At 59.8% G+C, this 114,510-nt stretch carries 97 protein-coding genes, 2 tRNA genes and 2 pseudogenes; 49 read left to right on the top strand and 52 right to left on the bottom strand.

Features of this window, described 5'->3' with window-relative positions:
• Window positions 1-88 precede the first annotated feature (88 nt).
• Genes AC2FNS_RS11805 through AC2FNS_RS11790 form a run of 4 tightly spaced genes read left to right on the top strand, consistent with a single transcriptional unit; the run spans window position 89 to window position 2,725 of the window.
• Window positions 89-589 (top strand): type III secretion system chaperone family protein, encoded by a 501-nt coding sequence (locus tag AC2FNS_RS11805; protein ID WP_496678579.1) that lies wholly within the window; start codon window positions 89-91, stop codon window positions 587-589.
• Window positions 590-628: 39 nt separating this feature from the next.
• A complete protein-coding gene (gene proC, locus AC2FNS_RS11800; RefSeq protein WP_496711252.1) occupies window positions 629-1,444 on the top strand; it encodes a pyrroline-5-carboxylate reductase in 816 nt (271 codons plus the stop codon).
• Window positions 1,437-1,775, top strand: coding sequence for a tRNA-binding protein (locus AC2FNS_RS11795; protein ID WP_496678576.1), 339 nt, complete (start codon window positions 1,437-1,439; stop codon window positions 1,773-1,775). The genes proC and AC2FNS_RS11795 overlap by 8 nt, the downstream gene beginning before the upstream one ends.
• Window positions 1,775-2,725: a 2-hydroxyacid dehydrogenase gene (locus tag AC2FNS_RS11790; RefSeq protein ID WP_496711251.1), complete on the top strand. Its 951-nt coding sequence runs from the start codon at window positions 1,775-1,777 to the stop codon at window positions 2,723-2,725. The genes AC2FNS_RS11795 and AC2FNS_RS11790 overlap by 1 nt, the downstream gene beginning before the upstream one ends.
• Here the strand turns inward: AC2FNS_RS11790 and AC2FNS_RS11785 are convergent.
• On the bottom strand, window positions 2,722-3,300 hold the full coding sequence (locus AC2FNS_RS11785; protein WP_496678572.1) for a thymidine kinase: 579 nt from the start codon (window positions 3,298-3,300) through the stop codon (window positions 2,722-2,724). The genes AC2FNS_RS11790 and AC2FNS_RS11785 overlap by 4 nt on opposite strands.
• Window positions 3,301-3,668: 368 nt before the next feature.
• Here AC2FNS_RS11785 and AC2FNS_RS11780 point away from each other — a divergent pair, with 368 nt between their 5' ends.
• Complete coding sequence (locus AC2FNS_RS11780; RefSeq protein ID WP_005981593.1) at window positions 3,669-4,130, top strand: hypothetical protein; 462 nt, start codon at window positions 3,669-3,671, stop codon at window positions 4,128-4,130.
• Window positions 4,131-4,219: 89 nt separating this feature from the next.
• On the opposite strand, the gene AC2FNS_RS11775 is transcribed toward AC2FNS_RS11780, so the two are convergent.
• Window positions 4,220-5,344 (bottom strand): beta-ketoacyl-ACP synthase III, encoded by a 1,125-nt coding sequence (locus tag AC2FNS_RS11775; protein WP_496711250.1) that lies wholly within the window; start codon window positions 5,342-5,344, stop codon window positions 4,220-4,222.
• Between the two features lie 165 nt (window positions 5,345-5,509).
• On the opposite strand from AC2FNS_RS11775, the gene AC2FNS_RS11770 reads away from it, so the two are divergent.
• The 3 genes from AC2FNS_RS11770 to AC2FNS_RS11760 are packed head-to-tail and all read left to right on the top strand — an operon-like array spanning window position 5,510 to window position 10,070.
• Window positions 5,510-5,977: a MarR family winged helix-turn-helix transcriptional regulator gene (locus tag AC2FNS_RS11770; protein WP_496711249.1), complete on the top strand. Its 468-nt coding sequence runs from the start codon at window positions 5,510-5,512 to the stop codon at window positions 5,975-5,977.
• Entirely contained in the window at window positions 5,974-7,011 is a 1,038-nt protein-coding gene (locus tag AC2FNS_RS11765) for an efflux RND transporter periplasmic adaptor subunit (RefSeq protein WP_496803861.1), read from the top strand. Before AC2FNS_RS11770 ends, AC2FNS_RS11765 begins: the two co-directional genes overlap by 4 nt.
• A gap of 11 nt (window positions 7,012-7,022) precedes the next feature.
• On the top strand, window positions 7,023-10,070 hold the full coding sequence (locus tag AC2FNS_RS11760) for an efflux RND transporter permease subunit (protein WP_496711247.1): 3,048 nt from the start codon (window positions 7,023-7,025) through the stop codon (window positions 10,068-10,070).
• A 621-nt stretch (window positions 10,071-10,691) separates the two neighbouring features.
• Here the strand turns inward: AC2FNS_RS11760 and AC2FNS_RS11755 are convergent.
• The 3 genes from AC2FNS_RS11755 to AC2FNS_RS11745 are packed head-to-tail and all read right to left on the bottom strand — an operon-like array spanning window position 10,692 to window position 15,287.
• Complete coding sequence (locus AC2FNS_RS11755) at window positions 10,692-12,719, bottom strand: caspase family protein (protein WP_496797489.1); 2,028 nt, start codon at window positions 12,717-12,719, stop codon at window positions 10,692-10,694.
• A 15-nt stretch (window positions 12,720-12,734) separates the two neighbouring features.
• Entirely contained in the window at window positions 12,735-13,382 is a 648-nt protein-coding gene (locus tag AC2FNS_RS11750; protein WP_496797490.1) for a hypothetical protein, read from the bottom strand.
• 18 nt (window positions 13,383-13,400) lie between these two features.
• On the bottom strand, window positions 13,401-15,287 hold the full coding sequence (locus AC2FNS_RS11745) for a CHASE2 domain-containing protein (RefSeq protein ID WP_496797491.1): 1,887 nt from the start codon (window positions 15,285-15,287) through the stop codon (window positions 13,401-13,403).
• A gap of 219 nt (window positions 15,288-15,506) precedes the next feature.
• Between AC2FNS_RS11745 and AC2FNS_RS11740 the strand changes: the two genes are divergently transcribed.
• From AC2FNS_RS11740 to AC2FNS_RS11725, 4 genes are all read left to right on the top strand, one after another.
• Window positions 15,507-16,406: a DNA-methyltransferase gene (locus tag AC2FNS_RS11740; protein WP_496711290.1), complete on the top strand. Its 900-nt coding sequence runs from the start codon at window positions 15,507-15,509 to the stop codon at window positions 16,404-16,406.
• Window positions 16,289-16,624: a DUF5681 domain-containing protein gene (locus AC2FNS_RS11735; protein WP_496711289.1), complete on the top strand. Its 336-nt coding sequence runs from the start codon at window positions 16,289-16,291 to the stop codon at window positions 16,622-16,624. Before AC2FNS_RS11740 ends, AC2FNS_RS11735 begins: the two co-directional genes overlap by 118 nt.
• Before the next feature lie 54 nt (window positions 16,625-16,678).
• The gene (locus AC2FNS_RS11730; protein ID WP_496711244.1) at window positions 16,679-16,963 is read left to right on the top strand and encodes a hypothetical protein; all 285 of its coding nucleotides are present in this window, start codon (window positions 16,679-16,681) and stop codon (window positions 16,961-16,963) included.
• Window positions 16,964-17,045: 82 nt separating this feature from the next.
• The gene (locus tag AC2FNS_RS11725; protein ID WP_496711243.1) at window positions 17,046-17,933 is read left to right on the top strand and encodes an SAM-dependent methyltransferase; all 888 of its coding nucleotides are present in this window, start codon (window positions 17,046-17,048) and stop codon (window positions 17,931-17,933) included.
• Between the two features lie 676 nt (window positions 17,934-18,609).
• Here the strand turns inward: AC2FNS_RS11725 and AC2FNS_RS11720 are convergent.
• The 3 genes from AC2FNS_RS11720 to AC2FNS_RS11710 form a co-directional block, all read right to left on the bottom strand.
• On the bottom strand, window positions 18,610-20,457 hold the full coding sequence (locus AC2FNS_RS11720; protein ID WP_496797492.1) for an amidohydrolase: 1,848 nt from the start codon (window positions 20,455-20,457) through the stop codon (window positions 18,610-18,612).
• Between the two features lie 239 nt (window positions 20,458-20,696).
• A complete protein-coding gene (locus AC2FNS_RS11715; protein ID WP_496711241.1) occupies window positions 20,697-21,845 on the bottom strand; it encodes a hypothetical protein in 1,149 nt (382 codons plus the stop codon).
• 75 nt (window positions 21,846-21,920) lie between these two features.
• Window positions 21,921-23,117, bottom strand: coding sequence for an adenylate/guanylate cyclase domain-containing protein (locus AC2FNS_RS11710; RefSeq protein ID WP_496678550.1), 1,197 nt, complete (start codon window positions 23,115-23,117; stop codon window positions 21,921-21,923).
• A gap of 442 nt (window positions 23,118-23,559) precedes the next feature.
• On the opposite strand from AC2FNS_RS11710, the gene AC2FNS_RS11705 reads away from it, so the two are divergent.
• Entirely contained in the window at window positions 23,560-24,702 is a 1,143-nt protein-coding gene (locus AC2FNS_RS11705; RefSeq protein WP_496803860.1) for an NADH:flavin oxidoreductase/NADH oxidase, read from the top strand.
• A 212-nt stretch (window positions 24,703-24,914) separates the two neighbouring features.
• Here AC2FNS_RS11705 and AC2FNS_RS11700 read toward each other — a convergent pair whose 3' ends face one another.
• The 4 genes from AC2FNS_RS11700 to AC2FNS_RS11685 form a co-directional block, all read right to left on the bottom strand.
• Window positions 24,915-25,454 carry a cysteine hydrolase family protein gene (locus AC2FNS_RS11700; protein ID WP_496711240.1) on the bottom strand — a complete coding sequence of 180 codons (540 nt, stop codon included), beginning with the start codon at window positions 25,452-25,454 and terminating at the stop codon, window positions 24,915-24,917.
• A 318-nt stretch (window positions 25,455-25,772) separates the two neighbouring features.
• A complete protein-coding gene (locus AC2FNS_RS11695; RefSeq protein WP_496678544.1) occupies window positions 25,773-26,117 on the bottom strand; it encodes a copper-binding protein in 345 nt (114 codons plus the stop codon).
• Window positions 26,118-26,150: 33 nt separating this feature from the next.
• Window positions 26,151-29,330, bottom strand: a complete 3,180-nt coding sequence (locus AC2FNS_RS11690; RefSeq protein ID WP_496727592.1) for an efflux RND transporter permease subunit — start codon at window positions 29,328-29,330, stop codon at window positions 26,151-26,153.
• Entirely contained in the window at window positions 29,327-31,759 is a 2,433-nt protein-coding gene (locus AC2FNS_RS11685; RefSeq protein ID WP_496803859.1) for an efflux RND transporter periplasmic adaptor subunit, read from the bottom strand. Before AC2FNS_RS11685 ends, AC2FNS_RS11690 begins: the two co-directional genes overlap by 4 nt.
• Window positions 31,760-32,799: 1,040 nt before the next feature.
• On the opposite strand from AC2FNS_RS11685, the gene AC2FNS_RS11680 reads away from it, so the two are divergent.
• Complete coding sequence (locus tag AC2FNS_RS11680; protein ID WP_496803858.1) at window positions 32,800-33,105, top strand: ATP-binding cassette domain-containing protein; 306 nt, start codon at window positions 32,800-32,802, stop codon at window positions 33,103-33,105.
• Between the two features lie 44 nt (window positions 33,106-33,149).
• Here the strand turns inward: AC2FNS_RS11680 and AC2FNS_RS11675 are convergent, their stop codons facing one another.
• Genes AC2FNS_RS11675 through AC2FNS_RS11655 form a run of 5 tightly spaced genes read right to left on the bottom strand, consistent with a single transcriptional unit; the run spans window position 33,150 to window position 38,918 of the window.
• The gene (locus AC2FNS_RS11675; RefSeq protein ID WP_496803857.1) at window positions 33,150-34,160 is read right to left on the bottom strand and encodes an Ldh family oxidoreductase; all 1,011 of its coding nucleotides are present in this window, start codon (window positions 34,158-34,160) and stop codon (window positions 33,150-33,152) included.
• Between the two features lie 15 nt (window positions 34,161-34,175).
• A complete protein-coding gene (locus tag AC2FNS_RS11670; RefSeq protein WP_496712715.1) occupies window positions 34,176-34,808 on the bottom strand; it encodes a DUF3726 domain-containing protein in 633 nt (210 codons plus the stop codon).
• Window positions 34,805-36,442: a hypothetical protein gene (locus tag AC2FNS_RS11665; protein WP_496712717.1), complete on the bottom strand. Its 1,638-nt coding sequence runs from the start codon at window positions 36,440-36,442 to the stop codon at window positions 34,805-34,807. Before AC2FNS_RS11665 ends, AC2FNS_RS11670 begins: the two co-directional genes overlap by 4 nt.
• 44 nt (window positions 36,443-36,486) lie before the next feature.
• The gene (locus AC2FNS_RS11660) at window positions 36,487-37,467 is read right to left on the bottom strand and encodes a membrane dipeptidase (RefSeq protein ID WP_496687286.1); all 981 of its coding nucleotides are present in this window, start codon (window positions 37,465-37,467) and stop codon (window positions 36,487-36,489) included.
• Window positions 37,467-38,918: an aldehyde dehydrogenase family protein gene (locus AC2FNS_RS11655; RefSeq protein ID WP_496712713.1), complete on the bottom strand. Its 1,452-nt coding sequence runs from the start codon at window positions 38,916-38,918 to the stop codon at window positions 37,467-37,469. Before AC2FNS_RS11655 ends, AC2FNS_RS11660 begins: the two co-directional genes overlap by 1 nt.
• A gap of 19 nt (window positions 38,919-38,937) precedes the next feature.
• Between AC2FNS_RS11655 and AC2FNS_RS11650 the strand changes: the two are divergent.
• A pseudogene (locus tag AC2FNS_RS11650) lies at window positions 38,938-39,123 on the top strand (LysR family transcriptional regulator); the annotation flags it as partial.
• A gap of 267 nt (window positions 39,124-39,390) precedes the next feature.
• On the opposite strand, the gene AC2FNS_RS11645 reads toward AC2FNS_RS11650, so the two are convergent.
• Entirely contained in the window at window positions 39,391-39,591 is a 201-nt protein-coding gene (locus tag AC2FNS_RS11645) for a hypothetical protein (RefSeq protein WP_496678527.1), read from the bottom strand.
• A 65-nt stretch (window positions 39,592-39,656) separates the two neighbouring features.
• On the opposite strand from AC2FNS_RS11645, the gene AC2FNS_RS11640 reads away from it, so the two are divergent.
• Both AC2FNS_RS11640 and AC2FNS_RS11635 read left to right on the top strand, forming a co-directional pair.
• Window positions 39,657-39,881: a hypothetical protein gene (locus AC2FNS_RS11640; RefSeq protein WP_496687290.1), complete on the top strand. Its 225-nt coding sequence runs from the start codon at window positions 39,657-39,659 to the stop codon at window positions 39,879-39,881.
• Window positions 39,882-40,185: 304 nt separating this feature from the next.
• Window positions 40,186-40,368 (top strand): annotated as a pseudogene (locus tag AC2FNS_RS11635) (DUF6538 domain-containing protein); the annotation flags it as partial.
• A gap of 475 nt (window positions 40,369-40,843) precedes the next feature.
• On the opposite strand, the gene AC2FNS_RS11630 reads toward AC2FNS_RS11635, so the two are convergent.
• Window positions 40,844-42,559 carry a type I restriction-modification system subunit M gene (locus tag AC2FNS_RS11630; RefSeq protein ID WP_496712711.1) on the bottom strand — a complete coding sequence of 572 codons (1,716 nt, stop codon included), beginning with the start codon at window positions 42,557-42,559 and terminating at the stop codon, window positions 40,844-40,846.
• Window positions 42,560-42,790: 231 nt separating this feature from the next.
• A tRNA-Gln gene (locus tag AC2FNS_RS11625) sits at window positions 42,791-42,865 on the bottom strand.
• A gap of 200 nt (window positions 42,866-43,065) precedes the next feature.
• On the opposite strand from AC2FNS_RS11625, the gene AC2FNS_RS11620 reads away from it, so the two are divergent.
• Entirely contained in the window at window positions 43,066-43,695 is a 630-nt protein-coding gene (locus AC2FNS_RS11620; RefSeq protein ID WP_496797656.1) for an alpha/beta fold hydrolase, read from the top strand.
• Window positions 43,696-44,136: 441 nt separating this feature from the next.
• Here AC2FNS_RS11620 and AC2FNS_RS11615 read toward each other — a convergent pair whose 3' ends face one another.
• Complete coding sequence (locus AC2FNS_RS11615; protein ID WP_496687414.1) at window positions 44,137-44,625, bottom strand: SH3 domain-containing protein; 489 nt, start codon at window positions 44,623-44,625, stop codon at window positions 44,137-44,139.
• A gap of 165 nt (window positions 44,626-44,790) precedes the next feature.
• Here AC2FNS_RS11615 and AC2FNS_RS11610 point away from each other — a divergent pair, with 165 nt between their 5' ends.
• From AC2FNS_RS11610 to AC2FNS_RS11595, 4 genes are all read left to right on the top strand, one after another.
• The gene (locus tag AC2FNS_RS11610) at window positions 44,791-45,777 is read left to right on the top strand and encodes a 2-hydroxyacid dehydrogenase (RefSeq protein WP_496678522.1); all 987 of its coding nucleotides are present in this window, start codon (window positions 44,791-44,793) and stop codon (window positions 45,775-45,777) included.
• A gap of 93 nt (window positions 45,778-45,870) precedes the next feature.
• Window positions 45,871-47,661 (top strand): gamma-glutamyltransferase, encoded by a 1,791-nt coding sequence (gene ggt / locus AC2FNS_RS11605; RefSeq protein WP_496712708.1) that lies wholly within the window; start codon window positions 45,871-45,873, stop codon window positions 47,659-47,661.
• 92 nt (window positions 47,662-47,753) lie between these two features.
• Window positions 47,754-49,151, top strand: coding sequence for an FAD-binding oxidoreductase (locus AC2FNS_RS11600; protein WP_496712707.1), 1,398 nt, complete (start codon window positions 47,754-47,756; stop codon window positions 49,149-49,151).
• Window positions 49,152-49,376: 225 nt separating this feature from the next.
• A complete protein-coding gene (locus tag AC2FNS_RS11595) occupies window positions 49,377-51,884 on the top strand; it encodes a GcvT family protein (protein ID WP_496712706.1) in 2,508 nt (835 codons plus the stop codon).
• 278 nt (window positions 51,885-52,162) lie between these two features.
• On the opposite strand, the gene AC2FNS_RS11590 is transcribed toward AC2FNS_RS11595, so the two are convergent.
• From AC2FNS_RS11590 to AC2FNS_RS11575, 4 genes are all read right to left on the bottom strand, one after another.
• Entirely contained in the window at window positions 52,163-52,501 is a 339-nt protein-coding gene (locus AC2FNS_RS11590) for a carboxymuconolactone decarboxylase family protein (RefSeq protein WP_496712705.1), read from the bottom strand.
• Window positions 52,502-52,575: 74 nt separating this feature from the next.
• Window positions 52,576-53,229 carry a DUF938 domain-containing protein gene (locus AC2FNS_RS11585; RefSeq protein WP_496712704.1) on the bottom strand — a complete coding sequence of 218 codons (654 nt, stop codon included), beginning with the start codon at window positions 53,227-53,229 and terminating at the stop codon, window positions 52,576-52,578.
• Window positions 53,226-54,293 (bottom strand): NAD(P)/FAD-dependent oxidoreductase, encoded by a 1,068-nt coding sequence (locus tag AC2FNS_RS11580; protein WP_496712703.1) that lies wholly within the window; start codon window positions 54,291-54,293, stop codon window positions 53,226-53,228. Before AC2FNS_RS11580 ends, AC2FNS_RS11585 begins: the two co-directional genes overlap by 4 nt.
• The gene (locus tag AC2FNS_RS11575; RefSeq protein WP_496712702.1) at window positions 54,290-55,228 is read right to left on the bottom strand and encodes an aldo/keto reductase; all 939 of its coding nucleotides are present in this window, start codon (window positions 55,226-55,228) and stop codon (window positions 54,290-54,292) included. Before AC2FNS_RS11575 ends, AC2FNS_RS11580 begins: the two co-directional genes overlap by 4 nt.
• A 149-nt stretch (window positions 55,229-55,377) precedes the next feature.
• Between AC2FNS_RS11575 and AC2FNS_RS11570 the strand changes: the two genes are divergently transcribed.
• The 3 genes from AC2FNS_RS11570 to AC2FNS_RS11560 all read left to right on the top strand — a co-directional run bounded on the left by AC2FNS_RS11570 (window position 55,378) and on the right by AC2FNS_RS11560 (window position 57,693).
• Window positions 55,378-55,785, top strand: coding sequence for a hypothetical protein (locus AC2FNS_RS11570; RefSeq protein WP_496797655.1), 408 nt, complete (start codon window positions 55,378-55,380; stop codon window positions 55,783-55,785).
• Window positions 55,778-57,007 (top strand): HlyD family secretion protein, encoded by a 1,230-nt coding sequence (locus tag AC2FNS_RS11565; RefSeq protein WP_496712700.1) that lies wholly within the window; start codon window positions 55,778-55,780, stop codon window positions 57,005-57,007. Before AC2FNS_RS11570 ends, AC2FNS_RS11565 begins: the two co-directional genes overlap by 8 nt.
• A gap of 71 nt (window positions 57,008-57,078) precedes the next feature.
• A complete protein-coding gene (locus AC2FNS_RS11560; RefSeq protein WP_496712699.1) occupies window positions 57,079-57,693 on the top strand; it encodes a CDP-alcohol phosphatidyltransferase family protein in 615 nt (204 codons plus the stop codon).
• A 52-nt stretch (window positions 57,694-57,745) separates the two neighbouring features.
• Here the strand turns inward: AC2FNS_RS11560 and AC2FNS_RS11555 are convergent, their stop codons facing one another.
• The 7 genes from AC2FNS_RS11555 to xdhA form a co-directional block, all read right to left on the bottom strand.
• Complete coding sequence (locus AC2FNS_RS11555; RefSeq protein WP_496678504.1) at window positions 57,746-58,819, bottom strand: BMP family ABC transporter substrate-binding protein; 1,074 nt, start codon at window positions 58,817-58,819, stop codon at window positions 57,746-57,748.
• A gap of 32 nt (window positions 58,820-58,851) precedes the next feature.
• On the bottom strand, window positions 58,852-59,772 hold the full coding sequence (locus tag AC2FNS_RS11550) for an ABC transporter permease (protein WP_496687307.1): 921 nt from the start codon (window positions 59,770-59,772) through the stop codon (window positions 58,852-58,854).
• 3 nt (window positions 59,773-59,775) lie between these two features.
• Window positions 59,776-60,858 (bottom strand): ABC transporter permease, encoded by a 1,083-nt coding sequence (locus tag AC2FNS_RS11545; RefSeq protein WP_496687308.1) that lies wholly within the window; start codon window positions 60,856-60,858, stop codon window positions 59,776-59,778.
• A gap of 63 nt (window positions 60,859-60,921) precedes the next feature.
• Window positions 60,922-62,439, bottom strand: coding sequence for an ABC transporter ATP-binding protein (locus tag AC2FNS_RS11540; protein WP_496687309.1), 1,518 nt, complete (start codon window positions 62,437-62,439; stop codon window positions 60,922-60,924).
• Window positions 62,436-63,371, bottom strand: a complete 936-nt coding sequence (gene xdhC / locus AC2FNS_RS11535) for a xanthine dehydrogenase accessory protein XdhC (protein WP_496687311.1) — start codon at window positions 63,369-63,371, stop codon at window positions 62,436-62,438. Before xdhC ends, AC2FNS_RS11540 begins: the two co-directional genes overlap by 4 nt.
• Window positions 63,371-65,713 carry a xanthine dehydrogenase molybdopterin binding subunit gene (xdhB, locus tag AC2FNS_RS11530; protein ID WP_496712698.1) on the bottom strand — a complete coding sequence of 781 codons (2,343 nt, stop codon included), beginning with the start codon at window positions 65,711-65,713 and terminating at the stop codon, window positions 63,371-63,373. The genes xdhC and xdhB overlap by 1 nt, the downstream gene beginning before the upstream one ends.
• Window positions 65,710-67,071 (bottom strand): xanthine dehydrogenase small subunit, encoded by a 1,362-nt coding sequence (gene xdhA, locus AC2FNS_RS11525; RefSeq protein ID WP_496803856.1) that lies wholly within the window; start codon window positions 67,069-67,071, stop codon window positions 65,710-65,712. Before xdhA ends, xdhB begins: the two co-directional genes overlap by 4 nt.
• A 343-nt stretch (window positions 67,072-67,414) precedes the next feature.
• On the opposite strand from xdhA, the gene dnaE reads away from it, so the two are divergent.
• Window positions 67,415-70,915: a DNA polymerase III subunit alpha gene (gene dnaE / locus AC2FNS_RS11520; protein WP_496712696.1), complete on the top strand. Its 3,501-nt coding sequence runs from the start codon at window positions 67,415-67,417 to the stop codon at window positions 70,913-70,915.
• 7 nt (window positions 70,916-70,922) lie between these two features.
• On the opposite strand, the gene AC2FNS_RS11515 is transcribed toward dnaE, so the two are convergent.
• The gene (locus tag AC2FNS_RS11515) at window positions 70,923-71,117 is read right to left on the bottom strand and encodes a SlyX family protein (RefSeq protein WP_093964614.1); all 195 of its coding nucleotides are present in this window, start codon (window positions 71,115-71,117) and stop codon (window positions 70,923-70,925) included.
• A 128-nt stretch (window positions 71,118-71,245) separates the two neighbouring features.
• Between AC2FNS_RS11515 and hisS the strand changes: the two genes are divergently transcribed.
• The 3 genes from hisS to hisG are packed head-to-tail and all read left to right on the top strand — an operon-like array spanning window position 71,246 to window position 74,511.
• Window positions 71,246-72,733, top strand: a complete 1,488-nt coding sequence (hisS, locus tag AC2FNS_RS11510; protein ID WP_496712695.1) for a histidine--tRNA ligase — start codon at window positions 71,246-71,248, stop codon at window positions 72,731-72,733.
• A gap of 3 nt (window positions 72,734-72,736) precedes the next feature.
• On the top strand, window positions 72,737-73,825 hold the full coding sequence (locus tag AC2FNS_RS11505) for an ATP phosphoribosyltransferase regulatory subunit (protein ID WP_496727603.1): 1,089 nt from the start codon (window positions 72,737-72,739) through the stop codon (window positions 73,823-73,825).
• On the top strand, window positions 73,822-74,511 hold the full coding sequence (gene hisG / locus AC2FNS_RS11500; RefSeq protein WP_496727602.1) for an ATP phosphoribosyltransferase: 690 nt from the start codon (window positions 73,822-73,824) through the stop codon (window positions 74,509-74,511). The genes AC2FNS_RS11505 and hisG overlap by 4 nt, the downstream gene beginning before the upstream one ends.
• A 2-nt stretch (window positions 74,512-74,513) precedes the next feature.
• Here the strand turns inward: hisG and AC2FNS_RS11495 are convergent, their stop codons facing one another.
• Window positions 74,514-74,945: a DUF1489 family protein gene (locus AC2FNS_RS11495; protein WP_496713314.1), complete on the bottom strand. Its 432-nt coding sequence runs from the start codon at window positions 74,943-74,945 to the stop codon at window positions 74,514-74,516.
• Between the two features lie 129 nt (window positions 74,946-75,074).
• On the opposite strand from AC2FNS_RS11495, the gene AC2FNS_RS11490 reads away from it, so the two are divergent.
• Window positions 75,075-77,357 carry an adenosylcobalamin-dependent ribonucleoside-diphosphate reductase gene (locus tag AC2FNS_RS11490; RefSeq protein ID WP_496713316.1) on the top strand — a complete coding sequence of 761 codons (2,283 nt, stop codon included), beginning with the start codon at window positions 75,075-75,077 and terminating at the stop codon, window positions 77,355-77,357.
• A 557-nt stretch (window positions 77,358-77,914) separates the two neighbouring features.
• Here AC2FNS_RS11490 and AC2FNS_RS11485 read toward each other — a convergent pair.
• Entirely contained in the window at window positions 77,915-78,250 is a 336-nt protein-coding gene (locus AC2FNS_RS11485; RefSeq protein WP_496713318.1) for an ArsR/SmtB family transcription factor, read from the bottom strand.
• A 326-nt stretch (window positions 78,251-78,576) separates the two neighbouring features.
• On the opposite strand from AC2FNS_RS11485, the gene AC2FNS_RS11480 reads away from it, so the two are divergent.
• The 6 genes from AC2FNS_RS11480 (at window position 78,577) to AC2FNS_RS11455 (ending at window position 82,321) form a co-directional block, all read left to right on the top strand.
• Complete coding sequence (locus AC2FNS_RS11480) at window positions 78,577-79,209, top strand: ATP-dependent Clp protease proteolytic subunit (RefSeq protein ID WP_149777001.1); 633 nt, start codon at window positions 78,577-78,579, stop codon at window positions 79,207-79,209.
• A gap of 134 nt (window positions 79,210-79,343) precedes the next feature.
• The gene (clpX, locus tag AC2FNS_RS11475) at window positions 79,344-80,612 is read left to right on the top strand and encodes an ATP-dependent Clp protease ATP-binding subunit ClpX (RefSeq protein WP_496687323.1); all 1,269 of its coding nucleotides are present in this window, start codon (window positions 79,344-79,346) and stop codon (window positions 80,610-80,612) included.
• A gap of 63 nt (window positions 80,613-80,675) precedes the next feature.
• On the top strand, window positions 80,676-81,038 hold the full coding sequence (locus AC2FNS_RS11470) for a RidA family protein (protein ID WP_496678481.1): 363 nt from the start codon (window positions 80,676-80,678) through the stop codon (window positions 81,036-81,038).
• Between the two features lie 79 nt (window positions 81,039-81,117).
• Complete coding sequence (locus tag AC2FNS_RS11465) at window positions 81,118-81,501, top strand: NADH:ubiquinone oxidoreductase subunit NDUFA12 (protein WP_496678479.1); 384 nt, start codon at window positions 81,118-81,120, stop codon at window positions 81,499-81,501.
• 11 nt (window positions 81,502-81,512) lie between these two features.
• Window positions 81,513-81,965: an outer membrane lipid asymmetry maintenance protein MlaD gene (mlaD, locus tag AC2FNS_RS11460; protein ID WP_496713320.1), complete on the top strand. Its 453-nt coding sequence runs from the start codon at window positions 81,513-81,515 to the stop codon at window positions 81,963-81,965.
• Complete coding sequence (locus AC2FNS_RS11455; RefSeq protein WP_149777006.1) at window positions 81,962-82,321, top strand: DUF2155 domain-containing protein; 360 nt, start codon at window positions 81,962-81,964, stop codon at window positions 82,319-82,321. Before mlaD ends, AC2FNS_RS11455 begins: the two co-directional genes overlap by 4 nt.
• On the opposite strand, the gene aat is transcribed toward AC2FNS_RS11455, so the two are convergent.
• The 4 genes from aat to AC2FNS_RS11435 form a co-directional block, all read right to left on the bottom strand.
• The gene (gene aat, locus AC2FNS_RS11450; RefSeq protein WP_496687327.1) at window positions 82,285-82,917 is read right to left on the bottom strand and encodes a leucyl/phenylalanyl-tRNA--protein transferase; all 633 of its coding nucleotides are present in this window, start codon (window positions 82,915-82,917) and stop codon (window positions 82,285-82,287) included. The two genes, AC2FNS_RS11455 and aat, sit on opposite strands and share 37 nt — an antisense overlap.
• A 51-nt stretch (window positions 82,918-82,968) precedes the next feature.
• Window positions 82,969-84,318, bottom strand: a complete 1,350-nt coding sequence (accC, locus tag AC2FNS_RS11445) for an acetyl-CoA carboxylase biotin carboxylase subunit (protein WP_496713322.1) — start codon at window positions 84,316-84,318, stop codon at window positions 82,969-82,971.
• A gap of 9 nt (window positions 84,319-84,327) precedes the next feature.
• Window positions 84,328-84,831: an acetyl-CoA carboxylase biotin carboxyl carrier protein gene (gene accB / locus AC2FNS_RS11440; protein WP_496713324.1), complete on the bottom strand. Its 504-nt coding sequence runs from the start codon at window positions 84,829-84,831 to the stop codon at window positions 84,328-84,330.
• A gap of 139 nt (window positions 84,832-84,970) precedes the next feature.
• Entirely contained in the window at window positions 84,971-85,507 is a 537-nt protein-coding gene (locus tag AC2FNS_RS11435; RefSeq protein WP_149777010.1) for a LuxR C-terminal-related transcriptional regulator, read from the bottom strand.
• Between the two features lie 196 nt (window positions 85,508-85,703).
• Between AC2FNS_RS11435 and AC2FNS_RS11430 the strand changes: the two genes are divergently transcribed.
• From AC2FNS_RS11430 to AC2FNS_RS11410, 5 genes are all read left to right on the top strand, one after another.
• Window positions 85,704-87,002 (top strand): short-chain fatty acyl-CoA regulator family protein, encoded by a 1,299-nt coding sequence (locus AC2FNS_RS11430; RefSeq protein WP_496713332.1) that lies wholly within the window; start codon window positions 85,704-85,706, stop codon window positions 87,000-87,002.
• A gap of 79 nt (window positions 87,003-87,081) precedes the next feature.
• Entirely contained in the window at window positions 87,082-87,462 is a 381-nt protein-coding gene (locus tag AC2FNS_RS11425) for a response regulator transcription factor (protein WP_496678470.1), read from the top strand.
• The gene (locus AC2FNS_RS11420) at window positions 87,459-87,779 is read left to right on the top strand and encodes a hypothetical protein (RefSeq protein ID WP_496687331.1); all 321 of its coding nucleotides are present in this window, start codon (window positions 87,459-87,461) and stop codon (window positions 87,777-87,779) included. The genes AC2FNS_RS11425 and AC2FNS_RS11420 overlap by 4 nt, the downstream gene beginning before the upstream one ends.
• Entirely contained in the window at window positions 87,767-90,445 is a 2,679-nt protein-coding gene (locus tag AC2FNS_RS11415) for an ATP-binding protein (protein ID WP_496794698.1), read from the top strand. The genes AC2FNS_RS11420 and AC2FNS_RS11415 overlap by 13 nt, the downstream gene beginning before the upstream one ends.
• A 77-nt stretch (window positions 90,446-90,522) precedes the next feature.
• Window positions 90,523-91,626 carry a flagellar motor switch protein FliM gene (locus AC2FNS_RS11410; protein WP_496713328.1) on the top strand — a complete coding sequence of 368 codons (1,104 nt, stop codon included), beginning with the start codon at window positions 90,523-90,525 and terminating at the stop codon, window positions 91,624-91,626.
• 16 nt (window positions 91,627-91,642) lie between these two features.
• Here the strand turns inward: AC2FNS_RS11410 and AC2FNS_RS11405 are convergent, their stop codons facing one another.
• Window positions 91,643-92,071: a protein tyrosine phosphatase family protein gene (locus AC2FNS_RS11405; RefSeq protein WP_496678463.1), complete on the bottom strand. Its 429-nt coding sequence runs from the start codon at window positions 92,069-92,071 to the stop codon at window positions 91,643-91,645.
• 236 nt (window positions 92,072-92,307) lie between these two features.
• On the opposite strand from AC2FNS_RS11405, the gene AC2FNS_RS11400 reads away from it, so the two are divergent.
• Window positions 92,308-92,523 carry a hypothetical protein gene (locus tag AC2FNS_RS11400; RefSeq protein WP_496678461.1) on the top strand — a complete coding sequence of 72 codons (216 nt, stop codon included), beginning with the start codon at window positions 92,308-92,310 and terminating at the stop codon, window positions 92,521-92,523.
• Between the two features lie 8 nt (window positions 92,524-92,531).
• On the opposite strand, the gene AC2FNS_RS11395 is transcribed toward AC2FNS_RS11400, so the two are convergent.
• A complete protein-coding gene (locus AC2FNS_RS11395) occupies window positions 92,532-92,750 on the bottom strand; it encodes a hypothetical protein (RefSeq protein ID WP_490362563.1) in 219 nt (72 codons plus the stop codon).
• Window positions 92,751-92,911: 161 nt separating this feature from the next.
• Between AC2FNS_RS11395 and AC2FNS_RS11390 the strand changes: the two genes are divergently transcribed.
• Window positions 92,912-93,178, top strand: a complete 267-nt coding sequence (locus tag AC2FNS_RS11390) for a DUF2312 domain-containing protein (protein ID WP_149777019.1) — start codon at window positions 92,912-92,914, stop codon at window positions 93,176-93,178.
• Between the two features lie 31 nt (window positions 93,179-93,209).
• Here the strand turns inward: AC2FNS_RS11390 and AC2FNS_RS11385 are convergent, their stop codons facing one another.
• Entirely contained in the window at window positions 93,210-94,085 is an 876-nt protein-coding gene (locus tag AC2FNS_RS11385) for a hypothetical protein (RefSeq protein WP_496713634.1), read from the bottom strand.
• Window positions 94,086-94,262: 177 nt separating this feature from the next.
• Between AC2FNS_RS11385 and AC2FNS_RS11380 the strand changes: the two genes are divergently transcribed.
• Both AC2FNS_RS11380 and AC2FNS_RS11375 read left to right on the top strand, forming a co-directional pair.
• A tRNA-Thr gene (locus AC2FNS_RS11380) sits at window positions 94,263-94,338 on the top strand.
• 80 nt (window positions 94,339-94,418) lie between these two features.
• The gene (locus AC2FNS_RS11375; RefSeq protein ID WP_496803855.1) at window positions 94,419-95,822 is read left to right on the top strand and encodes a DUF6538 domain-containing protein; all 1,404 of its coding nucleotides are present in this window, start codon (window positions 94,419-94,421) and stop codon (window positions 95,820-95,822) included.
• 118 nt (window positions 95,823-95,940) lie between these two features.
• On the opposite strand, the gene AC2FNS_RS11370 is transcribed toward AC2FNS_RS11375, so the two are convergent.
• The 4 genes from AC2FNS_RS11370 to AC2FNS_RS11355 all read right to left on the bottom strand — a co-directional run bounded on the left by AC2FNS_RS11370 (window position 95,941) and on the right by AC2FNS_RS11355 (window position 103,520).
• Window positions 95,941-96,558, bottom strand: coding sequence for a hypothetical protein (locus AC2FNS_RS11370; RefSeq protein ID WP_496803854.1), 618 nt, complete (start codon window positions 96,556-96,558; stop codon window positions 95,941-95,943).
• A gap of 1,432 nt (window positions 96,559-97,990) precedes the next feature.
• A complete protein-coding gene (gene dsr1, locus AC2FNS_RS11365) occupies window positions 97,991-101,728 on the bottom strand; it encodes an anti-phage defense-associated sirtuin Dsr1 (protein ID WP_496803853.1) in 3,738 nt (1,245 codons plus the stop codon).
• Between the two features lie 155 nt (window positions 101,729-101,883).
• Window positions 101,884-102,474: a restriction endonuclease gene (locus AC2FNS_RS11360; RefSeq protein ID WP_496803852.1), complete on the bottom strand. Its 591-nt coding sequence runs from the start codon at window positions 102,472-102,474 to the stop codon at window positions 101,884-101,886.
• A 131-nt stretch (window positions 102,475-102,605) separates the two neighbouring features.
• Window positions 102,606-103,520: a hypothetical protein gene (locus AC2FNS_RS11355; RefSeq protein WP_496803851.1), complete on the bottom strand. Its 915-nt coding sequence runs from the start codon at window positions 103,518-103,520 to the stop codon at window positions 102,606-102,608.
• A 559-nt stretch (window positions 103,521-104,079) separates the two neighbouring features.
• Between AC2FNS_RS11355 and AC2FNS_RS11350 the strand changes: the two genes are divergently transcribed.
• On the top strand, window positions 104,080-104,640 hold the full coding sequence (locus tag AC2FNS_RS11350; RefSeq protein ID WP_496803850.1) for a recombinase family protein: 561 nt from the start codon (window positions 104,080-104,082) through the stop codon (window positions 104,638-104,640).
• 181 nt (window positions 104,641-104,821) lie between these two features.
• Here AC2FNS_RS11350 and AC2FNS_RS11345 read toward each other — a convergent pair whose 3' ends face one another.
• From AC2FNS_RS11345 to AC2FNS_RS11335, 3 genes are all read right to left on the bottom strand, one after another.
• Window positions 104,822-106,051 carry an EVE domain-containing protein gene (locus AC2FNS_RS11345; protein WP_496803849.1) on the bottom strand — a complete coding sequence of 410 codons (1,230 nt, stop codon included), beginning with the start codon at window positions 106,049-106,051 and terminating at the stop codon, window positions 104,822-104,824.
• Window positions 106,052-106,102: 51 nt separating this feature from the next.
• Window positions 106,103-106,600, bottom strand: a complete 498-nt coding sequence (locus tag AC2FNS_RS11340; RefSeq protein ID WP_170582927.1) for a thermonuclease family protein — start codon at window positions 106,598-106,600, stop codon at window positions 106,103-106,105.
• Between the two features lie 476 nt (window positions 106,601-107,076).
• Complete coding sequence (locus tag AC2FNS_RS11335) at window positions 107,077-107,595, bottom strand: hypothetical protein (protein ID WP_170582928.1); 519 nt, start codon at window positions 107,593-107,595, stop codon at window positions 107,077-107,079.
• A gap of 431 nt (window positions 107,596-108,026) precedes the next feature.
• Here AC2FNS_RS11335 and AC2FNS_RS11330 point away from each other — a divergent pair, with 431 nt between their 5' ends.
• Both AC2FNS_RS11330 and AC2FNS_RS11325 read left to right on the top strand, forming a co-directional pair.
• A complete protein-coding gene (locus AC2FNS_RS11330) occupies window positions 108,027-108,833 on the top strand; it encodes a hypothetical protein (RefSeq protein WP_496794701.1) in 807 nt (268 codons plus the stop codon).
• Complete coding sequence (locus AC2FNS_RS11325; RefSeq protein ID WP_496748950.1) at window positions 108,808-110,661, top strand: 7-cyano-7-deazaguanine synthase; 1,854 nt, start codon at window positions 108,808-108,810, stop codon at window positions 110,659-110,661. Before AC2FNS_RS11330 ends, AC2FNS_RS11325 begins: the two co-directional genes overlap by 26 nt.
• Here AC2FNS_RS11325 and AC2FNS_RS11320 read toward each other — a convergent pair whose 3' ends face one another.
• From AC2FNS_RS11320 to AC2FNS_RS11310, 3 genes are read right to left on the bottom strand one after another with little or no spacing between them, the layout of a single operon-like run.
• On the bottom strand, window positions 110,662-111,723 hold the full coding sequence (locus AC2FNS_RS11320; protein ID WP_496797650.1) for a tyrosine-type recombinase/integrase: 1,062 nt from the start codon (window positions 111,721-111,723) through the stop codon (window positions 110,662-110,664).
• The gene (locus AC2FNS_RS11315) at window positions 111,701-112,207 is read right to left on the bottom strand and encodes a helix-turn-helix domain-containing protein (protein ID WP_058272706.1); all 507 of its coding nucleotides are present in this window, start codon (window positions 112,205-112,207) and stop codon (window positions 111,701-111,703) included. The genes AC2FNS_RS11320 and AC2FNS_RS11315 overlap by 23 nt, the downstream gene beginning before the upstream one ends.
• Entirely contained in the window at window positions 112,207-112,410 is a 204-nt protein-coding gene (locus AC2FNS_RS11310; RefSeq protein ID WP_496717090.1) for a helix-turn-helix domain-containing protein, read from the bottom strand. The genes AC2FNS_RS11315 and AC2FNS_RS11310 overlap by 1 nt, the downstream gene beginning before the upstream one ends.
• A gap of 396 nt (window positions 112,411-112,806) precedes the next feature.
• Here AC2FNS_RS11310 and AC2FNS_RS11305 point away from each other — a divergent pair, with 396 nt between their 5' ends.
• Complete coding sequence (locus AC2FNS_RS11305; RefSeq protein WP_496797649.1) at window positions 112,807-114,111, top strand: FAD-dependent oxidoreductase; 1,305 nt, start codon at window positions 112,807-112,809, stop codon at window positions 114,109-114,111.
• The last annotated feature ends 399 nt before the right edge of the window (window positions 114,112-114,510 follow it).

Raw genomic sequence — 114,510 nt, 5'->3', positions numbered from 1 at the left:
CAAAGGGGGAAGCCCGGCTTGTAGAGCAGGCAACTAGCGCTGGGGCGCTGCCAGCCCCGAAATGCTAGATTTTCAGTGAGGTGGCATCATGGCCCTGTCCGAGCATTTTCTGGAAGAAGACCTTCATCCGATCGACATTGTCGAACATCTGGCCGAGCATCACGACTGGGATTTCGACCGGATCGGCGACGACCAGATCGCCATGGCGGTCGAAGGCCAGTGGCGCACCTACTCGATCACCCTGGCTTGGTCCAATTACGACGAAACGTTGCGCATGGTCTGTTCGTTCGAGATGGAGCCGCCGTCCGACCGGATTGGTGATCTGTACGAACTGCTGAATCACATGAACGATCAATGCTGGGCCGGGGCCTTCACCTATTGGGCCAACCAGAAGCTGATGGTCTATCGGTACGGCTTGGTTCTGGCGGGCGGCCAGTCGGCCAGCCCCGAGCAGATCGACACGATGATCACCGCCGCCGTCCTGAGCGCCGAGCGCTACTATCCGGCGATCCAGCTGGTGACCTGGGGCAACCGCAGTGCCGAAGAGGCGATGCAAGTCGCCATTGCAGAGGCTTACGGCCGCGCGTAAAGCTTTGCCCTGAACCGCAAAAGCAGGGGAGGGGCGATCATGGACATGTCACGCGTCGCAGATCAGGGGCTGGTGCTTCTGGGATGTGGCAAGATGGGGTCGGCCATGCTGGCCGGCTGGCTGGACCACGGATTGCCCGCCGCCTCGGTCTGGGTGGTCGACCCGAACCCCTCGGATTGGCTCAGGGCGCAGGGGGTCAACCTGAACACTGCGCTGCCCGAATCCCCAGCGGTGGTTCTGGTGGCGGTCAAGCCGCAGATGATGGGTGATGCGCTGCCGGCGATCCAGGCGCTGGGCGGGGGCGGCAGCCTGTTCATCTCGGTCGCCGCGGGGACCCAGATCGCCAGTTTTGAAAAAGCGCTGGGCGCGAATACGCCGATCGTGCGCGCCATGCCCAACACGCCGGCGGCGATCCGGCAGGGCATCACCGCGCTGATCGGCAACAATCATGCCTCGGAGGACGACATGATCTTGGCCGAGGGCCTGCTGTCGGCCGTAGGCCAGACGGTGCGCCTTCAGGACGAAGGCCAGATGGATGCGGTGACCGGTCTCAGCGGTTCGGGTCCGGCCTATGTGTTTCACCTGATCGAAACCATGGCCGCCGCCGGTCAGGCCAACGGTCTGCCCGCCGATCTGGCGCTGCACCTGGCCAAGGCCACGGTGGCCGGGGCCGGGGCGCTGGCCATGGCGGCCGAGGAAGACCCCGCGCAGCTGCGCATCAACGTCACCTCGCCCAACGGCACCACGCAGGCCGCACTCGAGGTGTTGATGGACCCGGAAACCGGCTTTCCGGCGCTGCTGAAGCGCGCCGTCACCGCTGCCACTGAACGCTCGAAGGAGCTGTCGCATGAGTGAGATTTCCTTCGACGATTTCCTCAAGGTCGATATCCGCGTGGGCGAGGTGATCCGCGCCGAACCTTACCCCGAGGCGCGCAAACCCGCGATCAAGATGTGGATCGATTTCGGTGAAGAGATCGGCGAACGCAAGACTTCGGCCCAGGTCACCGCGCATTACAAGCCGGAAACGCTGGTGGGCAAACAGGTGCTGGCGGTCGTGAACTTTCCGCCGCGCCAGATCGGCCGGTTCATGTCCGAGGTTCTGGTGCTGGGCCTGCCTGACGAAAACGGCGAGATCGTTCTGATCGGGCCCGACGGCAAGGTGCCGTTGGGCGGGCGGATGCACTGATGAAATTGTGGATCACCCGCCCCATGCCGCCTGCGGTCACCGACCGCGCCCGCACCGAATACGGCGCCGTAATCCGCGACAGCACCGCGCCGTTGGACCCCGACGAGTTGCTCTATGCCCTGCGCGCGTTCGACGTTGTGATCCCGACGTTGGGCGACCTGTTTTCCGCCCGCGTGTTCGAGCATGTGCCCCAGCCGCGCTGCCGGCTGCTGGCCAATTTCGGCGTGGGCTTCAACCATATTGACGTGGCCGCCGCGCGCGCGGCCGGGGTGCAGGTCACCAACACGCCCGGCGCGGTGACCGACGCCACCGCTGACATCGCAATGACCCTGCTGTTGGCCACGGCGCGCCGCGCGGGCGAGGGCGAACGGTTGGTCCGGTCGGGTGCGTGGCAGGGCTGGCACCCGACCCAGATGCTGGGCCATCATGTGACGGGCAAGCGGGTCGGCATCGTCGGCATGGGCCGGATCGGGCAGGCCATTGCGCGGCGCTGCCATTTCGGGTTCGGCATGCAGGTCGCCTATCATTCGCGCAGCCCGAAGACGCTGGACTTTCCCGCGGACTGTGCTTCTGATCTTTCTGGGCTTGCCTCGGCAGTCGATTTCCTGGTGATCGCGGTCCCCGGTGGGGTCGAGACATTCCACCTGATCGACGGCGCGGTGCTAGCGGCGATGCGCCCCTCTGCCATCCTGATCAACATCGCTCGCGGCGAAGTAGTGGACGAGACCGCGCTGATCCATGCGCTTCAGGCGCGTCAGATCGCCGGGGCGGGGTTGGATGTCTATGAGTTCGAGCCCGCCGTGCCGGAGGCCCTGCGCGACATGGAAAACGTGACCTTGCTGCCGCATCTGGGGACCGCGACCGAAGAGGTGCGCACCGACATGGGGCACATGGCACTGGACAACGTGGCGGCCTTTGTTGCGGGGCGTCCGCTGCCGAACCCGGTCTAGGCGCCCACAGCCTCACGCCAGTGTCTGCGGCACAGCGAGACATAGGTCTCGTTTCCGCCGATCTGCACCTGCGCGCCTTCGGTAATGGCGCGGCCATTTTCGTCCTGGCGGATCACCATCGTGGCCTTGCGCCCGCATTTGCAGATGGTGCGCACCTCGCGCATTTCATCCGCCAGCGCCAGCAGGGCGGCAGAGCCGGGAAACAGCTTGCCCTGGAAATCCACCCGCAACCCATAGGCCAGCACCGGCACGTTCAGGTCATCGACCGCGCGCGCCAGTTGCCAGACCTGGGTTTCGGACAGAAACTGCGCCTCGTCCACGAAGACACAGGCCACCGGCCCTTGGTCCAGCCGGTCGCGAACCATTGCGAACACGTCATCCTCGGGGCGGAACGTGTCGGCCTGGGCCGAAATCCCGATCCGCGAAGCGATGCGCCCCATCCCTGCACGTCCGTCGATGGCGGCGGTCATCAGATAGGTGTCCATGCCACGCTCGCGATAGTTGTGCGAGGCCTGCAGCAACACTGTCGATTTGCCCGCGTTCATGGTTGAGTAGTTGAAGTACAGCTTGGCCATGGCCCGGGTCTAATCGGACGCGTCGGCGCGGGCAAGCGGTCAGTTCCGGCCGCGATGCCGGGGGAAGGTCGACGCCGCCGTTGCGATTGCAGAGGCAGAGCTTGGCTCTTGGGGATGGATTACCTCGTGCACGCAACAGCGACACCGCCGGTCGCAATTCGACCGAACCTTTCGCAAAGCCAATCAGATTGGCTTTGCTTGTACTCATTACCGGCTGAATATTGCCGCCACTCACTCAGATATCCCTTGGTTCTGCGAGGGATGGCAAACTTATGGCATTTCAAAGATTATTCCTGTATGGGAATTATTCCTACCCTTTCCCCGGAGTGGACAGCCGGGAGGGCAATGTCGAAGACTCGGGGAAGAACATGGCGGATATCGGGCCTTATCTGAAGAAACACACCGAAGCCCTGGTCAAGGATGTCGGCATCGAGGCGGCATGCGAGATCACCGGAAAGTCGAAGGCAACTCTGGGCCGGTATTATTCGGACAATCCCGAGCACGCCGACAGGTTCATGCCCGTCGATGCGGTGGCCCGGCTCGAGGCGGTCGCGACCTATCCGCATGTGACCTCGGCGCTGGCCGATCTGAAGAACATCACCCTGTCCTATGACGAGCGAAATTCACAGCGCAGCCGCACGGGCGGTGTCAACTCGGACGTGATCGCGCTCAGCCAGCGTTTCGCTATGCTGATGACTGAATACCAGTCGGCGATCGAGGATGGGATCATTACCGTGAACGAGGCCAAGCGCCTGCTGAAGGAAACCTCGATGCTGCAGCAGGTGCTGATCGAAATGAAGCTGCATCTGGAAGAAGAAAGCGTCAGCTAACGTCCGTCTGGGCAGGTTGCGCCCTGCGGCCTTCGTCCCTGACGTGACGAAGCGGCCCGCTTGGGCCGACCTCGCCGAGTCAGGCCCCTTTAAGCGTGGCGTTTGACCAGGACGGACCCCACCGAATACCCCGCCCCAAATGAACAGATCAGGCCGATGTCACCGTCCTGCAGGTCGTCGGAGTATTTGGAGAACGCAATAATCGATCCGGCCGACGAGGTGTTGGCATAGTCCTGCAGAATGTTGGGCTGTTCGCCCGGCTCAGGTTCGCGGCCCAGGACCTTCTTGCCGATGAAGTCGTTCATCGTCTTGTTGGCCTGATGCAGCCACAGGCGCCTCAGATCGCTGCTTTGGATGCCTTCGGCGGCCATGTGGTCGCTGATGTGCTTGCTGACCATCGGCAGCACTTCCTTGAACACCTTGCGTCCGTTCTGCATGAACTGCATGTCGCGGCGATCCTTCAGCCCGTCGGGCCGGGTGCGCCGCAGAAAACCGTTGTTGTTGCGGATGTTGTTGGAAAACTCGGTCGCGCAGCGGGTCGACAGGATCTCGAAATGCGGGCCTTTGGCATCCTCGATCCGTTCGATCAGAGTCGCCGTGGCCACGTCGCCGAAGATGAAGTGGCAATCCCGGTCGCGCCATTCCAGGTGCCCCGAGCAGATCTCGGGGTTGACCACCAGCGCCGCCCGCACGGACCCAGACCGGATCATGTCGGCTGCCGCCTGGATGCCGAACGTGGCCGAGGAACAGGCCACGTTCATGTCGAACCCGAACCCGGTGATGCCCAGCTCTTTTTGGATTTCGATGGCGATGGCGGGATAGGCCCGTTCATGGTTCGACGCGGCACAGATCACCAGATCGACATCCGCCGCCGTCCGCCCCGCTTGGGCTAGCGCCTTGTTGCAGGCGTCCAGTGCCATCTCGGTCATGATGCCCGGCTCGTCATCGCTGCGCTGGCGCAGCAGGGGGTGCATCACCTCGGGGTCCAGCACGCCGGTCTTGTCCATGACGTACCGGTTTTCGATGCCGGATGCCTTGACGATGAACTCTTCCGAGGAATGCTGCATCGGCTCCATCTCGCCGGCGGCGATGGCCTCGGCATTGGCGGCGTTCATCTTGTCCGCATAGGCGTTGAAGGCTTTGACCAGCTCGGCGTTGGTGATGACGTTTTCGGGCGTGAAAACCCCGGTACCGGTGATTGCGGGCGTATACATGTCGGGTCCTGAACGTTTCGGATTCGCCCAAAATGCAGTCACAACGCCCCCAGATCAAGAGAGGTTGACCCAAGGGAATCAAGCGTGGAAACCAAACTTTAACTTCAAGTCTTGAATAGTTCATTAGTTGAAGTATATGACCGCCTGATCCGTGCGGAGAAGAACATGACGACAGAAATCGGCCAGCGGCTGTCCAGCCTGACGCCCGAGATCCAGGCGATGATGGGCGTCTATGCGTTGTACTGGAAGCTGGAAGAAAGCTTTGCCAGCATCGAAACCGACCTCAGTCAGCAGGAATGCCACATGCTGGTCAAGCTGGACGAGCCCAAGCGCATGGGCGTGCTGGCGGCTGACATGCTGACCGTGCCGTCGACGATCACCGCCACGGCGGACGCGTTGGAGCGCGCAGGCTATCTGACCCGTCAGCCCGACCCCAGCGATCGCCGGGCCTGGCTGCTGGTGCTGACCGACAAGGGCACCGAGACCCGTAACATGCTGGTCGCCACCGCCGGAGAGCTTTTTCGCAGCGCCTCTGGCCTGAACGACGCCGAAACCGCCGAATTTGCCCGACTTGCCTGCAAGATCCGGGCCAACATCTTGAAAACGGGAATACCCGAGGGACTGACGAAATGAAGCTGCTGACTTCTCTGGGTCTTGCCCTGGCCTTTGTGGCCACGCCGATCGCCGCGCAGGAAGCGGTGAAACCCGTGAAACTGATGGTGGTGCAGGAAACCGCCCCTGGTTTCTCGCGGCAATTCTTCGGCCGTGTGGCTGCGCGCCAGACCGTGGACCTGGCGTTTCAGGTGGGCGGCCAGATCTTGGAACTGCCCGTCAACGAAGGCTTCGAGGTTCCCAAGGGCGGCCTGATCGCCCGGCTGGATCAGGAGCCGTTCGAGCTGGCGCTGGATCGCGCCAAGCTTCAGAAGGAACAGGCCGACCGCACGCTTGCGCGCCTGTCGCGCCTGCGCGGCACCACCGCCAGCGAGGTCGCCGTCGATGATGCCGAAACCGCCGCGCAACTGGCGGCCATCGCCGTGCGCGACGCCGAATACAACCTGGAACATGCCACCCTGACTGCGCCATTCGATGCACTGGTTTCGCGGCGCGAGGTCGAGAATTTCACCACCGTTTCGGCCGGCACCCCGATCGTGCGCATCCATGACATGTCGGAACTGCGCATCGAGGTGGACGTGCCCGAAATCCTGTTCCAGCGCACCAGCCAGGAGGATGGATTCACCATCACCGCGAAATTCCCGGCCAGCGATCAAGTGTTCCCGTTGGAAATCCGCGAATTCGACGCCGAAACATCCAGCGTCGGTCAGACCTTCCGCATCCAGTTCGGCCTGACGCCGCCCGAAGGGTTGCGGATACTGCCCGGCTCATCGGTCACGGTGAACGTCAAAGTCGATGACAAACGCACCGGCACCATCGTGCCCCCCACCGCCATCGTTCCCGACGCCGAGGGCAATCTTGGCGTGATGGTGTTTTCGCCCGCGGGCGCCGACGAAGGAACCGTCAAATGGGTTCCGGTCACGGTCGAGCCCACCCAATCGGGCGACGTGCGGGTGCTGACCGGCCTTTCGGATGGGGATGAGATCGTCGTCGCGGGCGGCGCGGTTCTGACCGACGGGCAGACCGTCCGGCGTTTTGCCGGCTTTGCCAACTGAAGGGGGCGACGATGAATATCGCACGCGCCTCGATCGACAGGCCGATCCAGACTTGGCTGATCATCCTGGTCACCTTGCTGGGCGGCATCTGGGGCTTTTCCGCGCTGGGCCGGCTGGAAGACCCGGCCTTTACCATCAAGAACGCCGTCATCATCACCAGCTATCCCGGCGCAACCGCCGAGCAGGTCGCAGAAGAGGTCTCGGAGCCGCTGGAATCCGCCATCCAGCAGATGGGCGAGGTCGATGTCATCACCTCGGTCAACCGCCCCGGCCAGTCGCTGATCGAGGTCGAGATCAAATCCACCTATGACGGGTCCGAACTGCCCGACATCTGGACCCGCCTGCGGGCCAAGGTGCGCGATGCGTCGCGCGGTCTGCCCTCGGGGGTCAGCGCGCCGTTCGTCAATGACGGGTTCGGCGACGTGTTCGGCCTGTTCTATGCCGTCACCGCCGAAGGGTTCACCGACGCGGAAAAACACGAACTGTCCACCTTTCTGCGCCGCGAATTGCTGACGGTCGAAGGCGTGGCCGATGTCGAGGTGCAGGGCCTGCCGGACGAGGCGATCTTCATCGAGCCTGACCTTGCCATTTCGGTCAACCAGAATGTTCCGCTGACCGCGATCAACGAGGCTATCGCCAACGCCAACTCGGTTCAGGAATCGGGTACCCTGCGGGCCGAGGATCACCGAACCACGATACTGACGGCGGACGGGTCCGACAGCGTGTCGGAAATCGCCGGGCTGTCGGTCGGCTCGCAAGGGCAGGTGATCAACCTGTTCGACATGGCCAATGTCTATCGCGCCCGCCAGACCGATCCCGACATCCTGATCCGCTTCAATGGGGTCGAGGCATTCACCCTAGGCATCGCCGGCCTGTCGACCGAGAACATCGTCGAGGTCGGCAAACGCGTCGACGCCAAGCTGGCCGAACTGGACGTGGAAATCCCCGCCGGGGTGGAAATTCTGCCCATCTACCAGCAGCATGTGGTGGTCGAGCAGGCCTCGAACGATTTCCTGGTCAACCTGGCCATGTCGGTGGCCATCGTGGTGGTGGTGCTGGGCATCTTCATGGGCTGGCGCGCGGCCGTCGTCGTGGGATCGACCTTGCTTTTGACGGTGGTGGGCACACTGCTGTTCATGGCGGTGTTTTCCATCGAGATGGAGCGCATCTCGCTGGGCGCGCTGATCATCGCGATGGGGATGCTGGTCGACAACGCCATCGTGGTGGCCGAAGGGATGCAGATCGCGATGCTGCAGGGCAAGAACTCGCGCGATGCCGCAGACGAGGCCGCCTCCAAGACCCAGATCCCTTTGCTAGGGGCCACGGTCATCGGCATCATGGCCTTTGCGGGAATCGGGCTCAGCCCGGATGCGACGGGCGAATTCCTGTTCTCGCTGTTTGCGGTGATCGGCATTTCGCTGCTGCTCAGTTGGGTTCTGGCGATCACGGTCACGCCGTTGTTGGGGCACTATTTCTTCAATCAGGGTAAAGAGGGAGAGATCGACGCATACAGTGGCCTTCTGTTCCGCCTTTATGGCGCGACGCTGGCCTGGGCGCTGCGGTTCCGCTGGCTGGTGGTGGCCGGGCTGGTGGGCATCACAGTGGCCTGTTATGCGGGTTTCGGGCTGATGAAGCAGCAGTTTTTCCCCAACTCGAACACGCCGCTGTTCTTCGTGCATTACAAGCTGCCGCAGGGCACCCCGATCGACCGAACGGCCGCCGACATGGCCGTGTTCGAGGACTGGCTGGCCCAGCGTGACGACGTGGTCTCTGTTGCGACATTCGTGGGGCAGGGCGCGACGCGCTTCATGCTGACCTATTCGGCCGAAAAGCCGAACCCCAGCTATGGGCACATGATCATCCGCACCGAAACGCTCGAGGACATCCCCGCGCTTCAGGCCGAGCTTAAGGCCTTCGGTTCGGCCCGGTTCCCCGAGGGCGAATTCCGCACCAAGCGCCTGGTCTTCGGCCCCGGCGGCGGCACCCCGATCGAGGCGCGGTTCTCGGGCAGCGATCCGGTCGTGCTGCGGCGACTGGCCGACGAGGCGGTGCGGCGTATGTCTGCGGCGTCGCCCAACGCGCTGGACGTGCATCACGACTGGCGCGAGCAGGAATTGGTGCTGCAGCCGATCTATGCGACCGAACGTGCCCAGACCGCCGGCGTCACCCGCGAGGACATTGCCGCGACGCTGCAATTCTCGACCGATGGCATCACCGGCGGCGTGTTCCGGGAGCGCGACCGTCTTATCCCCATCATCCTGCGCCGCCCGGCGGACGGAGACTATTCGATCGTCGATCAGGTGGTGTATTCGGACCAGTCCCAGAAATTCGTACCCATCGAGCAGATGGTGGACGGGTTCCAGTACAAGGCGCTCAACACTCTGGTGCACCGGCGCGACCGGGTGCTGACCATCACAGTGGGCGCCGATATCCCCGCCGATCTGACTGCCGCGGAAGTGCATGCCGAGGTGCGCGACGCCATCGAATCGATGGACCTGCCGCTGGGCTACAAGATGGAATGGGGCGGCGAGTTCGAGGATTCGGGCAAGGCACAGGCGAGCCTGGGCAGGCAACTGCCGCTGAGCCTGCTGATCATGGTGCTGATCTCGGTGCTGCTGTTCAACGCGATCCGGCAGCCGATCATCATCTGGCTACTGGTGCCGATGTCCGTGAACGGTGTGGTGATCGGGCTGTTGGGTACGGGGCTGCCCTTTACCTTCACCGCGCTTCTGGGTCTGCTCAGCCTGTCGGGTATGCTGATCAAGAACGGCATCGTGTTGGTCGAGGAAATCGACCTGGTCCGTGCCACCGGCAAGCCTCTGCGCGAGGCGATCATCGAGGCCTCGGTTTCGCGACTGCGTCCGGTAATGCTGGCGGCGATCACCACGATTCTGGGCATGGCGCCGCTGCTGACCGACGCCTTCTTCGTGTCGATGGCGGTCACGATCATGGGCGGCCTGGCCTTTGCGACGGTCCTGACCATGGTCGCTGCGCCGGTATTCTACCTGTTGTTCTTTTCACGCGAAGAACAACGCAGGCTGGCGGCGCAGGCGGCATAGATCGTAATCGAAAAGACCTCGGGTGCATTGCAAGCGCCTATCGAGGGGAGGTCGGACGGATCAGCCGGCCTTCGGGCTGGCTGATTTCAGCGCGACATCAAGCTTTGCGTATTGGGTGCAAACGCCCAGCGACGTCTGGCAATAATTTCGGGATCGCGCGAGGCCCCGTCGACAGGAATAACGCCGCAATCGGGGGCGAAAGGTTGGACCAGAGCAGACCAGCCAAGACCGCCTCATTCACGAAAAAAACCGCAGGTGGCCAGACAGGTATTTCATCGATCAACCTCCTGCAGTTGCTTCTTTATTTAGATGCAGGAGTGTTCTCGGTTCTCGGGGACATACGTCAGGTTATGCTCCCCGCGCGCTCTCTGCTTTGAGGTCACTGCGCTTTGCGCCTTCCCATGAAGGGTTCCACACGGGCCATCTGCTCGTCGCTCAGCCGGAATCGATCTGACATGTTCACCGGTTTCTTTGGGTGCGATGAATCATGTGGCACGGCGGAAATCAATGGGTCCCGAGCCTAAGGGGAGGGGGTATCTGAAATTAGCCAAGGACTGGCAAGTTGCCCACCAAACCGAAGGTCAACACTTTCGCAGTCAGCCAATGCTCGGATGCTCAGTTTCACTTTATCTCGATGATGAGTTGGCGGGAGATAAAACGGCTTGGCATCCATCCTACTCGGCCAACTCGGTGTGCGTTTCTTGATAATCTATCGACGGGAACCAGCATCCCATACATCGCTTCGGCGTCCTTGAGCGAAGGTTGCCCAGGCGCCCAGTTTTCCAATGTCAAATCCGAACCTGAGCGCCAGCGCCATCCCAACGAAGTCTTGGTCAACCCGATCGCAGGCCCGTAATTGTTTTTTATGCTCGACGCTTGAGCAGTCCAAAGTTTTTGATCGAAACGAACCATATCAACTATGAACTCTTCTTCCTCCTTCGTTTCGATTTCGACGAGTTTGCCACCGACTTCTCTGAGATATGCGTCCAGGTCAGGTTCTCCGATCGTGGTACCGAGATCTACGGCCACGTACAGACTCCCTTGGAAAAAACCGAAGATTAGGGGCTTTCGCTTGAAAGTGCGGACGACTCTGGCAAGCCTAGCATCGTTTTCCAGAATCCCTATTGCTTCGGGATCAACAGGTCGAGCTATCGCCCCCGAAGTGGAAAAAAGGCCGGATGCGGGGGTGTCGCGGTCAATTTGGCCAAGGGCGGCCAAGGTCGCCCGTGTTGGCAATCCTGTCTTCGGCAAGCCCAGCGCAAGTTGAACCTTCTCGATCGCCCCGATGGTCCGTGGACCGATCTGACCGTCAATTTGCCCGATATCGTTCCCCCTCGATTTCAGTGCCCACTGCATCTCGGACACCAGCTTCTTGGGCAGACCGAGCATTTCCAAGCCGAGCCTTCGCATTTCCGCATTCATGACTTCACCGTCCCGGATCGTGCGATACCGTCCGAAGGCTCGGGCTTGAAGATCGTCAAAGAGGGCCTGCTCTTCGCGCACAATCGCGCTTTTGGATAGCCTTCCGGTCGGGAAGCGCTCAAAATAGAGTGCCCAGCCGCGTGGGGAGGCAATTTTTTCGGCAGCAGCATAGGCGGTCAGTTCATTCTGAATGTTAGAGGCCGATTTTTCAACGTCACTCTTGGGTGGTGCGGCGGCAGTACGGGTGAGTTCTTCGTGCTTGCGCACAGCCAAACGAACCAGGGGGTGTGCCTCATGAACACCAAACCGTTCCAGAAAAGTTTGCCAGGCACCTATAGAGCCATCTTGATCCGCATCAGCGAAACCCGCTGCGATTTCTTGTCCAATGGAGGGCGCTTCCGGAACTGGAGTCATTGCTGCGACCTGAACCTCTGGCACCAGAAAAATGTCCTCGCCCGGAAGCGAACCGTAGGTAAACGGCTCTTGATACCCGTCGGTTGTCCGATAAACGGAATCGCGGATCTTGCGAAACATCTTTCCAATCTCAAGCCCTGGCTCCTCGATATGGGCAAGAAGCGCCTCGGCATAAGGGCTGTTTCGCCCCTCACCATCCAGCGCCAAGGTTCCACCCCGTGCCGAGTAGCCCACCAATACGCCACCGGGATCAATTCGCCCAAGGCCCTGCCCGACCGAGCGGGTCGCCGAGGTTCGGAGCATGTCGGTCAGGAACGGGTTGTTTCTGCATGCATCCACCAGGACGACCTTGAGAGCCGACGTATCGGCCACCGCATTGATGACCGCATCCAGCCTGATCGCCTCGAACTCTACGTCCCGGTCGCTTCGGAGTTCGGCGTTTACAGGGATCAAGTAGTTGGTCTTGTCGATTTCCACGCCATGACCAGCGAAGTAGACAAACACCATATCCGCGTCTTGAGCTGTTTCGGCAAAATCCCGAATCGCAAGACGCATCTCGCGATAATCCAGATTGAGGCCGGATGTTACTGAAAATCCGATTCTTTCTAGTGCCTTCGCGATGTCCTCGGCGTCATTGGCCGGGTTTCCGAGGTTGCTGACGAACTCATAGTCGGAATTGCCGATCACAAGTGCGACGCGTTTTTCCGCCGCAGCCACCGATGGAAGGATGGAAGCGAGTAGCAAAAACCATGCGGCCAGACGAATAAATTGTCTCTTCCTGGCTGAAGCCTTCGACAGAAACTCGAGTCTCATCTTTGCTTTCCCGTTTCAAAGTCCTGCCGATTGCAGAAGCTGCGTGAAACCGCTGACATCCTGCACGCGGACACGACCCGAAAAGTCGATATCGGTCAGGTATCCAAGCGCATCGAACCAGATGCCTGCTGATGCCGCCTCTGCTGCGTTCCCAAGGCGCGGTCCGCTACGCTCGATCAGGCTGGTTGCTCGCTCTACGACTTCGCGTGTTTTGCCATCGGCCAGATAGATCGTGATCGCATGGATTCGCCCCGGCTCCAGATCTCTGTCGCCCCTTGCCATGTCGAGCCCGTAGAGTCCGGGGCGGAAACGTGCGTTTTGGGCTGTCCCGGCAACCCGCACCCCTTCCTCCAGCAAGGTGACCTCGGCTTGCATGATACCATCAAATGGTTCCGTCAACTCCCAGACGACAAGAGGGCGGCTTTCAGAAGATAATCCACCTCCGTCGGGAGCAATCACACGAACCCGCTTGCCCGAAACCTCGAGATCTCGGGTGCCCGCGCCAACGCGGTCCGCTGGCACGCCCGAGGCGGGAGGCACGAAAACAACCGTAGTTTGCTCTTTGGACTCGTCAGCCTTCTTTGATTCCGCTGTGACCGAGGCTGCGCCGACAAAAAACGTCGCAACAGCCAAAGCAGGAATAACCAAGAAGTCGAGTTTCATCGAAACACCCGATGTCGGTTACCGAATTAGTCCCGCGATCGTATAAATCCGATGGGTTGTCGTTTTGTCGTCATGCAGAAGAGTGCCTGCGGGCGAGCACTCAGCAGATCCATCCAAAAGGAGCATAAATTCTTCGCTGCAGCATATCGTAACAGGCTGAATTTGTCGACCTTCCAGCGTCTTGGCATAGGCTTCGATACGAGCCGCAACATTAACCGCATCCCCGACCAGATTGTAGCGCATCGAGCCCTTTCGCCCGATCGTCCCGCCAAAAACCAACCCGCTGTGAAGCCCAATCCTCATTGCATATGGCCAGCGAACACCGTCTGCCGAGTTGAGTCGTGCAACCGTCTCGCGCATTTTGAGGGCGCAGGCGCAGGCTGCGCGGGCATCATCGGTCAGTTCTTTCCCGCTCTCGCGGGCCAGGGGCGCACCGAAGGCAACCAAGATGCCATCACCGGTGAACTTCTCGACAAATCCACCGTGGCAAGCGGCATCTTCGCTGAGAGCGTCAAGCAGCGTACCAATCCAAGCAAGGTAGGCATCAGGTTCAGCTTTGCCGCCCACCGTCGTAGCGCCGACCACATCGGCGAACAGCAAACTCACCTGCAATCGCCGCGGGATCGTTTCGCCCTTGGAGAGTATGGATGCCCGCTGGTTCCAGATTTCCTGCGCCAGTTCCGGCGACAACTGGCTTTCAAAGAGCTGAGACATGACGCGACGTTGTTGCCGCGCACGTGAAGCCACAAAGATGAACGTCAGCACAAAGGCTGTGATCCACGCGGCGGTAACCGGCACAGCGGGCAACCAGAGGTGCCAGTTCAGCGAGAATGTCATTCCTCCCAACAGTCCAATGGCCCCGGCTCCGCCAAGCAGGATTGCCAAGACCGGGTTCCGGAACAGGACAACGATCCCCGAAGCCAATACACTGGCAGCAACAACCATGAAGCCCTGGATCCAATGTGGTAGGTCCGTTATCGGGCGCAGTCCGTTTTGCACGTGGTCAACCAATTGCTGGACCAATGCCGCGTGAACCTGAAGCCCGTAGACATATTGAGTTCCAGAATTCCGGTTCAGCGGTGTAACGAAATGATCCTTGATCGAATCGCTGATTAGTCCGATCAGAACCACTTTCCCTCTCAAATCGGTTTCGCCTTCCAGCAATTCCCTAGCAGACAGCATCGGTGCCACGGGCAGGCGCTGGGCAAAATGAGCCATGATTTGATAGCCACTTGCGTCCAGCCTGGCATAGCTGCCGAAATCCGAGCTCAAAGGCGGCACGGGTATGTTGCCCAGCTTCAAAACCTGGGGGTCGTCGGGCCACGGGGTCAGTTCGGCGATGCCCAAAGCGGAGAATGCGAGTTGGAGTGAAAAAGAGTATTTCAACGTTTGGCCATCGTTCACCAGAAGCAGCGAGCGACGCGCCACGCCGTCACGGTCGACTGGCACATCGGCGAACCCGAATGATCCCCTTCTCAAAGAGACTTCTGGCGGCGCGATAACGAAGTCGCCTGCATTTCCCAGCTTGCCGATCGTCGTGACGCGCGGATTTTTCAGTACCGCCTCCAGCGTAGCGGCACCAGGTTCGACCGGGCGCTCGCGAAGGATGTCCACACCTACCACTTTCGCCCCCGCCCCCAAAGCGGCATGTATTAGCCGGGCCAGTTGCTCATCACTGATCGGCCATCCCCATTCAGCGAGTTCATTGTCGCGGACGGCAACTATTGCGACGTCGGGCGTGAGATCGGACGATGCAGCTTGTGAAGTGGCAAAATCATAATGGGCGAGTTCAACAGGCTCGAGAATGCCTGTGCCGCGCGCCAGCAACGTCAAGCCCGAAACAATTGCAGACACGCAAGTAACAAGAGACAGCCCTGCTATTTTCGAGAACAACGTCAACTGCATAATCTAATTCGGCCATTTAGCATCAAGCCAAGACTACAACAGTTTTGCAATGCTGCTAATCGACTTGAGCTACTGGCTAATCCTTGGGCGGTGTCCGGCGTGTTTTTGGCTTCTCTCTCTGCTCCTGACGATCGGGTTGAGTTTCGTCTTGTCTCAGGCAATGGATCATCGCTGGAGGTTTTACGCCAAGGGCGGAATGGGCGCGTGCGGTAGAAAAACCTGACCCACTTTAAGACACCGGCCCGGCCTCTGACCCGGTTCAACAGGCGTGCAGGTAGATGCATCGCTCCGCAAAATGCCCCCGAAACCACGGCAGCAGATGAGATGTCGGCATCAGAGTTCACGCGCTTTTTGCGGCGCGCGTTCCGCAACCTTGTTGATCACAGTGTCGACGGCTCGATCCACTTCATCTGCATGGACTGGCGTCATATGGGCGAGATACTTGCAGCGGGGCAGAGGGTCTGCGACGATCTCAAGAACCTGATTGTCTGGGTCAAGGACAATGGGGGTATGGGCACCTTCTACCGCTCACGGCACGAATTGATCTTTGCCTTCAAGAAGGGGGACGCGCCACATATCAACACTTTTGAATTGGGGCAGCACGGGCGCTACCGGACCAATGTCTGGCAGTATCGCGACGTCAACACCATGCGGGCAGGGCGCATGGAAGAACTGGCGCTACATCCGAACGTAAGGCCCGTGCAGATGATTGCCGATGCCGTCTGCGATGTGTCCGGACGCGGTGACATTGTGCTCGATGTCTTTGGCGGACCCGGCTCGACGTTGATCGCGGCTGAGAAAACCGGCCGGCGCGCCTATCTCTGCGAGTTTGACGAGATCTATTGTGATCGCATCATTGCCCGCTGGGGGGCCTGTGCCAGGGACGAGGCGGCGCAGGTTCTCTGCGGCTGGACGCCAGCGGTGACAAACAAGGCGATGGAGGCGGCGGAATGGGCAGCGACAAGGACAAGCGCGGGCTCGTGGCCCGACCCGGCTATGACGTGGGATATGGTAAAACGCCGAAAGACGCCCGCTTCAAAACAGGCAAGTCTGGTAATCCGAAGGGGCGGCCTCGGGGATCAAAGAGCAAACGTCCGGGCATGCATGAGGAACGTATGAAAGATATCATTCTCGATGAGGCATACCGCGACATCACGATCCGGGAAGGGCACCGCAGCGTGACAATCCCCATGGTGCAGGCGGTCATGCGGTCTCTGGCTGTGAACGCCGTCAAGGGCCAGCACCGCGCGCAGCGGCTCTTCTCACAGTTGCTGGCTGAGGTGGAAAGCTCCCGCAACATGCTTCACGCTGAATATTTGGACAAGGCGCTGACCTAAAAGATCGAATGGGAGAAGGAACTGCGCAGGGGCGCAGAAGCCGGGATAAAAACCATGGATAAGCCCATTCCGCATCCGGATCACATCAAGATCGACTTCCGAACTGGTAAGGTGCGCATTGTCGGACCAATGACCAAAGGAGAGAAAAAGGAATTGGACGACTGGCATAGAAAGCTTCCTGACCTCCGTGCCAACATCGACGATCTGCGTGAGGCGATGGTCCACGAGACCGACCCAGATGAGATCGCAGAGCTCGAACGCCACACCCGGATAGGTAAAGAGCTGTACGAGCGGACCAGCACCGCTTTGGCAGTGGTCGAGCAACCCACTTCGGAGTGAACACGAGGCCAAAGTGCCCAAGTGCTTTACGCCGACTTGCTTCGAGTGAAGAGTATACCGATGAGGAGAAGGGAGCGAGACTATGGCCTTTCCTGAAGCAATGGCAGCAATCCAAAAACACATCAGGGCGGCAGACGCACTCGCTGCGCTGGGCGCAAGAATTGGGGCGGCCTCAGGCCACCTCCGACCAAATGATACTCTTACCTCGAAACTTGACGCTGTCGTCGACGCGTTCGAGCCCGACTTGCTGGACGGCTTGACGGACGAAGAACTGGACGCGCTGTATGGGTTTGTCAGGGCAGCCATGCGCCAAATGCTGCATCTACTAGAACTACCCGACGACGGCAGCTTTGGTTGGTCGTTCGACGACCCCGGCATTCTCGAAACTCAGGGACGTTCATCCCGGCTCGTGACTAAATTGCTGACCGAGTACGCGGCAAAAGAGCCGGAATTCGAGGCCACCCTGTCAAACGCTCCACGGTTTCTTGATGTTGGGAGCGGCGTCGGATGGATTTCTCTTTCCATGGCCCAGCAATGGCCATCGCTTAACGCAATCGGCATAGACATCCTCGGGCCTGCTCTGGACCTTGCCGCCAATAACCTGGAACAAACAGGGCTAACCGATCGCGTCACCTTCAGAAACGAGAACGTCGCCGACCTGAAGGAAAATGCTGCATTTGACGTTATCTTCGTACCGGTCATTTTCCTTCCCGAGGCCATCATTGACCAGACCTTCAAGAACCTTCAACAGGCACTCAAGCCGGGGGGATGGCTGTTTGCGGCCGCATATCGCGTGCCAGAGGATCGCAAGTTGGCTGCTCTCAATGACCTGCGGACGACAATTTCAGGAGGTCGAGCCTGGAGCGACAAAGAACTGGCGACTATGGCGGAGAACGCCGGGCTTGTTTCGGTTGGAGATATCGCCGCTGGATCGCCACTTCATCTTTGGGCGTCCCGCCGTGAAACCTAGAGTGAGCCAGTGAGCGCTTTGTCCGCAAAGCGGTCATTGCCGTGTTTTCCGCCCACGTCTGCCCTAGTCAAAGCAGCCGTTGACGCTGGAACCTCTTCAAACGCCCAGAGCCCTCGCATTTCAGACGAAGCTAACTGGCTTCAGATAAGGGCTGATGCATAGTTTGCTGCAGAAGCACTATAAAGGGCGTAGGCAATCAAAACTAAAAGAACGAAAACTGGTCCAGCTATTTCAAAGAAAGCTCGTACAGGTGTTTGAGAGCTTTTCCCAACTGAGACATATTGGGAGAGATTACTTTCTGTTTGGAATAGCTTCCATTTACTCAGGTTTACCATATTCAACTCGCACAAAAACAACGGTTAAAAATTAGCACTCGTAGCCCTGATCGCATAAGGATATCGTGTTTTTCAGAGATTGTACGGCCCAGATGGCAAGATGAGTGCACATTCACGATCCAACAACACGCATTGTTAACCTTTGCGGGAATGTTTGGTGTTTTTAGACCATTTGGGACACCACTCCTCAAACTTCCAAACTTAGGAAAGACTTGTCGCGATCTGGACAATTGGAGCGTACTTTCACTCAAACCGTCTGCTTTGTCCGCACAGCAGACGTTCGCCCAAACTCTACGAGCGACCGCTTCGAGCCCAAAGCAGAACTAAAACAGCAGCGTAGTTTAGGCCTTGTAGACTTGCCGCCCGTCCATCCAGGTCTCGACCACCTTGATATTTTTAAGGCTGTCCGGTTCGACAGCACGTGGGTCCTGGTCAAGGATTACGAGGTCGGCGAACTTGCCGGGCTCCAGACTTCCGATCTCATGGTCAGAGAACAATTGCCACGCTGCCTCTGATGTGACGGCTCGGATCGCCGATTCTACGGAGATGCGTTCTTGTGGGGCCAGAACGTAATCTGGTTCCTTCCATGTTTTCCGCGTGACCGCCATCTCAATCATGTGCAGCGGCACGGGGTCGGTCACCATGAAGTCCGAATGCAATGTAAAGCCAACACCAGCGTCCTCGACACTCTTGCAGCGGTCGAGCAACTGCGCCTTCTCCTCACCAAAGACCTCGTCGCGCATCGCAACGCCCCAGTAGTGAACGTGACCGATCAGAAAGCTGGCCGAAACCCCAAGGTCTTTCATACGTGCGATCTGTTCATCGTGCAGGATCGAGCAATGCTCAATCCGAGCTCGAACTCGAGACATATCGACACCTGCGTCGCGTACCGCCTCACAGGCGTCGAGCACGTTGTCGATTGCGGCATCGCCGTTGCCATGGATCGCTAGATGCCAGCCCTTGGTCGCTCTGTCCACCGCAAGATCGATCAGTTCATCGCGGCCTGTGTAGGCCAGCCCGCGACTGTCGGAATTCAGATAGGGCTCTCGCTGCAGGCCGGTAAAACCCTGATTCGAGCCATCAGCCACCAGCTTGTAGCCCGCGACACGCGCGATGGCGTTTCCGGTGTTGGGGACCACACCAGCCTCGTCCCAGGCTTCGGCGCCGATGGTATAGAACGGATAAGCCCGGATGCGCGCTGGTAGCCGTCCGGAGGCGGCGGCTCCAAGCATAACCTGCGTATCCACGGGCGACTGTGAGAGCCCGCCAAGACTCAATTCGCTGACCGTTGTCAGACCATGCTGGCTCCATTTTGACAGGAGGCCGACGACAGCGTCAACAGGCTCAGTCGTGGCAAGAGCCGGGTAAGCTCCAAGGACCTGCAGGAAAGAAACATTATTCTTCATAACGCCGGTCAGGTTGCCATCGACATCACGCACGAACTCGGCGCCCGGTGGGTTCTCGACGTTGGCAGGTACTCCCGCGACCTCGAAAGCTGTTGAGTTGGCATAAGCCAGATGCCCGGACGCATTGAAAACAAAGATCGGGTGATCCGTCGAGATCGGGTCGAGGTCAGCGAAGGTTAGTTCATCTAGACCTTCCTGCACGGCGGGATCGAAATTCCGAAAGACGAGCCATTCCCCAGCAGGCGTTTCGGCGACCCGCTGACCGACATGGTCTAGAACCTCAGCCACCGTGCCGAACCGGGCCATCCCAACGTATTCCATCACTGCGTCGACGACGGACCCGGCAATCACATGGGTGTGCGGATCGACAAAGCCGGGCAACACAGTCTTGCCGGACAGATCGATGACAAGCGCATCTGCGCCGGCAACGGAGCGGACTTCGCCATCGGTTCCCACCGACAGAATGCGGTTGCCGCGGATGGCGATCGCTTCGGCCTCAGAAAAGTCATCGTCGACGGTCAGAACGGTGCCACCCGTGAAAACGACTGTTGTGCCAGATTGCGCGTTCGCCTGTGTGGGCAGCATGGCCGCAATGCTTGCCGTTGCCGCGCCGCCTTTGAGAAAGTCGCGCCGCCCAAGGCTGCTCAGGTCAAAGCCCCAATTACAAGACCAGCCATCGCCTGATATCGCCTGTTCCCTGAGGTCGTTGACGGCATCATTTGAGCGAAACAGCTTTCCGAAGTCCGCGCTGCAACAAGCGCACCCATAAACATGTTTGGTCATTTAGATTAGCTTTCACTAGTGTCTCAATTTGTTGCCGGGCCCAGATACCGTAGCGCAAGGGCCATCGCAGCTTGGCAGACTATTGGCACCCATCAAACACAGCATCCGCAGGAAAAGTCAAAGGCGGCTTCGTCCGCGCAGCAGACGCTCACGTGAATACTGCGAGCGTCCGCACCGAGCCCAAAGCAGAACGTTAGAATTTCTCAGTTTGCCACGCAGCAACAGATAAGCTGCCGAACTCAGCGAAAACTGGAGTAGTAACAATCAGCGTTGAAACCTGTTATTTTGCTGATTGTTTCGAGACGGCCCTTTGATCTGTAAGCTGACGCTGTTGTTACATCGTAGCCATATTCCCGCTTTAAGATGATCGGTAAGCCAACAGCGAATTGATGCATGTGGGGGATTTCTGCGTTTGGGTCCTTGATTGCATTTTTCGGAGATTTTTGCAGGGCGCGCTCCCGAAAATCAGAGTAACTCCGCCCACCATTCACCGTTTGATTAGCAAGGTTCTGAAACCTTGGGCCAAGTTTGGCGTCCTTGAAAAAGTCGGTGCCGAAACTTCTGGCAACTAGCGCGTAACCAAAGGCGCTTTCTGCTCCCAGAGTGTGATACCAATAGCCGCGGTAGCCGCGAAATGAGTTTTCTTTCAGCATGCCTTGGGCATCTATCTTTTTGATGAAAGAGGAGCGGCGCTTGCGTATTTCGCTTTTGGCCAGCCGTGCATCACGTTTCCACCTAGCGTAGGCAAGCACGCCCAAACCATAGTCTCCAAATTCATACAATCCGTCACTTTGCGCGCCGTTTGACGCCAGTGGGGAAATGAATTTCTTGTAGATCTTGTCAAAGTACGTATCCAGAATTCGTTTCTGGTCTGGTGTTGCGTACTCCTCAAGCACAATGGCCGAATACAACATTGCAACGCCAGTATACCCGGTGTGTTGCACAACATGCAGTGGACATGGTCGGTCGCTTCGGCCACCTTTCCAGCACTCCACTTTTTTTGCGCTATTATATGATGGGGCATTAAGCAGGGCGTTCGCTTGCGCAAGATTGACCAGAGTGCCCAAGATTTTTTTGCCGGCCGTGGCGTCACCTTTTGCCGCCGCGCCATATGAAACTTCTAAGAGCTTTGTCCACCTTTTGGAGAAGGCATCGTGGTTGACGTTCAGAGAATTGGTGCTCGTCATGCTCGCCGAACTTAGTGCTGAAATCATCTTAAGGTCACTGTTCAGGCGAGATGAAGAAAAAAACTTCGAGCATGCAGAGCCTTGCAGGCGTTCAGCGAAGAAGTCCGTTGGGAACGTCACGTTTTGCGCGCTTGCCGACGTCGAAATGATCGACGACGCGACAAAAACGGATAAGATCCAATGTCTAAAGAAAAATTGCATTATGCTTCTTCAGGTTCCCCGTACTCAAAGAATTGGAATGTATTGATACTTACAACGTCAAAGGCCCGCTTTTTTTCATTTAGTACTATCCACGCGCTCAACTTCCAAAATATACCCTCGTGCTGATCCGGCGCCATTTGCATCGTCCCAATACGGTGAAGGCTGGTGAACGTAATTGTGGAACCGAACGACGTCCGAGTTCCCACCATGATTGTTTGGCTGGCCTTCTGACCAGTTCGAAAACGTAACCGGTTCGCCGCTGACCAGCGCCCACCCACCGTCTGGCTCAATGGCCCCTTCTTCCTGATATGTGCCGATCCAAGGTCCGAAAGCTTGCCCATCCTGATGCATATCCCACAAGCGCTCATCGTTCTTAATGAGTTCGAAAACAAAACTGTTCTCCGCTTCGGATGTAATGGAGGCTAAATAGCCACCCCTCTTTTTGGCATCTGCAACAGCTGACTGCCAGGAACTGCCCCATGTCAAAATTGCATAATAGGAATGTTCATTCCATTCGCCTGATGCAACAACGTCAGACATCTGGGGCAGTGGAGGTGCATCCAGGTTGCTTTCAGACGTCCACGGCGGCGACCCACCAGAAAGCGTTGTAGTGCTGTCACGAGCAGTTAGAACATACACAAGACCCAAGCAGGCAGCAGCGAAAAAGGCACCTCCCGCGGCCAGAATGCGCAGCTTGTTTTCTTTGCGCGCACTGACATCTTGGATGCCCTCAACGTTGTAAGCGCGCACCGGACGATCAATGTTTCTTAGTCGCTTGGTTCCCATAGCACGGAACCCAAGGGACAGCTTGCCTTGTATCTGGTCGTGTACCTCGCCAGACAAGCAGATCCCACCGGGTTCAGCGAGGCTTTCTAGTCGAGCGGCCACATTTACGCTGTCACCTAAAAGGTCACCATCTTGAAGGATCACGTCTCCGACATTTATCCCGATGCGAAACTGAACTTGTGAAGACGACGGAACCGAGAGGTTGCGTGTCCGAATTGCTTCCTGAATTTCAACGGCACATCGCACCGCTTCGACAGAGCTCGCAAATTCAGCAATAATGCTATCGCCAGCGGTGTTGGCAATCCGACCACCAAAGTTCTCAATAAGCGCATCAGTCACTGATCTATGCTCTAAGAGCATTTTAGCAGTGCCTTCTTCATCGACGCTGGTAAGACGACTATATCCGGCCACGTCGGCAGCCAGTATGGCTGCAAGGCGTCTTGCAATCTTGTTAGTACTCGCTTGCGTTTCGTTATCTTGCGGCAAAATTCATTTTCTTATGATGCAATGGTAAGTGTGTTAAGTTCGCGACTGACGCTTACAAAAAATACCGAGACCAAATCGAAAATCTAGCGCTTTCTTATTTCCAGCTCCCGCAGTTTTCCAATGATAAGGCGTTCGTCTAACTTTTTGCTTCAAGGTGAATGCCAGCTAAGTCCGCTGAGCTGACCTATGTCGCGTTGATCAGCCCCACCTGAGTGGTCCAGTTTGACTGTTAGTGCATAGTCGGCCTCTGGTCCATCGGGACGCCGGTTTCCGGGGCCGGTGGGCGGTAACCCAGGGCGCTGATCGTGCGCCCCGATGTTCCCTGTTCCGGCGACTAGCGCTGGCGGGGGAAAGCGCCGGTCGACCGTTCCACGCGCTGCCGTCTGATTGAACTGCGTGAACATGCATGCAAGATGGAATGATCTTGCAAGGAAGCATGCCGATGACCGAGACCCCAAGACTGTTCCAGCCCCTCAGGATTCGGGGCGTCGAAACCCGCAACCGTGTCGTCATCTCGCCGATGTGCCAGTACTCGGCGCATGAAGGGCACATGGATGACTGGCATCTTGTGCAACTCGGCCGCTTCGCGATTGGCGGCGCCGGCATCGTCTTTACCGAGGCGACCGCCGTGCAAAAGGCCGGGCGCATCACGCACGGGTGCCCCGGGCTTTGGGCCGACAGCCAGATTCCGGGTCACGCAAGGATTGCACAATTCGCGCTGCGGAACGGTGCCATTCCGGCGCTCCAGCTTGGGCATGCGGGGCGCAAGGCAGGGATGCAGCGGCCGTGGTTCGGCAATGGCCCTCTGAACGACGCCGATATCGCCCGCGGCGACATGCCCTGGACGCCGGTCGGGCCAAGCGCGCTACCTGTTGCCGATGGCTGGCCCGTTCCGCATGAGCTGCCGGTGTCCGAGATCAAGGCCCTGATCGACGATTACGTGTCCGCGACGCACCGCGCGCGAGAGGCCGGCTACAGGATAGTCGAAATTCACAGCGCCCACGGTTACTTGCTGCACAGCTTTCTGTCGCCGCTCTCGAACAGGCGCAAGGACGCCTATGGCGGGGATTTGACCGGGCGCATGCGGCTTGCCCTCGAAATCGCCGAAGCGGTGCGCGGCGCCTGGCCGGAAGACCTGCCCTTGTTCTTTCGCACCTCGGCGGTCGACGGGTCGCCCGATGGGTGGAGCCTCGAGGACACTGTTGTGCTGGCGCGTGCGCTCAAGGACATTGGCGTCGACGTGATGGATTGTTCCTCAAGCGGCATCGCCGGGGCCGCAACGGCAAGCGGCTCGCAAAAGCGGCAACCGGGTTTCCAGGTTCCCTATGCTGATCGCGTCCGTAACGAAGTCGGCATGGCAACGATGGCCGTGGGCCTGATCACGCACCCTTTGCAGGCCGAAAACATCCTTGCAGACGGGGCCGCGGATCTTATCGCCATCGCGCGCGAGGCGCTGGTCGATCCGCAATGGGCGCTGCATGCCGCCAGAGATCTGGGCCACGACACGGACTTTACGGAATGGCCCGTACAATCGGGCTGGTGGCTCGCCAGCCGTCAAAGGACATCGGATTTCTATAAGCCCTGAAGTCGTGAACTTCTCGTTGGTGAGCGCCTTCTGGTTCACAAAAAGGAGCTTTCGGAGGGGCTGCATATCTTACCTTGCCGATGAACCGTTTTGGTTATGCAAAAGCACGGAGCAAGATACTGAAGTCGCTAGCCGTGTTGCCCGGGGTGATAACGCATGGTGCTAGGTCAGCGCTTCGCTATGTGGGATGTCGCATGCCACCCGTTCGGGGCTCAGGCAAGGTAGGAATCTGTATTGGTTACAGTCGCGTAGCTGCCGTTCAGCGCCCCCATAATAGTGGCGTGAACAAATTCGGCCGGCACTGTAACGTTCCCAAAAGAGGTTTCCTTCGCGCCGCAAGCATCTTCTATGACGGTCACATCGAACCCGAGGTCGCGTGCTGCGCGTGCCGTCGCGTCGATACACATCTGTGACATCGCTCCGCAAATCGTGACGCTGGTTACCCCCGCATCGCGAAGCAGAGCTTCCAACCCGGTATCGTGAAAGCTGTTGGGTCTGTGTTTCAGAACTGTCGTTTCATCACCTTGCGGTGAGACTGTATCATTGATCCTTGCGCCATCCGTACCTGCGACGAAGAACGGCCCACCTTGCGGCATTTCATGGTGCACATGGACAATCATATCCTTTTTCTTCCGGGCTGCCTTCAGGAGCCGTGCTGCATTGACAGCAGCCTCTGCCATATTGGCAACGGGCCATTTTCCACCTTCGAAATAATCATTCTGGATATCCACAAGTATTAGAGCAGTCTTCATGCTTGGGCCTCTTCCTCGGCAGGTTGCGTGCAATAAGCAAGGCATGATGCAACGAAGTTGCCTGCGGTCAAGCCTGACGCTGCCGTGCGATCGTGTTCTGGTTGTCGAACACCATGTGGATCATCTCGGGCGTTTCGGTCAGCCGTGTACCGTCCATAGGCGTTGTGCCTTACTTTTCGGAATGCGCCATAAGAGAAGTTGCTGATAGGCAAATCGAGATCGCGCCCAGTAAGCGGTAGAGGTTTCGGTTCATATCCCAGCCCCGTCATAGAATTGTGGGCGACCGGCGCGGAGTGGCCGGTCGCTGTGTTCCGTGGTTCAGTTCGGCATCATCGCGCCAATTGCGTACATGCCGTCCGATCCCTTCACGAGCATAAGCGTAACCTCGTCGCCCGCGGCAATCTCACCCATCATTTGGGCGTTATCGAGAAGCGGCAAATCCATCGTCATCGCTGGCCAGCCGATCTCCGGGATTGGGTCGTGGCTGACATTGGCCATGCCGTCGCCAATCGAGTTAACGACGGCCTTTGCGTGTACGGCGCCTTCCATCTGTTCGGACGACATTGGCATGTTGGAATGGTCCATATTGCCGTGGTTCATCTGAGCGAGGGCCGGCAGGGTCGTGAAGGCCAGGAGGCCGAGCGTTGCAGTCAGTTTCTTCATTGTAAACTCCAGGAGTTCAGGTTGCAGTTTCTATTATTCGGCAGGCGTTGAATGTTCAGGCCGCAGAACGAGGGGGCCGATCTCGCGGTTGACACGGGGCAGTGCCAGCATCTTCCAAATCACGAAGATCGAAGGGATGACGAAAAGGGTCAGCAGGGTTGCGGTGACCATGCCGCCGATCATCGGGGCCGCAATCCGCTGCATGATCTCGGAGCCGGTGCCGGTGCCGTACATGATCGGGATGAGCGCCGCGAAAATCGTTGCCACCGTCATAACCTTGGGCCGGACCCGCAGAACCGCACCTTCGAAGACGGCCTCCTCGATGTCGTCCCGAGTCAGCTTTCGGTTCTCCGCCTGTGCGAGCTTGCGGCGCTTCTCCCAAGAAAGATTGAGGTAGAGAAGCATCACGATGGCGGTCTCGACCGCGACCCCCGCGAGCGCAATGAAGCCGACGAGCACTGCCACAGAGATGTCGAAAGCGAGATACCACAGGAACCAGACGCCCCCGGCCAACGCCAACGGCAGGGCCGCGAGGATGATGCTCACCTCGATGATCCGGTTGAAGGCCATGAAGAGCATCAGCGTGATGATCAGAAGCGTCGCAGGGGCCACGATAGTGAGCCGCTCTTGCATCCGTTCGATGTATTCGTACTGGCCAGACCAGGTGAGCGAATAGCCCGGGGGCAAGGTGACCTCTTCGGCTACTCGCGCACGGGCCTCAGCAACATAGCTGCCGAGATCGCGCCCTGCGATGTCGATGAAGACGAAGCCGGTGCGCCGGGCGTTCTCGGACCGGATCATCCCCGGACCGTCCACGATGCGGATGTCGGCAAGTGCCGCGAGCGGCACATGGGCACCCGAGGGTGTGACCACCGGCAAGGTTTCGAGCCGCTCGGGGCTGTCCCGCCAGGACTGTGGGTAGCGCAGATTGATCGGGAACCGTTCTAGCCCTTCGACGGACTCCGACACCTGCATGCCACCGATTGCCGTCTGAACAACGTCCTGCACGTCCCGGACGCTCATCATGTAACGGGCGGCCGCCTCTCGTCTCACGTCAATCTCGATGAAGCGCCCACCGATGGGTCGTTCGGCATAGGCCGAGGCGGTGCCATCTATCCCTTTTACCGCTTCTTCAACGGCGACACCGATTTGCTCGATGACGTCTAGATCGGCGCCTGAGATTTTCACGCCGACCGGCGTCTTGATCCCCGTCGCCAGCATGTCGATCCGGTTCTTGATCGGCTGGATCCACACATTCGTGACGCCCGGCACCTGAACCACACGGTCAAGTTCGTCGCGGATCCTCTCCATCGTCATTCCGGGGCGCCATTCCTCCTCGGGCTTCAGCTGGATCGTGGTTTCGATCATCGTCAGCGGCGCCGGATCGGTTGCCGTGTCCGCGCGTCCGAGTTTGCCGTGCACCGTCTCCACCTCGGGGATGGTTGCGATCAGCCGATCAGTTTGCTGCAGGACCTCGCGTGCCTTGCCGATCGAGACACCGGGGTAGAGCGACGGCATGTAGAGAAAGTCACCCTCGTTCAGTTCCGGCATGAACTCCGAACCGAGGCGCTGGAGCGGATACCACATCGAGGCGACGACCGCGGCGGCCAGAAGCGTCGTGGCCAAGGGCCAGGCGATGGCCGCGTCCAGGAATGGGCGATATGTCCAGACAATGATGCGATTGAGGGGGTTCTTGCGTTCGGGCAGGATCCGACCGCGAATGAAGTATCCCATCAGCACCGGCACCAGCGTGATCGACAAAATCGCCGCTGCCGCCATTGCATAGGTCTTGGTATAGGCCAGCGGCTTGAACAGCCGTCCTTCCTGATTTTCCAGAACGAAGACCGGAAGGAAGCTCACCGTAATGATGGCAAGCGAATAGAAAAGCGCAGGTCCAACTTCGGATGCGCATTCCTGCACGATCCGCCAACGGTTCTCAGCCGTCAGCTTCTCCTTTTCGAGCCGACGGTGCATCGCCTCGATCATCACGATGGCGGCGTCGACCATTGCGCCGATGGCGATGGCGATGCCACCCAGCGACATGATGTTGGCGTTCACGCCCTGGGCCTTCATCAGGATGAAGGCCGCGAAAATGCCCAGAGGAAGCGACAGTAGGATCACCAGCGACGAGCGCAGGTGCAGAAGGAAGGCGGCGCAAACCAGCACCACCACGATGAATTCCTCGGTCAGCTTCTTCTGCAGGTTCTCGATGGCCCGTTCGATCACCCCGGAGCGGTCGTAAGTCGTGACGATCTCGACGCCCTCGGGCAGGTTTGGGCGCAGTTCTTCTATCCGAGCCTCCACCGCCTTGATCGTGGCCAGTGCGTTGCCGCCCCAGCGCAGGATCACAACGCCGCCCACAGCGTCGCCTTCGCCATCGACCTCGCCGACGCCGCGTCGCATCTCCGGCCCGAGCCGGATCTCGGCCACGTCGCCGAGCGTCAGCGCGGCACCTCGCTTATTGACCATCAAGGGCGCGCTGGCGAGGTCCGAAAGCTCGTCAATGTAGCCCGACGAGCGGATCATGAACTCCGCTTCGCCCATCTCGATCACGCTGCCCCCGGTCTCCCTGTTTGCGGCCTGGATCGCTCCGCGCAGCTGCGCGAGCGTGATGTCATAGGCTCTTAGCTTGTTTGGATCGACGACAACCTGGTACTGCTTGACCATCCCGCCGATGGTGGCGACTTCAGAGACGCCTTCGACTGCCTGTAGCTCGTATTTCAGGAACCAGTCCTGAAGCGTCCGGAGCTGCGACAGGTCATGGTTCCCGGTGCGGTCGATCAGGGCATATTGGTATATCCACCCTACGCCCGTCGCATCCGGGCCCAGCTGCGGGGAGACGCCCTCGGGAAGACTTCCGGTAATTTGGCCGAGATATTCCAGAACCCGCGAGCGCGCCCAGTAAAGATCAGTGCCGTCCTCGAAGACAACATAGACGAAGCTGTCCCCAAAGAACGAAAAGCCGCGCACGTCCTGCGCGCCTGGCACAGCCAGCATCGCCGTGGCCAGTGGATAAGTGATCTGGTTCTCGACCACCTGCGGCGCCTGACCCGGATAAGGCGTGCGCACGATCACCTGCACGTCGGACAGGTCGGGGATCGCGTCCACCGGTGTCTCGCGGATGGCCCAGACTCCGGCCGCCGCCATCATGAGCGCGAGCGCCACGATGATGAAGCGGTTCGCAATCGAGGCGCGGATGATAGCCGGAATCATTGAGAGACACTCCGAGCGGCGGCAGTGCCCACGAGGGTCATCGAGAAGTCGGGGTTGCGATGCAAAAGCAGGATGAGTTCTTCACCTGTGGGCAAGGCAGTCGGATCAATGTCATCAGCGATGGCGAAATCCATGGTCATGCCCGGCATGCCGATCTCGGCCATGGGTCCAAGGGTGATGTTGGCCATCCGAGCGTCCGGGTCGACTGCGTTGATGGTGCCCGAGACCTCCATCGACGGTTGCACGGGCTCAGCCCCCGCCAAAACCATCGTCATGCCGTCTGGGCGCGCAAAGGTGAGCGACACTTCCATCCCGGTCGGCAAAGAGGTCGGGTCGAGATCGGCATCGACGGAAGACTCCATTGTCATCCCTGGCATCCCGATCTCCATGATCGGCCCGTGGGTTATGGTCGCCCGCCCGGCCTCGGCATCGACGGCGTCGATGGTACCGGTGACGGTGATTGGCGGCGCACTCGGGACGACAGGCTCGGCGTCCGCCAGCACCATGGTCATTCCATCCGGCCTTGCGAAGGTGAGGGTCATCTCCTGATCTGTTTCGGTTCCAGAGAGGTCCAGTTCCGGGGCCACTGCGAATGCCATCGTCATGCCTGGCATGCCGATTTCAGTGATCGGTCCGTGGGTGATCGTTGCCTGTCCCGTTGCCGGGTCGATGGCGTCAATCGTTCCTGAAACGACGATTGGAGGAGCCGCCGCGGTCGGCGTCTCGTCAACTTCCTCCACCGCCGGTGCATCTTCGCCCTCGGCGCGCACCGCGATAATGGAGAACATGCCGTTCTCATCCTTGGCGAGATCGAACTCGATTGGCGTATCGAGTGGCACGCTCGCGGGATCGATGCCGGCCAGATCAAGATCCATCTGCATGGCAGGCCAGCCCAGGTCTGGAATAGGGCCATGATCGAGCGTTAGCTTGCCTTCGGGCGTCACGGCCAGCGCCATACCTGTTCCCGTCGCAGCGACACCATCATCGGGACCCAGTTCGATCAGGCCAAGCAGACCGTCGGCGCCGCGTGCGGCGCGGAACGACACCTCCTCTCCCTCCCGCAGCCGGTCCAGCGACACGTCCGCGCGCACCGGGAACTCGGACGTCATTGCCGGCCAGTCGAGGCTTTCCAGGGCACCATGGCGAAGCGTCGCGACCCGCCGGTCACGGTCCAGCGCGACAAGCGTGCCTGTCCCACGAGCCGGCTCTTCATCGGTCGGCGCCATCCGCATGAAGCCCGCACTCAGGGCGCTTTCGCTGTCGATCAGAAATTGCGCCGAGGCGACGACCTCCTCACCCGGAGACAAGCCTTGTAGGATTTCCGTGCGGCCACCTTCTCCGAAACTGTCGCGAAGGCCCGTCGTGACGAGCCGCGGCCGGAATGTTCCCTCGCCCGTCTTCAGGATGACCCGCTCCGCCGATCCGGTGCGGATCACAGCCTCGGACGGAACTGTAAGTGCCTGACGGCTTGTATTGGGAAGGAGGCTCACGTTGCCGAACATGCCGGGCCGAAGCAGGCCTTCCGCATTGTCGAACCGCAGGCGGACGGGAAGAGTGCGCGTGCGCGGGTCGAGCTCGGGATAGATGTAGTCGATCCGGCCCTCGAAGATCCTGCCGGGAAGATGCTCGAAGCGGGCGACAGCAGTCATGTCTTCGGACAGGCGCGAGATGTCACGCTCGAACACATCCACGATCAGCCAGACCTGGCTCAGATCCGTGATCGAGACCGCCTGGGTGCCGGGTTGCAGGAACATGCCATCCGCAGCCTCAAGGGCCACTACGATGCCGTCCCTTGGGGCTTCGACGGCGATGCGACGTGCGACTTCGCGTGTCTCTTCGATCTCGGCGATCTGCCTATCGGTGGCGCCGTGGCTTCGCAGTTTGTTCCGCGCCGCCTCGAGCGACAGTCCCGTTCCGTTCTCCAGGGCCCTGAGAAAGTCAAAGCTTGCGACGCCGAACTCCGGAGAGAAGAGTTCGAACAGCACGTCGCCTTTTCGGACGACGTCGCCGACGGCCCTGACGTTCAGAACCTCGATCCATCCATCGACGCGCGTGTGCACATGGCTGGTCAGATGCTCGTCGTAGCCGACAAATCCGACGGTTTCGATCCTTGGCGCCACATCCGTCATCCGTGCTAGCGCGGTCCGTACCCCGATGGCGTTGATCTCGGCCGCGCTGAGCGAGACCTCCGAAGGGTCGTCGGAAGGTTCCTGCCCGGCATAAACCGGGATCAGATCCATTCCCATGGGCGACTTGCCCGGGCCGGGTTGCCGGAAATTCGGGTCCATCGGAGCGACCCAATAGAGGATCTCCGGACCGTCCGATCCCCCGGTATTCTCCGGATTAAGGTAGAGCCTCTCAAGTGTGATACCGCCTGCGGTGCCGCCCGCCAAAGCAAGGATCGCGAGAGCCGTGTAGCGTCCACGCATTGCAACCTCCTGCCAGCCGATCCGCTGTGGATCGGCCAAGAAATCAAGATGAACCCGAACCGCTAAAAGGCTCGGGTCCGCAAGAACCTGTCAGGAAAGTCGGGGAGGGCGTTCAGGGAGAGGGGTGTCGATCGAAGGTCCGACCAGATTTGTCATCCGCTGAGCGCAGGCGCTTCGGCTGTGAGCAGTGGCCAGTAGAATGTCGGAATGTTGAAATTCAGAAAGGCAGCAAGCCGATACATGGCAGTTTGACGCGGCCTCGCTCTCGGGTTCACAGCATTCTGCGTTGGGGTTCCCGGATGTCATATGGTGCGATGCGTGGTCTATCGATCCGGTGTCGGACGATATCCAGGCGACGTGTCCATGAATGTCATGCCCCGCATGGTCCATCGCAACGGCCGCAGCCAGTCCTGTGATCATGAGCGACATGCACATGATCAGCGCCGTTAGACGCTTCGCTGCAAATCTGTACGCGACCGTTGCCATGACTCTGAAATAGTTTCGGCTACGTATCGAGACAACTAGATTTTGCGTGAACGCGTCTGACGGGGCGCTGTTTCATGACTGATAAGTCCGCCAAGCAGTCATTCGGCCAAGTGGGCCTCGGTCCGAACCTGACCGAAACCGTCAGATGTCTCCTAAGAGCAGTATCCGGAGTTGCCTCTGCTCGCACGCTGGCAGACGCAGAAACCACTCCGGCTGAGTCGCCAGCTGCGCTGCAGAAAGAAAAGCTGCCGTTCGAACCGACTGCAGCGTGTTTTTTGCCCTGAGGTCCGAGTTGCGGACAAAACTGCCGGTCGCTTGCATTCAGCAATCAACGGCTTAGGCGTAGCCTTCAACGGAAAAAGTTATCATTGACTTAATTCAAGGCTACCGGTGCGTGTAGATGGCAACCTGAGTAACGCCAAACACTATCCGCCGAGGGCTGTTGGGGTGTAATTTCCTGCGCCCAGCTACATTTTTTCTGAAAGTCAGCACATTGGCGCTGCTGGCCATAGTTATGCAGCCACGAACCGCTATGGTGTCGTGGAATACCAAAAATGGTATCCATTACACTGCAGAGTCTCCATTTTTTGGAAACTCGAAAAGGCACTCCCTTCCGTGTCAAGCGGAAACGCTTTCAAATGTACCGTAAACCTGCAATGCGCTACATTACAGACGTGGAAAAGAATGCATATACAATAAGAAACCTAAAGCGAGTCTACGGCGAAGGGCCTGCGGCCGTGCACGCATTGCGCGGAGTAAATCTGGACATTCCGGAACGAGAAATCGTTGTGCTACTTGGCGCTTCAGGCAGCGGAAAGTCGACCTTGCTGAACATTGTCGCCTTGATCGGCCCCACCTGAGTGGTCCAGTTTGGCTATTAATGCATAAGCGACCAATTTTCCGTCTAGTCGCCGATAATATTCCTGATCCTTTCGATGGTCGCGTTATCAACTTCGACCCCTTGCAAACGCGCCTTCACTCGATGCTTCCGGCGTCCTTCACCAGGCAGTCGTGCACCGTCCTGCGCCTCAAATGCGTCGGTTAAGCGAGAAAGAAGCGCTGCATATCTGTCGCCGGCCGTTTTCTCGGGATCAATAGCAATGAAGAATTGACCAGTCTTTGGCGGACCGCCGACGGTTCCGGAAAACGGCGAGGCGTCTATCCCGAGCGTAGCGCCTGTCATCAAAACCGCCATCGTCTCGACGAGTAGAGCCGCGCCGACCCCTTTGTAACCTCCTGATGGGGCCATCGATCCCTTCAGCCCGACCTCTGGATCAGTGGTCGGGTTGCCATCGGGGTCCAGCGCCCAACCTACCGGGATCGGCTTACCTTCGCGGGCGTGCTTCATAACTTCGCTCTTGGCGATTGTGCTGGCACTCTGATCGATCAGGATTGCCGGTTCGCGGTCGAGGCCCGGAACGGCGATCGAAAGGGGATTCGTGCCGACCACGGGTTTGGACCCGCCGGATGGAGCTATCGATGCTGGCGCATTGGTGAATCCGAGTCCGACTAGCCCGGATCGCGCCAATTGCGCCGTTTGATAGCCCAGAACGCCACAATTGTAACTGTTTCGAATGGCCAGCGCCGCGATACCTTGTTCGCGCGCCAGTGGCACCAGGCGCTCGAAGCCAAGATCGATCGCAGAATGGGCGAACCCAGTCATTGCATCGACGCGGACCACTGATGGACTGGATACCTCGAGCTTTGGCTGCGCCTGACCGTCGACTTTACCGCAACCTACGTGCTCGCAGTAAATCGGGATGTAGGCCAGGCCGTGGCTCGCGATCCCGTCGGCCTCGGTCGCGCTTGTGGCAACGGCAAGTGGCCGTGCATTAGCCTCCGATGTACCAGCCGCAACAAGCGCGCGAAAGCTGAGGTTCTCGATATCAGCGAGGCTGAGTGTAGTTGTCGGCATTAGTGAAACCTCGGTTTAATCATTGTCGGACAGTCCGGCACCCGCGCCCTTGAGGCGCGACTCCTCGGTGGCCGGCGCATAAGTACGATGGGCAAAGGCCAACAGTGCCGCCCAATCATTCGCGTCGGGATCTGCGCGCAGACGGTGGCTGTATGGCTGATCAATCGTTCCTCCGATACAGATACTGGCCCCAACAGACGAACTCGGAGGCGCACCGCTCGACGACAAAAGCTCGCCGTCTGTACACAAGACCAAATCGCCAAGGACAACCTCTACGGGCTTTTCGAACTCACGGGCCAGAAGAGCGGCAAAGGGTGCCAAAAACACCGGTACAGCCACAGCCCCAAGCCGGATGTCTTTGCCGCCAAGTTCGTGGGCGCGATCTGAAATTGCCGCACCTGTCGCCAGAGGGCACAAAATGCCGCCCCTCGCGGTCCAGGGCTCGCTGCCGGTTTGAGGCAACCACCCAGCGATGTTTTGCCCGTCGATCCGCTCAAGTAGTTCAGTGAGTGCTCTGCAACCGTCAAGATCGCGCGAGCAAAGCCAGCGAGTTGCCTTCCCGGCTTCCTCCGCCAGCCCCCAGGGATAGCCCGCGCCGCGTGCCGCCCTCTTTGCGGTAGCCTCGATCTCATTCAATGACAGGTTCATACCGAGAACTCCGGAAAGACCCAGTCATCAGCATTGGTCGGCGCCAGTTCCTCGGGATACGGCGCGCCCGCGTACATGCAAATGCGCACCCAGCGGTCCGAACGCGGGTCGAAATGCGTTGCTCCGAAAAACGAAAGCTTCGCCCGCAGCATGTCGATCGGCATGACATCTGCTGCGATCGTGTTGTCGTGGATCTCGCCATAGGGCGCGATGCGGCTGATCTGGGCGCGGCGGACGGTGTGGCGATGCTCGGGTTGGTTCAGCAGGAACTCGGCAATCGGCGCATCATCACCCCAGTCTTGCAGCGCGGCGAAGGCCATGGTGGCATCTCGGGCCGGGGCCAGGGGCTGTTCGTAATCCGATACTGGTTCTTCAAAGCGCTCGCCCAGGCGCGGTTCCAGTTTTTCCTCGGACACATACCAGGCTCGGGCGCAATTCTGCGAGTTCTGCCAATCCAGTTTCAGCGCCCAGCCGAATGAAGTCTCCAAAAGCCGCCGGACCTCGCCAATCGGCATTGCGCCATCAATGCGGAACGCGGCCGCGTTGCTGTCCGCCATGCAATGCGCCAGGCCATCAACCAACTGGCCGTACGGTTCTAGAATGAGAGAGGCGACAAGCTCCTGCCCCTCCTCGCTCAACGCGCTTTCGGACCAAAGGACTAGACGGTTCCACGGCTCGGGACCGTCGAGGTTGCTGCCGTCCAGGAAATCGCGCAGGCGGTCGAGGTCGCTCCGCAGATCAGAGAGTTTCGCAATCTGAAACGGATGCTCAGACCTCCACTGCGCTACAGAGATCTCTGTTCGCGCTAGTCTGTCCAGAAAGACGGCAATTTCTTCGGATGTAGCTGTGTCAATTGACCTTACGCGAGAGATCGCCTCTTCGCGGGCCATGATCCAGTTGTTGAACAGGATTGGGTGATTGACGATGAAGGGCGCCATTCCCAGTCCAGTTGAATTCCCGATTCCGAGCCGCCGGGCGATTGCTGGATCAAGATCGGCTGCTCGGTCCCCGCCTTTTGCCCGTGCCATATGCTGGACGAGGTCCCGCACGAAGATTCTGGTCAGATAGACCGACAACATCTCGGCCTGGAACGGCACCTGCATCTCGGGGCGGTCGGCGATCGCCTCGCGGTCGGCCGCGCCGAATTTGCCGGATCCGTACACGGCTGTCGTCCGCATCAGGTAGCCGACATCGTCGATCATCCCCGCGTCGGGCTGCCGTCCGGCCGCCAGGGCGTCGACGACATGCCGCCAGAGCCGGACGGAGCGGTTGGCGCGCGACAGCGACAGCTCCCTCTCGGACACGCGGCCGGCCTCTTGCAGGGGAACATTCCGCGCGAGCCGGTCGATATCCTGCGGTGTGGGAACGCCGTCGAACAAGGCGAAGGTGGCGTCCCAGGCCTCGGCGATGACCCGGTCGGACCGCAACTCGTCCGGAAGGTCATGGGCGAAGGACACCAGCGAATAGCTGCGCGTCGGGCCCGTCGCGGTATACACCGCCCGCCCGACGCCTTTTGGGTCGATATCGAAAACGGGGCGGGTGAACGTCCAGCCCTCGCCGGCCAGCCGGCGGGTGAGGATGCGCATGAAGCTCAGACGGCACTGATGAAGAGACCCCAGCCGCCTGAGCGTCATGACCCGGGCCGGGTCCCGCCGCGCGATATGGGGCGCCGTACGGGTCACGACGCCGGGCCGGGGCCGAAACTCTCGGCGAAGAAGCGGTACCAGTTCCACCCCATGATCCCTGCGACCTCGGCGTCGCTCATGCCGACCTCGCGCAGCCCGGCCTCGATAGTCCCGAAATCGCGGTTGTCCCGAAACCAGTCGGGCATCTCCGGGAAACCCGGATTGGACGCGGACCCTTCGCCGTAGTCGATCTGCTTCGTCCAGCGCCCCGTCCGCATCCACTCGACCACGCTGTCGGGCTGATCCTGGCAAAGGTCGGAACCGATCCCGAGGTGATCGGTGCCGAACCTGTCAGCCGTGCGCGCGATCATCTCGCAGAAACTTCGCAGCGTGCAGCCGGATTTGTCGCGCAGGTGATGGGGATAGAGCGAAAAGCCCAGCATGCCCCCGTTCTGCGTCACCGCACTGATGACATCGTCTTTTTTGTTTCTGAGTGCGGGCGACCACGCGTGGGGGTTGGCGTGGGTAATGGCGATCGGGCGGTCCGAGATCTCGGCGGCCTCGATCGTGGAGCGGTCGGCCGAATGGCTCATGTCCACGACTAGGCCGACGCGGTTCATCTCGCGGATCACCTGCCGTCCCATGCGGGTGATGCCGGTATCCTCGGCCTCGTAGCATCCGGTCGCCAGCAAGGACTGGTTGTTGTAGGTCAGCTGCATGAAGCGCGCGCCCAGCGTGTGAACGATCTCGACCAGCCCGATGTCGTCCTCGATCGGGCTGGGGTTTTGAAACCCGAAGAAGATCGCCGTCCGCCCGGTCTCGCGCGCGGTGTCTATGTCGCCGGCCCACCGCCCCTTCATGATCAAGTCGGGATGGGTTTCGAACCACCGGTTCCAGGTCTCGAAGTTCAGAACGGTTTCGCGGAAAGTCTCGTGATAGGCGATGGTGACGTGCACCGCATCGACGCCGCCTTCCCGCATCTGCCGGAAGATCTTCTCGGACCAGTTGGCGTATTGAAGACCGTCGATCCGCATCAGCTCGGACTACCTGCGCTGATGTAGGCGGTTTTGACCGTCGTGTAGAACTCTGCCGCAGCCCGTCCCTGTTCCCTTGGACCATAGGAACTGTCGCCGCGTCCCCCGAATGGCACATGATAGTCAGTTCCCGCCGTCGGAAGATTGACCGTAACGACGCCGGTCCGGGCATTTCGCCGGAAATGGGTAGCACGGGCGAGATCGCGAGTGACAATCCCGGATGTCAGCCCAAAATTCGTGTCGTTAACTGTCGCCAATGCCTCTTCATAGCTGTCGACCCGGATCACCGCGGTCAGCGGCGCAAACATCTCTTCCCGATTGATGCGCATAGTATTGTTTGTATTTAGAAAAACACCAGGTGACATATAGTAACCGTCGTGGGGCATATCGAGCCGTTCTCCTCCGCAGGCGAGTTCAGCCCCCTCGGATTTCCCGAGCTCGACATAAGCAAGGTTCTCCCCTAGTTGCTGGGCGCTAACGACTGGGCCCATCCGGGTGCCGTCCTCGAGTGCGTGGCCAACCTTCATGGCCTTTGCACCGGCCACGAGCTTTTCGACGAAAGCGTCGTGAACAGAAGAATGCACAATCAGCCGGGAGGATGCCGTGCACTTCTGACCCGTCCCGCCGAACGCGCCGCCCAACGCGACCGATACAGCGAGATCAAGGTCTCCGTCGTCCATGACGGCGAGAGCGTTTTTCGAGCCCATCTCCATCTGGACCTTGGTGAGGTTTTGAATAGCCGCTGCGGCAATCCCCCTGCCGACCGGAACGGACCCGGTAAACGAAATCGCATTCACTATCGGGCTTTCGACGAGTCGTTGCCCTACTGCACGTCCCGATCCCATCAACAGTGAAAAAAGACCTTTAGGTATGTCCTGTTTTGCGATGATTTCGCTTAGAGCGACCGCTGAAGCCGGCGTGGCATTGGCGGGTTTCCAGATAACCGCGTTTCCATAGCAAAGCGCCGGCGCGATCTTCCAGGAAGCGGTCGCGGTCGGGAAGTTCCAGGGTGAGATAACGGCGACAACGCCGACCGGTTCTCGACGCACGTCGATTTCAACTCCCGCTCGAACGCTATCTGCGTTCTCGCCGATCTGGCGCAGGCACTCGGCGGCATAGTAAGTGAAGAACTGACCGGCGCGGTACACCTCGCCTTTGCCCTCCGCCAGTGGCTTGCCTTCTTCACGACTCAAAAGCGTGCCGAGTTCATCAGACCGGGCCATGAGTTCGTTGCCAATGTCCATCAGAACAGCTTGTCTGCGCTCAATCCCGACAGCGGCCCACTCCCTTTGTGCGGTCCGGGCCTGATCGAGAGCAGCGTCTATCTGATCGGGACTCGCTTGCGCGAATAAGCCGACCAGATCGCTTAGATCGGATGGGTTGCGGTTTTCGACTTCGCTCTCACCCGCAACCCACTTCCCTGCAATGAAATTTTTCTTTGCGTATGACATGCCCCGGCCCAGATGATTGATGGGCAAACATGGACCTTGCACGCCATATCAGTCAAACTTAATCTTCAGGAAGTTTGAAGCTGTGATCAAGATCGAAATGCTCCTTTGCATTGGAGCGGTGGCTCAGGCCGGTAACCTTGCCGACGCGGCCATTCGACTGGGGCGAAAGCAATCCGCCTTTTCGAAGACCCTGAAGCACTTGGAAGAACACCTTGGCCAGCCGCTTTTTGAAAGCGAGAGGAAAAACCGTCTGTCTCCGCTTGGGCACGAAGTCTTTCGCTCGCTCAGCAGCAGTTGCGTCAATTCGACGATACCATTGACGCCATTGAATCTGCCGCACAGGCACCTCCCCGCGGAAGAGGTTGAAAGGCTGATCGCCGATCTGATCAGAGCGAGATTGGAGAGACACGATGTTGCGACGCGTCTTATCCGGTATCTATCTGCATCAGAGGTTGGCGCCACATCTGCCAAACTACATGAGGTGCAAAAGACACAGGACTGTCTGGCGTTGGTCGAGCGGGCAGATATCGCGCCAGGCGATATCGTCGTTCGTATGCACGTCGAAGACATCTCGAAGCTGGTTTAGTGCGATCCGGAAAAGATCGACCCGGATCAGCTCATCATCCAAGGCCCATTCCGGATGCGCAGAAGGGGCGTTGAGCTGAAACTGCATCTTGGAGATGCGCCGACTGAGATTGATAGAATGCTCGTGCGAACATCGGAAATGCACAGCGATGGATGGCGATGATCCTCGACGGCAAATCCTTTGCAGAGATTGCGGATGCGGAAGGGACTTCAAAGCGGCGGATCCAAGACGTGGTTGATCTGGCACTGCTCGCACCAGTTGTCTTGGAGGCGATTGCTGCGTGTGAGCAGCCAGATGGTCTGACCTCTGATTACCTGATCAAGTCCGGCGTTCCCGCGATATGGTCGGAACAGCGCGAAACCTTCGCGAAGCTGTAAGTCAAAACCTCGCAAAAACTACCAAACTCGTACCGCCGGAATGGCGAACAGAGACTGCGGCGATAAATCGACCGGATGTGTGCTCTGCTTGGGGTCTCGTTTTGAAATTGGCCAAACTAACAGGCTGAAGCTCAGGCACTTAATTGAGTGCAGGTTGCAGACGGCCATTTTTAGAGAAATGTGGCTGGGGTGGTAGGAGCGAAAGCGGGCCTAAATTCAACTCATTGTTCTTGAAGAGTCTTATTGAAGAACAATAGGTTGTGTGCCAAATACCTGTACCATCGACCTGTACCATCGGCATCATATGGCTGGCAGTTTCCACTATCTGAAGAAGCGCGGACACACTTGGTATTTCCAGCGAGCAGTCCCGAAAGACCGACGCACGAAACTCGGCAAGGAGCAGATTGTCGAGACGCTTGGCACACGTGACGTTTCCGTTGCGATGTCGCGCCGGACGGAACGAGCGGCGCACTGGGAGGCAGTCTTCGCGCGGCTCAGGGGGACCCTCCGACCTTCGGAGGATGTGTCCCCTCGCGTGGTGTACAACGAAACGGTCGAGTATCTCAGGCAATCCAATGCTGAACCGACTCTCGCCAACTCCAACTACGCACCAGGCGACGAACCGATTACAGAGATAGACACCCTGCAAGATCGCTTGCTCGAAGAGGCCGGGGAAGAGTTCGGGCGAGATGAAGGTGGGCGGCCACTCGCTATGTCACCGGCACAAGAGGCCATGTGGGACGCTCTTCAGGACCACCAGAGGGAGCTGCAGGGAAAGCGAGCAAGGGCTGCCAGTCGGTATGGTCTAAGGATTTCCGAAGCAAGGGATCGCTACCTGTCACGGCTTGAGCAGGGCGGCGATCGCCAAACCATCCGCCAACACAGGACGACGCTATCTCGCTTTGCGGAGTTCCTCACCGACAAGTCGCTCCAGAGTGTCACGAAGGCCGACGTGGGGCGCTTCATGGGAGTTCTAGAAACACTGGATCCGAGTTGGGGCAAATCGCCGAAGGACAACATGCGGACGTTCGAGGAGATCCGTCCGCGTCCTCTGACAGCGGTACGATCTCTGTATCTCGGAGCGATGTGTCGGGCTGCGGCTTGCCCTTCTGCTTGCCACGGGTTCCCAAGACGATCCCACCCGCCTCATCTCGCTGAGGACGCTCCACCGTGATCTGCCGGTAGCCGAAGGCTTCGTTCTTAAGAAGGAGCGATAGAGGTTTGAGCTTCACCTGTCCTCCGTCCGGGGCAGTCGGAGCCTTCTCGCCCTTCACAACGACCTCCCTGCCGCTCTCCTTGCCGTTGGGATCGAAGATCGTGGCCAGCTCAGCCTCGACGCACTCCCCGAACAGCCGGGTCACTGTCGCGATGCCCTCTTCGCTGATCTCCTTGCGCTTGGAGCCCAGCGACTTGCGCATCTTCTGCCAAAGGTCACTGGCATCGATCAGCTGAACGATTCCCTTGCGGTGTTCCGGCTTTCGGTTCGACAGGATCCAGACGTAGGTGGCAATCCCGGTGTTGTAGAAAAGGTCGGTTGGCAAGCCGATGATCGCTTCCACAAGGTCGTTTTCCAGCACATAGCGGCGGATCTCGCTCTCGCCTGACCCTGCGCTACCGGTGAACAGAGGGGAGCCGTTCAGGACGATCCCGAAGCGTGAACCGCCATCCTTCGCAGGGCGCATCTTCGAGATGAGGTGCATCAGGAACAGGAGGGAGCCATCCGAAACTCTCGGGAGGCCGGGGCCGAAGCGACCGTTGAAGCCCTCGACCTCGTGTTCCCGCTTCACGTCCTTCTGAACCTTCTTCCATTCGACACCGAATGGCGGGTTAGAGAGCATGTAGTCGAACTTGGTGTCCGGGTGACCGTCTTCGGACAGCGTGTTACCCGCCACGATGTTCCGGACGTCCTGCCCTTTGATCAGCATGTCGGCCTTGCAGATCGCATAGGACAGGTCGTTCAGCTCCTGTCCATACATAGTGAGGCGGGCATCGGGGTTGTGTTCCGAGAGATACTCATCGGCCACTGAGAGCATCCCGCCGGTCCCCGCCGTGGGGTCGTAGATTGTCCGAACAACACCGGGCTTGGACAGAACTTCGTCGTCCTCGACAAACAGGAGATTGACCATCAGGCGGATGACCTCGCGGGGCGTGAAGTGTTCCCCTGCGGTGTCGTTGGAGGCTTCGGCGAACTTGCGGATCAGTTCCTCGAAGACGAGGCCCATCTGCATGTTGGTCACTCGACCGGGATGCAGGTCGAAGCCCGCGAACTTCTCTGTGACCAGGTAGAGTAGCTTGTTCTTGGTGAGCCGGTCGATCTGTTCAGCGAAGGCGAAGCGGTCGAAGATGTCCCTCACCTCGGGAGAAAAGCTCTCGACATAGGACAACAGGTTCGGCCCGATGTTGTCTTGGTCGCCAATGAGACGGCGCATGTCGAGCGGTGAAGCGTTGTAGAAAGCGGCACCGGAGGCGCGACGCATGAATGGATCGGCATTCAGACCCGCCTTGGACTTCTCATCCTTCTCTCGAAGCACTGCTTCTTTGGTCGGCTCTAGTACGCAGTCGAGACGACGTAGGACCGTGAAAGGTAGGATGACGCGTCCGTACTCGGACTGCCTGTAGTCTCCGCGCAGAAGATCAGCGACAGACCAAATGAGCGACGAAAGCTGGGATTGCGACATGCTCGACACCGTCCAAACGAAAGAGATTCAATGCTTTTTTGCAATCTTAGGATGGGTTCGATGCAAGCTCAAGCGATGGAACCGCTCCAAGAATAGGGACAGGCCTTGAATCGCCGTGGGTCGCCAGTTTCAGAAGCTCTGAACCTGAAGCATAGAGTTGTACCATTGGCCTGTACCATCTCAGGCCTCAGCGCGCCCGTAAATTATTGATTTATAGGGAAAATATTGGAATGGCTGGGGTGGTAGGATTCGAACCTACGATACACGGTACCAAAAACCGCTGCCTTACCACTTGGCTACACCCCAACGGTGAGCGGCTACTTACGATTGTTGTTGGCGGGGTTCAAGGGCTTTCGAAGAAAAAATTCGGGCGAATAAAAATTTTTTTGCACCCTCCTCATCAGGTGTGCAGCACTGCTGCACTAACCCTGTTTTCGGCTTGGCGGTTTGGAAAGCTCGGGCTCGATCCTGAACGCCATCAATGTCCGAATGGGGCAGTGTATCATATGGGTTTCAAGTACGCGCAGGGTTGGATCAATGGCGGCGAGATCGCGGCGGGGGTGTTGAAGATTTGCTCCAAAGACGGGCTGCGTTTCGTGACATTCATGCTGTCGCCCTGCCGTCGGCATGCCAGCCTGGGGAAGGCAAAGGGAAGGATCCAAATGAAGGTGCTGGGCACGCCGGACCACAGGTTCAGTGACCTGCCGGACTGCGGCTTTGTACCCAACTACCTGATGGTGGATGACACCGAAGGCAGAGAATTGCGGGTCCACTATCTGGACGAAGGGCCGAAGGCTGCGTATCCGGTACCAATGATGCACGGAGAACCATCCTGGTCGTACCTGTATCGTCACATGATCCGGCCCGTCGCCGCAGCCGGACTCCGGGTCATCACGCCCGATCGTGCAGGCTTTGGAAAATCGGACAAACCTGTCGAGCGGACCGATTTTACCTATGCGCGCCACGTGTTTCGGTTGAGGCGGGTGTTGCGTCGCCTCGATCTGCGTGACACCACCCCGTTTCGTCAGGACTGGGGCGGGCTGATCGGGCAGCGACTGTGGGCCGAAATACCGGATCGGTTCGCGCGGATCATGGTCGCGAACGCGGCGCTGCTCACAGGCGACCAGCCTCTGTAGCGCGGCGTTCGCCGCGTAGCGCCGGTTCAGCCAGGAAACGCCTGAGTTTCGCGCCGGGCGAAACGTCCATGGCGGAGCGGTGTCCACGCTGTCCGAGGTCGAGGTCTCCGACTATGACGCGCCGTTCCCGGATGATGGCCACAAGGCGGGAGCGCATAAGTTTCCCGTGCCGGTGCCAGACCGGCCGGACGACCGGGAATCCGAGTCGAATCGCAAGGCCATGGCCGTCATCCGAAACTTACTGACGCCGGTCCTGACGGACTTTGGCGCCGAAGACCGGATATGGCCGGCGCGGACCGCGTGTTTCAGGAACTCTGTCCGAGTGCCGCAGGACAGCCGCATCTACGTCAGCCCAAAGCCGGGCATCCTCTGCAGGAGGATGTACCCGAAGCGCTTGTTAAAACCTTATTGGGTTTTGTCCGGCGCACGTCCTGATCCCGGTTATTCGCGGATTTCGTTCGGGTCCACGCCCCATAGGTTGCTTTTGGGCGCCCAGCCGCCATAGCCGCCGGCCGAAATGCGACACCAGTCAATATTGCAACTGCCTAGGCGGGCCACCACGCCGGATTCGAATTGCGCATTGATCAGTGCGCCCGGATCGGGGCTGGCGCGCACCGGCAGCATGTCGGCTTCGACCAGGACGGTGCGAACGCCTGACAGCAGGGCATAATGCACCCAGCCTCCGGCGCCGTCGCGGTCTTGAACTTTACGCCAGTTGCCGTATTCGGCCACCACCTGCAGCGGCATGCCGCGCCTTTTGAACACCCAGTCGATCCGGTGGGTCAGCGACGGGCCGCGGCGCACGTTGGCCTCGGCGGCCTTCATCGAGACATAGCGTGGAATCGGTAGGTTGGTGACCTGGCCGCGGACCTGCTCCGCATGGGCGGAAGAAACGCCGAGACCACTGAACAGCGCCGTCACAATGCCCAGAAGCGGGCGTTTCCGCCGGAAAAAAGCGCTCACTGCCTGCTCTTACGCCTGTCGATCGTGATTCAAAAAGGTGGGGATGATGCCCCAGGGGTTCTTGTGCCCCAACTGATCCTGCGCCACGATGCCATGGCGCGCGTCGGATTGCAAAGCAGTAGGAGGGCTGAGGTGCCGAGAGAACGTCTGAGTGTTGTTGTAACGCGACGGTTGCCCGAAGTGGTGGAAACACGGCTGAGCGAGCTGTTCGATGTCAGGCTGCGGGACGATGACACGCCCATGACGCGCGACGAACTGGCGGCCGCCGTGAAAGAGGCCGACGTGCTGGTCCCGACGATCACCGACTCGATCGATGCGGGGCTTTTGGGCCAGGCCGGCGAGCGGCTGCGCTTGATTGCGAATTACGGCGCCGGGGTTGACCACATCGACGTCGCCACCGCCAGGCAGCGCGGCATTTTGGTGTCCAACACCCCCGGGGTGCTGACCGACGATACGGCCGACATGACCATGGCGCTGATTCTGGCGGTGACACGCCGCATCCCCGAGGGGCTTTCGATCATGCAGAAAGGCGACTGGGCCGGCTGGGCGCCGACCGCCTTGCTGGGCGGCCGCATCGGTGGGCGGCGTCTGGGGATTCTGGGCATGGGCCGTATCGGGCAAGCCGTCGCGCGCCGTGCCGCGGCATTCGGCATGCAGATCCATTACCACAACCGTCGTCGCCTGCGCCCAGAGATCGAACAGGAGTTGCAGGCCACCTATTGGGAAAGCCTGGACCAGATGGTGGCGCGGATGGACGTGATCTCGATCAACTGCCCTTCGACCCCGTCCACCTTTCACCTGATGAATGCGCGGCGGTTGAAGCTGATGAAACCCAGCGCGGTGATCGTGAACACGTCGCGTGGCGAGGTTCTGGATGAAAATGCGCTGACCCGGATGATCCGCGCGGGCGAGATCGCGGGCGCCGGTCTGGATGTCTATGAACACGGAACCGACGTGAACCCCCGCCTGCGTCAGCTGCCGAACGTCGTGTTGCTGCCGCATATGGGGTCGGCCACGCTGGAAGGGCGGATCGAGATGGGCGAAAAGGTCATCATCAACATCAAGACCTTTGAAGACGGGCATCGCCCGCCCGATCAGGTCGTGCCCGCGATGTTGTGAGTTTGCTCCCGGCCAGTCATCGCGCGGCCGGGATTTTTTTTGGGGCCCGCTAGGCGCGGCCCACAGCAAAATTTTTTTCGGGAGGACTTCAGGATGCGTGTTTTGTTTTCTGGATTGACGCTTGCGGCGCTGGCTTTGGCCGGCCCTTCGATCTCACAGGAAGCCGCCGATGCCGTGGCCCCCGAGGCCGCCTCGGAAGGTCAGGTTCTGGCGCTGACCGAACAGGCCCTGGCCGCGCTCGAGGCCAAGGCGGCCGGTCGGCCGGTTTCGGCGCAGAACTGGATGGTGGCCGCAGCCAATCCGCTGGCGGTCGAGGCGGGTGCCAGGGTGCTGCGCAACGGAGGCTCGGCGGCCGATGCCATGATTGCAGTACAGGTGGTGCTGGGCTTGGTCGAGCCGCAATCGTCAGGCCTGGGCGGCGGAGCATTCCTGGTCTGGTACGATGCGGCAAAGCAGTCTTTGACCACGCTTGACGGGCGGGAAACCGCGCCGCGCGCTGCCACGCCGACCTTGTTTCAGGACGAAAATGGCGAACCGCTGAAGTTCTTCGATGCCGTTGTGGGCGGCCTGTCGGTCGGCACGCCCGGTACGCCTGCTTTGCTGGAGGACGCGCACCGGCGCTGGGGGCGCACGCCGTGGCCCGGCCTGTTCGAGGATGGCATCCGCCTGGCCGAGGAAGGCTTCGTGGTCTCGCCCCGGCTGGCCAGTCTGGTGGCCGCCGATGCCGAGCGTCTGTCGCGGTTCCCGGCCACGGCCGAGTATTTCCTGCCGGGCGGAACGCCCATTCAGCAAGGCCAGCGGCTGACCAACCCCGACTATGCCCGGACCCTGCGCATTCTGGCACGCGAGGGGTCCGCCGGTTTCTATGGCGGCGAGATCGCGGCGGATATCGTCAGCACCGTCCGAAACGCACCGGGCAACCCGGGCGTCCTGTCGGGGGTGGATCTGGCGCTGTATCAGGTGCTCGAACGCGAACCGGTCTGCGCCGAATATCGCGCCTATGAGGTCTGCGGGATGGGGCCGCCGTCCTCGGGTGCGCTGACGGTGGGGCAGATCCTGGGCCTTTTGAACGGGTTCGATCTGGCGGCGCTGGGTCCTGATAGCGCCGAGGCCTGGCGGCTGATCGGCGACGCCTCGCGCCTGGCCTTCGCGGATCGAGGCCGGTACATGGCCGACAGCGACTTTGTTCCCATGCCCACGCAGGGGTTGGTCGATCCGGACTATCTGTCGGGGCGCGCCGCATTGCTGAACGGCCCCGCGGCCCTGACCGAGGTGGCTCCGGGAATGCCCGAATTCGATCACGCCCTGAACTGGGCCGACGATGTTTCGATCGAACTGCCCTCGACCTCGCATATTTCCATCGTCGATGCCGCTGGCAACGTTCTGTCGATGACGACGACCATCGAGAACGGGTTCGGCTCGCGCCTGATGACCAACGGGTTCCTGCTGAACAACGAACTGACCGATTTTTCGTTCCGCACCCACAAGGACGGCGTACCAATCGCCAACCGGCTGGAGCCGGGCAAGCGCCCCCGGTCGTCGATGAGCCCGACCATCGTCCTGCAGGACGGTGCGCCGGTTCTGGCGATCGGATCGCCCGGCGGCAGCCGCATCATCGGCTATGTCGCCAAGTCCATCATTGCCTGGGCCGACTGGGGCATGGACGCGCAGCAGGCGGTCGCCCTGCCGCATCTGGTCAACCGCTTCGGCACCTATGACGTGGAGGCCGGGACCGAGGCCGAGGGGCTTGCCGATGCGCTGGCCGGGCTGGGGTTCGAGGTGAACGCGCGCGATCTGACATCGGGTCTGCACGCAATCGAGATCCGCGACGGGTTGCGCGGTGGCGCGGACCCCCGGCGCGAGGGGATCGCACTGGGCGAGTGATCACGTCGCAGGGGCCGGGGATTGCCTGCCGCGCGCGGGCAATCTAGTCATTGAAACGCTTTGCGCAGAGTGGATCAGAAAAGGGGGATGCCATGGGCCGTGCAGCCACATTGGAGAGAAACGCGGCGGGGATCGAGACCGCAATCGGCATTCTCAAGCAGCGTTTCGGCGACCGTTTGCAAACCGGCGCCTCGGTGCGCGAACAGCACGGGCACACCACGACCTGGATCGAGAACCAGAGCCCGGATGCGGTGATCTTTGCCGCCTCCACCGAAGAAGTGGCCGAAATCGTTGAAACTTGCGCCGCGCACAAGGTGCCGGTCATTCCGTTCGGAACGGGCACGTCGCTGGAAGGGCATGTGAACGCGCCGGCGGGCGGAGTCTGCATTGATCTGGGCCAGATGAACCGGATTCTGGCCGTGAACGAGGGCGATCTGGACTGCATCGTCCAGCCCGGTGTCACGCGTGAACAGTTGAACACCCACCTGCGTGACAAGGGGCTGTTCTTTCCAATCGACCCCGGCGCGAATGCCTCGCTGGGTGGCATGGCCGCAACGCGGGCATCCGGCACCAACGCGGTGCGCTACGGGACGATGAAGGACAATGTCCTGAGCCTGGAAGCCGTCATGCCCGACGGCCGGATCATCCGCACCGGCCACCGCGCAAAAAAAACCTCGGCCGGGTATGATCTGACCCGGCTGCTGATCGGCGCCGAAGGCACGTTGGGGGTGATCACCCAGTTGACCTTGCGCCTGCATGGCATCCCCGAGGCGATCAGCTCGGCACGGTGTTCCTTTCCGTCCGTCGATGCGGCCTGCCAGGCGGTGATGGCCACCATCCAATACGGTGTGCCGGTGGCGCGGATCGAACTTCTGGACCAGCTGTCCGTCAGGGCCGCCAATGCCTATTCCGGCCTCGATCTGCCCGAGACGCCGCTGCTGCTGCTCGAGTTCCACGGCTCAGACGCGAGCGCCGCCGAACAGGCCGAGACTTTCGGCGACATCGCCGACGAATTCGGTGGGACCGGGTTCGCGGCAACCGCAACCGTGGAAGAGCGCAACAAGCTGTGGCAGGCGCGGCACGACATGTACTGGGCCTCGTTGCAGCTGCGGCCGGGCGCGCGCGGGATATCGACCGATGTCTGCGTGCCGATTTCGCGCCTGGCGGAATGCGTGACCGCGGCGCAGGACAAGGCGGCAGAGCTTGGCCTGTTGGCGCCCGTCGTGGGCCACGTCGGCGACGGCAATTTCCACACGCTGCTGCTGATCGACATGGACAACCCGGACGAGGTCGCCAAGGCCGAGGACTTCGTCGGCTGGCTGAACGATCTGGCCATCTCGATGGAGGGAACCTGCACGGGCGAACACGGGATCGGGCAGGGCAAGAAGCCTTACCTGACGCGGGAACTCGGGCCGGCCGTCGATTACATGCGGGCGATCAAGGCCGCGCTGGATCCGCACAACATCATGAACCCGGGCAAGATCGTCTGATCTGAACCGGATGGTCGGTCTTGGCAAAGGCAGTCGGGAACAGGTGAAAGAGGCGCGGCGCTTCATCCGCCGTTGGGTCCCCGAACCACCCGTTTTGCCGAGCATTCTCCCCCGCTGAGGGCGCGCAGGTCGGTTTTGTACCGTTTTGCGTCGGATGGACTTGGCGGTTTGCCATGCGCTTGGGCATAAACCTTGCCAAACAGACTCAATCCGGAGAGCGGGCACATGAAAACCCAAGTCAAAGCATTGATCGTTGGCGGCGGCGCCATCGGCACATCGATTGCCTATCACCTGGCCAAGGCGGGCTGGGACGATGTCATGCTGATCGAACGGGACGAACTGACTGCGGGGTCCACCTGGCACGCGGCGGGTCTGCTGCCGCTCTTCAACATGTCCTACGCGACGACCCACATCCACAAATACTCGGTGGATTTCTACAAGACGCTCGAGGCGGAAACGGGCCTGAATGCGGGCTTCTCGGTGGTGGGCAACCTGCGCATGGCACAGACGCAGGAGCGTATGGACGAATACATGCTGTATGCCTCGACCGCCGAAACCTGCGGTGTGCCCTACGAATGGCTGAGCCCGGCCCAGATCAAGGAGCGGTGGCCGCTGGTGCGGACCGATGATCTGGTCGGCGCGATCTATCATCCGACCGACGGCTACATCAACCCGGCCGACGTGACCATGGCGATGGCCAAGGGCGCCCGTCAGCGCGGCGTTATGATCGAGCGCAAGTGGCAGGCCGATGCCTTTGAATGGAAAGGCGACCACTGGGACGTGACCCTGACCAAGATGGTCGAGAAGGGCGGCAACCTGGTGCCGTCAGACGAGCAGATCGTCGTCTCGGCCGAGCATGTGGTGACCGCCTCGGGCAACCACGCGCAGCGCACGGCGCGGATGCTGGGGATCAAGATCCCCGCGATCCCGGTCGAGCATCAGTTCATCGTCACCGAACCCGACGCCGAGCTGGTCAAGTTCCGCGAGGCCGGCAACCCCGAGCATCCGGTTCTGCGCGACGCCGACGCCAAGTGGTATGTGCGCGAGGAACGCGGCGGCTGGATCCTGGGCCCCTACGAGCGCAACGCGCCGGCCCGTTTCGAATATGGCGTGCCCGACAGCTTCCGCGCCGACCTCTTCCCGCTGGATCTCGAGCGGATCGAAGAGGAATACATGAGCATGATCCACCGGATTCCGTCCACGGAAACGGTTGGCCTCAAGGACGATTTCAACGGCCCGATCTGCTATACCCCCGATGGCAACCCGCTGGTCGGCCCCGCGCCGGGTCTGCGCAACATGTGGCTGGCCGAGGGCTTCTCGTTCGGTATCACTGCCGCCGGCGGCACCGGTTATTACCTGGCGCAGTTGATGGTCGAGGGCGAGGCCGAGATCGACATGGCCTCGCTGGACCCGAAACGCTACTCCAGCAACTGGATGACCACCGAGTTCGCCGCGCGCAAGAACGAGGAATGCTACGAGCACGTCTACATCCTGCACCACCCGGACGAAGAGCGCGAGGCCTGCCGCCCGCTGCGCACCGCCCCGGCCTATGACCGCCAGAAGGCGCGCGGCGCGCAGTTCGGCTGGGTCAACGGCTGGGAGCGTCCCAACTACTTCGGCCCGCTGGACGCGCCCGAGAATTTCGACCACGACGCCCGCAGCTTCCGCCGCGGCGGCTGGTGGCAATATGCCGTGGAAGAGGCCAAGGCGATCCGCAACGGGGTCGGTCTGATCGACGCCACCGCCTTTACCAAGCACATCGTCAAGGGGCCGGGCGCGACCCAGTTCCTCGACTGGTTCACCTGCAACAAGCTGCCCAAGGTCGGCCGCATCAACCTGACCTATGCGCTGACCGATCACGGCACCACCCGCACCGAATACACCATCGTGCGCCTGAAGGAGCACGAATACTACCTCGTCTCCGCCGGTGCCTGGACCGAGTATGACGCCGACTTCCTGCGCAAGGCGGCCGAGGACAAGATGGCCGAGTTCGGCTATATCGAGATCCAGGACGTGACCACCCAGTGGGGCGTCTTTGCCATCGCCGGGCCCAAGTCGCGCGACGTGCTGAAAGAGGTCATCAAGGACGCCGAGCCCGAAACCGCCCTGTCGAACAAGCGCTTCCCGTGGCTGTCGGCCCGTCAGATCGAACTGGGCATGTGCCCGGTCAACGCGATCCGCGTGGCCTATACCGGCGAGCTGGGCTGGGAACTGCACCACCCGATCGAGATGCAGAACTACCTGTTCGACCTGCTGGAGAAAGCCGGAGAGAAGCACGGCATGAAGCTGGTCGGCGCCCGCGCGCAAAACTGGCTGCGGCAGGAGAAATCCTATCGCGCCTTCGGCACCGAACTGGGCCGCGACGCGACGCCGCTCGAGGCCGACCTGCCGCGTTTCGTCGATCTGAACAAAGAGTTCCACGGCAAGGACAAGCTGATCGAGACCGGCGTTCGGGTGAAATGCTGCACCCTGCTTATCGACGGGCCCGAGGATGCCGACCCGTGGGGCCGCGAGGCACTCTATACGCCCGAAGGCGAGCGTGTGGGCCGTCTGACCTCGGGTGGTTATTCGGTGGCCTTCGAGAAATCGATCGGCATGGGCTACGTCAAGCCCGAGCTGGCGGTGGAAGGCACCAAGCTGAAGGTCAAGATGTTCGACAAGCTGTGGGATGCGGTCGTGACCTGCGACAGCCCCTACGACCCGGAGAACGAAACCATCCGCAAGGACGGCTGATTGCTCCCCCTGTCAGGCGGCGCGCCCTGAATGCGCCGCCTGCGGCGGCCCATGCCTCCGGCGGAGGTATTTTCAAACAGAAGAAGCAGCCGGATCGAGAAATGATCCAGCCCCCCGCCTGTGGCAGGGGGCCTTCTCCTGTTGCGGTCATCGGCGCCTCCGCCTGTACCGCATCTCCAGACTTTCAGAGAATGGTAAACAAAACCCTTCTTCTGTTCAAAAATACCTCCGCCGGAGGCAAGCCTGCCTTGGCAGGCTTTCCCGGTGGGGCACCTGGTTCAGTCCGAGGTCAGTTCATCGAAACATTCCAGCGCCTTGGCCGCATACATCATCGACGGTCCGCCGCCCATCTGGATACTCATCGCCAAAACATCCGCGACCTCTTCGCGGGTTGCGCCCGCCTTGATCAGGGCTTCGACATGCAGCGAGATACAGGGCTCGCACCGCACCGCGACCGAGATGCCGAGGGCGACGAATTCCTTGGTCTTGTAGTCAAGCGTTCCGCCTTCCTTGACGGACTTACTCAACGCGCCGAAGGCGCGGGCCGTGTCGGGGACCGCGCCGTTCAGGTTTCTCAGCCCCGATCTTGTGGAAGAGAGTTTTTCTTTCCAGCTCATGTGTAGCTACCCTTTTTTAAACATATCGTTGTTGGCATGTGTATAGGGTTTTGGAGCTGTCTCCTTGATCTCGATCAGGTCGCCGGTTTTTCGGCGACAAGGGCCAGGTTGTTTGCAGGCATCTCCAAGACCTGCACCAGTTCCAGCCCTGCGTCCTGCATCAGGTCAATCGTGTCGAAATCGTCCTTGTAGCCGATTTCGGGATCCTGCGCGGTCAGGGTGGCGTGAAATCGGGCATCGCCTTCGCTGGTCAGTTCCTCGGCCCGCATGAACGGACCATACAGGACGAAACGCCCGCCCGGAGCAAGGGCGCGGGCGGTCTCGGTGATGATGGTCTCTGCCTCGGGCTGGCTGATGAGGTGCAGCAGGTTGATCAGCACGATCAGATCCTGCCCACCGTGCCGGTCCGACCAGCCACGCTCGGTCGCGTCCAGCGCGATGGCCGGGGCCACGTTCGGCAGGTCGCTTGCATAGTCGTCGATGCTGGCGCGCCGCGCGGCGTCGATCTCGGTCGGCTGCCATTCGAGCCCGGGCAGCCGCTCGGCAAACGCAGCGACATGCTGACCGGTGCCGCTGGCCAGCTCCAGCGCGCGGCCTCGGTCGGGGGCGACCTCGGATAGCAGAGCGCACAGGTGTGCGACGTTCCTGCTGGCAGCCGGGGCGACCAGCCGGGCGCCATCGCCCGGAGTGGCGACGCTTGCGCACGGGGGAAGGGGGCGCCGGGTCATGATCGCAGTCGCGCAGGGGACAGCGCCGTGACGATCTCGGGCGGCAGCTCGGGCGGCAGGCCCAGCGCCAGGTCGGCGACCAGCCGCGCTGCCGCAGGTGCGGTCTGAAACCCATAGCCGCCTTGCGCGGCCGACCAGACAAAGCTGGCATCCGCCGGATCCGGACCCAGAACCAGCGTGCCGTCGGGCGCAAAGCTGCGCAGACCGGCCCAATTGGTTTCCACCCGCACAACCGGGCAGATGACCATTTCCTCGTAACGCGCCAACCCTTCGGCCAGCACCATGTCATCGGCCCAGGCGTCCTGTGGGGCAACGGGGTCGGCGTCGGCCGGGGACACCAGCAGCTTGCCGGCGTCGGGCTTGGCATACCAGGTCTCGCCCGCGCCCAGCATCATTGGCCAGTGGCGCAGGTCATGGCTGCCGGGCGCGGGCAGGCGCGCCATCGAGCGACGCCGCGGCGTGATCCCGATCGGGTCGATCCCGGCCATCGTTGCCACCTCATCCACCCATGCGCCTGCCGCGTTGACGATGGTCCGGGCTTCGAATTCCTGCTCTGCCGTCACGACCCAGTGTCCGGCCTTGCGGATACCTGTCACCGCCTGCCCGGTCAGGACCGTCCCGCCATTGGCGCGGATCGTGCGGGCGAAATCCTGCAGGACGCGGTCGGTGTCGATGTCATGGGCGGCCTCGCTAAGCGCGGCGCGGGTCACCGTTTCAGGGTTCAGAATAGGGACATGCGCCAGTGCCTCTGAAATCGGGATTTCCGTCATGTTCAATTCGGCCACGTCCAGGGCGAACTGTTCGGCCTGATTCTGCTTGGCCAACAGCATCAGACCGCGCGGCGTCAGGTATCCGCTGTCGGCAAAGAACCCGGCACTGGCCCTGTTCAATGCAACCACCGAAGCGGGGCCATACCCCTCCTCGAATAGCGCGGCCGAGCGCCCCGAGGCGTGGTAGCCTAACGCGTCTTCGGCCTCGAGAACGGTGACCGAGCCGTGTTCCGACAGGCGGGCGCCTGCACTCAGCCCCGCGACGCCGCCGCCGATGACCAGAAAGTCGATCATGTGGCCTCCTCGAGCCTGTCGGTGGCGGGTGGCGGCGATACGCTGAGCGCGGTGATGCGGGCATAAAGATCGGGGGACATTTCGAAGGTCAGCGCGGCCAGCGACGGGTCCAGTTGTTCGCGGCTGCGCGCCGAAATGATGGGGGTCGGCGCATAGGGGCTGGCGGAGACCCAGGCCACCGCCAACGTCGCCGGATCGACCCCGGTTTCGGCCGCCAGATCGGCCAACCGGGTCGCGGTTTCGGCCATCCAGTCGGCCCCGTAGCGGCTGGCATAGCGTTCATCTTCGGCCAGCCGCCCGCCGCCGCCGCGCGCATACTTGCCGGTCAGCAGACCGCCGCCCAGCGGAGAATAGGAAAACACAGCGATTCCCTGATCGGAACACATGGGCAGGATCTCGACCTCGGCCTGACGCTTGACGAGGTTGTACATCGGCTGCAGCGCGTCGATCGTCAGATCGAACTGCGCGGCGATCTGTGCGGCTTTCATCACCTGCCAGGCGGCAAAGTTGGACAGGCCCAAATAGCGGATCTTGCCGGCCTGTTTCAGGCGGGCGAAACACTCCATCGTCTCGGCCACATCGGTTCCGGGGTCGAACCGGTGCAGGTACAGCAGGTCGATCACGTCCTGCCCCAGTCGGGCGCGAGAAATGTCGAACTGGCTTTCGATATTCGCCGCCCCCGCGCCACCCGTATACCCGACCTTGGTCGCAATCAGCAGATCGTCGCGCTCGGGCGCGATCATCTGGCCCAGCAAGGTTTCCGAGGCGCCATCGGTGTAGACATATGCCGTGTCGAAATGCGCGATCCCTGCGGCCCGGCAGGCATCATACATCGCTCGGCTCTGGTCCGCATCGGCGCGGCCGCCGAATTGCATCGTGCCGAAGGCAAATCCGCGCAAGGGTGCGCCGTTCAGGGTGGTAAGGTACTGGGTCATGTCTGCGTCCGATTGGTGATCGTTTGGACGAAACGCCGGAACAATCCGTCCCCCTTGTTTAAGCGGGGTTGAATTTGCGCATCAACCCATCAAGTCCCTTTCTGCAGGATTTTCCGAAGGCGGATTTTACCGGCGCAGATATTCACCCGATGGCCACGGGGCATATCCCCTCGTATGTGACAGAGGCGGTTGGAAGCGGCTTTCTGTTCACCTTCATTGTGTTTTTCACCGTCGGCGTGGTCGTTCTGATCGGGGTCGGGTACCTGACCCTGCATTCGGTGCCGGAGAAGATGGCGCATGAAAACAACCACCCTCAGTTTAAATTGGTCAGGCTTCTGGCGCTGCTGGCACTGTTCATCCACGACGGCATCTTCTGGATTGCGGCGATCCTGATGGCGGGTTTCCAGTTTCCGAACTTCGCTGCTCCGCTGCGTTCGATTGCCGATGCCATCCGGTCATTGGCACCGGGCCGCGGCCAGCCACCCGACCCAGAGGCGCCCGCGGCACCCGTGACCGCCCAGGGGACGCGCACTGACGGAGCTGCGGCCGATGCTTGAAACACTGATGTGCGCGCTGGTCACCGTGCTGCGGGATTTCCTGTTCCGCAGGTTCGTGCAGGGCAAGCGGATCGCGCATGAAATCACCCTGTTCACCATGTGGTACGAGCTGCGCTGGGACCTGACCACCTGCGCGATCCTCGCGCTCGTGATCACCATGTTGTTCTACTTCCATCCGGCCAGCAAGACCGCGGCGTCGTATTTCCGCACGGTGACGATCCTGCCGCAGCTAGGCGGGCGGGTGTCCGAGGTCTATGTGACCAACAACCAGATCGTCACCGCGGGGCAGCCGATCTTCCGGATCGAGGATTTCACCCAGAAGGCCCAGGTCGAGGCGGCGCATGCGCAGATCGCCCAGATCCAGGCCTCGTTGAAAGTGACCGAGACCGACTTGGCCGAAGCCGAGGCTGGCATTGCGGCGGCCAAGGCCGCGCTGGATCAGGGCCTTGAGGACCTCGAGCGCAACACGACCCGGCGCGACGAGGGCTCCAGCGCCGTGCGGCTGGCCGAGATCGACCGGCTGGAAAACCTGGTGGCCGAGCGCCAGGCCCAAGTGCGTGCGGCCGAGTCGAAGAAGGCCGCTGTCGTTCAGCAGATCGAGGAATTGATCCCCGCCCAACTGTCCAGCGCCAATCCGCAGTTGGACGCGGCGTTGGCTGAGTTGGACAAGACGGTCGTCAGTGCCGGCGTGACCGGCCGTGTCGAGCAGTTCGGGCTGCGGGTCGGCGACTATGTAAGCCCGCTTCTGCGTCGGGCGGGCATGCTGGTGCCCTTAAACTCGGGGCGCGACAGGTTCCAGGCCGCGTTCAACCAGATGAGCGCACAGGTGATCGAGCCCGGCAAGATCGGAGAACTGGGCTGCATGACCAAGCCGTTCACGGTGATCCCTGTCGTGGTGGTTCAGGTGCAGGACGTGATCCCATCGGGGCAGATCCGGCCCACGAACGAGTTGCGTGACGTGCAGGTCAATACCAATCTGGGTTCGATCCTCGTCTATCTCGAGCCGCTGTATGGCGGCATGGCCGACACGATCCCGAAGGACAGCAACTGCCTGGCCAATGTCTATACCGACAATCACCACAAGCTCGAGGATGAAAGCCTAGGGTTCTGGCAGAAGGCGTTTTACCATGTGGTCGACACGATCGGTGCCTTGCATGCGGCGGGCCTGCGCCTGCGGCTGATCCTGATGCCGGTTAACACATTGGTGCTCAGCGGGCACTAGCCGCGTGCAGCGACTGCGCGCTCGCGCCATTGTGTCTGGCCAAAATCGGGATCGCAGGCTAGGAGCCGCGCATGTTCGATGCACAGATCCGACCCATTATTGATCCGGTGCTGAACGCGCAGGGGCGTGTTCTTGCCCGGCTGGGCTTTACCGCCAACCAGATCACGCTGATCGGGTTGGGGCTGGGGCTGGTGGCCTGCGGCCTGATCGCCGTTGGGGAAACGGCGTGGGCCTTGCTGCCGCTGCTGTTGTCGCGCTTGGCGGATGGGCTGGATGGCGCGGTGGCCCGCGCGCGCGGAGGGACCGATTTCGGCGGTTACCTTGATATCACCTGCGATTTCCTGTTCTACGGCGCGGTCCCATTCGCATTCGTCGTCGCCGACCCTGCGGCCAACGGCTTGGCCGGGGCCTTTCTGCTGCTGTCATTCTACGTTAACGGCACCAGCTTTCTGGGCTTTGCCCTGCTGGCCGACCGTCACGGACTGCGGTCTGAGGCGCGGGGGAAGAAGGCGCTGTATTTCACCGGCGGCCTGCTGGAAGGGGCAGAGACGATCGCTTTCCTGGTTCTGCTTTGCCTGCTGCCGCAGGCATTCGCGCCCATGGCTTGGGTGTTCGGGGGGCTGTGTTTCCTGACGGCGTCGTCGCGGGTTCTTCTGGCCTGGCGCAGTTTTCGGGACCAACTGTAAATAAAAAAGCCCGCCAGATGGGGCGGGCTTTCCGGTGTTTTTCAGATCCGGCTTACTGCGGAATTTCGCCTTCCAGGCCTTCGACATAGAAGTTCATGCCGGCCAGCGTGCCGTCATCGGCCACTTCGCCTTCTGCCAGCCAGGCGCTGCCGTCCTGCTTGTTCAGCGGGCCGGTGAAAGGATGGTATTCACCCGATGCGATCGCGTCCTTCAGAGCCAGAGCTTCAGCCTTGACGTCGGCCGGAACGGCATCGGAGATCTCGCCGATCTCGACCATGCCTTCCTTGATACCGTCCCAGGTGTTCACCGACTCCCAGGTGCCATCCATCACAGCCTGGGTGCGCGCAATGTAGTAAGGCGCCCAATTGTCGATGATCGAGCTGACGCGCGGCATCGGAGCATATTCGCTCATGTCCGAGGCCTGGCCGAAAGTGATCACGTTGCCGGCTTCTTGTGCGGCAGCCTGCGGTGCGGTCGAGTCCGTGTGCTGCAGGATCACATCGGCGCCCTGTTCGATCAGAACCTTGGCGGCATCAGCCTCTTTCGCCGGATCGAACCAGGTGTAGGCCCAGACGATTTTGAACTCGACATCCGGGTTCACCTTCTTGGCGTGAATGAAGGCCGAGTTGATGCCGCGGATCACTTCGGGGATCGGGTACGAGCCGATATAGCCGATGATGTTCGACTTGGTCATCTTGCCGGCGATATGACCTTGGACAGCGCGACCCTCATAGAAACGCGCCGAGTAGACCGACACGTTGTCGGCGGTCTTGTAGCCGGTGGCGTGCTCAAATTTCACGTTCGGGAATTTCTTGGCCACGTTGATGGTCGGGTCCATGTAGCCGAACGAGGTGGTAAAGATCAGGTCGGCCCCTTCCAGCGCCATCTGGGTCATGACGCGCTCGGCATCCGGGCCTTCGGGCACCGATTCCACGTACACGGTTTCGACCTTGTCGCCAAAGTGCTTCTCGACAGCCTGACGGCCCTTGTCGTGCTCGTAGGTCCAGCCGCCATCGCCCACCGGGCCGACATAGACGAACCCGACCTTTGTCTTGTCCTCGGCCACGGCGCCCGTGGCAAGGCCAAGTGCCATGGCGGCGCTTGCCAGAAGTGAAGTGAATTTCATTTAGTTACTCCCCAATTTGGTACAGTTGGCCCCTAGTGCGAGGCGTGGAAGGTCCGGCCAAGTGAGGCAGGTGCCCTGCTCTTGTCGGCCGAAAGGATCACGAGCACAAGGATCGTTATGATGTAGGGCGACATTGCCAGATACTCGACAGGGATGGCAACGCCCGCTGCCTGCAAATTCAGCTGCAGAACGGTGATGCCGCCGAACAGATAGGCACCCAGCAAGGTGCGCCACGGTTTCCAGCTGGCGAACACCACCAGTGCCAGCGCGATCCAGCCGACGCCGGCGGTCATGCCTTCGGTCCATTGTGGTACCCGGATCAGGCTGATATAGGCCCCACCCAGCCCGGCGCAGGCGCCGCCGAAGAGGATGGCCAGAATGCGGATCCGCACCACCTTGTAGCCCAGCGCATGGGCGGCATCGTGGTTTTCCCCCACCGCGCGCAGGATCAGACCCGCTCGGGTGTATTTCAACATCGCCCACACCCCTGCGGTCAGCGCAATGCCCACATACAGGATCGGATCATGCTGGAACAGGATGGGGCCGATCACCGGCAGGTCGCTCAGGACGGGGATGTGGATGTCGCCCATGCTGGGCGGCTTGATGCCCACATAGCTTTGCCCCAACAACGCGCTGAGGCCTAGGCCGAACAGCGTCAGGGCCAGGCCGCTGGCCACCTGGTTGGCCAGTGCGAACTGGGTCAGCAGCACGAACAGCAGCGACAGCAGCGCGCCGCCGATGGCCGCCGCCACGAAACCCAGCCAGGGCGAGCCGGTCTCGACCGAGATCGCAAAGCCGCTGATCGCGCCCACGATCATCATGCCTTCGACGCCAAGGTTCAGTACGCCGGCTTTCTCGACGACCAGCTCTCCGATTGCGGCCAGCAACAGCGGGGTGGCCGCCACCATCAGCGAGGCGATCAGCAGAATGGGGTTGATTTCACCAAGGTTCATGGGTCACGCCACCTCGCTGCGGGCCGCACGGATGCGGTAGTTGGTCAATAGGTCAAAGGCCAGCAGGAAGAACAGCAGCATCCCCTGAAACACCTGAATCGCGGCGGCGGGCAGCCCCAGCTGAGACTGCGCGATCTCGCCGCCGATATAGGTCAGCGCCATCAGGCCGCCGGCCAGAAGGATGCCCACCGGGTGCAGACGGCCGAGGAAGGCCACGATGATGGCGGTAAACCCGTAGCCCACGTTGAAGTCGATGCTCACCACGCCCGCGGGGCCGGACACTTCGAACATGCCCGCCAAGCCCGCCAGGGCACCCGAAAGCCCCAGGCAGAACAGGATCAGCCGGGGCGGGTTCACGCCTGCGAATCTTGCTGCGCGGGGGGCCTCGCCCGTCAGGCGGATGTGAAAGCCCAGCATGTGCCGGTTCAGCAGGACATAGGCAAAGATCACCGCAACGAAGGCCGCGACCACACCCCAGTGCATGCCCGATCCTGCGATCAGTTCCGCGTTGTGCGCGGCGTCATAGGATTGCAGGTTGCGCGAGCCCGGAAAGCCGAACCCCTCGGGGTTTTTAAGCAGCCCCAGCGAGACCGAGGCCAGGAATTGCTCGGCCACATAGACGAGCATCAGCGAGACAAGAATCTCGTTGGTGCCAAAGCGCACTTTCAGAAAGGCCGGGATCATCGCCCAGATCCAGCCCCCAAAGGCCCCGGCGAGGACCATCAGCGGAAATACATACCAAGCATCAAGCGGATAGAAGGCCAGCCCGATGCCCGCGCCGAAAATCGCCCCCATGATGTACTGACCCTCGGCGCCGATGTTCCAGATCCCGGCGCGAAAGCCCAGCGACAGCCCGATGGCGATCAGGACCAGTGGCGCGCCTTTCACCAACAATTGCGGCCGGTAATAGAATGAGAACTCGCCGAACAGGGGCTCCCAGAAGATCGTGCCGATCGCCTCGACGGGGTTTTTGCCCAAGATGGCGAACAGCAGCCCGCCGAACACCATCGTGGCCACCACCGCCACCAGCGGCGTGGCGTAGGACCACGCCTTGGACGGCTGTGGGCGTTTCTCCAGCACGATCATCCCGTGATCCCCCTGCCTGTTGCGTTCTTGTTGATGTGCGCCGGTCGAAAGCCGCGCCGAGGCCTATACATGCGCCACCTCCATGCCATGCGCGCCGCCCATCATCAGGCCGATCTCTTCGACGCTCAGGTTGGCCGTGGGCCGCGGCGCGCTCAGTCGCCCCTCGTTCAGCGCGGCGAAACTGTCCGAGATCTCCATCAACTCGTCCAGGTCCTGGCTGATGCAAACCACAGCCGTGCCCTGGGCCGCAAGGTCCAGAATAGCCTGACGGATCGCGGCGGCTGCGGCGGCATCGACCCCCCAGGTCGGCTGGTTCACCACCAGAACCTCGGGGTTTTGCAGCACCTCGCGGCCGATCACGAATTTCTGCAGGTTGCCGCCCGACAGCGACCGCGCGGCGTTCTCAGGGCCGGGCGTGCGGACGTCGAAGGTTTTGATGATCCGCTCGGCGAAATCCCGGGCTTCGCTCCATTTCAGAAAGCCCCGGGTTTCGAGGTTTTCCCGCACCGACCCGGTCAACAGGGCGTTCTCGGTCAGGCTCATGTCCGGTGCCGCCGCATGGCCCAGACGTTCCTCGGGCGCGGTTAGTACACCCAGCTCGCGCCGTGCAGTGGGCCCCAGCCGGCCGATGGGCTGGCCGTTGAATTTGATGGCGTCGGCCGTGGTCAGGATTTCGCCCGACAGCGCACCCAGCAACTCGTCCTGCCCGTTGCCGGCGACGCCGCCGATGCCCAGAACCTCGCCCTTGCGCACGGTCAGGTGCACGTTTTTTAGCGCCGTGCCGAACTCGGACGGAGACGGCACCGACAGGCCGGTCACATCCAGCGCCACCGGGCCGAACGCGCGCCCCGCGCGTTCCGGTGTCTGCAAGGCCGAGCCAACCATCAGTTCGGCCATGTCGCGGGCCGAGGTCTCGGACGGTACGCATTCGCCCACATTCTTGCCCAGCCGCAGGATGGTGGCGTGGTCGCACAGCGTGCGGATTTCTTCGAGCTTGTGCGAGATGTACAGGATCGAGGTACCCTCCGAGCGCAGCTTTTTCAGCGTCTCGAACAGGATCTCGACCTCCTGCGGCGTCAGAACCGAGGTGGGTTCATCCATGATCAGCAGCTTGGGGTCCTGCAACAGGCAGCGGATGATCTCGACCCGCTGGCGTTCGCCCGCGGACAGGTCGCCCACGGTCCGGTACGGGTCGAGCGGCAGGCCGTAATTCTCCGAAACTTCGCGAATACGCGCAGCCAGGTCGCCCATGGGAGGTGGGTTTTCCATGCCCAAGGCGATGTTCTCGGCCACGTTCAGCGCGTCGAACAGCGAGAAATGCTGGAACACCATCGCGACGCCGTCGGCGCGCGCCGCGCGCGGTTCGCTTGGGACGTAGGGCTGGCCGCGCATCAGCATCGTGCCGCTGTCGGGCTTGACCAGCCCATAGATCATCTTGACCAGAGTGGACTTGCCGGCGCCGTTCTCGCCCAGCAGGGCATGGACTTCGCCTTCCGCTATGTCGAAGGACACATGGTCATTGGCCACGACGCCGGGATAGGCCTTAGTCAGTCCCTGCAGGCTCAGAAGTGGAGTGGTCACGCGCTCTGGTCCTTCTTCAAGTCATTCTGCCGGGCGGGGCGCAGGATATGTGCCGCCACACCGATTGCGATCATCTGCGGGTGCTTGCCCAGGGCCGGGTCCCCGATGGGGCAGGTGATCCGGCTGATCTGCGCCGGTGAATGCCCCAGCGCGGCAAGGCGCGAACGGAATCGCGCCCATTTCGTAGCCGAGCCGATCAGCCCCGCAAAGCGGAAATCATGCCAAAGCAGCCGGTTGCACAGTTCAAAGTCCAGATTGTGTGAATATGTCAGCACCAGGTGCTCGGCATCTGGCGGAGCGTGGTGCACCAGATCCGCCGGATTGGCTGCCGGCACTGCGGTAACACCCGGCGGAACCATCTCGGGAAAACGGTCGGGCGCGGTGTCCACCCAGGTGATCGCCAGATCGGGCAGGGGGGCCATCACACCGACCAGCGCCCGCCCGACATGTCCGGCCCCCCAGATCCACAGCTGGCTGAGGGGGCTGTGCACCGGTTCGATCATCCAGCCGTCGATCAGTTGGGGCTCGGGGCGCTGGCCCTGGTTGCGGGCCTGTGCCAGCAGCCGTTTCACCGAAAGCGGCATCGGAGCATCCGTGACGGGGCGGGCGATCACCTCGCGGTCCAACTGCGCGACAGCTTCCGCGTCATAGACCTCGCTCAGCAGCGTGACGGCGCCGCCGCAGCATTGCCCAAGGTCCGGCCCCAGCGCATGTCGGGATAGGCGGGACCGGTCTTGCTGGCCCCGGGCCGCCTCGGCCGCCTGAAACTCGAGCGTGCCGCCGCCGATCGTGCCCGCCTGCCCGCCGTCCCAAACCAGCATCGCGGCGCCGACCTCGCGCGGGGACGACCCGCGTATCGCGGCGATGACCACGCGTGTCACCTTGCCGTGTTTTTCTACCGCCTCCCTCAATGCCTCCCGATCGAAACCCATCAGTGTCCTCCGCGCAGCTTTCGGATACACCGCCAGACTTCTTCGGCGGTGGCCGGAGCTTTCAGACCCGGGTATCCATCGCCACAGGCCGCAACGGCATTCGACAGCGCCAGCCAGGCCGAAATTCCCAGCATGAAGGGCGGCTCGCCCACCGCCTTCGAGCGATAGATCGTGTCCTCGCGGTTCGCGCCATCCCAAAGCGCCACGTTGAACACGCCCGGCCGGTCCGAACAGGCGGGGATCTTGTAGGTCGATGGCGCATGGGTGCGCAGCCGGCCCTTGTCGTCCCACACCAGTTCCTCGGTCGTCAGCCAGCCCGCGCCCTGCACATAGCCGCCCTCGACCTGCCCGATATCCAGCGCCGGGTTCAGCGAGGCGCCGGCATCATGCAGGATATCCGCCCGCAGAATCCGGTTTTCCCCGGTCAGGGTGTCCACCGCCACCTCGGTCACCGCCGCGCCATAGGCAAAATAATAGAACGGACGCCCCTGACCCTTGATCCGGTCCCACTCGATCTTGGGCGTCTTGTAGAACCCGGTCGCCGACAGGCTGACGCGCCCCTGATAGGCCAGCGCCGCCGCCTCGGCAAAGCTGTAGCTTTCCTCGCCCACGGTAACCCGGCCATCGGCAAAGACGACCGCCGATGGGTCGGCCTGATGCCGCTGGCCCAGATAGGCGGCCATCCGGTCGCGGATCGTGTCACAGGCGGCCTTCACGGCCATCCCGTTCAGATCGCTGCCGGACGAGGCCGCCGTGGCCGAAGTATTCGGCACTTTCGCGGTATCGGTCGCGGTGATCTTCACCATCTCCAGCGGAATGCCGAACCGCGCGGCCGCCACCTGCGCCACCTTCTGGAACAGCCCCTGGCCCATCTCGGTGCCGCCATGGTTCAGATGCACCGAGCCGTCCTGATAGACATGCACCAGCGCCCCGGCCTGGTTCAGATGGGTCAGCGTAAAGGAAATCCCGAATTTCACCGGCGAAAAGGCGATACCCTTCTTGACCACGCGGTTCTCGGCATTCCACGCCGCGACCGCCGCCTTGCGCGCGGCATAGTCGCTCGACGCCAGCAGGGCCTCGGTCATCCCGTGCAGCTCGAAATCCTCGACCACCTGCCCATAGGGCGTGGTATTCCCCTTCATCTTTTCGGAAATACTCCGGGGGGAGGCCGCAGGCCGGGGGGCAGAGCCCCCCTCAGCCGGAGCCGCATAATAATTCCGCCTCCGCAGCTCGACCGGGTCCAGCCCCAACACATGCGCTGCGTGATCCATCACCCGTTCGATCCCTACCATGCCCTGCGGCCCGCCAAAGCCGCGAAACGCCGTCGCCGATTGGGTGTTGGTCTTCAGCCGATGGCTCTCGATCCGCGCGTTGGGCAACAGATAGGCGTTGTCGGCATGCAGCATCGCCCGGTCGGCCACCGGCAGCGACAGGTCCTGCGCCCAGCCGCAGATGGCGTAATGCTTGAACGAGACACCCTGAATGCGCCCCTCCGCGTCGAGCCCAGCCTTGTAGCTGATGCGAAACGCATGCCGCTTGCCGGTGATGATCATGTCATCGTCGCGGTCATAGCGCATCTTGCAGGCCCGCCCGGTCGCCCGCGCCGCGATGGCGCAGGCCACGGCCAGCGCGTTGCCCTGGCTTTCCTTGCCGCCAAAGCCGCCGCCCATCCGCCGGGTCTCGACCCGCACGGCGTTCATGGGAACACCCAGCGCCTCGGCCACCTTGTGCTGGATCTCGGTCGGGTGCTGGGTCGAGGAATGCACCAGCATGTCCCCGCCCTCGTTCGGCACCGCCAGCGCGGCCTGACCTTCCAGGTAGAAATGCTCTTGCCCGCCGATCTCGAACGTGCCTTCGACCACATGCGCCGCCTGTGCGATGGCCGTATCGGCATCACCCTTGGCGTAGATCCGCGGGCCGTCCTCGAACCGGCTGTCCGCGGCCAAGGCCTCCTCGATGGTCAGGATCGGCGTTTCCTCGGCATAGTCGATCCTGCCCAGCCGCGCCGCCTTGCGCGCCGCCGGATGGCTGGTGGCAACGACCAAAAACACAGACTGGCCCACATAGTTCACCGTCCCGTCCGCCAGCAGCGGCTCGTCATGGACCGAGGGCGAGACGTCATTGGCAAAGGGCAGGTCCTCAGCCGTCATCACCATCACGACGCCCTCGGCGGCCTTCACCGCCGACAGGTCCATCGCCGTGATCCGGCCCTTGGCGATCGGGCTCAACCCAAAGGCCAGGTGCAGCGTGCCTTTGGGCGTCGGAATGTCATCCACGTAACGCGCGGTTCCCGACACATGCAGATGTGCTGCGTCATGGGGCAGGGGCTTGGTCACGCTCATGCCGACACCTCCAGCACGTTGACCAACTCGCCCTGATCCTCTGCGAAATACCGCTCCAGCATCGCCTTGGCCGTCTCCAGCCGGTATTCGGCCGAGGCGCGCATGTCGGTCAGCGGGGTGAAATCCCCGTCAAACGCCGGCAGCGCGGCCTGAACGGTCTCATGCGTCCACGCCTTGCCGACCAAGGCGGCCTCGACCGCCGCGGCCCGCTTCGGAATGCCCGCCATGCCTCCGAAGGCGATGCGCGCCTGCACCACGAAGCCATCCGAAACGGTGACGTTGAAACAGCCACACACGGCCGAGATATCCTGATCGAACCGCTTGCTCAGCTTGTAGCATTTCAGCCGGTCCGATTGACGGGCAAAGCTGACCGCCTCGACGAACTCGCCGGGCGCGCGGTCCTGCTTGCCGTAATCGACAAAGAACGCCTCCAGCGGGATCGACCGCCGCGCGTCCCCTTTGCGCAGATGCAGCGTCGCCCCCAGCGCGATCAGCGCGGGCGGGTTGTCCCCGATGGGCGAGCCGTTGGCGATGTTGCCCCCCACGGTGGCCGAATGGCGCACCTGCACGCTGGCATAGCGCCGGATCATCTCAGCATAGGAGGGGTGCAGATCGGCCATCGCCGCGCCCATGCGGTTCATGTCCACCATCGCACCGATGCGGACCTCGTCTTCGGTGATCGAGATCTCCTTCAGATCGTCGCACCCGCCCAGAAAGATCACCGGGTCCAGATCGCGCAACTGCTTGGTCACCCACAGGCCCACATCAGTGGCGCCGGCCACCAGAGTCGCCTCGGGATGGCTGGCATAGACCTCGGCCAGCTCGTCGGACGAGCGCGGCATCATCGGCGAGGCGGGCTCGACCGCCACCGGCGTGTCCCTGATCCAGACCGGCACGGGCTGGTCTTCGACGGCCTTTGCCGCGCGGATGATCGGGGCATAGCCGGTGCAGCGGCACAGGTTGCCGGCCAGTTGCGTGTCGTGATCGGTTGCGCCATTCGCATGGCTGGCCACCATAGACATCACGAAACCCGGCGTGCAGAACCCGCATTGCGAGCCGTGATGCTCGACCATCGCCTGCTGAACCGGGTGCATCTGGCCATCCGGCCCGCTCGTGCCTTCGACAGTGCGCACCGCCTTGCCATGCAGCTGCGGTAGAAACAGGATGCAGGCATTCAGCGCCTTGGCGCCGCCCTCATCCGTCACCATCACGGTGCAGGCGCCGCAGTCGCCCTCGTTGCAGCCTTCCTTCGTGCCTGTCAGGCCGCGGTCCTCGCGCAGCCAATCCAGCAATGTGGCCGTCGGATCAACATCCGCCAACTCCACAGTCTCTCCGTTCAGAAGAAACGTGATGTTCATTCTAGAAACCCGTCGCGTTACCCCGTTGCGCCCATGGGTGCCCTCTCTCGATGCGACGTAGAGAAAGAAGCGGGCTTGTAGCTTGCCGAAAGATGTTAGAAACAGCGCCGGACGGCTGGCAAGAAAAACCGCCCCTGAAATGCACCATTCCTATTCGTCTTGACAGGTGTATCGACCGCCTGATCCGGGCACGACTTTGAAACAAAACACCTTTTTGCCATTGCGCCCCGATCTCAAGTAAAGCACCTTCTGAAAAACCCGAATAATCGCTGATTATTGTTTGAGCAACCCGCCGGTATCCTTCTGTCTTTTGCCCGCGCGCCGAGTGGGATAGCCTGCGCTCATGAGCAGTTCTCCGCGATTCATCCACCTGCGCGTTCATACCGAATATTCCCTGCTGGAAGGCGCTGTGCGGCTGAAAAAGCTGCCCGGTCTGTGCGAGCAGATGGACATGCCCGCCGTTGCGGTCACCGATACCAACAACATGTTCTGCGCGCTGGAGTTTTCCGTCACCGCCAGCGGCGCGGGAATCCAGCCGATCATCGGCTGCCAGGTGGACCTCAGTTATGTGACCGCACAGCCGGGCGACAAGCCGACGCAGCCTGCGCCCGTGGTGCTGCTGGCCCAGTCCGAGACCGGGTATGAGAACCTGATGAAGCTCAGCTCGTGCCTCTATGTGGACAAGGGCGGGCAGCTGCCGCAGGTCACGCTGGATGAACTTCAGCGCCATTCGGCGGGCCTGATCTGCCTGACCGGCGGCCCGGACGGCCCCGTGGGCCGCCTGCTGCAGCAGGGCCAGCGCCCGGCGGCCGAGGCGCTGGTGGACCGGCTGGCCGCGATGTTCCCCGATCGCCTGTATATCGAACTGCAACGCCACCCCGGCGAGGATGGCCAGCCCGAGGCCGAACGCCTGACCGAGCGCGGCCACGTGGAGATGGCCTATGCCAAGAACCTGCCTCTGGTCGCCACCAATGACGTCTATTTCCCAACCTCGGACATGTACGAGGCGCACGACGCCCTGATCTGCATCGCCGAGGGCGCCTATGTCGACCAGCAAGAGGGCCGCCGACGCCTGACCGCGCAGCACTATTTCAAGTCACCGCAGGAAATGGCCGCGCTCTTCGCCGACCTGCCCGAGGCGATCGAGAACACGGTCGAGATCGCCAAGCGCTGCGCCTTCATGGCCTACAAGCGCAACCCGATCCTGCCGAAATTCGCCGATGACGAGGTCGAGGAACTGCGGCGTCAGGCCAACGAGGGGCTGCAGAAACGTCTGGCGGTGATCCCCCACGCCGTCCCGCCCGAGGAATACCAGAAGCGTCTGGATTTCGAACTGGGCATCATCGAAAGCATGGGGTTCCCCGGCTACTTCCTGATCGTTGCCGACTTCATCAAATGGGCCAAGGAGCACAACATTCCGGTCGGGCCGGGGCGGGGCTCGGGCGCGGGCTCGCTGGTGGCCTATGCGCTGACGATCACCGACCTTGACCCGCTGCGCTACAGCCTGCTGTTCGAACGCTTCCTGAACCCCGAGCGGGTCTCGATGCCCGACTTCGACATCGACTTCTGCATGGACCGCCGCGAAGAGGTGATCCGCTACGTTCAGCAGAAATACGGCCGCGACAAGGTGGGCCAGATCATCACCTTCGGCGCGCTCTTGTCCAAGGCCGCGGTGCGCGACATCGGGCGGGTGCTGCAGATGCCTTACGGCCAGGTGGACCGCCTGTCCAAGATGATCCCGGTCGAAGGGGTCAAGCCGGTCTCGATCGAAAAGGCGCTCAAGGACGAACCCCGCCTGCGCGAAGAGGCCCGCAACGAAGAGGTGGTGGACCGCCTTCTGACTTACGGCCAGCAGGTCGAGGGGCTGTTGCGCAACGCCTCGACCCACGCCGCCGGGGTGGTGATCGGCGACCGGCCGCTGGACGAGCTGGTGCCGCTCTACCAGGACCCGCGCTCGGACATGCCCGCGACCCAGTTCAACATGAAATGGGTGGAACAGGCCGGTCTGGTCAAATTTGACTTTCTGGGCCTGAAAACCCTGACCGTGATCCAGAACGCGGTGGACCTGATCCGCAAGTCGGGCCGCGACCTGCACATCGCCGCCGACGGGAGGCAGCTCTATGATCCGCCCGAAGGCGCGGTGAACGAGATCAACGCGATCCCGCTGGACGATCCGGCCACCTACAAGCTCTATTCCGCGGCCAAGACCGTGGCGGTGTTCCAGGTTGAAAGCTCGGGCATGATGGACGCGCTCAAGCGCATGAAACCCACCTGCATCGAGGACATCGTGGCTCTCGTGGCGCTCTACCGCCCCGGCCCGATGGAGAACATCCCCACCTATTGCGAGGTCAAGAACGGCCAGCGCCAGATCCAATCCGTTCACCCGCTGATCGACCATATCCTCGAGGAAACGCAGGGCATCATCGTCTACCAGGAGCAGGTGATGCAGATCGCGCAGGTCATGGCGGGCTACTCCCTTGGCGGCGCCGACCTGCTGCGCCGCGCGATGGGCAAGAAGATCAAAGAGGCGATGGACGCCGAACGCCCGAAATTCGAGGCCGGCGCGGCCAAGAACGGGGTGGACGCCAAGAAGGCCTCCGAGGTGTTCGACCTGCTGGAGAAATTCGCCAACTACGGCTTCAACAAATCCCACGCGGCGGCCTATGCGGTGGTCAGCTACCAGACCGGCTGGCTCAAGGCGAACCACCCGGTCGAGTTCATGGCCGGCGTCATGAACTGCGATATCCACCTGACCGACAAGCTGGCGGTGTATTTCGAAGAGGTCCGCAAGGGGCTGGGCCTGCCTTACGTGCCGCCCTGCGTGAACCGCTCGCTGGCGACCTTCGACGTGGTGGATGGCCAGCTGGTCTATGCTCTGGGCGCGCTGAAAAACGTGGGCGTCGAGGCGATGAACCTCGTGGTGCAGGGGCGGGGCGACAAGCCTTTCGTCAACCTCTTTGACTTCGCCCGCCGGGTCGACCTGAAGAAGGTCGGCAAACGGCCGCTGGAGATGCTGGCCCGCGCGGGGGCCTTCGACGAGCTGGACAAGAACCGCCGCAGGGTGTTCGAAAGCCTCGAACAGCTGGTGCAGTATTCGGCGGCGATCCACGAGCAGAAGAATTCGAACCAGGTCTCGCTGTTCGGCGAGGCGGGCGACGATCTGCCCGAACCGCGCCTGTCGAAATCGCCAGACTGGCTGCCCGCCGAACGCCTGAGCGAGGAGTTCAAGGCCATCGGCTTCTACCTCTCCGGCCACCCGCTGGACGACTACATGCCCGCCCTGAAACGCAAGCAGGTGATGACGCTGGACGAGGTCACCGAAAAGGCACGCTCGGGTCCGTTGATCGCCAAGATGGCCGGTGTGGTCGCCGGACGACAGGAACGGAAATCGGCCAAGGGCAATCGGTTCGCCTTTGCCCAGCTGTCCGACCCGACGGGGGCATACGAGGTGACGCTGTTCTCGGAAACCTTGGAGAAATCACGCGAGTATCTGGAAACCGGCGCGCAGGTCGTGCTGACGGCCGAAGCCACGATGGAGGCCGACCAGCTGAAGCTGCTGGCGCGCTCGGTCGGTCCGGCGGATTCGGTGGTGGCCGAGGCCGGGGCAACGGGTCTGCGCATCTTCGTCGATCAGCCGCAGGTGGTGTCCACCGTGGCACGGGTTTTGCAGGACGCGGCGGGGGCGGCCCGAAATGCCGCGAAGGGGCCGGTTCACCTGTGCCTGTTGGACCCGGGCCTGCCGGGCGAAGTCGAGATGGATCTGGGGCAGGATTTCCCCATCAACCCGCAGATCAAGGGTGCGATCAAATCGCTCGATGGCGTGATGGACGTGCAGGAGGTCTGACGCCCCTTCAATAATGCGGCGGGCGTTCGTCGCCCAGGATGACCCCGCCGGACCCCTCCTGCGCGCGTTCGGCCTCGCGCTGCATCAGCATCGCGACATGGCGGGTCAGGCGATCGATCTCGTCCTGCTGCTTGGCGACGACCATGCTCAGGTCATCCACGGTGCGGGTCAGGTGGGCGATTTTCTCTTCCAGATGCTGCATCGCTGGGGCTCCTGTGATCTGGTGCGGTCATACCGCTGTGGCGCACGCAATGCCAGCGCTGGCTTGCCCCGACCCAGACCATGGGATAGACCGCGCGCGCAAGTGATGAAATCCCAAGGACGCCCCACATGGCCAAGCCCAAGAAACAGCCCCGCCCCAAGGCCGTCACGCCGAAAGGGTTCCGCGACTATTTCGGCCAGGAAGTCACGCAGCGCACCGAGATGCTGCGGACGATTGCGGACGTCTATCATCGCTATGGGTTTGATGCGCTGGAAAGCAGCGCCGTGGAAACGGTCGAAGCGCTGGGCAAGTTCCTGCCCGATGTCGATCGCCCCAACGAAGGCGTGTTCGCCTGGCAGGAGTTTGACGAGGGCGGCAACGGCGACTGGATGGCGCTGCGCTATGACCTGACCGCGCCGCTGGCTCGGGTCTATGCCCAACATCGCAACGACCTGCCCACGCCCTATCGCCGCTATGCGATGGGTCCGGTCTGGCGCAACGAAAAGCCGGGTCCGGGGCGGTATCGCCAGTTCTATCAATGCGATGCGGATACGGTCGGTACGGCCAGCATGGCCGCGGATGCCGAGATCTGCGCCATGCTCTCTGACACGCTGGAGACCGTGGGCATCCCGCGCGGCGACTATCTGGTGCGGGTCAACAACCGCAAGGTCCTCAACGGCGTGCTCGAGGCCATGGGCCTGGGCGCGGACGCGGCGGCGCGCGATGACGTTCTGCGCACCATCGACAAGTTCGACAAGGTGGGCGAGCAGGGCGTGCGCGAGTTGCTGACCAAGGGTCGGCTGGACGCCTCGGGCGCGTTTATCGAGGGCGTGGGTCTGTCCGACGATCAGGCCGAGCCGGTGATCGCCTTCCTGACCTCGAAAGCCGATGACGCCGCCGGAACGCTGGCCAACCTGAGCGCGGCCGTGGGTGACAGAAAGATCGGCGCTGAAGGCATCTCCGAGCTGGAGCAGATCGGCGAATTGCTGGCTGCGGGAGGCTATGGCGCCGATCGCATCCAGATCGACCCCTCGGTCGTGCGAGGGCTGGGATACTACACCGGTCCGGTCTACGAGGCCGAGCTGACCTTCGAGATCTTCGATGAAAAGGGTCGCAAGCGGCAATTTGGTTCCGTCGCAGGCGGCGGGCGCTATGATGATCTGGTCAAGCGCTTCACCGGGCAGGAAGTGCCGGCCACCGGTGTCTCGATCGGGGTCGACCGGTTGCTGGCCGCGCTGCGCGAGAAAGGGCGGATCAAGTCACATGACACCGGGCCGGTCGTCGTGACCGTGATGGACCGCGACCGCATGGCCGACTATCAGGCGATGGTGGCCGAACTGCGCAATGCCGGCATCCGCGCCGAGGTCTACCTGGGCAACCCCAAGAATTTCGGCAATCAACTGAAATACGCGGACAAGCGGAACTCGCCCGTCGCGGTGATCGAGGGCGGGGACGAGAAGGACCGCGGCGTTGTTCAGATCAAGGACCTGATCCTGGGCGCCAAGATCGCCGAGAGCGCCACGCTTGAGGAATGGAAGGAGCGCCCCAGCCAGTTCGAGGTACCCCGCGGCGATCTGGTCGCCAAGGTGCGCGAGATGCTGGACAGTCAGGACTGAGCCATGCCCAACCGATCCCAGATCCAGGCCCGGGCCGCGATGATGCGCGTGCGTTTCGAGGCCGCCGGGGCGCAGGTTGTCGACACGCCGCTGCTGCAATCGGCCGAGACGCTGCTGGACCTTTATGGCGAGGATATCCGCGCGCGCGCCTACGTCACCTCGGATGCGCTGCGCGGCGAACAGATGCTACGCCCGGATTTCACCCTGCCGGTGGTGCAGATGCACATGCGCGACGGGGCCGAACCGGCGCGGTATACCTATTCGGGCGAGGTGTTTCGCCGTCAGGAACACGACCCCGACCGCGCCAATGAATACATCCAGGTTGGCTACGAGGTCTTTGACCGCGACGATCCGGCAGGCGCCGATGCCGAGGTGTTCTCGCTGTTTGCCCTGCAATTGCGGGGCCTGCCGCTGCGCGCGGCGACCGGTGACATCGGCATTCTGACCGCTGCAGTACAAGGCCTGCGCACCTCCGACCAACGCAAGGCTGCGCTGATGCGCCATCTGTGGCGGCCGCGTCGGTTCCGGGCTCTGCTGGACCGGTTCGCGGGCCGCAAGCCCGAGCCGGACCACCGCGCCGCGTTGCTCGCTGCGGCCGACCCGATGGCATGCGACGCGCCGATGATCGGCAAGCGCCGACCGGCCGAGATCGCCGCCCGCATCGACGCCCTGCGCGCCGACCGCGACACACCGCCGATTTCAGACACGGAGATGGCCGGGCTGGACGCGCTGCTGGGCGTGCGCGAGACCATGCCCTATGCGCTGGAGCATCTGCGCGACATCGCCGTCGATCTGCCCCAGATCACCCCCGCGCTGGACCGGCTCGAGGCGCGGATCGCTGCCCTGCAGGCGCGTGGCGTTGATGTCGGCAAGCTGGATTTCGAGGCCTCGTATGGGCGCACCTCGATGGAATATTACGACGGGTTCGTTTTCGGCTTCTACGCCGAGCGCCGCCCCGATCTGCCGCCTATCGCTACCGGTGGGCGCTATGATGCGCTGACGCGGCGGCTGGGCAACGGGGCCGAGATCCCGGCGGTGGGTGGCGTGCTGCGCCCCGACCTGATGCTGGAAATCGAGGAGGCGGGCCAATGACCCTGAAGCTGGGCGTGCCGTCCAAGGGGCGGCTGATGGAGAAAACCTTTGCCTGGTTCGCCCGCCACGGGATCGAGCTGTCGCGCGCCGGGTCCGACCGGGAATACGCTGGCAAGGTGGACGGGATCGAGGATGTCTCGCTGATCCTGCTGTCGGCCGGAGAGATTCCGCGCGAGCTGGCTGCCGGGCGGATTCACTTGGGTGTGACCGGCACCGATCTGGTGCACGAGAAACTGCCGCGCTGGGAACAGCAGGTCGAAGAAATCGCACCGCTGGGCTTCGGCCAGGCCGATTTGGTGATCGCGGTTCCGGCCTGCTGGGTCGATGTCGAGACGCTGGATGACCTGGACGCCGCCGCCGCCGCCTTTCGGGCCACGCATGGGCACCGTCTGCGGATCGCCACCAAGTACCACCGCCTGGTGCGCGAGTTCCTGACCGATTCTGGGGTTGCCGATTATACGCTGGTCGACAGCCAAGGGGCGACCGAGGGAACGGTGATGAACGAAACCGCCGAGGCGATTGCCGACATCACATCGACCGGCGAGACCCTGCGTGCCAACCACCTCAAGATCCTGTCAGATGGGTTGATCCTGCAATCGCAGGCCACTTTGTGGCGCAGCCGGGTTGCGGAGTACGGGGCCACTGAAAAGGCCGCTCTGGCAGAAGTAATGCGCCGTTTGGGCTGAGGCTAGAGCACGCCGATTTCAGCCAGCGCGCGGTTCAGATCCTCGGGCAGGGCGTCGTCCTGCGCGCGGCTTTCGGGCAGGTCTGCGGGGCTGTCCTCGGGTTTCAGATAGCGCCAGCCTTGAAAGGGCCGTTTCTGCGCGCCCTGTGTGCGATGGACCTGCGGGTCCAGCACGATGGCGCAGCGGCGGATGCCATCCTCACCCGTCACCTCGTCCAGCCGCAAAATGCGCTGGCGGCACTGCACCACGCCCTTGATGACCCAGTAGATCGACCCTCCGTTCAGGATTTCGGCCTCGCGCTTGGGCCACATGCGGGTGATGTGACGGGGCAGGTGGTCGTCAAAGCGCAGCCGGTAGCTGTCCTGCCACGCGGCCAGGCTGGCGACGCTTTCCGAGCCGACCGAAAGTTTGATCAGGTTCACGTAGTTATCCACAACTCCCCCACAGAGTCGTCCCAAGGGTCACCTTGATATTGTAGTTCTCTGGCGCCTTTCATCAAGCTGTTGTGGCGGCGGGCGCAATGGGTTTAATATGACCGTCTCTTTCAAGACAGGGAATCACCAATGAGCCGCTTTGCCGCCCCCATCGCCGAGCAGATCTGGGACATGAAATACCGCTTCAAAAAAGCGGATGGCACGCCGATCGACAAGTCGGTCGAGGATACATGGCGGCGGATTGCGCGCGATCTGGCACGGGTGGAAAAGGACCCCGTGCATTGGGAACAGAAGTTCTACGAGGCGCTTGAGGACTTCAAATACCTGCCCGCTGGGCGCATCACGGCCGGAGCAGGTACCGCGCGGCAGGTGACCCTGTTCAATTGTTTCGTCATGGGCACGATCCCCGACAGCATGGGCGGCATTTTCGACATGCTGAAAGAGGCCGCGCTGACCATGCAGCAGGGCGGGGGGATCGGCTATGATTTCTCGACCATCCGGCCGCGCGGCGCGGATGTGCATGGGGTGGCCGCCGATGCCTCGGGGCCGCTGTCGTTCATGGATGTGTGGGACGCCATGTGCCGCACCATCATGTCGGCGGGCTCGCGCCGGGGCGCGATGATGGCGACCATGCGCTGCGACCATCCGGATATCGAACAGTTCATCACCGCCAAATCCGACCCGGCCCGTCTTCGTATGTTCAACATGTCGGTTCTGGTGACGGATGCCTTCATGGACGCGGTCAAGGCCGATGCCTCGTGGGATCTGGTCTTTGACGGCAAGGTTTATCACACGGTGCAGGCCCGCGATCTGTGGAACAAGATCATGCAGGCCACCTATGACTATGCCGAGCCGGGCGTGATCTTCATCGACCGGATCAACCAGGCCAACAACCTGAGCTATTGCGAGACCATCGCCGCCACCAACCCGTGCGGAGAGCAGCCACTGCCGCCTTATGGCGCCTGTCTGTTGGGTTCGATCAACCTGGCGCGGCTGGTGTCAGCACCGTTCGAAGACGCGGCTCGTCTGGACGAGGCGGCATTGCAGGAGCTTGTCGCCACGGCCGTTCGCATGATGGACAACGTGGTGGATGCCTCGAAATTCCCGCTGCCGCAGCAGGCCGCCGAGGCGCAGGCCAAGCGTCGTATCGGTCTGGGCGTGACCGGGCTTGCGGATGCGCTGTTGATGCTGGGTCTGCGCTATGGCTCGGACGAGGCGGCGCGTCAGACCGAGCGCTGGTTGCACGCGATCGCTCGCGCCGCGTATCTGGCGTCGGTGGACTTGGCCAAGGAAAAAGGGGCCTTTCCCCTGTTCGATGCCGAGAAATACCTGGCCAGCGGCACCATGCAGCAGATGGATGACGATGTCCGCGAGGCAATCCGCGAACACGGCATCCGCAACGCTTTGCTGACCTCGATCGCGCCCACGGGGACGATCTCTCTGTATGCGGGCAACGTGTCGTCGGGGATCGAGCCGGTCTTTGCCTATGCCTACACCCGCAAGGTGCTGCAGAAGGACGGCTCGCGCACCGAGGAAGAGGTGGTGGACTATGCCGTTCAGATGTGGCGCGACAAGTTCGGCGACGTCGAACTGCCCGACTATTTCGTGAACGCCCAGACCCTGACCCCGGCCGAGCATGTCAAGATGCAGGCTGCCGCGCAGAAATGGATCGACAGCTCGATCTCGAAGACGATCAACTGCCCCGAGGACATCGCGTTCGATGCTTTCAAGGACGTGTACATGCAAGCCTGGGATCGGGGCTGCAAAGGCTGCACGACCTATCGCCCGAACGACGTGACAGGTTCGGTGCTGACCGTTTCGGAAAGCGACGACAAGGTGCCAGGTGAAAGCGCGGATGCGCCGCACGAGGTGGATGGCGGCGATGTCATCTACATGTCCGAACCGCTGGACCGGCCGCAGTCGCTGGAAGGGTCGACCTACAAGCTGAAATGGCCCGATAGCGAGCACGCGATCTATTTGACGATCAACGACATCGTCATCGGTGGTCGGCGGCGTCCGTTCGAGGTGTTCATCAACTCGAAGAACATGGAGCATTACGCCTGGACGCTGGCCCTGACCCGGATGATCTCGGCCGTGTTCCGACGCGGTGGCGACGTGTCCTTTGTGGTCGAGGAACTGAAGGCCGTGTTCGACCCGCGCGGCGGGGCCTGGGTTCAGGGCAAGTACATCCCCTCGATCCTGGCGGCGATCGGTGGCGTGATCGAGCAGCACATGATTGCGATCGGGTTCCTTGAGGGGGAAGGGATGGGACTGAAATCCGACCCGCAGGCGCAGGTGGTCAATATGGACGCTCCCCGCGGCAAGGCCTGCCCGTCCTGCGGTCAGTATGAGATGCGCATGATCGAAGGCTGCATGACCTGCGCAAGCTGCGGCCATTCAAAATGTGGTTGATGGGGGAAGGCCGGAGTTGAGGTGAAATAACCAGAAATTTTTGGCCATTTGGCGCGTCTAAATGACCTTCTTCCTAGCATTTGGTATCCATTTTTCAGTTTCAGGCCCGGGTGCCAATGTGTGTGTGGTCATAATGCTGAATTTTCTTGAACCCGCCACCTCGGTTGCTTGAGAATGGCCGACAAGCACCTCAACCTGCCGTGTGATTGGGGCTTGCGCGGCCCCACTCGGGCCACGGTCCCCTCACACCGTGACAATTTCTTCCGGCTTATGTCTCCCCGTTGCCTTTCCGATTCTCCGTTTTCCTAAACATAACGGCGGATCTCTTCTTTGGGGGAGGGGCACCGGTACCTGATATTTTACAACACGCGGAGACCGCATTCATCGTTGGAAATGCAGACACCCGATCAGGCATATCTCAACCCGTCGTCACCAATCGCGGCGGCATAACCGAGCGGAAAACCAACCTACGAAACGGTTCAAACAAACCGAACCACCTCTCTGCACAAGCATCTTTCGCGGCGGGGATCCTGATCGAATGCCGGTTTCGGCATCAATCATTGGTCCGAGCAGAACAACTCGTACACCGTTTCGATCATCTTGCGCGGACGGTCGTCGGCCAGGCTATAGTAAATGGCTTTCCCCTCGCGGCGGGGAACCACCAGCCCCTCGAAGCGCAGACGCGCCAGTTGCTGGGACACGGCGGCTTGTCGTGCGGACAGCAGTTCTTCGAGTTCGGTCACTGATTTCTCGCCCGAGGCCAAATGGCACAGGATCATCAGCCGCCCTTCGTGGCTTATGGCTTTCAGAAAACCCGCCGCACGGGCCGCGTTTTCTGCCATGCGGTCCATTTCTTCGTTGGACATGTCCGAAGAAAGCTTGGGAAGCGTCATCCTGTTTGACCTTTTTGACTGTAACTCGACGAGGGCGGCGTGCCCAAGGCTCCATGGGTATTGCTGGCGGTCGTTTACACTTAGTAATCGGGAATTTCCATAAGAACGCTTCGCAATCTTGTAATGCGAGCACAAGCAGCCTAGGCAGTTCGCCCTGTTGCGCCGATTGCAGAGGATGGCATACGGGCAACGTAGATTGGCGGTCATGTCCGCATCGCAAACTCTGGCGCGGCTGACCCCTTGCAGCCCCTCGGCGCCGACACTAAGACTCGTGTAACGTCTTTCCGGGTATGGTCCCGGTCCATAGCAAATCAGGCAGGTTCCGAATGTTCGATCCAGTTGACACCTACATGAACACGCTCGTCCCGATGGTCGTCGAGCAGACCAGCCGCGGAGAGCGCGCCTATGACATCTTCTCGCGCCTTCTCAAGGAGCGGATCGTGTTCATCAATGGCCCGATCCACGACGGGATGAGTCATCTGATCGTCGCGCAGCTGCTGCACCTCGAGGCCGAGAATCCGAACAAGGAAATCTCGATCTACATCAACTCGCCCGGTGGCGTGGTGACTAGCGGGTTGGCCATCTACGACACAATGCAGTACATCAAGCCGAAATGTTCGACCTTGGTGATCGGCCAGGCAGCCTCGATGGGGTCGGTTCTGCTGGCCGGGGGCGAGAAGGGGATGCGTTTTGCGCTGCCCAACAGCCGCATCATGGTGCACCAGCCCAGCGGCGGCTATCAGGGTCAGGCCAGCGACATCATGATTCACGCGGCCGAGACGCAAAAGCTGAAGGATCGCCTTTACGATATCTATGCCAAGCATACCGGACAGTCGAAAAAGACCATTGAAAAGGCGCTGGATCGTGACAATTTCATGAGCCCGGAAGAGGCCAAAGAATGGGGCCACATCGACGAAATCGTCGAAAGCCGGACGAAGGCCGAGCCCGACGAAGCGTGATGCGGAAACCCCGCACCCACAGGTGCGGGGTACGATTTTGAGATTGTAGCTGCCTTGGCGCTGGCCTAAGCTCGGTCCAAGGTGGCAAGCGCGGTCCGCACGGGGCCGCAGGGATGAAGCCCGAAAGGTAGATCATGGCGACGAATTCAGGCGGTGACAGCAAGAACACGCTCTATTGCAGCTTCTGCGGCAAGAGCCAGCACGAGGTGCGCAAGCTGATTGCTGGTCCGACCGTATTCATCTGCGATGAATGCGTCGAACTGTGCATGGACATCATCCGCGAGGAAACCAAGGCCAGCGGGCTGAAATCCACCGACGGCGTGCCGACGCCCAAAGATATCTGCGAGGTTCTGGACGATTATGTCATCGGCCAGGCGCGGGCCAAGCGCGTGCTGTCGGTAGCGGTGCACAACCACTACAAACGCCTGAACCACGCGCAGAAGGCCGGCAGTGACATCGAACTGGCCAAGTCGAACATCCTGCTGATCGGCCCGACGGGCTGCGGTAAGACCCTTCTGGCGCAGACTCTGGCGCGGATTCTGGACGTTCCGTTTACCATGGCCGACGCGACCACGCTGACCGAGGCCGGTTACGTGGGCGAGGATGTCGAGAACATCATCCTCAAACTGCTGCAAGCCAGCGAATACAATGTCGAACGCGCGCAGCGCGGCATCGTCTATATCGACGAGGTCGACAAGATCACCCGCAAGTCGGAAAACCCCTCGATTACCCGAGACGTTTCGGGCGAGGGCGTGCAGCAGGCGCTGCTGAAACTGATGGAAGGCACCGTTGCCAGCGTGCCGCCGCAGGGCGGCCGCAAGCACCCGCAGCAGGAATTCCTGCAGGTGGACACCACCAATATCCTGTTCATCTGCGGCGGCGCATTCGCGGGACTCGACAAGATCATCGCGCAGCGTGGCAAGGGTTCGGCCATGGGCTTTGGCGCCGATGTGCGCGACAATGACGAACGCGGCGTGGGCGAGATCTTCCAGGATCTGGAACCCGAGGATCTGCTGAAATTCGGTCTGATCCCGGAATTCGTCGGCCGTTTACCGGTTCTGGCCACGCTCGAGGATCTGGACGAGGACGCTCTGGTCACTATCCTGACCAAGCCCAAGAACGCGCTGGTCAAGCAGTATCAGCGCCTGTTCGAGCTGGAAAACGTCGAGCTGGACTTTACCGACGACGCGCTGAAGGCAATCGCCAAGAAGGCGATCGAGCGCAAGACGGGTGCGCGAGGTTTGCGCTCGATTCTGGAAGACATCCTGCTGGACACGATGTTCGAACTGCCGGGCATGAAGAACGTGACCAAGGTGGTCGTGAACGAAGAGGCGGTGACCTCGGACGCGCAGCCGCTGATCATCTATGCCGACGCCGAGCCGGAAACGGTATCGGCAGGCTGATCCACGTGAAATTGGAAAACCTGCGGCGCGGCATTGTCCGCGCCGTTTTCGTATGAGGGCAAAATGACGATTCGGCGAATTTCCTCGGGGGGCGAGTTTGAGGCGAAGGTCGGCTATTGCCGGGCCGTGGTCGCCGGCGGCTGGGTGCATGTGGCGGGTACCGTGGGGCAGGGCGATGACGTTGTCGATCAATGCCGCTCGGCCTTGGAGATCATTGGCAACGCGCTGTCCGAGGCCGGGGCATCATTTGCCGATGCGGTCCGCGTGACCTACATGCTGCCCGACCGCACCGAGTTCGCGCCCTGCTGGCCCATTCTTGCCGACACCTTCGGGCCAAACCCGCCGGCGGCCACGATGATCGAATGTGGCCTGATCGACCCGAAATACCGGATCGAAATCGAGGTGACGGCCTTGCTGCCGACATGACGGGTGCGGTCTTTGTGGCACTGGACCTCTGCGAGGGTTTGGTCCATATCTGCGGGGACAGAAATGCCGGAGGCAGCCGATGGGAATCCTGAACACTCTATTGCGGGCCGTGACCTGGTGGAACGGAGCAACCCTGAACACCCAGATCTACACCGCGCGCAAGGGGATCAAGGTGGGCGAGGACGATCAGGGCAACGTGTTCTATCGCAATGCCGATGACAGCCAGCGCTGGGTGATCTTCAACGGCGAGGCCGAAGCCAGCCGAATCGATCCAGAATGGCATGGCTGGCTGCACCGGACATGGGACGAGCCGCCCACCGAAAAACCGCTGCGCCACAAGTCGTGGGAGAAACCGCATCAGGAAAACCTGACAGGCACGCCGATGGCCTATGTGCCGGCCGGATCCCTGCGCCGCCCCGAACCGGTGGAGCGCAAGGATTACGAGGCATGGCGCCCGGAATAAGCGAGGCATAGATGTCGACCCACAACATGACCGAAGTTCTGGTCGGCGGCGTCGTGCTGGCCTTCGCCATCGGCTTTGGCGTTTATGCCAGCCAGTCGACCGGTTGGTCTCAGGATACCTCTGGCTATGAACTGGGCGCCTCGTTCCGGTCGCTAGAAGGGGTTGGCGTGGGCACCGATGTACGGCTGGCCGGGGTCAAGATCGGTACGGTCACGAACGTCAAGCTGAACCCGGAAACCTACCGCGCCGATACCACCATCTCGGTGGCTGATGACATTCAGATCCCCGATGACAGCGCCATCGTGATCTCGTCCGAGGGCCTTCTGGGTGGCAACTTCGTCGAAGTCATGCCCGGTGGTTCGCCGTTCTATTTCGAGCCCGGCGATCAGATCGAGGACACGCAGGGCGCGGTCAGTCTGATCTCGTTGCTGGTCAAGTTCGTGGCCGGGGACAGCGCCGAATGATGATGCGTGCGGCCCTGTTTGTGCTGCTGGCGGCCGGCGCGGCCCAGGCACAGCAGAAGGTCACCTCGGGGGCCGGGGCGCTGCTGCGCGGGCTGGACAAGGTCAATGGCCAGACTGTCGACGTGCAGATGAAACCCGGCGAGACGGCCTCGATCTTCGGGCTGGACGTGGCGCTGGGGGATTGCCGGTATCCGACCGAGAACCCGACCGGCGACGCCTTTGCCTTTCTGACGATCTGGGAAAAGGGCGAGGCCGAACAGCTGTTCGATGGCTGGATGATCGCGACGTCGCCCGCGCTGAACGCCTTGGACCATTCCCGTTACGACGTCTGGGTGATCCGCTGTATCACGCCCTGAGGCGTTTGTGACAGCGGTGCGGTGAAATCAGCGCTGCCGGCGGTGGCCTGATCCAGAAGCCTGCGATATTCGTGCCGGGGAACCTCAATCGCCCCCAATGACGCCAGGTGCGCGGTCAGGAATTGCGTGTCGAACAGCTGAAACCCTGTCTGGCGCAGTCGGTCGACCAGATAGGCCAGTGCGATTTTTGATGCGTCCCTGCGGCGTGAGAACATGCTTTCCCCGAAGAAGGCCGCCCCCAGCGTCACACCGAAAACACCGCCGACCAAAGTGTCGCCCTCCCACAATTCCAGTGAATGGGCGTGGCCCGTCTCGTGCAGCTGCGCATACAGGCGGCGGAGTTGGCCGTTGATCCAGGTGTCGGCCCGGTCGGCGCAGCCGTCCACGACGGCCTGGAAATCGCGGTTGACGGTGACGGAGAACCCACAGTTGCGGATGCGTCGACGCAGGCTGCGCGAAATATGGAACCCGTCCAGAGGGAACACGCCGCGCAGCCGAGGATCGACCCAGAAAAGCTCCGGATCGTTTCGATGCTCGGCCATCGGGAAGATGCCGACGGAATAGCCATGCAGCAGAAGGTCGGGCGTCAGGCTCATGCGGAGCCCAAGCGAAAGGCGCCCGGAGAGCGTTTCTCCGGGCGGCCTGAATTACTGGGACATGTTCTCCGCAAGCCAGTGCTCCAGCCAGTGGATGTTGTAGTCGCCGCTGTGGATGTCGGGCTCTTGCAGCAGGGCGCGGAACAGCGGAATGGTGGTGTCGATGCCGTCCACGATCAGTTCGCCCAGGGCCCGGTTCAGGCGCGCCAGGGCTTCGGGGCGGTCGCGGCCGTGCACGATCAGCTTGCCGATCAGAGAGTCGTAGTAGGGCGGGATCGAGTACCCGTCATACAGGGCTGAATCCATCCGCACACCCAAGCCGCCCGGCGCGTGGTAGGCCGTGATCTTGCCCGGGCAAGGCGAGAAGTTGGGCAGTTTTTCCGCGTTGATCCGCACCTCGATTGCATGGCCATTGATCTTGAGGTCGTCCTGACCGAAGGACATGGGCTCGCCCGCGGCTACAAGGATTTGCTCGCGCACCAGATCGACGCCGAAGATGGCCTCGGTCACGGGGTGTTCCACCTGCAGGCGGGTGTTCATCTCGATGAAATAGAACTCGCCGTTCTCATAGAGGAACTCGATCGTACCGGCGCCGATATAGTTGATCTTGGCAACTGCCTCGGCGCAGATCTTGCCGATGCGCGCGCGCTCCTCGGGGGTGATGCAGGGGCCTGGGGCCTCTTCGAACACCTTTTGGTGGCGCCGCTGCAGCGAGCAGTCGCGCTCGCCCAAATGGACCGCGTTGCCCTTGCCGTCGCCAAAGACCTGGATCTCGATATGGCGGGGCGTGGTCAGGTATTTCTCGATATAGACCTCGTCATTGCCGAAGGCGGCCTTGCCTTCGGCCCGCGCGGTCATGAAGGCGCTTTCCATCTCGTCGGCGGTCTGGGCAACCTTCATGCCGCGCCCGCCGCCGCCGGCGGTGGCCTTGATGATGACCGGATAGCCGATTTCTTCACCGATCCGCTTGGCCGTGGCCAGATCGGGCACACCTCCGTCCGAGCCGGGCACGCAGGGCACGCCCAGTTCCTTCATCGTATCCTTAGCGGTGATCTTGTCGCCCATGATGCGGATGTGTTCCGCAGTGGGGCCAATGAAGGTGATGCCGTGGTCTTCGACGATCTGCACGAAATCGGCGTTTTCAGACAGGAAGCCATAGCCGGGATGGATCGCCTGCGCGCCGGTGATCTCGCAAGCCGAGATGATGGCGGGAATGGATAGATAGCTTTTCGGGCTGGGTGCCGGGCCGATGCAGACGGATTCGTCGGCCATGCGCACATGCATGGCGTCGCTGTCGGCGGTCGAATGCACCGCGACCGTCGCAATCCCCATCTCGCGCGCGGCACGGATCACACGCAGGGCGATCTCGCCTCGGTTGGCAATCAGGATCTTGTCGAACATGGGCGCGCCTTACTCGATGATGACCAGAGGTGTGCCGAACTCCACCGCGTCGCCGTCGGCGACCAAAATGCGTTTGACGGTGCCCGACTTGGGGGCGTGGATGTGGTTCATAGTCTTCATCGCCTCGACGATCAGCAGCGTGTCGCCTTCGGAAACCGATGCGCCCACGGTCACGAACGGGGCCGCGCCCGGCTCGGGCTGCATGTAGACGGTGCCGACCATGGGTGAGGTGACGGCACCGGGGTGGCTGGCCGGATCGTCGGCCGGAGCGGCGGCCTCGGCCGGCGCGGCGGCCGGTGCCGCCGGAGCAGTGGGCGCCGCCGGGGCAGCGGCCGGTACCGCCACCTGAACCGGTGCCGCGGGCGCCGGAGCGACACGGCTGACGCGCACGTTCAGGCTGTCTTCCTCGCCATATTCCCGTTTGACCTGCAGTTCCGTCAGATCGTTTTCGCGCAGCAATTCAGCCAATGCCTTGATGAACGCCACATCCGCTTCGTGTCTGGTATCTGTCATGAGTGTCCTCGAAGGTTCCCCTATGGCCCGTCTGTCTGCGCGGGCTTTGCTCAATTACGCTGCGTTATAGGGCAACGCGACGGCCATGAAAAGCGCAGTCTGGGCTGGGTTCGGCCATGAAACGCCAGCACAGCGTCGGCTAAAGTGGCGTGCCCGATAGCTTGGCCACCAATTCAGGCAGCTTGCGGGCCCCGAACTTTTCCAGAAGCCGAGCGCGATAGGCCTCGATGGTGCGGTAGCTGAGCCCAAGTTCGGCGCCGATCTCCTTGGCCGATAGGCCGCGGCACGACAGGATGGCAACCTCGCGTTCGCGCTTGGTCAGCTCGACCAGCGGGCGTTCTTCGGAAATGTCGGAAAAGCTCCAGATTCCATGGCGAAACGGGTCGTCGGGCGTCAGCGAGCGCCCGCGTGCCCGGCACCAGAACAGGTCGCCATTGCGGCGACGCATCACCCGCTCATCGGAGTAATATCCCGTGTCGCGCATCACCTGCAGGCTGCGGGCGCCGATCCTCTCCCAATCGGCGACCGAAGGGTAGAGATGCAGCAACGGCATGTTCCGATAGTCGGTCTCCTCGCCGCCGAAGGTGCGGGCGAATTGCAGGTTGCAGCGCCGGATGATCCGGTTCTCAAGTTCGACCAGGCCGATGGGCGCATATTCGAATGCGGGATCGCTCATGCCGGTATGGTGGCGGGATTTTCGGCCGAATTGAAGGGGAGAGTTGCCCACGCGCCGCTAGACTTCGGCAGGAATTGAGTAAATCCTGTAAATCAGGTTTGAAAACACTCGCGTAACCCCTTTAAATCAAGGCAGGTATCAGCAAAACCTGTCTTGGAGCTATGTGCTTGCCAGGCATCAGCTGAGGAGGAAGATCATTGTGAGAGATATGTTGACCGGAAGTCGTATCCGCGAGAGGCGCCAGATTTCCGGGCTGAAGCAGGCACAGCTGGCGCGCCAGGTGGGAATTTCGGCATCCTATCTAAACCTGATCGAACACAACCGGCGCAGAATCGGCGGTAAGCTTCTGGTCGACATCGCGGCGGCACTGTCGGTCGAGCCGTCGGTGCTGACGCAGGGGGTCGAGGCCACGCTGATCGCGGCCCTGCGCGAAGCCGCTGCCGACGCGGTGGGGCAACGCGCCGAGATCGATTCGCTTGACGAATTTGCCGGACGGTTTCCGGGCTGGGCCGGTGTGCTGGCCCAGATGCACCGTCGTGTGGTGTCGCTTGAACGTACGGTCGAGACCCTGTCGGACCGGCTGACCCACGACCCGCATCTGGCGGGCTCGATGCACGAGGTCCTGTCGACGGCAGCTGCGATCCGCTCGACTGCCGCGATTCTGGCCGAACCCGGCGAACTGGATGCCGAATGGCGCGACCGGTTCCATCGCAACCTGCACCAGGATGCCGAGCGCCTGGCGGAAAGCTCGAAGGCCCTGGTCGCCTATCTGGATCAAAGCGAAAGTCCCGGCGACCGGCGCGGATTGCCCATGGAGGAGGTCGAGGCCTTTTTGGACCAGCGCGGATTTCACCTGCCCGAGCTGGAGGACGGCGAATACGGCGATGACCTGGTGCAGCATGGTTTGCGGTCGGCGGCGGCCAAGTCGCTGGTCCGGCAGGTGCTGAAGCAATATGCGCAGGACGCGCGGGCCATGCCTTTGGGCCGGCTGCGCGAGGCCCTGCAAGCGGATGGGCTGGATCCGCTGACACTTGCCGCGCGGTTTTCGGTCGATCTGGCCACGGTGCTGCGGCGGCTGGCCTTCCTGCCCGAGGATGTGTTGCCGCGACCGGCGGGATTGGCGGTGTGCGATTCGTCCGGCAGCATCATCCTGCTCAAGCATGTCCCCGGTTTCGCCATGCCCCGGCACGGCGATGCCTGCCCTTTATGGCCCGTGTTCTCTGCGTTGAACCGGCCCTTGGTGCCGGTTCACAGCCGTGTCACCCTTATGGGCCGCAGCGCCGCCGAGTTCGAGTGTTTCGCCATCGCCTGGCCGCAGCCCGTTTCGGGGTTCGGACGCGAGCCGGTCTATCGCTCGGTGATGCTGGTGGTGCCGCCGGGCGACGACAAGACCCAGTCAGGGGCAGAGGTGCAGGTCGGGGCAAGCTGCCGGATCTGCCCCAAGACGGGCTGCGCCGCCCGGCGCGAGCCGTCGATTCTGAGTGAAGGTTTTTGACAGTTTCGCGACGCACCGCTTAATCTGCATGCGACCGTCCGCCAAACGTCGCGGCCGGTCTTGGGGAGGGAATACCAACATGAGCCGCAGGGTTCTTTTGATCGAGGATGAGCCGAACATCACCGAGGCCATCCGGTTTCTGCTGACCCGCGAAGGGTGGGTGGTGGAAACCCATGCCGAAGGTGGGAACGCGGTCGAGACGATTCTGGCTGCGCGGCCCGATCTGGTCATATTGGACGTGATGCTGCCCGGCAAAAGCGGCATGGACGTGCTGCGCGAACTGCGCGAGCACGCCGACATGAAGGCGCTGCCGGTCCTGATGCTGACCGCCCGCGGACAATCGCGCGACCGCGAGATGGCCGAGAAGGCCGGGGTCAGCCGGTTCATGACCAAACCGTTTTCGAATGTCGAAGTGCTGACCGCCGTACGAGACCTGTACGCACAGGCGTCGCGGTCATGAGCGCGCCCGGCCCCGGGCGACCGACAGCAGAGGGGCCGCGCCCGTCGGTCTTTTTGGAGCGCCAAAGCTATCGCCGCCGCCGGTTGGCGGATGCGGCGCGAATGCTGCCCTTTCTGGGGGCTGCTTTGGTCGTGATCCCACTATTGTGGCCGCGCGCCGATGTCGAGGGGCAGGGGATGCCCCTGTCGTCCGCCATGCTGTACATCTTCATCAGCTGGGCCGGGATGATCGCGGTCAGTTTCCTGTTCGGTCTGGCGGCGCGGCGCATGGCTGCGCGTGAAGACGCCAGTTCTGAGGGTGCCCCATGGCGACCATGAACATTCTGATCCTGGTCTGTCTGGGCTATGTGGTGCTGCTATTCGGCGTCGCCTTCGCAGCCGACCGGATGGCCGCGGCCGGACGCGGCCGCTGGCTGCGCTCGCCCTTGATCTACACCCTGTCGCTGTCGATCTACTGCACGGCCTGGACGTTCTATGGCGCCGTGGGCAGCGCGGCCCGGTCGGGTTTGGAATTCGTCACGATCTATCTTGGTCCGACCCTGGTGATGATCAGCTGGTGGTGGGGCCTGCGCAAACTTGTGCGGGTGGGGCGCAGTCAGCGGGTGACCTCGATCGCCGACCTGATCTCGTCGCGCTACGGCAAGTCGAACACGCTGGCGATCTGCGTCACGATCCTAGCCGTGCTGGGGGGCACCCCGTATATCGCGCTTCAGTTGCAGTCGATCACGTTGTCCTTCTCGATCTTCGCCGAGGCTGACCCGTCGGGCCTATACCGCGAAGGGGCCAGCGTGTTCTGGGTGGCGGCCGGGCTGGCGGTGTTTGCAATTTTGTTCGGCACCCGCAACCTCGATGCGAACGAACGACATCACGGCGTGGTCACGGCCATTGCGTTGGAATCGGTGGTCAAACTGTTTGCGCTGCTGGCGGTGGGCATCTTCGTCGTCTGGGGCATTGCCGGCGGAGTGACTCCGATGATGGAGCGGATCGACGCGTCGGAGATCGGGCGCTGGAATGTGGATGCGGGGCGGTGGATGACGATCACCTTCCTGTCGGCTGCGGCCTTCGTCTGCCTGCCGCGTATGTTCCAGGTGATGGTTGTCGAAAACGACGACGAGGCGCATCTGCGTACGGCCGCCTGGGCCTTTCCGTTGTACCTGCTGTTGATGAGCCTGTTCGTGGTTCCCATCGCCGTTGTCGGGCTGGATCTGCTGCCGGCCGGGTCAAACCCCGATCTGTTCGTGCTGACCGTACCCCTGTCGCAGGGCAATGACTGGCTGGCGATGCTGTCCTTCATCGGCGGGTTTTCCTCGGCCACGTCAATGGTGATCGTCACCGCCATGGCGCTGTCGACGATGGTGTCGAACCATGTGGTCATGCCGATCTGGCTGAACACGCGCGAGCGGCGAAGCTCGATTTCCGGTGATGTGCGCAACGTGGTTCTGATGGCGCGCCGGATTTCGATCGCCGCGATCATGGCGTTGGGCTTTTTCTACTATCGTCTGTCCGGCGGCGGGGCGGCGCTGGCCTCGATCGGATTGGTGGCCTTTGCCGGGATCTCGCAGATCCTGCCCGCGCTGGTCGGCGGGCTGTTCTGGCGCGGCGCCACCCGGACCGGCGCGTTGGTCGGGCTGAGCGTGGGGTTCTGCCTGTGGGTCTACACGCTGCTGCTGCCGGGAATGGGCGGGGGCATCATGTCCGCGTCCGTTATCGAAAACGGCCCGTTCGGCATGGGTTGGCTGCGGCCGCAGGCCCTGTTCGGGTTGGAGGGTCTGGACCCGATGACCCATACGGTTCTGTGGTCGCTGTCGCTGAACGCGCTGGCCTTCTGCGTGGCTTCACTGCTCAGCTTTCCCAGCCCTTTGGAACGCCTTCAGGGCGCGCAGTTCGTCAACGTGTTCGACCACTCGGTGGCGCCCGGCGGTTGGACCGGATCGGTGGCGCAGAGCGAAGACCTGATGATCATGACCCAGCGGATACTTGGCGCAGCCCCCGCGCAGGAGTTCTTTCAGGCCGAAGCCGAACGCCAGGGCGTTCGCGGCCGCCTGCCCGAGCCTACGCCCGGCTTCCTCGAACGGCTCGAGCGCGAGCTGAGCGGGTCGGTCGGCGCGGCGACGGCCCACGCGATGATCGGGCAGATCGTGGGCGGGTCTTCGGTGTCGGTCGAGGACCTTCTGGCGGTGGCCGACGAATCGGCTCAGCTGCTGGAATACTCCAGCCAGCTCGAGGCGAAATCGGCCGAGCTCACCCGGACCGCCCGCAAGCTGCGGGAAGCGAATGAGAAGCTGACTCAGATTTCAATGCAGAAGGATGCCTTTCTGGGGCAGGTCAGCCACGAACTGCGCACGCCCATGACTTCGATCCGGGCGTTTTCCGAGATCATGCGCGATACCGACGGTCTGAGTGCGGATGAAACCCGCCACTACGCCACCATCATCCATGACGAGGCGCTGCGCCTGACCCGCCTGCTGGATGATCTGCTGGATCTCAGCGTGCTGGAAAACGGGCAGGTCAATCTGAACATGGGCGACGCCAGCCTGCGGACGGTTTTGGACCGCGCGGTGTCCACTGCTTTGGCTGGGGGCGAACGGCGGTTGAAAGTGCGTCGGTCACTGCCTTCCGAACGCGTTGCACTGCACACTGACCTGGACCGGCTGGGGCAGGTATTCATCAACCTGATCTCGAATGCGCAGAAATACTGCGACGCCGCCGAGCCGACGCTGACCATTTCCGCCCATGATGTGGGCGGGCAGCTCGTGATCGATTTTGTCGACAATGGCAGCGGCGTGCCGGCTGATGCGCAGTCCATGGTGTTTGAGAAGTTCGCGCGTGTGGGATTCGACAAGGCCGGAGGCGCTGGGCTGGGCCTGGCGATCTGCCGCGAGATCATGCAGCGGCTGGGGGGCGAGATCGTCTATCTGCCGGGCCAGGGCGGAGCGGCGTTTCGGGTCAGCTTGCCGCTGGCACATCGGCAGGCGGCGCAATGACGTCAGCCTAAAGACATTGGTAACGGTCCGGGGTGTAGACCTGAGGGCGAAGTGTTTCAAAACGATGGAACGATGTGATGTCGAAATCGGTCAGCTCTGTGCTGGCGCGCAAATTGTCTGCGACTCAGCGTGGTACGATGGCGGCGTCCCGGGCCGTTCTGCGGGCTCTGCGTTTGGCGCTGGCGCGGACCGCCGTCGAAGGTTTTCGCCTTGCGATTTCGGTGATCGGTGCAAAGCAGGCTGGCCGTAAGGCCGAAAACCTGACCGAAGGGCTGGATGAAAGCTGGCTGTTTCTGCTGGTCGCTGCCGGTGAGGAGCGCCTTGCAGCTGTTGCACTCGATCCGGGTTTGGTGTCGGCTGTGATCCAGCAACAGACGATTGGCGAGGTCTTGCCCGCTCCGCCCGAGCCGCGCCCCTTCACCGATACCGATGCCGCAATCGTCGCGCCGCTGATCGACGGCATGTTCGCCCGCGCGACGGAATTGCTTGAGGATCCGCAGGATGTCGCGCTGCTGTCGGGGTATGAATACGTCTCACGCGCGGCGGATCTGAGGGCGGTTTCCCTGGCCTTGGTCCAGGAGGCATACGGCCGATATGAGCTGACCGTCGAACTGGGCCGAGGTGCCCGGCAGGGGATGGCCGTCATGCTGTTGCCCGATCCGTCGGACTGTCCAGGCCCTGACGATTCACGCAGCAATCCCGCCGAGAAGCTTCTGGCCGAGGCCGCGGGCATCATGCGGGCGGAACTGAACGCCGTGATCACCCGGTTGCAATTGCCCTTGGCGGAACTCTCCGGGTTGAGCGCCGGAGATGTGCTACCGCTGACCGGGGCCAGGCTGGGGCAAATCGATGTATTGTCCATCGATCGGGCGCGTGTGGGCACTGGCCGATTGGGCCAATGCGGCGGCATGCGCGCGCTGCGTCTGACTGGCAAAACAGTGAGCCCGTCCGTTTCGGCCAAGGATGCCAGGGCATTTGTCGAGCATGCGGGGAACAGGTTCGGCCCTGACAAATCAGAGCCCCTGCAGGTGGACGAGTCCGAGTCGGGACATGACGTTCTGGTCTCGGAAACGTCTGTGTCCGAACTGGACCGCGACGACCTAGATGCGATCGGAACGGATCAGCTGGCCAAGAAGATCTCGGAATTGTCGGGCTTGCCCGTGACCCGTTCGTCTTCTTGACGGGAAAGTCCGGCGATCAGGCGGTCGGGCGCATCTGTTCCAAGGCCGGGCGGAGCTGTTCAAGTTCATACCCGGCCTTGCGGGTGGCTTCGAGAATCTCGTCCACCGGCAGGCTGTCCGTCTGCCCAAGTGCCCAGACAACCGAGCACCGCGTACCTGATGCGCAATAGGCCAGAACCGGACCGGGGCCGCTTTCGATCAGCGTTTTCTGGTGGGACACGTTGACCGGAGTCATCGTCTGATGAGTCAGTTCCAGCACCTCGAACTCCAGTCCGGCCTCGCGTATGGCGCGTCCGATCACGTCGGACTGCATGTGCGGCGGCACTTCGGCATTGGGCCTGTTGCAGATGACCTTTGCAAAACCCGCAGCCTTGATCGCAGGGATATCCTCGACCGTGATCTGCGGTGAAACTGAATAGCGGGGCGTGATTTGGCGAATTTCCATGCCGAAGCTTTAGGCTGCGTTTCCGGTTCTGTCCAGTTTTCACGGGTCGGTTAGGGTCAGACCGTTTTTGATGTCCGTCAAGGGCCGTTGCGTCATGATGGTGTAGTATCCATGGTATCATTTCTTGGTGAGGGGCTCGCGATGCGCAAAAACCTGCCAGAGGGCCGAGGCTTGGATGGCGGTTCGCAAAGCCCCTCCCCATATCAGGGATGCTGGCAACATGCGGGAGGATGCCGATGACTGCACATGATTTCTCTGCCGAGATCGCGAGGTTGGAAAGAAAATTGCGTGGAGCAAACCTGGAAACACGCCTGGCCCTTCAGCCGTCGGTAAGCAAGGTCATTGATCGCATGCGCGCGGAAGGCGTGCCCGTCCCGACTCGGCTGCGCCTGTTGGATGCCGCCTTGGCTGAGGACGCCCTTGAGGCGAAATTCGACAATCTGCCGATCTGAGAGGGCCTTCAGCCCAGGGAAATCCCCAGAATCACCAGCATCAGCCCGATGACGGATAGAAACAGCGCGCCCAAGTTCCAGGGGAGAACGCCTTGGACCGTTGCGCGTAGTTCGTCATCCGACAGGTTTGACCTGCGCGCCTTCATCACGCGAAGGATGCACCAGACCAAGCCTGCAAGCCCCGCGACGGACAGGCTTGCGCCGCCCCAGATGAAAAAGTCGAACATGGCTCGCCTCGTGTTTCATGCCGTGCAGTTGCGGATACCGGATCGCCCGGGGCGGCACAAGTCACGGCTTGGCTGGTCTCTTGCGACCGCTGCCGCCCCGATGTATCCGGCAGGGTGACCGTCACGCCGGAAACACCAATCACCACTTGGGAGAGACGCCAATGGAAGACATGACCGAAAACCAGGCCGCAGCGAACTATCGCGTCACCGCTGGCGAGTTGCGCCAGTTCATCGAGCGGTTCGAGCGTCTGGAGGCCGAAAAGAAAGACATCGCGGATCAGCAAAAGGAAGTGATGGCCGAGGCCAAGGCCCGCGGTTACGACACCAAGGTCATGCGTAAAGTCATCGCGCTGCGCAAGCGCGACAAGGACGATATCGCCGAGGAAGAGGCGGTGTTGGAAATGTACAAGGAAGCTTTGGGCATGTAGCCGCGGCGTGCCATGCCGGGCGGTGCGGGCCTCAGAGGCCCAGAACACGTATGCCCGGCATGGATTTAAGCCGCGCAAGGTCCTGTGCATACAGTTCTGTAAAGGCCTCGACGATGTCCGTATTCCACCCGGGCAGGTCCAGTTCTTCCTCAACCTCATGCGGCAGCGCGTGATCTTCGAACAAGGCGGAAAGATCGGCCAGCAGGGCCGGTCGGTCACCCGCGTTTTCCGGCCGGATCAGTTCTTCCAGCCTGTCGCGGCCTTCATTGTCCAACAGCGATGTCAGCAGCGCAAATTCGTTCTCGATCGGCGTTTCGCGTGGCAGGCCACAGATGGCACGGACGATATCTCCGAAAATCACCGGCAGATCTTCGTTGGCCCAAAGGGTGATGGCCACGTTCGGCGCGAGGTCGCGGATGTCCTCGATCATCGTCAGCCAACTCAGGCAACTGACATCGGTGTTCGCCAAGGTTTCGGCCCGATCCTCGGGCGGCAAGGCCATCAGGACCTTGGGGATGAAGCTTCCGGGGTTCCTCACGCCGACAAAAAGCTCAATCCCGGCCGGCGCAAAGGTTTGCTCGAGAAATGCCACGCGTTGTCCGGCCAAGGGATAGAATTGCCCATCCCTCAAGGCCGTGGGAGTCTCTCCGATGAAGTCCGGGGATGTCAAAACGGTTCTTTGATACTCGATGTCGTCCGGTATCAAGCTGCGAAGTCGATCGACGGTTTCCGGCTCCACTTGGCCGTTGGTCAGGTCTTGCAAGGGCGACATGAACATCTGACGACAGCGTCGCGGTCCATACAGCACGACGCCGACATCGGTCAGAAGGTCGGAATTCGCGCGCAGGGCATGAAGCAGAAGGCCCTCGTCGGTGAAATCTGCGCCAGAATGAATGGCTAGATGCATTGCTGATGCGGTCCTGCGGTTTCCGGTCTTTGTTCATCGGGTACAGTCTGTTTGGGATGAGGTCAAACCTACAGGGCAATTCGAGACCGACCACGCGTCTTGCCGGATACGATCCGGCAAACAAGTTGGAGATTCAGGCTTGCAGTCTGTAACGCGAGGCGGTAACCGACATTCGGAGCCCCTATAGCTCAGCTGGTAGAGCAACTGATTTGTAATCAGTAGGTCCGCGGTTCGAGTCCGTGTGGGGGCACCAAAACCTTCTATGATTGTCTTTAAAAAACAATGCTTTAGGGCGATTCTTTCTGTTTGCGAGGTGACACAAGGGGTGACGCGATGCCCCTAGTCTTGGAGGAATATGGGGCGATCGTGGTCTTGGCCAGGTATGTGACGCAGAAGAAAGACGGAGGTGTCTTTTACTTTCGAAGGCGCCTCCCTGAAGACGTGAAGAGGTACTACCCCCAGCAGAGTAAGCGGGGAGAGTTGTATTTTTCTCTGAAGACCAAAAGCTTGAAGGAGGCGGTTAAAAAGGCACATCGCTTGGCCTCCGAACAGGACGCGCTCTGGGAAAGTCTTCGCACTGGTATGGTTGATGCTGGACCAGAGACGATTAGCGCTGCTATGGCGCTTCTAGAAGCTTACGGTCTTCGGCCAGGTCAGTATAGAGAATTTGAAAAACACAACCTTGAACCAGACCGCTTTCTGGACGACCTACACTTTCAGGCTGGCGTACTTGGTTCTGAAGACCAGACACCCGATTGGAAGGACCGACTTCCGCTCGTATACAGAGAGGCGGCCAATCTTTTCTATGGGGCCAAGAAACCGGTATTTTTGTCTCAGGCATTAAATGAGTTTCAAGCACTGAAGGGTGAAGACCCAAACATCAAGCCGGGAAGCAATAGAGCTAAAGTCGTGTCAGACTTCATTAGTCTGTGCGGTGATCTCCCGATTGATCAGTACACGCGGGAACACGCAAATCTGTTTCGGGACCATTTGCTGGAACGTGGTAACAAAACAACCACGGTTAGAAGGCGGATCAACGACATTAGACCTATTTTCAACACGATCTTGCGAGAATACGAACTAGAAGATAGGGGTATCTTTGACGCAATCAGAATACCAAAATTTGGTCATGATACCGAAGACCGACATCCCTTTTCGGATCAGGAATTGAAACTTATTCAATCCGTGTGTCTGCAAATTGATGATGATATCAGACAGGTAATCGGTCTTCTGTCTGACTCTGGTATGAGGGTTGCTGAAGCCATCGGTCTTCGGACCCAAGATGTGTTTCTTAGCGAACCAAATCCATTTGTTCGTCTCAGACCTCATGAAACACGGAGTCTAAAGACCAAGGGTTCTGAACGGGATGTTCCATTGGTTGGGGCTGCTCTGTGGGCAGTTGAACACGCCATGAAGCAGTCCAAAGACGGTTTCCTGTTTCCCCGCTATATTGACTTCAAATCAACGCCACCAAAGCACAAAGCTACCCACGCATCTAATGCGTTCAATAAGTGGATCAGAGGCCTTTCTATTTCAGACAAACACAACAAATCGTCACACTCTTTCCGACACTCTGTTCAAGACCGTCTTCGGGATGCAGAAGTGCCAGAGGAAATCCGAAATGCGATCTGTGGGTGGCAGACAAGGGGCATGGGAGCGCACTACGGGAAGGGGTTCTCAATCAAGTTGTTGGCTGAACACATGCAAAAAATAGTAAACAGAGACCTATTTCCGTAGTGACTGTTTGGGGTAGCCAAAAAATACTCAACCGACAAAACACCCCACCCGTATTAGCCCACTCGTATGGACGGGGGACCAACTTCTAGAGCAGTATATATATATTGGTGAAGACGTTTTAGGCTGCTTGATCGAAGCAGGTTTTTGGTTCTTGTTGTATTTCCCCCGTTTCGGGCTCTGGGGCTTGTCCTGTCACCACAGCATGTACCGAAGCGTTCCAATACCGTTGGCAGTAAAGCTCGGCAGCTTGGGTGATTGTGGGGTACTCTGGAGTGTGCCGCCAAAATAGTTTCGGATCAAAGTCAGAGCCAGCATAGACTAACTTGCCGGTTCTTAGGTCCCTGCAGTGGTAGGGGCTTGCGAATACGTAGTACTGGCGGCACAGCTTGTTCATAAGTTCGCTGCTTCCGCCGCAAAGAAGGTATTTGTTTGTCAGAATGTTTCGTAATTTTTGATTCCCATTTCGCGCGAGGTCGATAAGCTCCTTCATGTAGCCCAGCCTCTGGTTGACTGGTAGCGAGTAGAGGATTTCGGCATGGCGCATCGCGCTGTTCATTAGCTCCATCTGCTGTCTGCGTTTGGTCGGACTAGAAGCAGCATTGACTGGGTTTTCCTTTCTAGACTTGGACTGGTGGTGTGCTTTGCGACACTTTTCCTGGCAATATCTTTGGTCTTTGCGTCGCTGATAGTATTCACATCCGCAGTGCAAACAAACTTCGGTCACGAGCTTACCCATTTGGGTACCTCCATTCGTTTCTAGCTTTGGGTGAGGGTGAGAAATACCGTCTGTGCAACTGGCGTTGCCAAAAGGGGAAGTATGCGTTCGACATCGTTGGTCGGTCCGCTATTCTTCCTTTATAGGCTGATTTTCCGAACCGCTTTTATAGACCAGTCTAACGGTAGAACTTTGGAAACTGGGTTCAGCTTTTGAACGAAAGGCCGCCTAAATGAGCAACGGGACCGGAACAAATTCGTGACAGGTCCATCAAGACCGCAACTCTCAAGAGTTCGCTATTTTCTGTGGTTCCCTCGGCGCTTTGTGGACCGACGGTCACGGGCAAACTGGATGTGCAAGCCATAGCGTGTTTTGAAAGACTCTATCCGTCGCTCTCCACGTTCCGGCTCGAAGTGTGAGCGTACTGTTTTGATTTAGCTGCTCGGTGTGCAACAGTTTCTGACGGCATTGCTGGGAAATACTGCCCAAAGCGCCTCGTAGTTGATCCGATATCCAAGAAGTTCCGAAAGAGATTGGTAATATGGCTTTCGGAACCAGGGGTTAATAGGTTGCCAGTAAGGGAGTTAACTAATTGTAAACTATGGTTGGTTAATCTGAACCCATGGGAAAATGGTCTTTCAGTATTGCGGCAAATCGGGAGGAACCCGATGCTTTGATCGGGTATATAGATGCCCCATCGGTCACTCTGGCGTTGCAGTGCCTCAGTAGCTTCCCAGACGCCAATGTTTATGCTCTTCCTAGCGATGTGGAACTTCCCTCAGGTTCAGGGCCTGTCTGGTTTGTTGAAGTTCCTTCGCCAAGCCGTTGACCAGCTAACTTCGACTTTTTCTGCCCGAAACGATGGCCCCGATCTTTCGACAATAAGTCTATAGCCCAACACGGGTATCACCCAAGGGACCTCTACAAGCTAAAACAGGTAGTAAGCAGCGTTGCCCAAAAGCATCCGATCTTGAACTGTCTGGAATCGGGCAATCTTGATTGGGCTGTCTTGCAGTATGAGGAGGCAGAGTGTTTTCTGCTGGCGATGCAGAGGCTGTCAGAACGGTTTGGTGTTCCGTTCCTTCCTGTTCATGACAGTCTGATTGTGAAGCAAAGACACCAGTACACTGCCATATCTGTCCTTGAGGAAGCCTAAAATGAGCGCCTTGGTTTCGTCCCTCGGCTAAAGTCCAGTTCAGGCGTCAACAAATAGGTGACGGCTATAGCTCTTCCATAGGTGTTCCATAGGCATCCTATAGCTGTGCTATGGTAATTCTATAGCTGTATCCTCATCAATGGGGGGAACATCCCCTTGAAGAATAGAACTTCCATGGAGAGGTCTTCAGCCATTCCCATGGGATACCTAGGGAAGTATCGGAGGCATTACTTGGAAGCGTAAGGGCAGGGTACGGACCTTCGCTGCGATCGCTCCGATTTTCTGCTTTCCTGCGCTCTAGTCTTCGTGTTGCTGCGAAAGGACAGTGAGCCGAGTGAAGTGAGGGTCATTTGATAGGGCAGGATTGGCTCCCTGTATAATGTCCAATAAGGAACCCAAGTCACCGAACAAGTAGGGAACATCCAGAGGGATTGTAGCACTCAGTAGCGCCAATATTTCGTTGGGATGGTCAGCGGCCAGTTCACCATCCCCTAAAAGATGGAGCAGATAGCCAAAATCCGTTGTCGGTCCCAGGTGTTTTTTGAAACAAGCGAACGCGTCTTCGAAGCCCTTCCGAGATACTGCTACCATCTGCGCAAAGTTCCGAAACGTTATTTGAGTGCGAGCTTCTGGCTTGTTGGGCCAAAAGTTCTTAACGAAGGGTATAACCCGGTTCTGTAGGTATTGTTCTTGTTGTTCCCCTGCACCCTGCAAGGCTCTGAACAGTGTCTCCGCTACAGTATTAAGGTACTCAGCAGGAAGGTTGCCAAATACGTCCCGCAGTTCCTTGGAGCTAAAAATCGAAGCTTCGCCTAAGGCAATGTAGGTAATAAACCTAGTATACTGCTCCATGCACTGGTTTTCCAAAACATCAATGTGGTCTGGGACTGCCAAAAATGGCGATTTGAGTAATTCGAGCAATGGTAGATATATTCTCGGCGCATGCAAAAAACTGTCCCACATCGCAGCGGCTTTTGTAACATCCGCATCCCACTCAAACGCTGGAATCAAATGCTGTTTAGTCCAATCTCCATCCACCCGCAGTAGCGGGATGATTTGTTGTGCGAGAATAACCGAGCCTATCCAAAGCGGCTGATTATCTGCATTGCTCATCAGCGCAAATCGACTCTTCAGGTCATCCGGGAGTCCCTGATCATCTTCCGGTTCCGTTGCAAGCCACCAGTTTAAGAGTGAGCTTGCGGCATGGCCAACCGGATGATTTATGGCATGATTGAGCGAAATATCGTCGGAGACTTCGACGTTTTTCGCACCGGTTTCCATTATTCGATCAACGAGAGTGAAGAACGCCTCTTCATACTCTCCAACGTTTCTTGATATCCGACTTACCCACCAGGAGATCGCATGCAAAGCATCAACGAAGTACTCCTCCGGCATGTCTACAATTACGGAAGAAACATGCTTCCATGAACGGTCGCGAAGCCCGTCACTAGACCAGGCGTACAAGGCCTCAGCCCAACGTTGAGGAAGCCACACCTCTTCGCTTGCCAGTTTCCTTAAGGCAAAGAACGATCGCCTAAAGTCATCCCGGCACCTTTCACTCCAGTTATCACCAAAAAAGACACCTTCAGTCGAAGGGTTGTTCCGAAGCCACTCAACCAGCTTCTTTACGTTCTTAGGTGATTGTTCAATCGGTTGCTCTTCACCGTTAGAACTCCACATTGGGAATTCATCACGGTCATCGGGCGCCAATTGCCATTCGGGATAGCGTTCTTCCACCGATGCTATGAAAGCGTTCGCGATTCCCGTTGCGGCTCCTCCCTTTGAAAAGAGCTTTTTCAATCTCAACCAGCGCATTCGATCTGAAAAGCGTTCGAACTCGTCATCGCTAATATCGTCTCTGAACCGCGCTCGAGGAGGTCCTTCGACTACTGACTCCTGGAGCCTTTGCATATGCTCAGCAGTCAAAACCGGACCGAACGCAACCAGTAAGCGCATAACCTCTCGCATTGTTGAGGTCGACCAAAGCCAACGCCCGTCGTCTGCTAATAGCCACCCCATCGATGTGTCAAACGAAACGAGGTCCGGCCTCTGCGTCAACGCGAAAAATACCAGCCTTCGAAAAATGGGATGCTTGGAATTCGCCCAGATCGTTAGCATAGCTTTTGCGTTTTCGCTGTTGCGATCTGCGGCCGCCAGCCACGCGTCGCGACACAAGGTCACCAAGAGTGTCCAGTCGTGGTAATCCTTGTTCTGGTCATGGTCTGAAATCGATGGAAGTTGTATGTAGCTGTAGTCTCTAAGCTCGGATGATATCTCGGCTTCGCACATCAGCCCTAGCGTTTCTGACAACAACTCTGACATGTCGGTCAGACTGTTTGCTAAGAAACCTTCGAACTGTTCGGTTTTCTGAATGGTCTTATATGCCGAGTGAACGTGATTGGATGCCAACGCCACTTCGACGTTGGCAATCGATGAAATCCTTTTGCTTTTATCGCTGGAACTATCTGTTCCGAAAGAATATGGGCGTGATATCTTAAGTGAGGGGCGCAGTGCATCTTTGAACTCTCGCCTTACAACTGGTGTGTCCCCGTGTGTCACGAAGCGCTTTTCCCACCCGTAGAGCCCGCCAATGTAGTGGCGTGAACTGGCGTACCCAGAAACCACAAACTCCCAAAGCTTTCGCATGGTCGGGTTAAGGTGCTCTGCATCCTCTAAAGCTCTCCGAAGGTGCCATTCAAAACGGGGATTAAGATTGCTGCCTTGCCCAACAACCCAGAATAGGGCTTCGCTCCTTTCCAGGTGTCTTGCCAACCACTTTGCCAACGCATCCATTGACTTGTCCCAATCGGAACCATGCCCTGCATTGAGGTCAACGAGCGACATTTGAGGAGCCAGATGGGATGGAGTGGGTCTGGATATAAGGCTAAATTTGAACTCCGGGTTATGACTTGTGTTGAAGAGATCACTCCTTGGCACACCAAATCGAGGGAGATCATCGATGCCAAATCTCGGTTTGGTGAACTCATCCAACCATTCGACTGGCGGAACAGGATCGAGTTGAGAAAAGTGCTTCGCGGGCAGACCGGTTGGATCGCTCAGTGCCCAAACCATCCGTTTTACGAAATCATCCTGTGCCGTGCTTCCACTTGGTTTGTGGTATGCATGGCGCGCGACGATAGCCGACTTTGCATTTACGCCATCTCGGTAACTATTTGCCCAAACACGAAGCGTTTCATGCAAATAGTAATGATATTTATGGTTTTTATAAAGAATGGGGACAACGTGCTTTGTATCCCACTCTGCCTTAGCTTGATCTCTTTTACCTCTTGCATAGTTGCCAAATGCATATGCAGCCGGTGTATTCTCACCCATCATCTTGTCGGCAGCCAAAGCGTCCATCATGTAACGGAGAATGGGATCGTTGATGCTGTAACCTACGAAACAGACCGTGTAGTTTCGAAACAGTTCAGTAACAAAGCGCGCGGCCCATCTCTCTACAAGGTAGGCCAAACCAAAGTCACCACTTGTAGCAACCAAGCTGTTCAGGTTCGTTTCGGAGCCAGTACCGTCCAAAAGGCCGTGAAGGTAAATTAACCCATCCCACCTGTTCTTTGGAACCGGTAACAGCGGGGCCGCGTGGGTTGGTGTTTGGGGACTTTTCGTCTCAATGACTTCTTCAAAAACCCGATCAAAGTTTGTTGTAATGAGGCGAGTGGCTCCTGATCGTGTCTTTCCAAGCCGAAGGAGCGCCTCATGGGTCTGCGTCGATTTTTTTCCAGTTAAATTCGGTTGGAGCGCACTTGCAATCGCTTCACGCACTATCTGTCTACCGTTCGGGAGCCGTTGCTCCAAGAGGCCCAAAGTTGTGTCGTACTTATAAGCTTTGAATGCTTCGGCTTCAGCGCCACCCAATTCTTCTCCGAGCTCATTATACACGGCTTTTACCAAACCATAGAAGGTTGGCAGTTTTGCGGGGTAGGAAATTCCAGCGCCACAGAAGAAAACCACTTTTCCATCTTCATGGGCTTCCAAAAGGGCTTCTGGGATGTCTGGACCATTGGAAATGAATTGCATCTAAAACTCAAAAAAATGCACGACCGTAACAGGGATAGATTGGCCATGGTTCCGTGACAAGGGAGGGATTAGGGCACTATGCATATTGTAGAAAATAGAGCGGACACTTGTTGGCGAGTTGCCTAACGGCAGCTAAGGGCCGTCAAGAGCAGCGCTTAGTGAGCCAACCATAGGTTAAGCTTTTCAACGCTTGTTGATGAAATCGTAGAGACGCTTAGCCCCGTAGCCGTTGGGGTCGGCCAAAAACCTGCATATTTTGGCAGATCAGCAGGAAGATACGAGCGCGGGACATCTTCTGAACTCCTCGTAACGTAGGTGTGTACTCCATCGACGAACGTTATCAGCGCGATTCCATGCTCTGCAGCATACTCGATAGCGCCACGCTGAAACCCAGATGTCGAGAAGATGATACCTTTTTGCGAGCCAGTCTCAATCAATTTGCTTCTAAGGATCATGACCACATCACGTTCCACTGAACGCTTTAGTTTTTTGCATTCCACCAGCACTGTTATCTCGGCACCGGCAAAAACATTGAACCTCGCCACAGCATCGATGACGTATTCGCCCGCGCTTCCAGGCACCGTCTCGAGGTGTTGAACGGAAAAGCTCTTGAGTTCCCCTTCAGCGGCCCTGAGCCATGAAACGACCTGCTTTTCGTATTCTAATGGGGAAACTTCAATTGGGTTGCTTGGTTCCCAGGGTAATTCTCTCGTCATAAAAGTGCTTTCGTGTAGCTTGGTCACCATCCAGCATATTTTGGCCATCGCTGCAACGAACGTCCACTTTACGCGAAGCAACACAGCGCTGAAGTTGGTTTGCAGACGGCGGCTATGGGCCGGACTCCAAACCAACAATGATTTTGAATGATTACCTCCCTCTATTCTTCAATAGACGAGATGTGCCGCTCTTGTACGAGAAGAGGGCCAGCACCTCGAATGTGAGGATTTCTCCAGCTGATGCCGCCGGATCGATTGCGCATAAAGTGGCCCTGCACCCAGTGAGCGCGGCGCTTAGGGCTGATCTCTTTGTATGCCTCGTGCTTGTCGCTGGTAGCTTCAAGCTGATGCCTGCCTAGTTCGCCCAGCTTAACCCTGATTATGGACTTGTTGGGCAGTGTTCGCCCAGATTTCTGCGCTCTTCGCCGTTCGGCCCTCGGGTATGCGGGCACTTCCTCTTTTTCCAGCATGGCCTTGTGTTCAAAAAGGACCGACATGCCCACCGCTATTGCGAGGAAGTTAAAACAGAGCGACTTTTCCTGTTTGATTGCTGCTTCTTCGGTAACTTCTTCTCCGATAGCCTGAGACAAAGCGAGGGAAGGTGAGTGAAGAACCTCTACCGACGCTCCCTGTGATTTGAATATCAGCAGGTTTGGGAACAAGCCGTTATTATTCGCGAGGTAAACCTGGCTGTAGAGTACGTTGTCATCTTGGGTGATTAGGGCTGCTGGCCACATGCCGACCTTTGGTTTTGGCACAGTCAAAAACATCGCCGGGAACGGTAGACGAACGTTGCTAAATAAACTGTCCAGACCGTCCTCTTGCATTTGTGCTGAGAGGGCGTGCAGCATTTTCTCCGCGCGTTCGTCGATCTGGTAGAACTGTGCGATATCGAAAATTTGACGTTGCCGCTTACCGTGAAAATCAAGCGATTCGATAAGGTCGGGTTTTAGTGACGCCCGATCAATACCCTTCAGGTAGAGCAGAATATCCGGATATCGTTCATAGAAATCGAGCAAGTCAGCGAGCATTGTTCGCACCTCAAAATACCAAACGATTGATACCGATGCATCCATCGGACGCAACATCAAGGTTACCCATTCAATACGCGAATGCTGCGAACGACAGGTTTGACGGGCTGCGCCGCAGCATCATCAAGCTGTAGCAAACGGCGGGTCTGGGCCGAGTCAGCAAGTTTGTTCCATCTGAACGTGTCGAGTTACCGTTTCTATGGCTGGTTTGGACAACTCGCAGATACTAGCGAACCATTTTATAGAAACCCATCTGCTAGATACAGGGGCGGCTAATCTTGCTAAAATTGGTGTTTGCATAGAATTTTCGATCATGGGCGCACACGCAAGTCACCTAATCAAACCAACAACAATTACAAACTAAAAACCCCCTGTTTTTTGAAGTCGGTTTTCTGAACCCCCGGCCCCCTCTGAAATCTGAATAAGGCTCTTTCAAGACTGCCACGCCCAGCGCCCAAAGGCTTTTGCACCCTGCCAATAGACCTTGCCCATGTGTCAGCCTCAGAGCGTGGCGCAAATGTCTGTCTATGAAGTCGGTTTCGGCTTTTGGCAGACACCCTGCCGCAACTTCTTAAACATCATTGGCAGACAAGAGGATCGTCACATGCTGATCGGATATGCACGTACATCGACGCTGGAACAGAAAACATCGCTGGAGGCTCAGAGAGAGTCACTGAGAGCAGTTGGTTGTGAGCGAGTCTATGAGGAGCAGGTAAGCTCAGTGGCCCCCAGAGAGGCGCTCAGGACCGCTATGGAGTTCTGCAGGGAAGGGGATACCCTAGTCGTCGCCAAGCTGGATCGTCTGGCCCGATCCGTGAAGCATCTGGGGGAAATCGTTGAAGACCTGGAGAGCAGAAGAGTTGACCTCCGAGTTCTGAACCTTGGCCTGGATACCTCCAACGCCACCGGAAAGCTGATGTTGAACGTTCTGGGTTCTGTGGCTCAGTTCGAACGTGAAATGATGCTGGAACGTCAGAGGGAAGGCATCGCCAAGGCCAAGGCGATGGGCAAGTACAAGGGCAGGAAGCCCACAGCAAAGGCTAAGGCCGCAGAGGTTGTGCAACTACTCGCTGAGGGCAGTAGCAAACGCGAAATCGCCCGGTGCCTGGGAATTTCGGAACGGTCTGTCTATCGGATCGTGAGGGAGCTGCCCTGCTTTTTGTGACGCTTTCTAAACCAATAAGGAACTAGACGTGGCCGCAGGTTAGAAAGCGGTTGGCGGTCGACTAGGTGAGCTTTGCAGGAAATGCTTACGGTCCCACTAGAAAGTAGCTGACGTGAAACAGTTTGATACGCATTTCCTGCATTCCTATTTCTAGCGATTTGCCATGCTAGGGGGTGGAAGCTCATAAAACTTCCTTTGCAGCTTGGATGATAGCTAGCTGAACTTCCAACGTATCTACGTCGCGTAGTATTTCACCATTGCTTGGAAGCCGGTTGCCTGAGAAGGCGCTGAGAACCGTTTGTTCAACATTTTTTGCTTTTTCAGCGTCTTCCACTCTATGGGTAAACGCCAATGACCACTTAAGCCCAGTGATTTCCGGCATGATTGCGAGGTTATATTGCTTCAGCCTTTTCTTTGGGTCATGTGAGAAGCCAACTTTAGCAACCTTCCTATTGCCTAGTTTCAGAACATAGACGAACCAATTGTCGTGTTCGGTGTTGGTGACAGAGTATTCACCTGGTTGTGGAGTGGGGCCGGGGCGATATTTGCGAAGTAGCTCTGTGGACGATGGCTCTGGTTGCTGCGAGGTAGGCCTTGTTCCTGACGAAGTGTTGCCGATTTCGGCACCGTACCAAAGCCGACGAAACTCAAGTTCTAATTCCTCAGCTTTTATCTCTTCGGTTGTTGGATCATAGAACTCTCTCCAAACCTCCCTGTCGGTTTCTCCCGCGCCGGAGAACCCAGCTCGTTTATCTCTAGGGTCTATGTGGCGGAAGTTGAGAACCTTGTTGTAGAAACCCTTAACTGCTCGGCCAGTCAACGTGGCAGTCTTGGCAATTGGAGCATCTGGACGCAGCGATAGGCTTCCTCCATAGGTTTGGTGGTAGACGTATAGTGCCGCTACGGATTGGGCCCTACTCCAGGGGTTGCCTGTATTTTCCCACAGTTCTTCAATGCGTTTCAGTTGGTCTCCTTCGACTGGAAAGTTGGTCTTGTTTGCCATTTTCAAAATGGACAAATCTTTAAGGACTGGATCAACTAACAGCCAGTCCCGTTGGATAATTTCTTTCTTATTGGCGACCTGGCTAACATGGAGCCTGACCCGCATTTGGCGGGTGTTTGCATCCGATGGATTTGTCCAGAATGTGCTTCCTGGGCTGTCGTCAATCCGTTCTCTTGGGGTATCTAGCAGGTGTCCGCGAGCTACAATTCCAGATGACGCATTTTGTTTTCCCTTTGCTCGCCAGATGAAAACAGTGTCCCCTCGCAGCATACGGCTTGAATTCTGTCTTGCAGCAAAGAGAACTTCTCGAGCTTCGGAAGCCAATAGACCGTCAATATCGTATTGATCCGGATTGCACTGGAAAATCCAACTAGGCAACTCAATCTCCGATGGTTTGTTGGGTTTCATCAAGAAACCAGTATTGCTGAACTTGTCCGACGAACGGGTGGTATTGGTTCGCTATCCGCACCAATTTCCTGGAGGGCGTGGACAGCTAAATCTGCCGCAGCGATAAGGTGCTGCTAGACCTTCTGCAATGAGGGTATCCCCCACATCCTTTTCGTTTACGTATAGACGGCCACAAAGCCTGCCGTAGTTGCAGGCTTGAGTGCCTTCAGTGCCAGGCTTGCAAGCACACCGAACGTACTCCAGCCGCAGCGATTTTGCGGAGCGGAGAAGAGCCTTTAGGCGGCTTGTTGCACGTTCCCCAAGACGCTTTTCTTCAGCGCAATCTGGTGAAAAGACCTCGGGTGAATTGAAGCCAACTAGACGAACGTTGCGCGAAATACCTTTCACGCGGACTGTGTCTCCATCAATCACGCGCAAATCGCCCGAACGCAGGACTGCAGTCGACGGACTCTCTTCGGGAGTATCTATTGCCTGATACGGAGTTAGGTCGCTTGCCACGAAGAAGGCGAGTAGAGCCAGTCCCGCAGCGGAAAGAAGAAATAGCCTCATGGCACGACGATTGAAGGTCCTATAATTGTGCCTAGTTAGCGAATAGGGCCTGTGCCGTGATGTAGTTGATGACTTGGCAGTTCTACTGTTTTTTTCCCTTTGGAAGTCGACAACCTTCGCCGTTTCTCGCTCAGCAGGTATCAATCTCATTAGCACTCTGTACTGTTTCGTGGACAGCCGAGTTTGTTCACCATGGGAGTTCAGTTTCTGCTGAACAGACCGTAGGAAGTCCCTTTCCCATTTCGTGAGCCTCGTCGAAGTAAGCGCACGTTCAATTCCGGACAATAAAATGGATAGCTGTTGGGGAGTGAATGGCATGGCGAACTGAATGAAACTGGAATGCGATCCTAGCGAGAAAAGGAAGCAACGTAAGGTGCTGATTTACATACCGCTGCACTGCAATTATTTGTCGAAAGCTGATTTCGTGGAAACGTTGTAGTTAACTGCAGATACGACAAAGAACCAGAATGGCTCCACTATCGAGTGGGCCTATGGCCGATGCTCCAGCTCCGATCTCTGACCAGTCGAGCGTCGAGATAGTCGATTTTCTCCTGCTGGACTATCTCTACGGTCTCACCAGCCTCGGCAACCTCGTAGCCGTCAGAGCGAGCGATCACGTAGCCACCATCTCCAAGGAGTTCATAGGATACGGAAATCCGAAGCTCGTTATCCGTAAGATTTTTGACTTTGTATCTCCACTCGTAAACAACCTCAGAGGCCGGTCTATTCCAAAGGCTCCAAAAACTCGTTACGATTGGTTGTTCGGTGGTCAAAAATAGCCCTTTGAACGAGTCAGAGACATACTCCAGTGGTGGGTCTTTCGCTTCCTCCTCATCCCAGCCAATTCCGGCGAAGGAGGCATCTCGGTCTGTTCCGAAGCGAGCTGGTATTTGACGGTAGAGTTCAGGGTGAATGTTCAGGTAGCCGAGTGCCAGAACCATAAATGGAACTACAAAGAAACCAACGCTGTACCAGGCAGGATGTGATTTTCGCATTTTCAGCCTTCGTAAACACCTAATGCAATTTGGCTAGCGTATAGGTTGTGGTCGTGCAAGTCTGCTTCTTGCCGTTACCCAAGGGCAGCGCGAATAGCTAGAGTTGCCAGCACCTGTGGATGCAGGGGGCGTACAGCTTACCAGTACGGGCTGTGTCTCGGGGACAGTTGTTTTCTGGATAACCCATAATAGGCCGAATGTGCGGGCTTGGACCTATTGGTGCCACAAAAAGTGCCACACTGCTGGGTTCTCAGATATTTTTCGACTTTAAATCAACTTCTTATGGGTTATTCTGGCGGTCAATAAATCCGTGTGGGGGCACCACTTTTTTCAAAGGCTTACGAGGCGATCTCATGCCTGGCACTCGCTTCGGGTAAGCGTAGGGTAAGCGTAGATGCCGATTTTTCCCTTTACATTCGCCCGAGGGTTGCATGATTCTGCAGACAAGGGAGGAACTGATGGGACACATCAGGCTTGGCACTTTGCCTCGGTCCAGGAAGTGGCGCGAGGTCGTTGATTTGATCGCAACCGATGCGTCGGTAGAAGAGATCGCCGAGGCGGCGGCTGATGCATCCGAAAAAGATCTCTCGCGCGCGAGTCGTGACCCTAGGTTTCAGTTTGTAAGCTATTTGCTGGTGAGGTTGCCTTTGCTTGCGAGGGCTCCTGGCTTCGAAGACGCTCTGGCTGATCTTGGTGTCGACGGATCGGAGCTTGCCTCTGTGACAGGGCTGCTCGCCGGGTTGGATCGTGCCATTGATCGCAACAGCTTCGATCTCCGAAGTTCCTCAGATACAGGAGAATTGGCGAAGGTCGCGCTCTTGGAAAGCCTTTCCGTTCAGCTGCACGACCGGTTGCCATCCCTGTTTGAACCGACACCGCAAGAAATTCGCCAAGCACTCGCGAGCTTCGCCTCGGGCGATGCATTTGCGAGACTCTCGCGGGATTTCTTTGCCCGGTTGACATACCGTTCGCTAGACTACTATCTGAGCCGGGAACTCGCCAATCACACTGGCGAGGATCGACGCTTTTCCACCGATGCACAGCGAGTGGCATTTCAACAAGCCCTCGCCCACCACACATTTGAAGTGTCTAGAATTGTCGAAGAATATGCGGGCGGCTGGTATGGCAAAACCGTCTGGCAGAAGCAGGCGCTTGATCGCGATTCAATAGACAAGTTCACAGCTTACGCGTTCAAAAAGATGCGCTCGGAGTTTGGGCGCCGTCGCGCTGTTGTCTGAAGTTGAAGTCAGATGGTTGCCGCCCCTGACAAAAAGCGGCGGTGATGAAGTCCTGCGTCTCGACATTGCTGGCCGCGAAGTCGCAATGACGCTGCGGATTGGACAATTGAACCGTCAATTGGTCGAGGGCCTGCAGGATCGTGCACTCGATTTGCTGGAGATTGCCGCGCTTGTCTATTGCGCGGACGCGGCAGTCAGCCGTGGTGGCCCGGCGGATCAGAAGATGGGTGAGAAGTGGCACAGACGATTCGTAGCCACCATGCCGGTACGCGATCTGGATTTCTGGCAACGTGAGAGCGTAATACAGGCTCTGGAAGAAACGTTGATGTTTCTATCCGGCGACCGCTTTGAATTTTCTTTTTCGACCAAAGACGAACCGGATGCAGAGCGATCGCGCTTTTTCAAATTCGGCCGAAATAGTTCATGGAAGCCCCACCGCGTCCTGATGTTTTCCGGCGGGCTCGATTCCTTTGCGGGCGCTGTGGAAGAAATCGTAGAACAGAAGCATCGGGTTGCTTTGGTCAGTCATGCCTCGTCCACGAAAATAGCGCCGGTTCAGAAACGGCTGATCTCAGCCTTGAGCAAACGGTACGGACCGGAAACGTGCCGTCACATTCCCATGACCGCCCAGTTGAAGAGCCGATCGACCGCCGAAAGAACGCATCGCACACGCTCATTCTTGTTTGCGGTACTTGGGTCGATCACTGCAACGGCCTTCGGACTGGACCGCGTGTCGTTCCATGAAAACGGGGTCGTGAGCCTCAACCTACCGCCGGTTGGCAACGTCGTTGGAACACGAGCGACGCGAACCACGCACCCAAAGACACTGAAGCTGTTCACCGGTCTTCTGCGGCTTGTTTTTGAAAATGACATGCGGGTCGACAATCCATTCTTTGCTCGAACAAAAGCAGACGTTGTGGAACGTATCTCCCATCTTGGCATGGCAGACCAGATTGTTGAGACGCGTAGTTGCGCTGATGTGCATAATCAAACCCATCAATACTTCCATTGTGGGCGCTGTTCGCAGTGTATCGATCGGCGGTTCGCGATGCTTTCAAAGGGGTTGGAGCGATTTGACCCGGAAGATGCCTATCGCGTGGACCTTATGTCGGGCGCTCGACCGAACGGGACCGACCGTGAGATCGCGTTGTCCTACGTACGCAATGCAGTGTTCTTCGGGAACGCCACACCAAATGCACTGGCCCGGAGTTTCCCGGTTGTTCTGGATGCGGTTAATCATCTCGAAAGTCCACCAGACACCGCAATGTCGATGATCGCAGATTTGCTTAACCGCCACGGCAAGGCGGTCACATCTGTCATGCGCAGAACTCTCGAAAGCAAGTCACCCGGTGAGTTCCCTGAACAGAGTTTGCCAAGTCTATATGGTGAGATGCAGAGCGGTTTAACCATGCCGGCAGTGCCTGCTGCGTCAGTTGAACAAAACGAGAATGAGCAACCACCGCTGACTATAGAAATCAACAAAACCTCACGTTTGGTTCTGATCGGCGAACATATTGAGCTCAAGAAAAACGCCACAGCGGATCTGTTGATCGTTTTGGCTGAAGAGTGGCTCCGTGCGGCAGGCAAAGGTCTCGAACCTTTGGAGTATCCCTGCTTGAAGTCTGGCGACCTCGTCAAAAAATTGGGCGTTGAAACCGACGAAGTCGTTAGGCGGAGAATACTGACCGCGCGAAGGACGATTGCAAAGAGATTCGAGTCTGCTGGTCTGTCAGTTGAAAAGCCCCAAGAGTTGATCGAAAACCTCTCTTGGAACGGATACCGGCTTGCTCCCGAGCGCGTGGTCGTTCGGGTGCGCCACCGGAGCTGATCATTCATCAATAACCGCGTCCTCGTCTGGCAACGGTCCACGGCGGCGAAACCGCCCCATCAGTTCGACCTGGCGGCCAGGTGAAACAGAACCATAGGAGCTGAACGTCGTCATCACGTCGTCGTGTCCCATGTTCTGCGACCAGGCTTTATAGTCCTCTGGTGTCCTGCAGTGAAGTTTTGCTAGCTCTGCGATCGTATCTCGAACGCGGTGCGGCGAAAACGGTGGCAGCCCGGCGTTGACGAAAGCTTGCTTGAAGATCCGGGCCGCTGACGACGGGCCTACCCACGGCTCGCGCGCTATACCTACTGCCTCAAAGCGTCTGGACGGGCCAACAGCGACGCGCGTCTTTGGGAACAGAGGATCCGTGTCCGAGAAAAGATGGCCCTGGCGAAGCTCCGTGATCCAGTCTCGCAGAATCCTTTCGACATCATCACCGAAGGGAAAGAAACTGGTCGTGAAGGACTTTCCAAACTTTGTATCCACGGAACGGCCGTCAAACTGCACGCATTTATTGGCTGGATCGACATGACGCAGCTGCATGGTGATGGCGGCACCTTCACGTGATCCGGTCAAGAAAAGGAAGGCGATCACGGCGCGGTCACGGCGCTGGATCACTGTTTCTGCAGGCATGATGGACAACAGGTGGTTTACTTGTTCAGGGGACGGATGCGGCTTCCACAGGGTGCTGCGACGGGCCTGTTCCGATTTGCGATCCGGCGTGAGATAGGCAATGTCTGCGCGCGAGATCCTGGACTTGTACCCCGGTTGGTCAGCCATCCAGTCAAAAAGCTTCATGACATCGCGCAACACTCCGTTGATCGTAGCTGCCGACAGTGGCGCGCCCGTTCGTTCATTGCGCAGACCTTGCAGATGGCGTTTGAACGCGCGCGCCCTTTCTGAATGGAACGCCCGGTAGTCCTTACCTTTGAGCCATTTATCATAGATGGCAATCGATGCTGCGGCTTTGTCGATCGAAGATTGCGACAGCCCCTTTGCGTCCTTCAGCCAGACAAGGTGTTTGCGCTTGATGCGCAGGTTATCCGAGGTGTGTTTTGGCATGGGTCTCTGGCTCCTCTTTCAAGGTCACTTTTGAATGGGGTTCGGTACAGGACACTAATCTTGGGGAGGCTTGTTGAAGTGTGACCTCCAGTTTGGCCTGAATGGCTTCCAGATCTGAACGGCGAATGATCTTGTTCATGACCGCACCACACGTCGGACAGAGGGCGGTTAGGCGGCCGCTGGAAGCTGTTTCCTGAACATAGTCAGCGATCTTGCCGTCGGGTTCGCGCGGACCTCTGCAGCTGAGGCAGTAGCAGTGATGCAATGCCAACTTGCACCGCGCCTTGCGTTGTCTTTGTCCGAGGAAGTCCTTGAGCACATGTCCTTCGATCAGCCAAGGCTTGCTGCTGGTATCAGCCGCAAGTCCGTTGTTCCCAATCCAGCGAATGACGGTCTGGCGATGACAGCCCAAAACGTCCGCCACCTCCCAGACTGTGTAGACAAGGTGCGATTTGACTTTGTGTGAGGGGAAGGACTTTGCCATTACACACCCTCCCCGGAAATCGGTCCGCATGTATTCTGGCAGACCTGCGCCTCCTCAAAGGCTTCGATCACGTCTTCATCGTATAAAACGCGCGCGCCGATCTTCAAAAACCTGGGGCCCTTTCCGAGCCAGCGCCACTGCTCCAGCGTCCGCGGCGACATGTGCCACCGCTCCGCCAGCTGATCTTGTGTCAACTTGGTCATACCAACCTCAATTGCTCACTGCGGCACGAGGAAGTTCGGTCCGCTTCTACAATTGAGAATCTGACGGTTCAGAGTTTGGAAGTATGTGGTCACAGCCCCGGAAAGCGTGACAAGTACCAAGGCTAAGCTATTGACTCTAAACACACCGAGGCGAAAAGGTGTGACATTTCCGCAAAATGCGTGACCTCACGATCCAAACCGCATGGGAATCAGTGTCTGCAAATGGCCCGAAAGCTGACGTTAATCAAGTAAACTCGGAAGACGGCTTCGAGCCCAAAGTGACCGATGCTGCGCGTTGCACCAACGGCGGCTTTCTTGTCTTGACGAATTGATTTTGCAGGATCAGCGTCGTTTCGGAACGGACGGTTTCTTCAACACTAGGGATGCCAGACAGCGATGAAGACAGAACACACTGACGTCCTCGTTATTGGCGGCGGTACAGCCGGATTCGGGGCTGCGATCGCTGCGGGGCGCGAAGGGCTTAAGGTCACTTTGCTGGAAGCGACCAGCAAGATCGGCGGCGTTATGGCGTTCTGCCCTGGTATGCCCTGGGGCGGTGCCTATCCGATGGATCAAATTATCGGCGGGATCATTGAGGAACTCACAGAGCGTCTCGCATCGATGGACCCGCCAGCCGCCGAGAAGCGGGCTTGCACGCTCGACAATTTCGGGCCTGAAATCATCTACGACCATGATGTGGCGACGCTCACGATGTTTGAGATGCTCGAAGAAGCGGGCGTGCGTATCAGGCTAGGGGCCATCGCGCTCGAACCCGAGATGAAAGGCACCACAATTGCATCAGTCTCGTGCTGTGACCGACAGGGGCCTTTCAAAATTCAGCCGAAGATCGTGATCGATTGCTCGGGTGACGGCGACATCTCAGCCAAGGCTGGAGTGCCCTACGTTCTTGGCGATGCGTCCGGCAACATGATGGCGGTGACGATTTCTTTCTTCATGATTGGTGTGGACTGGGACTGCGCTTTCGCCGATCCGGACCCGTATTTCCAGAAATACGCAGCGATTGGTGTCGCAGATGGCAGGTTGCACAGCGATCTTAGGAAGCTGTACCTCATGCGTGGCTTTCATGAGGGTACGGTCTTTTGTAATTCTGTCCACGTCCGTGGGGTAGACGGCACGGATCCTCTGGCCGTGAGTGCTGCCACCCAAGAGGGGCGCCGCAGGTGCCGCCAATTGGCTGCGTTCCTGAGTACTGACGTCCCAGGCTTTGAGCGGGCGCATATGGCCATGCTTTCACCAACGGTTGGCGTGCGCGAGACGCGCAAATTGCAAGGCATGTATCGCTTGACAGGAAAGGACTTGGCATCTGCGACCAAGTTCGGGGATGGGATTGTGGCCTGTGACAACCCTATCGATGATGTGATGCGTGCTGAGGGCGACATGACCCATCACGCCGCCATCCAATCCGGGCAGTACTATACAATTCCATTCCGGTCGCTGGTACCTGAAGAGATCACGAACCTCATGTTTGCGGGGCGGATCCTGTCAGCAGACGCGGTTGCATTCGCCTCCGTGCGTGGCATGCCGCAATGCATGGCGATGGGGCAAGCCACCGGGACAGCAGCGGCGATGGCCGTGGGATCAGGCATCGCCGTTCAGGCCGTCCCAACGAAGGATCTGGTTCGGCGCTTGTCTGCACATGGCATCAACCGGTTAAGAGTGCTTGAACACGACGTGTCGTGACGGGTTGGCAGCCGATAGTGGCAACTACGCAAAGGCGGACGTTCGATCGTCGGATGTGAAGGGCAGCTCAGTCCCGCAGAGCGGTTATTTGGGGAAAATCGATCAATGTCCGAATTGCGGACATTTCCGCCGGTCGCAGATGCGGCAAAATCGGCCTCCGCGCGACGGCCGAATTTCGTAGCTTATCGCCGCACCACAGCGCGATTTCCGGAAAGCGGCCGTTCAAAATAGTCAAAATGGCCGAAATCCAAACCGGACCTTCTCCGCGTCGATTTCGAGCGTCTCATATGCGGATGGGGTGGATGGCGTCTGCAGCCAACCGTCGCGCTTTGCGGCAAACTGCAGAAGACATCTTCTGCAAGGAAAGGAGCCCCACCATGGAAGTCACGACGATAGGAT

It is taken from the genome of Ruegeria sp. BHSA191 (assembly GCF_059613325.1).
Note: the sequence above shows the minus strand (reverse complement) of the source record. Positions and strands in the feature narration are given on the sequence as shown.

Excerpts from the sequence above, each read along its gene's own strand:
- AC2FNS_RS11805 (WP_496678579.1), top strand. The coding sequence starts at position 89 with ATGGCCCTGTCCGAGCATTTTCTGGAAGAAGACCTTCATCCGATCGAC.
- proC (WP_496711252.1), top strand. The coding sequence starts at position 629 with ATGGACATGTCACGCGTCGCAGATCAGGGGCTGGTGCTTCTGGGATGT.
- AC2FNS_RS11795 (WP_496678576.1), top strand. The coding sequence starts at position 1,437 with ATGAGTGAGATTTCCTTCGACGATTTCCTCAAGGTCGATATCCGCGTG.
- AC2FNS_RS11790 (WP_496711251.1), top strand. The coding sequence starts at position 1,775 with ATGAAATTGTGGATCACCCGCCCCATGCCGCCTGCGGTCACCGACCGC.
- AC2FNS_RS11785 (WP_496678572.1), bottom strand. The coding sequence starts at position 3,300 with ATGGCCAAGCTGTACTTCAACTACTCAACCATGAACGCGGGCAAATCG.
- AC2FNS_RS11780 (WP_005981593.1), top strand. The coding sequence starts at position 3,669 with ATGGCGGATATCGGGCCTTATCTGAAGAAACACACCGAAGCCCTGGTC.
- AC2FNS_RS11775 (WP_496711250.1), bottom strand. The coding sequence starts at position 5,344 with ATGTATACGCCCGCAATCACCGGTACCGGGGTTTTCACGCCCGAAAAC.
- AC2FNS_RS11770 (WP_496711249.1), top strand. The coding sequence starts at position 5,510 with ATGACGACAGAAATCGGCCAGCGGCTGTCCAGCCTGACGCCCGAGATC.
- AC2FNS_RS11765 (WP_496803861.1), top strand. The coding sequence starts at position 5,974 with ATGAAGCTGCTGACTTCTCTGGGTCTTGCCCTGGCCTTTGTGGCCACG.
- AC2FNS_RS11760 (WP_496711247.1), top strand. The coding sequence starts at position 7,023 with ATGAATATCGCACGCGCCTCGATCGACAGGCCGATCCAGACTTGGCTG.
- AC2FNS_RS11755 (WP_496797489.1), bottom strand. The coding sequence starts at position 12,719 with ATGAGACTCGAGTTTCTGTCGAAGGCTTCAGCCAGGAAGAGACAATTT.
- AC2FNS_RS11750 (WP_496797490.1), bottom strand. The coding sequence starts at position 13,382 with ATGAAACTCGACTTCTTGGTTATTCCTGCTTTGGCTGTTGCGACGTTT.
- AC2FNS_RS11745 (WP_496797491.1), bottom strand. The coding sequence starts at position 15,287 with ATGCAGTTGACGTTGTTCTCGAAAATAGCAGGGCTGTCTCTTGTTACT.
- AC2FNS_RS11730 (WP_496711244.1), top strand. The coding sequence starts at position 16,679 with ATGGATAAGCCCATTCCGCATCCGGATCACATCAAGATCGACTTCCGA.
- AC2FNS_RS11725 (WP_496711243.1), top strand. The coding sequence starts at position 17,046 with ATGGCCTTTCCTGAAGCAATGGCAGCAATCCAAAAACACATCAGGGCG.
- AC2FNS_RS11720 (WP_496797492.1), bottom strand. The coding sequence starts at position 20,457 with ATGACCAAACATGTTTATGGGTGCGCTTGTTGCAGCGCGGACTTCGGA.
- AC2FNS_RS11715 (WP_496711241.1), bottom strand. The coding sequence starts at position 21,845 with ATGCAATTTTTCTTTAGACATTGGATCTTATCCGTTTTTGTCGCGTCG.
- AC2FNS_RS11705 (WP_496803860.1), top strand. The coding sequence starts at position 23,560 with ATGACCGAGACCCCAAGACTGTTCCAGCCCCTCAGGATTCGGGGCGTC.
- AC2FNS_RS11700 (WP_496711240.1), bottom strand. The coding sequence starts at position 25,454 with ATGAAGACTGCTCTAATACTTGTGGATATCCAGAATGATTATTTCGAA.
- AC2FNS_RS11695 (WP_496678544.1), bottom strand. The coding sequence starts at position 26,117 with ATGAAGAAACTGACTGCAACGCTCGGCCTCCTGGCCTTCACGACCCTG.
- AC2FNS_RS11690 (WP_496727592.1), bottom strand. The coding sequence starts at position 29,330 with ATGATTCCGGCTATCATCCGCGCCTCGATTGCGAACCGCTTCATCATC.
- AC2FNS_RS11685 (WP_496803859.1), bottom strand. The coding sequence starts at position 31,759 with ATGCGTGGACGCTACACGGCTCTCGCGATCCTTGCTTTGGCGGGCGGC.
- AC2FNS_RS11680 (WP_496803858.1), top strand. The coding sequence starts at position 32,800 with ATGGTATCCATTACACTGCAGAGTCTCCATTTTTTGGAAACTCGAAAA.
- AC2FNS_RS11675 (WP_496803857.1), bottom strand. The coding sequence starts at position 34,160 with ATGCCGACAACTACACTCAGCCTCGCTGATATCGAGAACCTCAGCTTT.
- AC2FNS_RS11670 (WP_496712715.1), bottom strand. The coding sequence starts at position 34,808 with ATGAACCTGTCATTGAATGAGATCGAGGCTACCGCAAAGAGGGCGGCA.
- AC2FNS_RS11665 (WP_496712717.1), bottom strand. The coding sequence starts at position 36,442 with ATGACGCTCAGGCGGCTGGGGTCTCTTCATCAGTGCCGTCTGAGCTTC.
- AC2FNS_RS11660 (WP_496687286.1), bottom strand. The coding sequence starts at position 37,467 with ATGCGGATCGACGGTCTTCAATACGCCAACTGGTCCGAGAAGATCTTC.
- AC2FNS_RS11655 (WP_496712713.1), bottom strand. The coding sequence starts at position 38,918 with ATGTCATACGCAAAGAAAAATTTCATTGCAGGGAAGTGGGTTGCGGGT.
- AC2FNS_RS11645 (WP_496678527.1), bottom strand. The coding sequence starts at position 39,591 with ATGCAGTTTCAGCTCAACGCCCCTTCTGCGCATCCGGAATGGGCCTTG.
- AC2FNS_RS11640 (WP_496687290.1), top strand. The coding sequence starts at position 39,657 with ATGGCGATGATCCTCGACGGCAAATCCTTTGCAGAGATTGCGGATGCG.
- AC2FNS_RS11630 (WP_496712711.1), bottom strand. The coding sequence starts at position 42,559 with ATGTCGCAATCCCAGCTTTCGTCGCTCATTTGGTCTGTCGCTGATCTT.
- AC2FNS_RS11620 (WP_496797656.1), top strand. The coding sequence starts at position 43,066 with ATGGGTTTCAAGTACGCGCAGGGTTGGATCAATGGCGGCGAGATCGCG.
- ggt (WP_496712708.1), top strand. The coding sequence starts at position 45,871 with ATGCGTGTTTTGTTTTCTGGATTGACGCTTGCGGCGCTGGCTTTGGCC.
- AC2FNS_RS11600 (WP_496712707.1), top strand. The coding sequence starts at position 47,754 with ATGGGCCGTGCAGCCACATTGGAGAGAAACGCGGCGGGGATCGAGACC.
- AC2FNS_RS11595 (WP_496712706.1), top strand. The coding sequence starts at position 49,377 with ATGAAAACCCAAGTCAAAGCATTGATCGTTGGCGGCGGCGCCATCGGC.
- AC2FNS_RS11590 (WP_496712705.1), bottom strand. The coding sequence starts at position 52,501 with ATGAGCTGGAAAGAAAAACTCTCTTCCACAAGATCGGGGCTGAGAAAC.
- AC2FNS_RS11585 (WP_496712704.1), bottom strand. The coding sequence starts at position 53,229 with ATGACCCGGCGCCCCCTTCCCCCGTGCGCAAGCGTCGCCACTCCGGGC.
- AC2FNS_RS11580 (WP_496712703.1), bottom strand. The coding sequence starts at position 54,293 with ATGATCGACTTTCTGGTCATCGGCGGCGGCGTCGCGGGGCTGAGTGCA.
- AC2FNS_RS11575 (WP_496712702.1), bottom strand. The coding sequence starts at position 55,228 with ATGACCCAGTACCTTACCACCCTGAACGGCGCACCCTTGCGCGGATTT.
- AC2FNS_RS11570 (WP_496797655.1), top strand. The coding sequence starts at position 55,378 with ATGGCCACGGGGCATATCCCCTCGTATGTGACAGAGGCGGTTGGAAGC.
- AC2FNS_RS11565 (WP_496712700.1), top strand. The coding sequence starts at position 55,778 with ATGCTTGAAACACTGATGTGCGCGCTGGTCACCGTGCTGCGGGATTTC.
- AC2FNS_RS11560 (WP_496712699.1), top strand. The coding sequence starts at position 57,079 with ATGTTCGATGCACAGATCCGACCCATTATTGATCCGGTGCTGAACGCG.
- AC2FNS_RS11555 (WP_496678504.1), bottom strand. The coding sequence starts at position 58,819 with ATGAAATTCACTTCACTTCTGGCAAGCGCCGCCATGGCACTTGGCCTT.
- AC2FNS_RS11550 (WP_496687307.1), bottom strand. The coding sequence starts at position 59,772 with ATGAACCTTGGTGAAATCAACCCCATTCTGCTGATCGCCTCGCTGATG.
- AC2FNS_RS11545 (WP_496687308.1), bottom strand. The coding sequence starts at position 60,858 with ATGATCGTGCTGGAGAAACGCCCACAGCCGTCCAAGGCGTGGTCCTAC.
- xdhC (WP_496687311.1), bottom strand. The coding sequence starts at position 63,371 with ATGGGTTTCGATCGGGAGGCATTGAGGGAGGCGGTAGAAAAACACGGC.
- xdhB (WP_496712698.1), bottom strand. The coding sequence starts at position 65,713 with ATGAGCGTGACCAAGCCCCTGCCCCATGACGCAGCACATCTGCATGTG.
- xdhA (WP_496803856.1), bottom strand. The coding sequence starts at position 67,071 with ATGAACATCACGTTTCTTCTGAACGGAGAGACTGTGGAGTTGGCGGAT.
- dnaE (WP_496712696.1), top strand. The coding sequence starts at position 67,415 with ATGAGCAGTTCTCCGCGATTCATCCACCTGCGCGTTCATACCGAATAT.
- AC2FNS_RS11515 (WP_093964614.1), bottom strand. The coding sequence starts at position 71,117 with ATGCAGCATCTGGAAGAGAAAATCGCCCACCTGACCCGCACCGTGGAT.
- hisS (WP_496712695.1), top strand. The coding sequence starts at position 71,246 with ATGGCCAAGCCCAAGAAACAGCCCCGCCCCAAGGCCGTCACGCCGAAA.
- AC2FNS_RS11505 (WP_496727603.1), top strand. The coding sequence starts at position 72,737 with ATGCCCAACCGATCCCAGATCCAGGCCCGGGCCGCGATGATGCGCGTG.
- hisG (WP_496727602.1), top strand. The coding sequence starts at position 73,822 with ATGACCCTGAAGCTGGGCGTGCCGTCCAAGGGGCGGCTGATGGAGAAA.
- AC2FNS_RS11490 (WP_496713316.1), top strand. The coding sequence starts at position 75,075 with ATGAGCCGCTTTGCCGCCCCCATCGCCGAGCAGATCTGGGACATGAAA.
- AC2FNS_RS11485 (WP_496713318.1), bottom strand. The coding sequence starts at position 78,250 with ATGACGCTTCCCAAGCTTTCTTCGGACATGTCCAACGAAGAAATGGAC.
- AC2FNS_RS11480 (WP_149777001.1), top strand. The coding sequence starts at position 78,577 with ATGTTCGATCCAGTTGACACCTACATGAACACGCTCGTCCCGATGGTC.
- clpX (WP_496687323.1), top strand. The coding sequence starts at position 79,344 with ATGGCGACGAATTCAGGCGGTGACAGCAAGAACACGCTCTATTGCAGC.
- AC2FNS_RS11470 (WP_496678481.1), top strand. The coding sequence starts at position 80,676 with ATGACGATTCGGCGAATTTCCTCGGGGGGCGAGTTTGAGGCGAAGGTC.
- AC2FNS_RS11465 (WP_496678479.1), top strand. The coding sequence starts at position 81,118 with ATGGGAATCCTGAACACTCTATTGCGGGCCGTGACCTGGTGGAACGGA.
- mlaD (WP_496713320.1), top strand. The coding sequence starts at position 81,513 with ATGTCGACCCACAACATGACCGAAGTTCTGGTCGGCGGCGTCGTGCTG.
- AC2FNS_RS11455 (WP_149777006.1), top strand. The coding sequence starts at position 81,962 with ATGATGATGCGTGCGGCCCTGTTTGTGCTGCTGGCGGCCGGCGCGGCC.
- aat (WP_496687327.1), bottom strand. The coding sequence starts at position 82,917 with ATGAGCCTGACGCCCGACCTTCTGCTGCATGGCTATTCCGTCGGCATC.
- accC (WP_496713322.1), bottom strand. The coding sequence starts at position 84,318 with ATGTTCGACAAGATCCTGATTGCCAACCGAGGCGAGATCGCCCTGCGT.
- accB (WP_496713324.1), bottom strand. The coding sequence starts at position 84,831 with ATGACAGATACCAGACACGAAGCGGATGTGGCGTTCATCAAGGCATTG.
- AC2FNS_RS11435 (WP_149777010.1), bottom strand. The coding sequence starts at position 85,507 with ATGAGCGATCCCGCATTCGAATATGCGCCCATCGGCCTGGTCGAACTT.
- AC2FNS_RS11425 (WP_496678470.1), top strand. The coding sequence starts at position 87,082 with ATGAGCCGCAGGGTTCTTTTGATCGAGGATGAGCCGAACATCACCGAG.
- AC2FNS_RS11420 (WP_496687331.1), top strand. The coding sequence starts at position 87,459 with ATGAGCGCGCCCGGCCCCGGGCGACCGACAGCAGAGGGGCCGCGCCCG.
- AC2FNS_RS11415 (WP_496794698.1), top strand. The coding sequence starts at position 87,767 with ATGGCGACCATGAACATTCTGATCCTGGTCTGTCTGGGCTATGTGGTG.
- AC2FNS_RS11410 (WP_496713328.1), top strand. The coding sequence starts at position 90,523 with ATGTCGAAATCGGTCAGCTCTGTGCTGGCGCGCAAATTGTCTGCGACT.
- AC2FNS_RS11405 (WP_496678463.1), bottom strand. The coding sequence starts at position 92,071 with ATGGAAATTCGCCAAATCACGCCCCGCTATTCAGTTTCACCGCAGATC.
- AC2FNS_RS11400 (WP_496678461.1), top strand. The coding sequence starts at position 92,308 with ATGACTGCACATGATTTCTCTGCCGAGATCGCGAGGTTGGAAAGAAAA.
- AC2FNS_RS11395 (WP_490362563.1), bottom strand. The coding sequence starts at position 92,750 with ATGTTCGACTTTTTCATCTGGGGCGGCGCAAGCCTGTCCGTCGCGGGG.
- AC2FNS_RS11390 (WP_149777019.1), top strand. The coding sequence starts at position 92,912 with ATGGAAGACATGACCGAAAACCAGGCCGCAGCGAACTATCGCGTCACC.
- AC2FNS_RS11385 (WP_496713634.1), bottom strand. The coding sequence starts at position 94,085 with ATGCATCTAGCCATTCATTCTGGCGCAGATTTCACCGACGAGGGCCTT.
- AC2FNS_RS11375 (WP_496803855.1), top strand. The coding sequence starts at position 94,419 with ATGCCCCTAGTCTTGGAGGAATATGGGGCGATCGTGGTCTTGGCCAGG.
- AC2FNS_RS11370 (WP_496803854.1), bottom strand. The coding sequence starts at position 96,558 with ATGGGTAAGCTCGTGACCGAAGTTTGTTTGCACTGCGGATGTGAATAC.
- dsr1 (WP_496803853.1), bottom strand. The coding sequence starts at position 101,728 with ATGCAATTCATTTCCAATGGTCCAGACATCCCAGAAGCCCTTTTGGAA.
- AC2FNS_RS11360 (WP_496803852.1), bottom strand. The coding sequence starts at position 102,474 with ATGGTGACCAAGCTACACGAAAGCACTTTTATGACGAGAGAATTACCC.
- AC2FNS_RS11355 (WP_496803851.1), bottom strand. The coding sequence starts at position 103,520 with ATGGATGCATCGGTATCAATCGTTTGGTATTTTGAGGTGCGAACAATG.
- AC2FNS_RS11350 (WP_496803850.1), top strand. The coding sequence starts at position 104,080 with ATGCTGATCGGATATGCACGTACATCGACGCTGGAACAGAAAACATCG.
- AC2FNS_RS11345 (WP_496803849.1), bottom strand. The coding sequence starts at position 106,051 with ATGAAACCCAACAAACCATCGGAGATTGAGTTGCCTAGTTGGATTTTC.
- AC2FNS_RS11340 (WP_170582927.1), bottom strand. The coding sequence starts at position 106,600 with ATGAGGCTATTTCTTCTTTCCGCTGCGGGACTGGCTCTACTCGCCTTC.
- AC2FNS_RS11335 (WP_170582928.1), bottom strand. The coding sequence starts at position 107,595 with ATGCGAAAATCACATCCTGCCTGGTACAGCGTTGGTTTCTTTGTAGTT.
- AC2FNS_RS11330 (WP_496794701.1), top strand. The coding sequence starts at position 108,027 with ATGATTCTGCAGACAAGGGAGGAACTGATGGGACACATCAGGCTTGGC.
- AC2FNS_RS11320 (WP_496797650.1), bottom strand. The coding sequence starts at position 111,723 with ATGCCAAAACACACCTCGGATAACCTGCGCATCAAGCGCAAACACCTT.
- AC2FNS_RS11315 (WP_058272706.1), bottom strand. The coding sequence starts at position 112,207 with ATGGCAAAGTCCTTCCCCTCACACAAAGTCAAATCGCACCTTGTCTAC.
- AC2FNS_RS11310 (WP_496717090.1), bottom strand. The coding sequence starts at position 112,410 with ATGACCAAGTTGACACAAGATCAGCTGGCGGAGCGGTGGCACATGTCG.
- AC2FNS_RS11305 (WP_496797649.1), top strand. The coding sequence starts at position 112,807 with ATGAAGACAGAACACACTGACGTCCTCGTTATTGGCGGCGGTACAGCC.